Genomic DNA, 115,343 nt, shown 5'->3' with positions numbered 1-115,343 from the left:
TACTTCCGCAATTTTGTTTCCAAAACTATTGGTAACGCTGTGCAAACTTAAGGAAATTCCTTTATTCATGCAACTTTTTTTCTAATATAAAATGTGGGGAGAGCAGGATTCGAACCTACGAAGCCGAAGCAACTGAGTTACAGTCAGTCCCATTTAGCCACTCTGGAATCTCCCCAGATATTTTATATTAATGGAGCCTCCAGAGGGATTCGAACCCACGACCCCGAGATTACAAATCACGTGCTCTGGCCAACTGAGCTATGGAGGCATTTTTAACAAATGGACTGAAGGCTGTGAGAAACTCTACTCTACATCATTTCAGTAGTTAAAAAAAAATCACCCTGCAATAAGTGTGATATTTCTGAGCGGAAGACGGGGGTCGAACCCGCGACATTCAGCTTGGAAGGCTGACGCTCTACCAACTGAGCTACTTCCGCAATTTTGTTTCCAAAACTATTGGTAACGCTGTGCAAACTTAAGGAAATTCCTTTATTCATGCAACTTTTTTTTCTAATATAAAATGTGGGGAGAGCAGGATTCGAACCTACGAAGCCGAAGCAACTGAGTTACAGTCAGTCCCATTTAGCCACTCTGGAATCTCCCCAGATATTTTATATTAATGGAGCCTCCAGAGGGATTCGAACCCACGACCCCGAGATTACAAATCACGTGCTCTGGCCAACTGAGCTATGGAGGCATTAATAAAAAAGAATTCAAAAGATCACTGTTCCTTTTTGCGAGTGCAAATATAGAACGGATTTTTTGAATTCTCAAATTTTTCAATATTTTTTTTTAACTTTTTTTATTATGCTAATTCTTTTTTCTTGATTAGTAGCTTTTTAGCAGTATCAACGCATAAGTCTAAGCTTTCTTCAAAAGTTGTAGTTGTCTTTTTTACCACGATATCGTCTCCTGGAACCGCTAAAATAATCTCGGCCGTTTTGTTTGCCTTGTCCGAGTTATTTTCCACTTTTAAAAATACTTTGCAGTCCTGGATTTTATCATAAAAAGTATCCAGTTTGCTTACTTTTTTCTCGATGTGTGATTCTAGTGGTTCGTGTGGAGTTAAACCAATTGATTGTACTGTGATCTTCATAATTCGTCATTTTTTGAAGCTCTTGGATGAGCCTGATTAAACACTTTTTTCAATTGTTCGATATTGGCATTCGTATAGACCTGAGTACTCACAAGGCTGGAATGTCCCAATATTTTTTTTACTTTAGATATCTCTGCCCCATTATCCAAAACGTGCGTTGCAAAGCTGTGACGAAGGATGTGAGGGCTTCTTTTTTCCTTTGTTGTTATAAGACTAAGGTACTTATTAACCACCACATAAACAAATTTTTCGGTGAGTTTTTTACCTTTCTTATTGACAAAGAAGTATGATTTATATTCTGTTTGTGGAGTCCGTATTTTTACGTAATTTTTCAACAAATCAGACAAATCTCCGGATATAGGAATCAGTCTTTCTTTATTTCCTTTTCCTGTTATTTTTATTTCCTGTCCGGTAAGGTTTACATTTTCAAAAGTCATACCACAAAGCTCAGCTTTACGCATTCCTGTCTGATAAAGAACCTCCAGAATGCATTTTTCCAGAACATCGTGAACCTTGTTAAATAGCTGATCATTGAGGTTTTGCATTTCCTGTTCGGACATCGGAATCTGTTTTTCGGCGTAGAATTTTAATGAAGAAATATTTTCGGCGGGAGAGACTTCAATTTCGCCAATTTTTAAAAGAAAAAGGTAAAAACTTCGCAATGAGGAAAGTTTCCGGTTAATACTTCTTTTGGAAATATTATTTTCACTCAGTTCAACAATGAAATTGCGGATGATCTTCCTGTCTGCTTTTATAAAATCTTCAGAAGCTTCTGTTTTAAGATAGAAAAGACGGAAATCTTCAAGATCTTTCTTGTAGCTTGTGATTGTATGAGGGGAATACCTCTTTTCGAGCTCTAAATATTCTAAGAATTTATCCAACATCATTAAAAGTATAAAAACAAAAATTCACTCTTCAAATATAACTATTTAAAGAGTGAATTCGTATGCGAATTAAGAAAATTTCTTAAGCCTGCTCTTCTTTGCTAAGATTTCTCTGCTTGTGAGCAGCTTTCAATCTAGCTTGTCTTAACGTTACAGAAGGCTTGATAAACTGTTGTCTAGCTCTTAACTGACGAACTGTTCCTGTTTTATCAAATTTTCTTTTATATTTTTTTAATGCTCTGTCGATGGATTCACCATCTTTAACTGGAATTATTAACATATTTTACATCTCATTTTGGATTGCAAAAGTACTAATTTTTTATAAATCTGCAAATTTTTTAATTGAATTGTTTGATAATCATTCTTCTTTTAATACACCATACGAATAGAAAATATTCAAAATAAGACCGATATTCAACTCATATTACAATTATTTAATTGAATTTTATAACAAAATTTTAGTTAAATTTGGCAAAAAATTAATATTCATAAAATGAATCCATATTCATTACAACGTATTTCAGTCAAGACTTAGCTTTTGTTTATTCCTTACCTTATTTTATCCTTTTATATTCACCTTTAAAACTTGTAACCAGGGTATGATCAAAAGATTACTGCTTGCTTTACTATCCATCTTTTATATTTCACTTTCCGCTCAGGAAGACTGTATTTCAGCAATTACGGTTTGCGGAAATTCAAATATCAATTACACCCCTTCAGGAGTTGGAAATGAGTATGAAAATCTCGGCGGATGTTTATCTTCCGGAGAACACCATTCCGTTTGGTATAAATTTACCATTGCCACCAGCGGAACCCTTACTTTCAACCTTACTCCTACCGGACCTGTTGATTACGACTGGGCGATTTATGGCCCGAATACCTCATGCGGTAATCTCGGATTCCCAATACGATGTAATGCATCCGGAAATCTTTCAAGTACGGGAATGAATATGATCAACACGAATACAAGTTCTGCAGGAGGCCCTACAACACCGTATTGTAAATATATGGATGTTGTAGCCGGAGAAACCTATTATTTATATATAGACAATTGGTCTACTACCGTTTATACATTTAATCTAACCTGGGGTGGAACAGCTACTTTTGTATCCCCTTTCAGTTCCGCGAATGCTCCCAATCCTTTTATTGCACCAGGCGTACCGGACCCCACTCCGAATTCGCCAAGGGTTATATCAATTTGTGACAATAATACTCCTTTTGATTTCACAACATTATCTTCAGGAATCATCAATGGAAATCCTAACTTTACAGTAAGCTATTTCAATGATGCCAATGATGCTACAACAGGGAGCAACCCGATTATAGCACCCACCATAATAATACCAGGCTCGATTTATTATTATAATATCAATTACAATAACCCGACTAATCCGTCGAGCAGTCTGAATTCCTGCAAACAGACCGGTTCTTTTATTTTTGAAGTCGGCAATTTAACAGCTTCCATTACCGCTTCATCCATGACTTTATGCCCGGGAGGAAATATTACATTAACTTCTAGCAACACAACAGGAAATATCTGGTCAACAGGCTCCACAAGCCCTTCCATTGTAATTACCACACCCGGAACCTACACGCTGGTAACGACAAATGGCAATTGTACAAGTCCGCCGGCATCTATAACCATTACAGCCGCTTCCGATCCGAACGTACAGATTACAGGCAATCTTGTACTGTGTGATACTTCTACACAACTTATTGCCACGTCTACCGGAACAGGAAATCTCTATACCTGGTCTAATGGCGCTACCGGTAACAGCATTTCCGTGACAGCTCCCGGAACCTACACGGTGACCGTTACAACACCCGCCAATTGTACCTATCAAAAATCGGTTACAGTTACTCAGGGCGTTGTTCCCGTTGTTCAGAATGCAAGTTTAAGTATTTGTTCCGATACGCCTACTGCTACTTTTAATTTAACCTCAACACAAAACAATATAAGCACTACCTCCGGAGTAACTTTTGATTATTATCTTAATCAGGCCGATGCGGTGGCAGGAAATACCAACACGATTGCCAATCCGACAGCACATGTTTCCGGAAATGCAACGGTGTATGTCCGGGTAAAATCCAGCACCTGTTCGAAAGTGGCTAACCTGCAATTGATCGTCAATCAAAAACCAGTGGCAGCAATTACTGCTTCTTCCACGGTTATCTGTAACAACGGAAATATTACGCTAACTTCTAATTACGTTACCGGAAATACCTGGTCGACAGGTGAAACTACGCAAAGTATCACGGTAAATGCTCCCGGAGTTTATACGTTGACCAACAATAACGGATTGTGTACAAGTGATGCAGCTTCCGTTACCATCAGCAGCAGCCCGAATCCGAATGTGCAGATTACAGGAAACCTAACCTTTTGCGAAGGAGCTTCAACCGTGTTAACAGCTTCTGCAACCGGAACCGGAAATACCTTTTCCTGGTCCAACGGTACAACCGGAACCACCAACACGGTAACAGCATCCGGAACTTATACCGTTACGGTAACCACTCCTTTAGGATGTCAATACCAAAGCTCTGCAACGGTGACAATGGATCCTGCGATTACGGTGAACATTGCCACACCATCTGAAATCAACTGTACCAATACACAGGTCACCCTTAATGCATCCGGTTCAACCTTTCCGCCGGGTTCAACGTTCCTGTGGACAGCAGCCGGCGGTGGAACAATTGTTTCAGGGGCGAATACATTAACCCCGGCAGTGAATAATGCAGGAACTTACACCCTGAAAATTACCAGTCCGCTAGGTTGTACCAAGCAATCTTCAGTAACGGTTGTAAAAAATATTACCCCACCAACAATTACGTTAAACGCTTCATCCATTAATGTCTGTAAAGGAGATTCTGTTGTGCTTACCGCATCAGGAGCCGCAAGTTATACCTGGACAGGACTTTCAGGCAATGGAAACACACAAACCGTTTCCCCGACTTCCACCACTACTTATACGGTAACAGGAATCGGAAGCAACGGCTGTCCTGCCCAGGCAACTACTTCCATTACGATTAATGTTGTTCCTGCGATTTCAGCGTCTTTGCCGAATGTGGAGATATGCCAGGGAGACAATGCCATACTGGATGCCGGCGCCGGACAGAATTATTCTTACAGCTGGAGTACCGGAGCCACTACCCAAACCATAAGCACCGCAATTCCCGGAACGTACACGGTGACCATCAACAACGGGTCTTGTTCTAAACTGCTTACTGCCGTGGTTTCTTATATTAAAACTCCTGAAATTACAGGAATTACTTATGAAAACGGCTTCTTAACCATCAACGTTAAAAATCCCACAGGTGACCCACTGGAATATTCTATTGACGGCGGCGTAACGTGGCAGTCGTACAATATTTTCAAAAATGTTTTGAGAAATACGCAGTATTCTATCAGGGTAAAAAAGAGAGGTGTTTTGTGTGACACCCATACGGAATATTATACGTTCCTGATGAAAAACACCATCACCCCAAACAGCGACGGGATCAATGACAATATCGACTTCAGCGTTATCAGCAAGTTTGGAGATTTCAAAGGAAGTATTTTTGATAAATACGGTAAAGTTGTGTTCGAGGTAAGTTCTAAAAACCCGGTTTGGAATGGAAAATATGTCGGAATGCCATTACCAACTGACACGTATTGGTACAGCTTATCCTGGACCGACCAGATTACGAAACAGCCTGTACAATTATCCGGCTGGATCTTATTAAAGAACAGAGAGTAACAGCTCTTCTCCAAAAAGATTAGCGTATATTAACCATATTTGAATAAAAAGCCTTATTTTTGCATACTTTATTCATGGGGTTGACTGGTTTCGACAGCAAGACCAATGGGTAAGTAAGCATGCAGAGAACCGTAGCGCGATCTCTATAATCCCTTGCTACACAATTTTAACTGGCAACGAAGAGTTCGCTCTTGCAGCTTAATATCGAAGTATAGTAGATCAAGCGTTTTCCCGAAGATGTTAGTAGGGAAGCAAGATATCCCACAAATGCTCTGTTCTGCGGCGTTTGATTCTGGGATATAGGAATGCGGAAATAAGGCTTTAGATGCTTCGGCTAAAGCTCGAAAACCTCAGAAGATAAGCTGAATGTTGGGTGCCTGCTCTCTGCGTTCAGTCGAAAATCAATAGCAGAATAAGCATGTAGAAAGCTTATGTATTGCTTGTTTGGACGAGGGTTCGAATCCCTCCAACTCCACTGAAAACCGCTTTAAATTATACTTAAAGCGGTTTTTTATTTTTTTTGTACTAAAACCGTACTAAATGTCTATTTTATTATTTAATGTCCAAAAGTTAATTCTATTATATCTCATATCTTCAATTAATTTTTTTTCCAGTTCGGAATATAATCTAATAAAGGTTTTCCTTTTTTGGGACGTAAAGTAAATAGTTTAATATGTTTTGCTGGTAAGGAGTTTATTCTTAATATGATATTATTTCTTTCAAGATCTTTTAAACTATCTTTATATTTTTTATCCTTAAGAAACAATTTTAATAATAATTCGGTATCATTTATTAAAACTTCAAATAATTTTCTTTCGTCAACATGATACTTCAATTTCCCATAAAGATATTCTTCCTCGGATAAAAAATTACCATACTTGGAAAAAGAAACATTTAAATTTATATTAGCTAAAAAATCCTTTATAGTCTCTTCATATTGTATTGTACTAATTGCAGAAAGAAATATTATTTCTTTACATTTAATTATATTACTATAGAAATTTTTACAAGCATCTAAATTAGCAAATGAAAAATACTTTTCTTCTTTAGGAGAATTCTGTCCTTCCTCTCCTCTACTATTAAAGTAATCATTTAATGCATCATTATTTTCATAATCTGTCTTAAAATAATAACTAAGAGCTTTTTTTGTTTGAGAGCCAGTAAGTGAAATATCAGTGATAAAAACTATTTTTTCAGGAATCTCATTCTTACATAATTTATCAAAATTAAATGGCCAATTAAATTGCCTGCTTTCAAAGCCACATTTATTTAACAGTCTTTTAAGGCCATTTTCATCATCCGAAGGATTTTTAATAGGAACAATAATTGTATTTTTATCTTCTGCAAACGCTACTAAAGTTTCACGAAAATAATTAATATGCTCTTCAGAAATATAATTATGCCGAAATAACACCTCTAAAATTGTTATATGTAAATATCTTATATTTAATTGATTTTCATCCATATATTTTTTCAAGTAACTTCCATCCAAACTCTCGTCATTGAACAATGATAACCAATGAACAATCCTGTTCAAAAATTCAGAATGATCTTTTAAATGACATGAAAACATCTTTTTTAGTTCTTGAAAATTTGTATATCCTTCAACAGTCGAAAATATTTCATCTAAATTTTCATTCTTAGGAAATAAGCTAGCATATGAATCCAAATCATCTTGACCAATATTATTTTCAATATAAATACTATCATAAATCTTTTTTCTTCTAATGATTCTCTCATAACACTTCGCTATTTCATTTTGAAGTACATAAATATACAATTCATCGTCTTTTAAATATAAATATTGACTCTCTCCTCTAATTCTTATGATATTGGCAAGTTCATCCCAATCTTCATCTTGAAAAATTTGATGATCGTGATTATATAAATATATTTTTTTAAATTCTTTACTTACATTATTCAGATAGATTTTATAATTACTTTCTCCCGTAATAGGATGAGGATCGTCTTCTATTCTAATGTTCATTTTTTTCAATAATGAAATTTCGACAGAGATTTCTTTTAGAGAATTTAAAAATAATTTTGGTAAATAAGCTTCTTTTAGAATTTCAGAAAAATTTATCTTATTTATCGGAGATTGCTCCATAAACAGATCTAAGGAGTTTATAATTGTTTGATATAACTCTAAAAGATTATCATTCTTAATTTCTAATTTTTCATTGATTGAGAATAATATATCTAAATGTGCGCTTTCTTCCTTATAACAATCAAAATGAACTTTTAAATAATTTATTATATCTGTGATTCCGTTATTTATTATCGTACACATTTCGAATACCGTATTACTCCAAACTGATTGATATTGAAAAATTGTTAAATCATCAGTTAATATGTTATCAACAAAATTTTGAATAAATTTAATTTTCGAAACCTCATTCATTTCAAGTATAGCAGATGTAGGATAGAATCTAGTATCTAATTCGCTTAATGTAAAATTATATTTTGAATTATTTTCCACTAAACTAATTGTATCTAATCTAGATAATACTTCCTCAATAGCCTGCCAATAAATAGTAACATTTAAGTCGGATATAACTCCTTTAGAGTCCGCTATTTGTTTATATTCAGAATAAAATGGAACAATTGGTAAATTTGACAAACTTTCGTAAGGCTTATAAAAGAATGGAAATGTTTTATATGTTGAATTAAAATCCATATGCACATCTATTACAGACCTTAAATTTTTAATAAATACACAAAAGTTAGGGGCAGCCAGAGCCTTACTTAGATTTTCAGTTGAAACTGTATATTCAATTTCTTTTGTTTCTTTAAAAGAAGAATTAATATTTAAATAGTCATACTTTTCAATATTTATATTTTCGTAAACTTTTTTCACGAAAATTCTCTCGCTATTTTTTAATACAATCAATCCATTTAAAGCTATGTTTTTCAAGCTAATATCATTACTATCTGGATACAATAATGCAGTCATGTCCTTTATCCAGTCATAAAATAATGACTCATCCGCATCAATTTCGGCTAATACATCTTTTTTAAAATGAGTATAATGATTAATCTGATCTTTTTTGAAAAGCATCATGATAAGCAGGTTTCTATATTGCTCCAAAAACTCATTCAGACAAGAATATTCTCCTATTTTTGAGCCTTTTTTATTTGAAAGTATAAGTGAATAACTATTATTAGAAAAGTCTTCGTATTGTAAATCTGATACTTTATCTACCCATAAAAATTGATGCTTTTTATCTTGATATTCTCCTTGTTCAACTGAAATCTCCAACAACAATTTCCATGATACAATCAGATTGTTAATATCTTCAGATTTCTCAAATAAAGTTAAAAAAGATATAATTTGATAATACGCTTTTAAAGCTTCTTCATTTTTAAGAAAATCATGATTGCTTTTTTTCCATTCAGAAAATCTTAAAAATAAGTAGCTTGCAAAAACATTTAAAAAGTCAATAGTTTGAGCCTGTGTTAGTATTATCTTATTTACTTCAGTTAATAAAATAATATCATTAAATGATTCCAATTTTTTTTCCATCAAATCCCAATGGGATTTATCTAATTTGAGACGGGGTTGTGCTAAAGCGGAAAACATAATTTTTTCAGAATAATTTAGTTTTATGGTATTATTAGTTTTTAAGGATAGAACAGCAATCAATAATTTATCAGCATCATTTAAATCTTTTCTATCATATACATTCTCTATCAAAACTCTAATATACTCCTCATGTGAAGATAAGTCATCTTGATATAGTAAGATTGTATTTAAAAAATGGCTTAGAGATAGACCTTTTAATTTATTTGCATTTTCTGATAGTGACCAAAATTCTTTCGGGAAATTAGAAATTAGATTATTATAAAATAAGAAATATAAAGCTCCTCTACCATTATCCGTAAATGGTATCTTCTTCGCTAGTTTCTTTTTTATGCTATTTAAACGTCTATCATTATCAAATTGGCTATAAAAAAATCTGAGATTATCTTTCAATCCAAATTTGACATCATCTGTTAAAATTTCAAGCTTAGAGATAGCTTCTTGAATTTCTGTTTGGGATAGGACATTTTTATTCTTGTTCGCATTATTTATATCATATTTTATATCATCCTTAAATTTCTGATATTCTCCAGAATCTGCATAACTGCGAACATTTACTATTTTAGTTTTGCTATCATTATATTGTAATCCATTTATTGATAGCCACTCATGTATATTTTGAAAAAGTTTAGTGGCTCTGTCCTCATTTTCTACAAAAATGAAAATATCATCAACAAAACGATAATAAAATTCTCTTCTTTGATCTAATATAAATGTATCTTCAACTAAGGTATCCAAACTACCTAAATATAATTCGGCTAAATACCTTGCAAATACAGGACCTTGAGGCAATCCAACTTTTGAATTTTCAGTTGTTTTAACTGAAAGATCAATTAGATAACTTATTATATTTCTATATTTAAAAATATCTTCTTTAGGCAACTCTTTTAATTTATTTTTAATAGATAGAGGTGCTTCTTCAAACAATTTTATTTTTAATCTTTGAAGATCAATTTTATCATAGAAACTCTTTATATCTAACTTTATTAAATAATAATTTGAATATTCAAAATTAAACAAGATACTTTCTATTTTTCTAGTATATTTTGCCCAATTAATAAACCAATTAGTGAAAATATTATTTTTATAAAAGCTACTAGAAAATTCATATCCATAAGAATTACCCGAAATTTCACTATAATATAAGGTGTTTAAAACAAAAGTAAAATATATTGAAATTATATTATTTAGTGGATCTATATTAAATAATTTACGGATTTTGGAATTTTCTTTTCTTTCAAACTCATATTTATCAGTTGCAACAATGTAAGTTCCTTTATATATTTCTTCAATATTTTTCCTTACAATTTCAAAATCGATTGTATTAATTGTTTCCAATTGAGGAAACAAAGGCACTTCATCATTTTTTAATGAATATTGATATAATGACTTTCTAATTTTATCAAAAAGATTAAAATCAATATTTTCAATTCGATAATCAGAGATTTTTTCTAATGAAACACCTGCAATTAATTCAACTGGGGATACCATTTTGCATTGAAAGCAGGAAGAGCATCTACCTAAGCTTTTACAGGTTATAGGTTTTAGATATTTAAGCGTTTCAATCTTTTTTAGAGTAATTTCTTTATTAAAATCCCTAACTCTAGAGAAAATTTCTAGCAGTAATTCTTGACCAAAATTAATATTTTCTTTAGTCCGTAATTGCCCTAGTAAGCCAACTAAAATACTTCTCTCTTTATTATTTAAACCTTTTTCAAAATCATTAAAAATCAATTTTAAATGCTCACACTGACTTAAAGAACTTATTATGTCTTCTAAAGACAAATTGTTTGCAACATTAGAAGTTTTTCTTACTCTATAGTATGAGTTTCTTGGCAAATTATCTGACTTTGTAAAATCACTTAAAACCGATTCAATAATTTTAATTGATGCGGGCTGAGCTTGAGATAATATCTCGAATTGTTTCTGTAAAAATTTTTCATTTGGAATACTTAACCAATTATCAGCATCAAAATCAAACTCTTCATTTATATTTACAAAAAAAGACAATTTATTACTACCTTTATTTTGAGAAAGAGGGAGTTTTATTCCTGAACCTACACCTTTTGAATATTTATTAACAAAAGGAACTTTTGGAAATTTATCTACAGCTATATCATTAGCAAATTTATCTTTAACATTAAAATAAATGTAATTTATTAAATTATAGCCGTCACTTTTAGTAACAAGTCTTTCAAAAAAAATCCAAATGTGAAATCCTCTTCTACCCGAAAATTCAACCAAATGAGGTATATTCTTCTCATTTAAAAATTCTACAACTATTTCCGCCGCAGTCTTGACATCTTTTAAATTATTTGGATTAATTTTATTTTCGTCTATCTCCTTTTTAGAAATATCCAAATCAATACAAATCCATTTTATAAATGCAGTATCAACTATATGCAACTCCTGATATGTTAATAAACTTTTTTGGTTTCTTAACATATCTTCAATTGTTACTGGTGTTATACGTTCTTTAATTAATTTATAACTACCATTCTCTTGTTGTCTTCCATATTTCAGATCATCTACATAAAATATACTGAATAACTTGTCCGATAGAATCCTATATAGATTATCATTATTATCCATTTTTTAAAATTTGCTATTATTATTCAAAGATAGGACTTGCGAAGATAGTGTTGTCATTATAAATAACTTTTAAATTAATCTTTCATAAATTAATATATATAATTTAAGTAATAGATAATAATTAACCCGTTGTGCATTTTGAAAAATTTTGATAGTAGCCTCGTCACTCAGATTATTTTTTCGTAATAAAGTAGTCGAGAATGAAATCTATCTTCAAAATTATAAACCTTTCGATACGCTTTTTTCAAAAATCTACTCAAAGTGAGGATAATGAATCAAAATGCACAACGGGGGTAATAATTATTATTTGTAGCAAAATCTATATAAAAGCATTCATTGTAATGTAAATCCGGTTTGAAAATTAGCACAAATAATTCTAAATCCTGCATTTTTATGGTTATTTTATAAAAATAACAAAGAATCGAAGAAAACAACAATCACAAAATTATAATTATTTGACCTATTGCTACCCTACCGTACAAACACCTAATCCTCCAATTGGTTATTTACACGCTATTGCGGATGATATTTTCTGCGTTACTTTGGAATACAAAACAACTAAAAACAAAACATCATGGAAGCAAACACAAGCTACAACGCAAATTCTACAGGACAATTACAATTAGGAGGAGGTGCTCAGTTCTGGGTATACCTTTCCCCGCAAAATGACACTGCCAAAATGATCGGACAGTGGAGAGTAACGTTTTCACAAGGAAACTGGAAAGACATGATTTCCAGCGAAGATCCGACCAAGCAGCTTCAGACACCTAACCTTTCTGGGCTTTTTGATATTAAAGTGGAATTATTAAGCGGTTCTACCGGAACATGGAGAGAAATCCCGGCTCAGGAAGGAAGCAGAAACCAGATCGGGTGCAACTCCAACTGCGCCTCTATGGTAGGAATCGTGGCCGACAGCACCAATCCGGCTCCGGGAGCGATCAATGCGCACTTCTGGACAACATGGGATGCGATGTGCAAAGCATAAATCCTGCTAATCCAAAAAATATAATTACCACCACCGGAATATTGGTGGAATGATTTATCAACTTGATGAGACTGTTTCAAGAGTGTCATTCTGAATGCAATACAATAAAGTGAATAATCTAAAGGATTACTTTGAAGATTCTTCGTTCATCAGAATGACAAATCCAATGATTTGGACTTGAAACAGTCTTATCTATTTTTTCTTATTCTTTTTATTTTTCCTGAATTCCCATGGAGCTATTGCTTTTGTATCACTCCACAAACCCAGTTTCTTCTGTTTTGCTTCATCCTGGAGTTTTTGCAGTTCCGGATTTTTAGACGCTTTAAAATACCACCAACCGAATCCCGCTTTCACAATTTCCCTTGATAAATATTTATCGCCGTCATAGAAAACGCCGGCAATACTTCTTCCGTACCGGTCCTTCCCTACTTTGTAAATAACAACAGTTTTACCAAAAACCTGCCCCGAGGTAAACTGTTTAGCATTATTCCCGAAAGCCTGACCATTTTCCGGACAGTCAACTTCTGCAAGCCTCACTGTCTGCTCCGTTTTATCAGATAATAAGACTACAACTGTATCACCGTCTTTTATCTTAATGACTTTCCCTCTGATTTGTGCTAACAGGGTCATAGAAAACGAAAGGAGTATGCCGCAAATAATCTTTTTCATTAAATTACAATAAATAAGGGTGTATTAAAATTCTGAACAAAAATAATCATCATGCTATTTGAATTAGCAAATATAAATAACACAATCTGTTAAATTTCTGAACTAATAATATAGGTCATATCAAATTTTAAATATCGACGTATCAACTCAATATTTTCTTTTTTTAAATAAATATATAAACTATTAACAGTCACACCGCAAAGGCTTATAAAATTCGAAAAAATCAATAAGTTTAATCCCGAAAAATCAATAAAATCTAAACCTCTGAAAACTAAAATACTAAACAGCAACACGACAAAATACATACCTATGAGCCACAAAAAACATTAAAAAAATGTTTTATCGTAAAGAATTTTATATATTTGCACCATCTAACAATTAAAAAAAAATTTACTATGTCAGACATTGCATCAAGAGTAAAAGCTATCATCGCTGATAAGCTTGACGTTGAAGAAACAGAAGTAACTCCGGAAGCTAGCTTCACTAATGATTTGGGAGCAGATTCATTGGATACAGTTGAACTTATCATGGAGTTTGAAAAAGAATTCAACATTCAAATCCCTGATGATCAGGCTGAAAAAATTACTACTGTAGGACACGCTATCGCTTATATCGAAGAAGTAGTAAATAAATAATATTCTTCAACAAAAAAGAAATTAAACAAAGTTTATGGAATTAAAAAGAGTAGTTGTAACCGGTTTTGGAGCAATAACACCGATTGGAAATAATGCAAAAGAATACTGGGAAAATCTTGTGAAAGGTGAGAGCGGTGCCGCTCCGATTACTCTTTTTGATGCCACAAACTTCAAAACAAGGTTTGCTTGTGAAGTAAAAAATTTCGATCCGCTGCAGTATTTCGATAAGAAAGAAGCAAAAAAGATGGATAGAAATACTCAGCTTGGGCTGGTAGCTGCAAGAGAAGCAGTAGAACACTCAAGAATCATTGAAGACAGCGTAGATAAAAACAGAGTCGGAGTGATTTGGGGCTCCGGAATCGGAGGTCTCGAAACTTTTGAAACTGAAGTTTTAGGTTGGGCCAATACGGACATCCCGAGATTCAACCCTTTCTTTATTCCTAAAATGATCGCTGATATCACACCAGGACACATTTCTATTGAATACGGTTTTCATGGACCAAACTACACAACCGTCTCAGCGTGTGCATCTTCAGCAAATGCTATAATTGATTCCAAAATGCTGATCCAGCTTGGAAAAGCAGATGTGATTGTATGCGGTGGCTCTGAAGCAGCCGTTACAGCAAGTGGTGTCGGTGGATTCAATGCAATGATGGCTCTTTCTACAAGAAACGACGATCCTAAAACCGCTTCAAGACCTTTTGACAAAGACAGAGATGGGTTTGTATTGGGTGAAGGCGCAGGGTGTATCATTCTTGAAGAATATGAGCATGCCGTAAAGCGTGGAGCAACAATTTATGCAGAATTAAAAGGCGGAGGTCTGAGTGCAGATGCACATCATATGACCGCACCGCATCCTGAAGGCTTAGGAGCTTACCTGGTAATGAAGAACTGCCTGGAAGATGCAGGACTTACTGCTGATGAAGTAGATCATATCAATATGCACGGTACATCTACTCCATTAGGAGATATCGCAGAATCCAATGCCATTTCAAAATTATTGGGAGAGCATGCGTTCGACATTCAGATTAATTCTACAAAATCAATGACAGGCCATCTTTTGGGTGCTGCGGGTGTTATTGAGGCTATTGCTGCGTTGGGAACAATTATTCATGGTATTGTTCCTCCAACCATCAACCATTTTACTGATGATGAAAATATCGACAGCAGACTGAATTTTACATTTAATGAGGCTGCGAAGAAGGATGTAAAAGTAGCCATGAGTAATACTTTTGGGTTTGGTGGGCACAACGCTTGCGTTCTATTTAAGAAAATCTAAATTTACTGAATGGAGTTACAGAAATACTTTTCTAAATTCCTTCTCAAAAAAAGAAAAAGAAAATTAACGGAGAGAGATTACTTTCTCAGTACTGAACTTAATAAAATTCTCGGTACTGAGGTGCAAAATGTTGCGCTGTACCGTGAAGCTTTTTCTCTGAAAAATTCTTCTAAAAATAAAGACAGCAATTACGAAAGGCTTGAGTTTTTAGGAGATTCTGTTTTGGGTACAATCATTTCATGTCACTTGTTTCAAACTTATCCTCAGGCGAATGAAGGATATCTGACGCAAATGAAATCCAAGATTGTAAATAGGAAAAATCTTAATAAATTAGGAGAAGATCTTAAACTGACCGATCTTTTGCAAAAACAGACCTCTGTGGCATTAGGTGAAAATATCTCCGGAAATTTATTTGAAGCTTTAATTGGCGCCGTTTATCTGGATTTTCAGTATGAAATCTGCAGAAAGATTATTTTGGACAGGCTGCTCACGCCAACCGAAATGAATAAGCTGGAAAATAAAATTGTAAGCTACAAAGGTCTTCTGCTCGAATGGAGCCAAAAGAAAAAATTAAATATAAAGTACGAAACCTGTGAAGAAATACAGGTGAACAGGTCGATTGTCTTTCGGTGTCATGTCTGGCTCGGAGACGAAAAAATCGCCAACGCTACGGAAACCTCCAAAAAAAAGGCGGAAGAAAAAGCAGCGCAGAGAGCATTTTATATTTTAAACAAAAAAGAAAACATACTTGGAAATTCAAAAGCTTTATGATCTTGACGATATAGAATTTGAAGATGTTACCATAGGATTGGTAAGATTGGCCAAAAATGTACCCGATCATGAGTTTTTCTATAATGTAAATCAAAGAAACGATCTTAATTTTAAAAGGATTGATGATCTCATCTATCACGGGTCTTATTATGACTATTTTTTTCCTCGATTTGAGGCTTATCACAAATTTACCAAGACATGTTTTAGGTTTATTTCAAACCGGTCTTCGGAAAGTAAACAAAAAAAAATACAAACTGAGCTCTTCTCAGGAGAAGAAAACATTAAATTTTTATTAAATAATCAGGTAGAAGTACAATATATTTTGCATAGTTCGGAACAGTTTCCTGATTTTTCCGTAATTTTGCTCCCTGAAAATCTTGTATTTCCCATTCAAGATTACACATTAGGTTCTGAAGAAGAACTTTATCAAATTATCCAGTATTATGAATAAGTATTTAAAGAAGACAAAAATTATCGCAACACTTGGGCCGGCGTCATCGTCGAAAGAAGTAATGTTAGGGTTAATGAGAGCAGGTGTTGATGTTTTTAGAATAAATTTCTCACACGCAGATTACGACTTAGTTCGTTCAAATATCGAAATCATCAGAGAACTCAATAAAGAGTACGGGTTCTCTGTTGGAATTTTAGGGGATTTACAGGGCCCTAAATTAAGGGTAGGTGTTGTAAAGGAAGGCTCTTACCTTAATCCTGGCGATATCCTTACCTTCACCAATGAAAAAATAGAAGGTGATTCTACCAAAGTATACATGACTTACCAACAATTTCCTCAGGATGTAAAAGTTGGCGAAAGAATCCTCATTGATGATGGTAAATTGGTTTTAGAAGTTACAGAAACAAATGAACTTGATACGGTAAAGGCAAAAACAATTCAAGGGGGACCTCTAAGTTCTAAAAAAGGAGTAAACCTTCCAAATACGAATGTTTCTCTTCCCGCTTTAACGGAAAAAGACATTCAGGATGCCAACTTTATGCTTGATCAGGAAGTGGACTGGATCGCACTTTCTTTCGTTCGTCATGCACAGGATATTATTGATTTGAAAGAACTGATCTCCAAGCATCCGAACGGAAAATTCAAAACGCCGATTATTGCGAAAATTGAAAAGCCGGAAGGTGTAAAAAATATCGATGAAATTTTATTGGAATGTGACGGACTGATGGTTGCCAGAGGAGATCTGGGAGTGGAAGTTCCTATGGAAGAGGTTCCTGCTATCCAGAAAACACTGGTAGAAAAAGCAAGATTTTATTCCAAGCCTGTGATCATTGCAACGCAGATGATGGAAACGATGATCAACAGTTTAACACCAACAAGAGCAGAAGTAAATGATGTAGCCAACTCTGTATTGGACGGGGCTGATGCCGTAATGCTTTCCGGGGAAACTTCAGTGGGAAGGTATCCGGTACAGGTAGTTGAAAACATGGCGAAGATCGTAAAGAATATTGAAACCACACACTTCTATCAGCATAGAAATGAGCCCATCGAAAAGGACTTCAATTGTATCGATGAAAGATTCATTACAAACAGAGTTTGTCTTGCAGCCGTAAGAATTGCAAAAACAACTAATGTTTCTGCAATCGTTACTTTAACAAGTTCTGGCTATACAGCATTCCAGCTTTCAGCGCACAGACCCAATTCTCACATTATTGTTTACAGCGGAAATAAGAGAGTTATTACAATGCTGAACCTGCTTTGGGGAGTTCACGCTTATTATTATGATATGAAGAAATCTACTGATGAAACGATTATCCAGGTAAATATGCTTACCCACAACTATGGATACATCGAGGCAGGAGATTTTGTAATTAACATCAATGCGACTCCATCATATGAAGGTGGTAAAACAAATACATTACGATTAACTACAGTTTAATTTAAACAGTTAGTATAAAAGCAAAACTCCCGGATTATCGGGAGTTTTGCTTTTTTTAAATAATTACGGTTTATTCATTTCCAACAACAGTCTTTGCGGTTACAAACTCTCTTAAAGCCAGCAATGAAAGCTCCGTTCCGTATCCTGAGGTCTTTGTGCCTCCAAAAGGAAAACGAGGGTCAGAACTCGTCATTCTGTTGATATTGACTGTTCCGGATTCTAGATTTTCAATAAAAAATAATTGACGGTCCTTATCTTGTGTCCAAACAGAATTTGAAAGGCCAAAAGGAATATTATTAGCGAGCTGTAAAGCTTCTTCATCATTCTTAGCAATCATGACCATCCCTAAAGGCCCGAAAAGCTCTTCCTGTAAAATCGGATTACCTTCTTCTACCCGAATCAGTCCCGGATTAAATTCATTATCAGAAATTCTTTCTAAAGGAAGTATAATTTCAGCGCCGTTTTCCAAGGCTTTCTGAAACTGTTTTTCCAGATCATCTGCAAGATCCGGTCTTGCCATTCCTGCGATTTTTGTTTCCTTGTCCATAGGATCCGCAGGGATAAACTTTTTATACTCTTCAATAAATTTCGGAAGAAAAGTATCTTCTATTTTTTCATCAATGATAAATCGTTTTGCCGCTACACAAGTCTGTCCGCAATTCTGAAGTCTCGCCAATGCACCCACTTTAGCTGCTTCATCCAGATCTGCATCATCCAGTACAATGAATGCATCACTTCCGCCAAGCTCCAATAAAGACTTCTTGATATTTTGACCGGCAATAGAAGCAACTTCTGCACCTGCTTTTTCGCTTCCCGTAAGGCTCACTCCGGAAATTGTTTTATGTTCAAGAACTTCCTTCACATCTTGGTGTCCGATTTCCAGATTCTGAAAAACGCCTTCAGGAAAGCCCGCTTCAAGAAATATTTTTTCAATTGCATTTCCGCTGCCGAAGCAGATAGAAGCATGTTTAAGTACAACCGTATTTCCCGCTAAAATAGCAGGAACAGCAAATCTCAAGACCTGCCAGAAAGGAAAATTCCAGGGCATAACTCCTAAGATAACGCCTTTTGGAACATAATGTATTTCGGAATAAGAATATTCAGATTTTATTTTTTCAGGCTTTAAAATATTTTCCGCATCAGCATAATAGTTCATCATTAATGCACATTTTTCCACCTCAGCAATCGCCTGCGAAATCGGTTTATTCATTTCCGAAGTAATGATTGTTCCAAATTCTTCAGAACGTGTCTTCAAAATTTCAGCTGCCTTGGCAATGAGTTTTTGCCTGTGTTCGAATGGTATTTTCTTCCATTCTGAAAATGCCTTATCTGCACTGATAAGTTTATTTTCAATTGATTGTTCCATAATATAGTCTCTGTTTTAAATTCAAAACTGAATTTAATTATTGCTTAAAAAGTATCATGAAAGGAACAAAATGTGTTCCTTAGGATTATATAAAATAATGATTTTCTCTATCAAATTGATGCTAAATCATAAACCATTCGTTAACCAGTGTCGCAGCAAGCCTTGCCGTTCTGTCCTGAATATCATAGGAAGGGTTGACTTCTGCCACATCAAGTGCCAAAAGCTTTTCATTCTTTAAAATATGTCTGTAAAAATGCATAAATGGTACATCGGCAAAAATACCATTGTACGCAGAAGCGGAAACTCCAGGCGCGATAGAGGCGTTAAAAACATCCATGCATATCGTAAGATAAAGGTAATCTACAGTTTCAGCTAAATCATTAATTCTCTGGTAAATCGATGGGAGATTTTCAAAGAAGATTTCATCTGCCAATATATACTTCATTCCGTATTGGTGGGCAGTGTCAAATAATTTCAAGGTATTTGAATTTCTCTGAATACCAATATGAAGAGAATTGATCGGTCCATCCTGAGCGATTTGCCAGAAACCAGTTCCTGAACTGGGTCCTACTCCAATTTCGGGTTGCCTGTTATCGAAATGAGCGTCAATATTGATAATCCCGATTTTCTGTTCAGGAAAAGCTGTTTTCAGACCAAGATAATGTGCATAAGTAACTTCATGCCCTCCCCCTAAAACAACAGATCTTCCATTTTTGAGCAATACTTTCGATACATTTTTAGCCAGATTATTCTGTGCTTCTTCCAGGTTACCATCTTCACAGGTAATGTTTCCAAAATCGAGCAGTGTAAAATCGGGACGGATCACCGGAAAGTTGGACATATTTTTTCTGATCACATCAGGAGCATCCTTTGCGCCTTCCCTGCCTTTATTCCTTTTAACCCCTTCATCTACAGCAAATCCATGTAAAACGAAATCCTTAGTTGAAATAAGATCATAGTTGTTTTCTTCTTTTACTCTCTGAAATATCCTGTGGAAAAGCAGCTCTTCTCCGTCTAATCTTCCCTGCCAAATATTGTTATTCATAAATTTAATTTGTGTGTGTGGTTTTTAGTTGTCATGCTGTAAGCATTTCAACCAGTATATTAAAAGATGATTAGGAAACTCTAAATTGAGATTATCCTTCTTCTTTATCAATTCAAGTTTTTATCGCTTTTAAAGTTTAATGTTTTAATTTTCCTTCAATATAAACATTCTCCGCTTTCAAACTTCCCTGATGATAAAGCACATTCTGGAAATTATCAGTTTTGAATGTTACGAAATCAGCTTTCAAACCGGCTACCAGTTTTCCTCTATCTTCCAGCCCAAGTGCAAATGCTGAGCGGAAAGTAATTCCTGCCAAAACTTCTGCGGTTGTCAGTTTTTCAAAGGTTGCCAAAATTGATGCCTGGGTAATAAGATTCCCCATCGGTGCCGAACCAGGATTCCAGTCACTTGCAATTGCCAGGATAGCTCCTGCGTCCAATAGTTTTCTTGCCGGACTGAACTTCTCACCTAATCCTAAACTCGCTCCGGGTAATGCTGTAGCAACCGTTTCAGAGTGCGCGATAAATTCAATATCTTCATCAACAGTAGCTTCCAAATGATCTGCAGATTTTGCCCCGACCTCTACCGCAATCCTGGAACTTCCCGGAGTGAATTGGTCCGCATGTACTGTAATATCAAAACCTAGTTTTTTAGTTTCAAGCAGAAAAGCTTTACTTTCTTCAGGCTGAAATGCTGATTTTTCAATGAAAATATCAACTCGCTTCGCCAGGTTTTCTTCTTTTACTTTTGGTAAGATCTTATTTAAAACATATTGCAAATATTCTTCATTGCTTCCTTCAAAATCCCTTGGTTTTAGATGTGTAGAAAGACAGGTAGGAACCAACGTTACAGCAGTCTGCTGCTGTGCCTTTTGAATCGTCCGCAACATCTTCAGTTCATTTTCGACATCCAATCCATAGCCGCTTTTTACTTCTATGGTTGTAATTCCGAGAGATATTAGAAAATCAATTCTCTCCAATAATGTTTTTAATAAATCTTCTTCAGACGCATTTCTCGTATGCTGTACAGAGCTCCATATTCCGCCACCGCTTTCAGCAATTTCGAGATAGGTCTTTCCGGCATTACGCATAGCAAAATCATTCGCCCGATTACCGCCGAAACAGATATGGGTATGTGAATCTGTAAAAGCCGGAAGCACAATTTGTACGCCTTCAATTTCTTCGATTTCTATATTTTGATGGTCAGATTTTAAAGTTTCAAAATTTCCGACCTGCTGTATTTTTCCATTATTTACTAAGATTCCGCCATCAGTAATGACTTCGAGCTTCTCATCGGATATTTTTCCTCTTAAAGGAAGGTTGGCAAGGGTTACAATTTGCCTGAAAGGACCTATTAGTTTCATGTATTAAGGTTAAGGTTGAGGTAAAAACTTTGCAAAATTTAGATGCTTTCAGCATGACAAAATTGTGCGGAATGTTTGTCATTCCTTAGGAATCTAAGCAAATTTTCAAACATCAGAGCAAACATTGATTTTTCAATTTTTATTTCTCTTCCAAAAATACTCAAAATAAATCAATCTTATAAATCATAACCTTTCCCGCCTACAACTTCCCTCAACCTCAACCTTAACCTTAAATCTCAACATCACTCTTTAATCGTAACCTCAATTTCCTTATCTTTACGGTAAATGAAATTGAATTAATGCCAGACTTTTTACATCCAGATAAAGATAATTATTCCCGTGAAGAGCTAGCACAGGAAGAACAGATCCGTCCCCAGAGTTTCAGGGATTTCGCAGGACAGAGAAAGACGCTTGAAAATCTTGAGGTCTTTGTAACGGCTGCCAAAAAGCGTGGCGGTGCACTTGATCATGTTTTACTGCATGGTCCGCCGGGACTTGGTAAAACGACCCTGGCCAATATCATCGCCAATGAACTCGGCGTAAACTGCAAAATTACGTCTGGTCCGGTGCTGGATAAGCCCGGAAGCCTTGCCGGATTGCTCACGAACCTTGAGGAAAACGACGTACTGTTTATTGATGAAATTCACCGCCTGTCTCCCGTTGTGGAAGAGTATCTGTATTCTGCGATGGAAGATTACAAAATTGACATTATGCTCGAAACAGGACCTAATGCCCGGAGTGTGCAGATCGGTTTAAATCCATTCACCCTGGTAGGGGCAACCACCCGCAGCGGAATGCTGACCAAGCCAATGCTGGCGCGATTCGGAATACAGAGCAGACTGGAATATTATACGATTGAACTTTTATCAATGATCATTCAAAGAAGCTCAAGGGTTCTAGGGGTAAGGATTTATGAAGATGCAGCGATTGAAATTGCCCGCAGAAGTCGGGGAACCCCAAGAATTGCGAATGCTCTGCTGAGAAGGGTTCGTGATTTTGCTGAAATAAAAGGAAACGGTGAAATTGAGATTAACATTACCAAATATGCGCTTGATTCTTTAAATGTAGATGAATTCGGACTGGATGAAATGGACAATAAGATCATGCGTGTAATGATTGAAAATTTCAAAGGTAAACCTGTAGGAATTTCGGCGCTGGCCACCTCTATCGGGGAAAATCCGGAAACACTGGAAGAGGTCTATGAGCCTTTTCTGATTCAGGAAGGATTTATTATCAGAACGCCGAGAGGACGTGAAGTGACAGACAAAGCGTATAAGCATTTAAACATTTCAAGACCGAAAAATCCGGGAGAACTATTCTGAGATCAGTGATGACAATGGGTTTCAGTATCAGAAGCAGTAAAATTTTATTTAAATAATTTTTAAAGCTGCTTTGAAAATCTTATTTTTTCAGTGATAAAAACTATTGAAAATAAACAACATTATAAATCTTAATATTATATGAAATTATATCCAATACAGTGCGGAAAATTTAAACTGGATGGCGGTGCCATGTTTGGAGTCGTCCCGAAGAGTCTGTGGGAAAAGACCAATCCTGCAGACGAAAGAAACCTGATTGAGCTGGGAACGAGATCCCTGCTTGTAGAAGACGGAAAGAAACTCATCCTGATCGATTGCGGACTGGGAGATAAGCAGGACGAAAAGTTCTTCAGCCACTATTCGCTTTGGGGAGACGATACTTTAGATAAAAATTTAAAGAAATACGGTTTTGTGAAAGAAGACATCACTGATGTTTTCCTTACGCATCTTCACTTTGATCATTGCGGAGGAGCCATTGAATGGAATGATAACCGTACCGGTTACCGACCGGCTTTTAAGAACGCACAGTTCTGGACTAATGAAAACCACTGGCAATGGGCAACAGAACCTAACGCCCGGGAAAAAGCCAGCTTTTTAAAAGAAAACATCATCCCGATCCAGGAAAGTGGTCAGCTCAACTTCCTCCCTCTTCCTACTACAGGAAATTACGGCTTTGCCCCGGATCTTAAAATGGATGTCATCTTCGTTGACGGGCATACAGAAAAACAGATGCTCCCTGTCATTCAATATCAGGAAAAAACAGTTGTTTTTGCAGCAGACCTTATTCCTACCGCAGGACACATCAATCAGGTATATGTCATGGGATACGATACCAGACCGCTGCTTACGTTAGAAGAAAAAGGAAAATTCTTAAAGCAATGTGTAGACAATGAATACCTGCTGTTCTTTGAACATGATGCTCATCATGAACTGGCGAGTCTCAAGATGACAGAAAAAGGAGTAAGACTTGATGAGACGTTTAGTTTTAATGATGTTTTCGGATATTGATTTGAACTATATGGAAGAATTACATTCAGAAACCCAGCAGGCAGCTGAGCCGGAACCATTATCATCACCAAAAATAATCGGTCTTACAGGCGGAATAGGCTCCGGGAAAACAACCGTTGCAAGATTTATTGAGGAATTCGGATTTCCTGTTTATTATTCTGATGAAAGAGCTAAGGAGATCGTCAATGACAACGAAGATCTGAAGGCAAAGATCAAACAACTTCTAGGCGAAGAAGCATACGATGAAAATGGATTGTATGACAGAAAATTTGTAGCGGATAAAGTTTTTAATAACAAAGACCTTCTTGAGCAATTGAACCAGGTCATTCATCCTGCTGTACGAATTGATTTTGACGATTGGGTAAAAAGACAGACAAAATATCTGGTCTTTAAAGAGACTGCTTTACTGTTTGAGCTTAAACTCAATAAAGAATGTTATAAATCTATCCTGGTAACTGCCGAGGATAACATCAGAATTAAACGGGTCATGGACAGAGACGGCAAAACGTACCGGGAAGTACAGTCCATTATGGAAAAACAAATGCCCGAAAAGGACAAGATAAAACTTGCAGACTGCATTATCTATAATAATACAAATCTTGAAGATCTGAAAGAGCATACCGAAAAGGTCGTCTTTGATATCGAATAAATTAAACTCGCTGACGTTTCAGCGAGTTTTTTATTTCTGAGAATGTTGGAATTTTTTTTACTTCCTCTGAGTAATAATAAGCATTAAGTTTTTAAACTATTGAAATCTAATTAGGCTGATTGTTTCAAATGAGAACATATGTGCTTTAGAACAAATTATAATAGGTTTTGGCTAAAGCCAAGCTTCTTATCCTTATGTGAATGGGCTAAAGCCCATTTCTATTGATATTATATGTTGGTTTATTAAAATCCGGTATTAACTCTACTTCCCTACGGTAACAGTCTACTTCCCTTTGGTAACGCTGCACTTCCCTTTGGTAACAGTCTACATCCCTTAGGTATGATATTCGGGAATTGCTTTATTAAATCATTACTGAAATATATAAACAAAACAGGCCCTCAAAACTGAGAGCCTGTAAGATGATTAATAGTTAAATGATTTATTATTCTTTAATAAATTTCTTTTGAACGGAGATATCATTTCCATCCTGAATATCGATGATGTAAACACCATTTATCAGTGTATGAACATCAATCTTGTTGTTCAGGATAATTCCGTTTGACACTAACTGTCCTGCTGCATTGTAGATCTTATAATTCGCTTTTTTGCTGATATTTTTCACATACAATACTGTGCTTACCGGGTTAGGATAGATTAAAATATCCGTCTGGTTGACAGGGTTAGGAACAATCGGTTTAGATATTCTCACGGTATAATCTTCTACCTCACCATCAGGGAAGCTGTTACAGTTTACCGGGATTGCATCTTTCGCTAATGCAACTCTCATGACTACATATTTGTAATCTGTCAAGCTGATGAAAGCATCCGCAGGTACGGTAAACGTTCCGCTTGCAGTATCATCTGCATTTGGAGCAACAGCCATGATTCTTTCGTTGATATCGAAATAACCGTTTCGGTTGAAATCGATCCAGACAGCTACCCCAGCCTCTGTATTACCGGAAAGCTTTTTGTCAATAATAATCTGGTTGTTTGAAGACCCCTGGATTAATTCTATAAACTTCAACTGATCACCTGTAAAGTCTGTATAGCTGGATGCAGCAGAAGTATTCTCCATAACAGGTTTATTATTCGGCTTCACCGTAACTTTTGAAATATATGCAGAGCCCGACGATGCAGATGACATCTGACAATACATCACAGTAGGTGTAGTGAAGAAGTACGGAAGGGTATAAGTACCCGGTGTACCGCTACATACGTTGGCAACCTGTAATTCGTATTGTGTCAACTCCAATAATCCTGTCAGTGTAAGGGTATTCGTGTTTGAAGTAACTGTTGTCCAGCTCGGAATACCAACTTTTCTATATCTCAGGATATATGTTGCTCCAGGGAATGGATCCCAAACCACAACAGCTGTCGTAGGTGTAAGATTAGTGATCGTTAATCCCGGAGGAGGTAATTCACACGTTCTTTCAGTAGTAAACACTTTAGGGTTAGACCATGCATTTACTGTTGTTTCACCATTACAGATATTGGCTACCTGTACTTCATATGTTGTATATGGACTTAATCCCTGAATCGTGTATGTATTCAACGGAGGTGTTGTAACATTTACAGTTGTCCACGTTGTACTTCCCACGACTCTGTATCTTACTACATAGGTAGCACTCGGTACTACCGGAGCCCAGGTTACTACTGCAGAGTTTGTGGTTACAGTACCTATTGTTACATTCGGAGGTGTAGGATCACATCTTGTGGTAAATGTCTGAACCGATGTGAATGTGCCAGGGGTAGTTCCGCAGCTTGATGCGATCTGTACCTCGTAGGTTGTTGCAGGCGTTAAGCCTGTTAAAGCCAACGGTGGGTTACCTGTTAATGTTGAAGCTACCACTTCTGTCCATGTAGTTGTACCTGCCACTCTGTATCTCACAATAAATGTAAGACTTCCTGTAGGTACAGTCCAGGTGATATTAGCAGACGTATGCGTAATTGTATTGAATGCTAAGTTTGTTGGTGTAGTATTCGAGCATGGTCTTAATTTCACGGCATAATCTTCAACTTCTCCATTTACGGCATTCTGACACATCACAGGAGCACTTGAACGCTTCAGCACCACTCTCATGGTTGTTGTTAAAGCTCCGCTATATGCATTTGAAGGCACATCGAACAAGGCCGTTACAGGGCTGGTTGTGCTTGCTGCAGAAGCCATAATTTGTTCTGATGTTTCGAAAACTCCGTTTCTGTTGAAATCAATCCAAGCAGATACAGCATCATTTTGCGTTGCTCCTTTTGCTACTGAGATCTTATTACCAACAGACCCTATTTCCAGATTGATTAATGTAGCCGGCGTTGTGTAGCTTATATAGTTCGTCTGAACAGAGGTATTACTCATTGGAGGAATACCAGGGTTTACTGACGTTACAGTTACATTAGAAATAAAATCTGTTGTTCCCGTACCGGTCATATTACAGTAGGTAATCGGTGTAGTCGTAAACGGTACAGAAGAAGACCAAGGCCCCTGAGTTCCGCCACATATTGTTGCTACCTGTACTTCATAGGCTGTTTGTTCTGTAAGACCTGTAATGTTATAGGTGTTTCCTGTAATTGGTCCAGGAGAAACATTCCATGCTCCGACAGGGTTTGTTGTTCTCCATCTAACAAGATAGGTAGCGCCTGTAGAAGATATCCATGATACTGTGGCTGTAGTAGCCGCAATATTCGTTATGGTAATACCGGTAGGAGCTGCTGTAGTACATGGCTGAATATCTACGAATTTCACCTGATAATCTTCAACTTCTCCGTTACTTGTAAGTGGTGAACACGCGTCGTCAGGTGTAAGATAATACACAATGACACGCATTTTCACTTTATTTGTTCCTGCATATGCTCCTGCCGGAACCGAGAATGTCGCTGTAACCGGCGTTGTTGATGAATAACCAAGATTCATGATTCTCTCACCTCCCGGAGTCGTTGACGGGTTATTGTTAAATATTCCATCTCCGTTAAAATCTATCCACGCATAGGTAGAATAAGTGCTCGACAATATTGTTCTTCCTACAGAAAGTACGTTATTGGTTGAGTTTCGGGCTAATGTGATAATTTTAGTAGCATCATTAGAATAATCTGTATATGTACTAGGACCTGAGTTATTAGACATCATCGGCGTAGCCGTACCAGTCACTTTAACATTATTGATGTAACCATCACTAACAGTAGCTGTACCTGAATTACAATAAGATATTGCCGGAGTTGTAAAGTTCACTGAACTTGACCACGCTCCTGTAGTACCACAAATAGTTGCTACCTGTACTTCATACGTTGTACCTCCATTAAGGTTTGTGATCGGATACGGGCTTGTTGCAGCTGCAATAGTTGTCCAGGCACCTGTACCTGTTCTATATCTTAATGTATAAGTAGCCCCAGTAGCACCTATCCAGGAAACTAATGCTGAAGAAGCTGTAACATTTGTAACAACGATAGGAGAAGGCGGTGCAGTAGTACAAGGTGCAAGATCAATAATTTTCACTGCATAATCTTCAATTTCTCCGTTTGAAATTGGTGCACAAGGATTTGTGATGGTACTTGTAGAGAATATAACTCTCATTCTCATCGTAAGCGGCCCATTATAAGATGTCGCAGGAACCGTGAAAGTAGCACTGATAGGTGTAGTAGTACTTGTTCCCGAGCTTATTACTCTTTCGTTTGTTTCAAAAATACCGTTTCTGTTAAAATCAATCCATGCTCCTACTGCTAATGACGTGCTAAATGAAAGCCATGACTTAGATACAGAAATAGTGTTGTTGGTTGTGTTACGAACTAATGTAATTAGTTTAGCAGGATCTGAAGAATAGTTTGTATAAGTATCCGCTCCTGAGTTATTGCTCATAACATACGAACTGGTAGGAGTAACTGTTACATTAGAGATATAACCATTGGTATTATTGCCTGAAGTAATCGTACAATAAGTAACCTGTGGTGTTGTAAACTCATAAGGAGCGGTAAATGTTCCTGTAGTTCCCGAACACACATAAGCTACCTGCACTTCATAAGAAGCCTGTTCTGATAATCCATTAATGGTATAAGAATTTGATGTCAACGGAACAGTCGTCCATGTTGTAGAGCCTAATGGTCTGTACTGTAATATATATGTTGCTCCTACAGCAGGATCCCACATTACATAAGCAGATGTTGCTGTAAGGTTGGTCACTGTAAGGTTCAACGGAGCATTACTTGTACATGCTATTGGCTGAATTAATTTTACAGCATAATCTTCAACCTCTCCATAGGTAAAACTTGTACACATCGTAGGAGAATTAAAGAACTGCATTGCCACTCTCATTCTTGTAGTAGCAGGACCATTATAAGCCCCCGCAGGAACAGCGAAAGTAGCCGTAACCGGAGTTGTGGTATTTGCCGGAGAGTTCATTACCTGCTCTGAAGCTTCAAAGGTACCGTTTCTGTTAAAGTCAATCCAAACACCTACTCCTTCACTGAATGTACTTCCTGTCCAGAATTTTGTTACAGATACTGTGTTGGATGCAGATCCGATAACAAGATTTATCAAAGCACTTGGTGTGGTTGTATAATCTGTATAAGTAGATCCGGTTGAGTTATTACTCATTACCGCTGCACCAGTTGGTGTTACCGTAACATTAGAAATATATTCATCACTAAAGTTACTGGAGGTCATTGTACAATAGTTAAGTCCTAACGTTGTAAAGTTGGTAGAAGCAGAGAAAGGTCCCTGAACACCATTACAAACTGTAGACACCTGTACTTCATACTGAACACCGTCGCTTAAACCTGTAAGATTTACAGAGTTGGATACAGATGGAACAGTAATCCATGTTGTACTTCCTACCGGACGATACTGAACCACGTATGTTGAATTTGCTGTAGCTGTCCATGCAACTGTAGCTGTCGTTTGTGTAATTGCAGATACTGTGATACCCGTTGGAGCAGCACCTGTACAACTCGTTAAATTAGCTACTGTAGCACTTCCTATTGCATAAAAGACATTGCCGATTGAGCTTACTCTTATTTTAACATTACCTCCTAAGGTAAGACCGTTAAGGGTTAAAGACTCATTCCCGTCATTCGCAGTAGAAGCAGATGCTACCGTCCACGTTGCTCCGTTATCGGTTGTATAATCGATTTTTACATTCGCTACATTATACGGCGCTGCAGTTGTATTAACAACATCCCATGTAACAGAAGTTGGTCCGTTATTATACGCAGTCGTAGTGGTTACTTTAAAAGGTCCGTCATTTCCTACAACAATCTGCTGATTGGCAAACTGCGATTGCTGTTGTGTAGGAACAGGATTATTATCTCTAACTGTTACTCTGAAATTGGTAGTTCTGGCAACAGTAGAAACAGACTCCCATCCATTATTGGAATTATTTAAAACACCTGCTAAAACTGATGATAATTTAGGGAAATATCTGGTAGGGCTCGTCGTCGGATTGAATGATCTGAACGTAGCACCACTAGCAGTGGTTCCCAGGTTGTTTTTATTGATGGTAACGTTGGCATTATCTACTTCTTCCCAGCAATAGGTCATTGGGTCATTCTCAGCATCCGTTGCAGAAGCTGTTAGAACGAATGCCGTACCTTTAGGGATACTATAAGTAGTTAATGGACTGATTACCGGTGGATTATTAGTGATCGTTGTTTCAACATCACATGTCTTATTGTTGAGGTTATTCTGAACCTGGGTAATGCTTACGGCATGGAAATAAGGATCAGAATGAGCCTGAACGTCAGTATTTGCTCCTGTGATACCTGCATATCCCATAATCGTAGATCCTGAGCCCGGCTCTACATTTACGCCTGAAGGTTCCAGACCATGAGAGAATGTATGATTTGCACCTAACTGATGTCCTATTTCATGGGCGACATAATCTATATCAAAATTATCTCCCTGTGGAATACCATCAGCCGGAGAAGTATATCCTGAACCTTTTTGAGTGGCATTGTTATTAGCAGGGTCAACGCATACGCAACCTATACATCCTGCATTTCCACCACCACCTGAAGCACCGAACAAATGCCCGATATCATAGTTGGCATTTCCCACATTGGCTGTAAGTGTTTGTTGCAACTGAAGATTCCAGTTGTTCATTTGTGCAGCCGGAGAATAAGGATCTGACGCAGGATCAGTATATATTACCCCCGGAAAGTTCTGTAAATTCAGATGTAATGCAAAGTCTTTTTCAAATACACCGTTTACTCTGGTTAAAGTAGCGTTGATAGCAGTTAAAGCATTAGCCACAGTACCACCAAAGTATTGAGTGTATTCTCCTGTTACCGACATTGCCAATCTCATCGTTCTGTATTTTTTATCAGAAGACTTTGCAAAATCGGTTGGTTGATTGTTGAAGGATTTTCCAGCTTTGTAAAGCTTATCGATTTCCTGTTTTGTCAGCAGGTCTTCGTTCATCGAGCAAAGGAAACCTTCGTTACTTTTATCAGTTTTTGGGTGCACACCGTAAACTGTTTTGCCCTTATCGGCAGGCTCTATAAATTCAGACACCCCGTTTTTGATAATCATCGACTGAAAATCATCCGGAGCCAAGCTAAATCTAAGATACTTGCCGGGATCATCAATTCCGACCCCCACATAAGATCCCAGCTGATATTGATCTGCCAATTCTTTTACAACCACCGGGAAGCTGTAAACGGCAAATTTTTCAATTTTCCCTTCCAAAGTTGGCAAAAAAATAGTGACGGGTTTTGCATTTTTCCCCGTTTCCTGAGCTTTTGCCAATTGAGACTTTAGTAAAGAAATGTCCAGAGTGTAATAGCTCTTAATATCTGAGCCTGCTCTTGTTTTTTCTCCCCTGAATGTCGTGGGATTCCATTGTGCACTGGTAATCGCAAACAAAAAGAGGAAAAAGAAAGAAGTAAAATTTTTCTTCATAACTTTCTCAATATTATATTAATTATACAAATCTAAACATTTTTTATTATTAATTTAAAAATATAAACAATTATTTCATACAAATCTCACAACAAATTAATTAAACCTTTCAAAAAAGGATGAACATAAGCTATTTATACGCCACATAATTTAAATTTATCTTATTTTTTTGCTAATAATAATTTGGAGACTGTATTATTTCCACATTTATAACACAAAAAAATCCTCAGGTTTCCCCGAGGATTTATAATTATTTAAATTATTTTCTATTATTTCTTGATGAATTTGGATGTGAATAAATCTTTTCCTTTTTCTTCAATAGTAATTACATAAGCTCCTTTGATCAGTTCGGAAACATTGATCTGACCGTTATTGATATTTCCTTGTCTTACCAATTGTCCGGCAGCACTGTAAATCTTATAAGATGCCTTATCAGAAACCTTAGTAATGTTTAAAATATCTGATACCGGGTTTGGATATAACTGGATGTCATTTTTAGGGCCAGCAATATCATTAGTTGCAAGTGGAGCATTTATAATAACAGCATAGTCCTCAACTTCTCCATTAGGGAAGCCACCACATGCAAAATCTTCAGGAATGGTCGCACCTACAAATTGTGGGTTAATCAAAACAGTAACAACTCTCATTCTTAATGGGGTATTTGTTAATGCAGTAGATGGAACCGTAAATGATCCTGATACAGGTGTAGCTCCTATTGCCAAGCCAGTTACCGGCATATTTAAAACTCTTTCACTAGCTTCAAAAGTACCATTTTTATTGAAATCAATCCATGCTGCCATTCCATTATATGATGCACCAGCAACAGTTGTTGTAAGAGAAACACTTATTGTATTTGTACTATTTGGTAATAAATTTGGCTGTAATGATGTATTAGCAGTAAAGTTTGAATATGTAGAACCTGTTGTAGTATTATTTATCGTGCCAAGTGTAACGTTTGAAATATAGTTAAACTGTCCACTATTACTAGCAGAAGTACAATAAGCTACAGGTGCAGTAGAGAAATTAACTGATGTAGAGTATGCTCCTGGAGTTCCTGAACAAACAGCAGCTACTTGTACTTCATATGCCGTAGCATCTGTAAGTCCCGTAATATTAACAGTCGGTTCAGTAGAGGTTGTTTGTTGCCATGTAGTTGAGCCAACTATTCTATATCTGATAACATAAGTTGCATTTAAAACAGGCGTCCAATTTACAGTAGCACTATTAAATGTAATGTTGCTTGTTGCCACACCTGTTACTGCAGATCCGTTACAAGGAGCATAAACCGCTAAAGTAATTTTTCCGACAGCATAGAATACATTATTGATAGCTGACACTCTTAATTTAATGATTTGTCCATTCATTGATGAAGGAAAAGTAAAGTTTTCAGTTCCATCATTTGGAGTGGAAGCCGCCAAAGTAGTCCAGCTTGTTCCGTTGTCTGTTGTATAATCAATCTTAACGTTAGCAACATTATAAGGTGCCGCCGTAGTATTTACAACATCCCAATTAATTGGCGTAGGATTATTTACGTTAGCATATAGCGTAGTTACTTTAAATGGTCCATTATTTCCAACCGTAATTGTCTGCACATTATAATCGGCTTGTTGCTGAGAAGCATTAGGATTATTATCTCTTGCTGTAATAGCGAAGTTCATCTCTCTTGCAACCATAGGAACAGACTCCCATGTATTATTACTATTATCCAAATATCCATTCAAAACTGACTCCAGTTTAGGAAAATATCTTGTAGGAGTTGTACTCGGTGAAACAGATCTGAATGATGCCCCGGTTTCAGTGGTCCCAATATTATATTTATCAATAACTTCATCGGCATTATCTACTTGTTCCCATGTAAAAGTCATAGGATCATTTTCAGGATCAGTAATATTATTGGCCGTTAGTACAAAAGCAGTTCCTTTAGGAATAGTATAATCAGGCAAATCAGGGATTATTGGAGGATTATTAGATATAGGAGTTTCTACATCACAGGTCTTTGCAATAAGGTTAGTGTTTACCTGATCTAAACTTTTCACATGAAAGTATGGATCTGAATGAGCCTGTACATCTGTATCAGCACCAGTAATACCAGCATATCCCATAATTGTAGTTCCTGAGCCAGGTTCCATATTAGCACCTGATCCTTCTAAAGCATGGGCGAATGTATGGTTAGCACCTAGCTGATGTCCCATTTCGTGAGCAACAAAATCAATATCAAAAGCATCACCTGAAGGAGACGTGCTTTGGGTAAAGCCAGATCCTTTTCCTAACGAGTTATTATTTGCCGGAGCAATACATACACATCCTATACACCCTGCATTTCCATTATTTCCTGCAGCATTGAATACGTGACCGATATCATAGTTTGCATTACCGACATTCGCGGTAAGAATCTGCTGTAATTTTAAATTTAGGTTATTTGTCCCAATATACGGGTCAGAAGCAGAGTTTGTATAGATGATTCCCGGATAACTTGCAATATTTAGATGCAATGCAAAATCTTTTTCAAAAACACCATTTACTCTGGTCATTGTTGCATTAATCTGAGCCAAAGCAGTTGCTAAAGTTCCTCCTGTAAAAGTTACATATGAACTTGTGGCAGATATAGCCAGTCTCATAGTCCTGTACTTTTTATCATAACTTTTAGAGAAATCTGTAGTCTGATTTGTAAAAGACTTACCTTTTTTTGCAAGCATTTCAATTTGCTTTAAGGCGGCAGGAGCTTCTTCAGTAGAACACTCGAATCCATGTTTGCTTCCCTGAGTTTTTGGATGTACTCCATAAACCGTTTTAGCAGAATTCGCAGGTTCTATAAATTCATAACTCCCATTTGAGAAGATCATAGATTGAAAATCATTAGGAGCAAGAGAAAATCTCACATATTTAGAAGGATCATCCACTCCTACGCCTACATATGACCCCAATTGATATTGGTCTGCAAGATCCTTTGCAAATACAGGAAAACTGTACACTGCAAACTTCTCTACTTTACCATTCATTGTCGGTAAAGAGATTTCAACAGCTTTAGCACCTCTTCCTGCTTCCTGAGCATTTGCAAGTTGTGATCTTAAAACCGAAATGTCTAATGAATAATAGGCTTTTATATCAGCCTCTTTTCTTAGCTTATCTCCTTTAAATGTGGTGGGTGACCATTGTGCGGTTGCTGCACCGATCATAAAAAGAGAAAAGAAAGAAGTAAAAAATTTCTTCATAGCTTTTTCATTAAATTTACGCCAAATATAACCATAATTGATTATATACTGCTATATGCATATTAATTTTAACATTAAAAAGAAAATATGTCAATTATAAAATTAAATAAAAAGAAAAACCTCAGGCAAGGCCGAGGTTTCTAATGTTCAAATTCTTAATTATTTTTTTATGAACTTAATACTTTCTGAAATATTTTCGTCTTTAATTATAATAATATAATTAACTTTTATGAAGTCTGAGACATTTATTTGACTATATTGTTGTTACTTTTCTATTAATACGCCAACGATTAATCAACACAAGTTGGGACGTTGATGTTCATCCGTTGAAAAACATTTAAAACTTATAAGCAATATTCCAGGCAAATCCCATATTGAATTTTGAGGAGCTTTTTCCAAAACCGGGAACAATCATAGGCTGTATATCATCTTGTTTGGTTGTGAAGAGAAGATATCTGGGCTGCAGATTTACATCAACAAAAAAATTTGATTCAAAAAGCTGTACCCGACCACCAATAGTTCCCTCCAGCCAGTAAGAAGATTGTGTGGATGACGGAAAACTTACGGATGAATTACTCCCTCCATAACCTCTTACCGGAATCGCCATATATTCCTGAGTATAGAATGATGCTGCTGCTTTCCCTCCTGCATAAAAGCCGTTAAATTCATTCTCCGGATCTTTTGCCAGCATATAAAAGGCTCCTAATTTCAGGAAAGGCCCATTGGCTTTTACATCATAATTATTTTTTTGATAAATATTTGATTCAAAACCTGCTTCGATAATACCATGAATATTATCTTTTATTTTTGAAGAAATAAATCCCTGATACAGCTTTCTATCAGAAAAAAAAGAAACTCCTGTATTAAGAACATCTACACCAACCATAAAGTTAGGCTTATATTTCCACTTTTCCTTTTCTGTTTGTTTGGTTTCCTGAGCGTAATTCAGAACGCCAATTATACTAAAAAAGAAGGTAAAGATTAGTCTTGTCTTCATTCTCTATAAAATTTTGCCCCGCCTCAATGCCTTTTATGGCTGCTGTTGGTGATGGAGTTAATACCGGATTTAAATTCTCGTATGTCTTTTTAATTCCGCATCCAGGCGAAACATAAATTGATTTTGTGGAATAATTCACCCTTACTTTAGATTCGGCGCCTGCCTTTTCGACCCTGAAATAAATATCGGTGTAGGGAGAATCATCTACTCTCAAAGGAATTATTGTTGAAGTGATTTTTGCCTGCCCTCCCAATTGAACTTTCCCGAAGCCATAATCTACCGCAATATAAAGGGAGTCCACCGTTTTTACTTTCTTATCATCGAAGGTGAGGAATGAAACTTTCATTCGGGGAGTTCCTTCGCCGCTTTCACAGATGTCATCATCAGATCCGCAGGAAAGCAGCAAACCGATAAAACATAAAGGTAACAGGAATTTAAAATATTTCATACTAATATTGATCGTTTTCAAATTTAAATAAATTATTTCTTAACAAGCAACGCAATATTTTCGACGTGATGAGTTTGCGGAAACATATCTACAGGTAAAATTTTTACCACGTCATAATGTTCTTTCATCAATGCAAGATCTCGGGCCTGAGTTGCGGAATTACAGCTTACATAAACTACTTTCTCAGGTGACAGCTTTAATATCTGCTCTACCACCTTCTGATGCATTCCATCTCTTGGAGGGTCAGTGATTAAAACATCAGCTTTCGGATGATTAGCAAGGAATTCGTCGTTAAAAATATCCTTCATATCACCACAATAAAACGTTGTATTGGTAAGACCATTCAATTCTGCATGTTCTATAGCCGCGTCGATCGCTTCCTGTACAGATTCTATACCGATTACCTGCTTAGCCTTTCGTGCTACGTACTGAGCAATTGTACCTGTTCCGGTATAAAGATCATAGACCACTTCATCACCTTTTAAATCTGCAAATTCAAGTGTTTTTCTATACAATTCAAGAGCCTGCTTATAGTTGGTTTGAAAGAATGATTTTGGACCGATCTTAAATTTCAGACCATCCATTTCTTCCATTAAAAACCCTTCTCCGGAATATACATTGATGTCCAGATCATAGATTGAATCATTCGGTTTTGGATTGATTGCATAAACCAATGTTTTAATCTGCGGAAAAGTTTCGAGTAAGAATTGGAAAAGCTTTTCTCTGTTTTCTTTTTCTTCTCTGAAAAGCTGGAAGAGGACCATCCATTCGCCTGCTGAGTTCTGTCTCATCATTAATGTCCTTAAAAATCCTTCGTGGCTTTTAACATCAAAAAAGTCAAGTCCGTTTTTTACAGCATATTCTTTTACGGCAAGTCGTATGGTATTTGAGGGTTCTTCCTGAAGAAAACACTCTTTAAGATCAAGAATTTTGCTCCACATTCCGGGAATATGGAATCCTAACGCATCTCTGTTTCCAAAATTTTCTTCCGAACTTATTTCGTATTGAGTCAGCCAACGAGCATTGGAGAAAGAAAACTCCATTTTATTCCTATAATAATACTGTTCTTCCGAACCCAAAATCGGTATAGTCTCGAAATTCTCAATTCCTCCTATTCTTTTAATATTATTATAAACTTCTTCCTGCTTAAAGTCCAGCTGCTTTTCATAGCTCATATTCTGCCATTTGCAACCTCCGCAAACCCCAAAATGAATACATTTCGGATCTACTCTGTAAGGTGACTTTTCCAGCAGATCTACAGCTTCGCCTTCATAATATTTGGATTTCGCCTTTTTAACTTTTACATTCACGACATCTCCGGGAATTGCTCCTGCTACCATTACTGTTTTCCCTTCTTCTGTTCTACCTATGGCAACACCTTTAGCGCCCGCATTTAAGAGTTTAATATTTTCAAGAATAATATTTTTCTTATTTCTCTTTTTCATTAAGAATTTTTTCTGTTTTTAACTTCTAAAACTTTGTCAAAGATTTAAACTTTGACAAAGTGTAACCAGAAACGCAGAGGTTTCAGTTTGCAAAAATACAATAAAAAAAACCTTATCCGAAGACAAGGTTTTTATCTGTATTCAATTTAAATTATTTTGTCTGAGCCGGCTGAGGGTTTGCCTGTTGCTGAGAATCCTGTTGGCCCGCAGCTGCAGGATCAATACCTGTCTGTAATTGAACATTAGGATTTACTTTCGGAGCTGAAAGTCCCGTTTGTTTATCCAAAACAGCTACCAACTCAGGATCTCCAAGATTGAAGAATGGCTTGCTGGCAATTTTTCCATCTTTGTCAACAACAACAAAGCAAGGCAATTTAAAGCCGTATACCCCGTATTTTTTAGCAATATCAGAATTTAATCCTCCTTCACCATAAACGTTGGTTCCTGTCATTCCTTTCATCAGCGAATTGCTCGTTTTCACAAACTGATCTTTTGTATCATCAACATTTACAAAAACAAAATTCATTTTTGACTTGTAAAAGTTTACAACTTCTTTTAAAACAGGAATTGATGCCTCACCAATGTAAGGATTCCATGATGCGTAAAACATCATCATGTACGGTTTCCCCTTGTTTGAAGAAAGACTGTACGATTTCCCATCAGCTTTGATTAAAGACGCTTCCGGAGCCTGCTCACCGATTTTGAAACCATTGATTGCAAACTGGATTTTCTTTAAATCTTCTTTAATGGTAGCATCTTTAATATCTGTATCGATAATTTTTTTGATTTTTTCGATCGTTTTTTCAGGTGATCCCGGATGGATATCAGACTGCGCCATTACAAAAGCCAATAAATAATCTTTAGTCGTTTGTGAAAGATCTTTCTGATTTTTCTTTAGATATTCAGTAAATAATTCTGAAGTGGTAATATCTGTTTTTCCCGCACTGTTTGCCTGAGCATACTTCTGGAAATCGGGACTCATTTTACCTAAAAGATATTGTCTGTAGTAAGGATTTTCTTTTACCATTACCTCTTTATTTTCCTGAAGCTTATTTTCAAAATCCGTAAAAGCTTTTGTCACTTTGAAAGAAGGATTTCCCATTTGCTTGTGACTCATTTCGTATTGACTAAGGATGGTAAGCAATGTGCTTGATAAATCGTTCTTTTTCCACTTTACAATTTCATTATCAGGATTAAATTTCTGAACGTTCTCTTCGATATTTTTATTAATATCAGCCTGAACTTTTTCAATTCCTTTTAAGAAAGTCTTTTCATCTTTTGCCATAAGCTCATTCATATTGACCTTCTGAGCATAGGTTGAAAGATATTTTTGTGTGGCTGTAAAGAAATCATTATTGTTTTTGGCATCACCTGTAATCGTGTACTCTGACGGGAATGTCATTCCGTTACCCGTGATTTCAAGTTTCTGTCCTCCTTTAAGATAGATCAGATTTTGTTTTCCGCCATACGACATTACATACATTCCGCTTTTTGGAGCTTCAAAGCTTCCTGCGAATGTTCCGTCCTTATTAATACCAATATTAATCAATGGTAAAGTAGCAACTCCAGATGCTTCAATGAATTCGATTCTTTCTAATGGAGAACCGCCGCTAATTTTTCCTTTTACTTCTACTTTTTTAGAGCAGGACATCGCAAAAACAGCGATGATAAACAATAAAAGATATTTTCTCATTTTAAATTTTATAATTACGCAAAAATAAGTTTTTCATCTCAACTAAATATCATATTTCAAGGTATTTTATGAAAGATTTAACTAAAAGAAAAATTAAGCTTATATTCTGCTGAATGTCTTATCTTTTAAACAAATTATCTGATGTGAAATTAATTCTAGTTTTTCTAAATTATGACTGATAATCAAAATGATTTTATCACTTTGAATTCGATTAATCAATGTGTAAATAAAATTTCTGTTTTCTATATCTAAAGAAGATGTCGGTTCGTCAAGTATTAAAAATTCTGGTTGATGATATAGAGCTCTCATCCACCCCAATAGTTGCTTCTGCCCTCCTGATAAATTTATTCCCTCTTCGCCAACAATCGTCATCAATCCTTGTGGAAGATTATCTATAAATTCTTCGAAACCTAAGTTTAGTAAATCCTGAAGTTTACTATTATTAATATCACTACTTAAAATAACATTTTGTAAAACTGTTGTATTAAATAAATTTATATCTTGCGGAACAACAGAAATTTTACTTCTCCAATTTTCAGTAGAAATATTTTGCAATAAGATTTGATTATTTATTATGATCTTACCGTTCTCCGGTTCAAAGTTTTTTTGAAGGATTTCAGTAAATGTAGTTTTGCCACATCCACTTTCTCCTAATATACATGTAACTTCACCTTTTTTTAATGTCAGATTAATATTTTCTAATAACCTACTACGTCCTTTGAATCTGAAATCTAATTTTTGAATTTCTATTTCGTTAATATGATCAATTTTTATCCCATCTAGTTTTTCTTTTGGTAATGATGCATATTCGAACATTCTCTCAAAGGCTATCTTTGCTTCTTGTATTGATATGCTTACCAGAGCTAAATTTGTTATGGCTCCAAGCAAAGAACCAGTAATTCCTATAATAGCCATAAGCTCACCTACTTTAATCTCTTTATTCAAAACATTATAAGACGCAAAACCTAATATTGTAATAAGAAAGAAAACTAAAGCAAAACCCGAGTATGTGGAAATTTTAATATTTATTTTCCCAAGGTTAAATATCTTGTTTTGAAATTTTTCAAAAACCAAAGTCTCTTGCTTAAGAAACAACTCTTGTTTGCCAAAATCCTTTACAACATTTATACCTCTGATAATATCTATATAATTTGCTTCATTAATACCATAATACTGCATCACTTCTTTTTGTGCTGCAATAATTTTTTTATTAAATCTAAAGATAATATAAAAAACAAAAGGAGAAACCAGCAAACAAAGCAACGCAATTTGCCAAGAATAGTAAAAAAGAAAACCTATGGAAACCAGAACGCCAATAATGTCTACAGTAGTATTTGTAATCAAATGCTTTATTACATTTTGTATTCTTTGTGTATCATTTAATCGTGCAACAAAATCTCCTATTTTTCTTGTACCGAAAAAAATCTTAGGAAGATAAAGTAAAGAACTAAAAAAAGATTTATTAACTCTTTGGTTAAATTCTCTGCTTTGTCTTATAATATAAAAATCTCGTAATGACTGTATAATAACTTTGCCAATCAAAAGAAAACACAAAAAACCAATACTTAAAAACAAGACACTAACTTTTTTTTTTGGCAAAATATCATCTATTAATTTTTGAGAAAAAACAGACAGTGCCATACTTAACAGAGTGGTAATGATCCCTAAAATTATAATTGTATAAATGAATTCCTGATCTTCTTTAATAAGATTAATAAACCATTTTTTCTTTTTAAAAACATTAATCTCTTTCTTCTCAAATTTTTCATTCGGGAATAGTGTTAAACAGGTTTTAGACACCCAAACTTCCTGCAATTGCTCTCTGCTCCAGTACTCTAAACCCTTTGCAGGATCTCCGACAAGAAACTGATTATCTCTAAGAGAATCTCTAAAATAAAAGATAACATAATGCTCGTATTTATTTTCTAATGTTATATGCAAAATTACAGGTTGGTTATGCTCAATTAAGGCTTCTATATCTGCTTCGCAGCCCTCTGCATCAAACCCAATTTCTTTAGCACATTGATATAGTCCTAAAAGCGTAGTACCAGTTTTACCAGTTCCACTTTTCTCTCGTAAAGTTTCTAAAGAAATATCCCCGCCATAATATCTTACCAAAGATTGTAGACAACCCACTCCGCAATCTGTATGGTCTTTTTGGAGGGAAAAGGTTTTTCTAACGTTTTTCATCAAAATTACTTAATAGCTTTGCAAGTTTAATGGCTCCTGGCTTTCTATTTATAAGATGATTATTTTCATCATATACCAAAAAATAAGGAACACTTTTCATTTGAAATCTTCGGTAAAAATTTGCCTTATCGTCATAGCACCAGTAGATATTTTTGTAATTATGCAATTTATATTTTTCCGCAAAAGTTTTTATCTGATTTAAAGGTTCGCTGGCAATCCAAATCCATTCTGTATTGTCATAGTTCCTGTGCGTTTTGCTTAATTCTTCTGCTTCTGCCTGACAAAAATGGCAATCTGGGCTGAAATAAATAATGACTTTATGATTTTTTTTATTTAGATCTTGAGATGTAAAAGAATTTCCGTCAATAGTTTCTATAGTAAATAAGGGAATATTTTCTAATTGTTTGATCTTTTCTTTTTTCTTCTGTAGATTAAAAAACAGATACACAAGCATTCCCATCACAAAGATGGGAATAAGTAGTGCGAATATTTTGAGTTTTTTGTTCTTCATGTAATAAAATTCTTTGGAATTAATCTGATTTTATTAGGGAACTGTGAGAAAAAGTTTATAGTGTCGCATAAAAATATAACATTCCTATTGAAACAATACCTTAACTAATGTTTGTTAGTTCTTATGCTTCCTATTTCGATAAAGTTGTATCGTGAGTAAAACCCATAAGATTGCCATTGCATAAGGAAACGGTTTATCGTTTGTGTAATAATTTCATATACAATGTAAAACCATGCTAAGATACTCGCTAAAATATCAAATAGATTACAATTTTGTTCTTATTTTTCCACTAATACTGTGCATTAAGGATTATAAAACATACTATAACTGTCCAAAACAATAACCCTATACCATAAGTTATGGCAACCAAACCAAATGACTTTAAATAGCTAATTTTCTCTTCTAAAAATTCCCGAACACCCCAAGCAAGGAGAATCCAATAAAATAATTCAAAAATATTTACCAATTGTAAAGGATATGCCAACCATTTTTCTGTAGAAATATTATCCTTAAAATTCAGCAAAGATAAAGGATAATAGGTCTGTACGTTTTCCAAAGTATACTCTGTATTAATCCAATAAAAGTTAATAAACTTATAAAAACCACCGATTACAAAAACAAATTCTGCAAGAAGTGCTAGAAAAAGGAAATCGGTAAATTTTATTTGATCAACTTTAGGAAAATCAAATAATTTTATGAAATTGAGACAAAAAGTTACTAGTAAAACTTTTGTACCAATTAAAAAGGGAGTTATAGCGTATCCTAACCACCACCATTTTTTCTGACTATTCATATAGTTTTGTACAACTGCACTTGGATAATCTTTGGTAAGGAAATCTAATATTTTAGAATCTGTAGAAATATACGTTTTGTCTAAATATGCTAACAATAAATAGCATAGAACAATGCCTACGAAAAGTAGAAAATTTTTCATCAATATAACGCAGAAGAGTTCTGCTACTTAAAAAAAATGTACGTGAAAGAAAGAAAAACAAGAGATATAACAAAAATGAATAAACCTCTACATTTTGGTAATAACGAAACTCCTATAAAAACAGCCGTAAGTATACCCATAATAAGTGTAACTCTTTGACTTTCGGAATCTATCCAATTTCTATTAAAAGCAAGAATCGTCAATATACTTAAAAAAACACCGATAATAATGCTTAGATTATTATGATCTACAAATGTTTTTAGTTTTTTTTTCATAGGTGTTTTAAAAAAGAGAGAGAAGCTTAAAGATCTTTTTATTTTCAATTAAAATTTTCAGCAATCAAATATTATTATTTATAATTGTATTAATGAATTTCTTTGTAAACAAGAAACATATTCAAATCGTTGTAAATATAAAATATTGTTAATCCGTTTACTGATAAAAAAGTCTACCACAATCTTAAATTAAAATACAGTTGACAATACAATACATTCTTAAAGAATTTATCACTAATTTATTTATTAAGAACCACTTGATTTAAAGTGATTCTATTTTCTGAAGTTAATGTCTTTAAGTCAATAATTATTTTTTCAATTTTACTTTTCGTAAAAAGATAAGAAATAAGTCCATACCTATGATTAATCCAATATGATAATTTATCACCATCAAGTTTGAGTTTAATAAAAAAGATTGAACTCTCAAGTTGATAATTAGAATTTTTATACGAAAACTTCAAATTATACTTTAAACTTATCTTTTGTAATATTTCGTCAACTGTTTTAATCATAAATATGGCCTCTTACTTTATTTACATTTTGGATTCCAAATATAAGCACTCGCAGCACCTATTGCGTATCCCCATGGCCCAGCGATCATCCCTCCGGCAACAGCTGATAACCCCATAGAAGCTAGACATTCTGGAGATATTTTAGAGGTCTCATCACCTCCCTGTAAATTTTCCATTTGCGAAACATTTAATTTTTTCATAACATTTATATATTTTTATTTGTGGCTTTCACTTTGAAAACCTTTCACAAATTTGTATAGATTTTTTCAAACATCCTATTCTGTTTTAGAATATTCGTTTTACACATAGAAAAGATATTTTGAAATTAAAATAAATTTTTAATTTTGTATTACACAATGGAATGAAATAAAATGATGGAAAAAGACTTAGGTTTTAAATTAAGAAAATTACGTGAAAAGAAAGGAATTTCCCAACAGACGTTAGCAATCGATTTGGACATTAATCAAAGTAAAGTTTCAAAAATAGAAAATGGAACTGAAAAAATAACATTGGCATACTTTATTAAGATTCTGAATTATTTTTCCTTATCTCCCAATGAAATGATGGATTTTTTTGAAAGTATAACAAAGAATAATCGAATGCAAAAAAATTAATTTTTGCAAGAATTCTTATTAAAAAAAATCGCCATCCTTAAAGGAGACGATTTTTTATGATGTGATAAGTAATTTTTATCCTCTGTCAACGAATGCTGCCATGTACTCTCTGTTCATTCTGGCGATGTTCTCAAGAGAAATTCCTTTAGGACATTCCACTTCACATGCACCGGTATTGGAGCAGTTTCCGAATCCTTCTTCATCCATAGCTTTCACCATATTCAAAACTCTTCTCTTCGCCTCTATTCTACCTTGTGGTAATAGTGCATATTGAGAAACCTTCGCTCCAACGAAAAGCATCGCAGATCCGTTTTTACAAGTAGCAACACAAGCACCGCAACCGATACATGCAGCTGCATCCATAGCTTTGTCAGCATCTTCTTTAGGAACCGGGATAGCATTGGCATCCAACGTGTTTCCTGAAGTATTCACCGAAATGAAACCACCTGCAGCCATTACTCTGTCGAACGCACTTCTGTCTACCATTAAGTCTTTAATAACAGGAAAAGCAGCGCTTCTCCATGGCTCAATAACGATCGTTTCTCCGTCTTTGAACATTCTCATGTGAAGCTGACATGTTGTGATTCCGGTATCAGGACCGTGAGCTCTACCGTTGATATAGAGAGAACACATTCCGCAGATTCCTTCACGACAATCGTGGTCGAAAGCGATTGGTTCTTTACCTTCGTTAATTAGATTTTCATTAAGGATGTCCAACATTTCAAGGAATGAAGAATCTGTAGAAACATCCGATATTTTATAAGTCTCAAACTGACCTTTAGATTTATTATTCTTTTGTCTCCAAATTTTCAGCGTAAGATGTAAGCCTTTTTTTGCACTCATAATTTTGTATTTAAAGATTGGAGATTATTTGTAACTTCTTGTTTTCACTTCAATATTATCATAGATCAGCTCTTCTTTATGCAATACTTCTGCATTGATATCGCTTCCCTGATATTCCCAAGCTCCAACATATTTGTAATTAATGTCATCTCTTTCCGCTTCTCCATCTTTCGTTGCGTGGTCTTCACGGAAATGCCCTCCACAAGATTCGTTTCTGTGTAATGCGTCGATCGCCATTAATTGTCCAAGTTCTAAGAAGTCAGCAACTCTGAATGCTTTTTCAAGCTCGGTATTCATACCATCGTTATCTCCGGGAACTTTTACATTTTTCCAGAAGTCATTTCTTACTTCTTCGATTTCTTTTATCGCTTCTCTTAAGCCTTCAGGCGTTCTTCCCATCCCTACTTTATTCCACATGATATTTCCTAATCTCTTGTGGAAGTAGTCAACAGAATGAGTTCCATTATTATTAAGGAAGAAATCTATTTTTTCTTTAATCCCTTTTTCAGCTTCGTCAAATGATGAAGAGTTGGTAGGAATAGCTCCTGTTCTGATATCTGCAGATAAATAATCTGCAATGGTATAAGGAAGTACAAAATACCCGTCAGCAAGTCCCTGCATCAAAGCAGAGGCTCCTAATCTGTTGGCACCGTGATCAGAGAAGTTGGCTTCACCAATGACGAAACATCCAGGAATAGTAGACTGAAGATTATAGTCAACCCAAACACCACCCATAGTATAGTGAACGGCCGGATAAATTTTCATTGGTGTCTTGTAAGGATCATCAGCGGTAATTTTTTCATACATTACGAATAAGTTACCATATTTCTCCTCAACCCATTTTTTACCAAGATCATAGATCTGCTGATCAGTCGGATTGTGAATATGTTTCTCAATAGCAGCTTCTCTACCTTTTTTCATGATCTCTGTAGAGAAATCCAGGTAAACCCCTTCCTGAGTATCGTTATTTTCGATTCCGTATCCGGCGTCGCATCTTTCTTTAGCAGCTCTTGAAGCAACGTCTCTAGGTACGAGGTTACCGAATGCAGGATATCTTCTTTCAAGATAATAATCTCTGTCTTCTTCTTTAATATTTTCAGGTCTGAGTTTTCCTGCTCTGATGGCTTCTGCATCTTCTTTCTTTTTAGGAACCCAGATTCTTCCAGAGTTTCTTAAGGATTCGGACATCAACGTCAGTTTAGACTGCTGCGTTCCGTGAACCGGAATACATGTCGGGTGAATCTGCACATAACAAGGATTTGCGAAATAGGCTCCTTTTTTATGAATTTTCCAGGCTGCAGAAACGTTTGAACCCATTGCATTTGTCGAAAGAAAATATACGTTTCCGTAACCTCCTGAAGCAATAACAACGGCGTGAGCAGAATGTCTTTCGATCTCACCTGTTACAAGGTTTCTTGCGATAATCCCTCTTGCTTTTCCGTCAACGATTACAAGATCCATCATTTCGTGACGGTTGTACATTTTGATTCTTCCTTTACCGATCTGACGGCTCATGGCTGAATAAGCTCCTAACAACAACTGCTGACCTGTTTGTCCTTTTGCATAGAATGTTCTTTTTACCTGAACCCCACCAAATGAACGGTTATCAAGCTGACCTCCGTACTCACGTCCGAAAGGAACACCCTGAGCAACACACTGGTCGATAATATTTGCAGAAACTTCAGCTAATCTGTAAACGTTTGCTTCCCTTGCTCTATAGTCACCACCTTTGATGGTATCATAGAACAATCTGTAGGTAGAGTCGCCGTCGCCCTGGTAATTTTTGGCAGCATTGATACCTCCCTGAGCAGCAATAGAGTGCGCTCTTCTCGGAGAATCCTGGTAGCAGAATGCTTTTACATTATATCCCTGCTCTGCTAAAGTAGCTGCAGCAGAACCACCTGCCAAACCTGTTCCAACAACAATAATATCAATCTTGTCTCTGTTGTTTGGTGCAACAAGGTTCATATGGTCTTTATGATTTTTCCACTTATCCTTTAAAGGACCCGCCGGAATTTTTGAATCTAATTTACTCATATTAGTATATTGATATTATTGAGTTACAAAGTGATAAATTGCGATAAAAATAAAACCTGCAGGAATCAGGATGGAATACCATTTTCCCAATGCCATGATTACAGGAGTATATTTAGGATGTCTTGCCCCTATTGACTGGAATGAAGACTGAAAGCCGTGTCCCAAATGCAATCCCAGTAAGATAAAAGAAATGATGTATATGATTACTCTCCAGGCATCTGCAAATTTTGCATGAAGATCTCCCCAGAAACGCGATTCTTCGATCGGCAACCCATCTACATACTTGTAATTCATTTCATGAAACCAGAAATCATACATGTGAAGAAAAATAAAAGCCAACACCACAGCACCCGAAATAATCATATTTCTAGACATCCAGGTAGAATTGTGAGAAGGATTATTTGACTCGTATTTAACAGGACGTGCTTTTTGGTTTTTAATTTCCAAAACAAATCCCATTACAAAATGGAAAACCACAGCGAATATCAGAACCGGCTGCATTACAAATTGAATAAGAGGATTATACCCCATAAACTGCGAAGCATTGTTGTACGCATCCTCACCAAAAACCGATAAAAGGTTTACAGAAAGGTGCATCACCAGAAATATCAGCAAAAAGATAGCCGACAATGCCATAGCATATTTTCTACCTATCGTAGAACTCGTTAAACCTGCCATATAAGTTTAAATTTGATTTTCCACAAAATTAAGAAATGTTAACTAGATCAAAAAGTGAGAAATCTCACATATAGCCAGTTTGTAACGTTTCTAAATAAGCGCTTAAAACATTATAAATAAAGGAAAAACAACAAAAAACAGCAGAGTTACTTTATCTCATAAATTTTGTCTTTGTAAACGACTTTTTGTACTGAAGCTGGAAAGCTTTTAACTTTAATATTCTTTATCCGTCGTGATGCACAGTATGGATTGATAATAAAATCGTTAAGCTTGGATGTGTCAGAATTTTCATTAATCCAAAAACAGACGGATTCATTTTTCTTTATTGATAATACTTTATTTTTTGAAAAGTCGTGAACAAGAACTTCGTCTTTCTGATTCTCATAAAAATCTAAACCCAGCCTCAGAATGAAAAATACAGACAACGCCATCATAAATCGGGTCAAATTTTTAAGATTACATTGCAAAACAACAAATCTCAGTAAGAAAACAACAACAAAAAGTGAGAAAACCTCTGATAAATTCATAGGAATATTTTCAAAGAAGAGCATTTTAAAATCAGCAAACCAATGAATTATTTTTAGCAAAACATCAATGGTATAACCGTAAATCAAATTCATGAATTCAAAATCGAGATTGAAAGCTATAAGAGCTGTCATTAAGAATGAAAACACAATAATAATTTCTGAAAACGGGACAATGAAAAAGTTAGCAAAAATAGAAATAAATGAAAACTGATGAAAATAATACAAAACAAGAGGAAGCGTTGCAACCTGTGCAGAAATGGAAATTGAAATGATATTGAAAATAATTTTCTTTAACCAATTATCCTGTTTGGGAAGAAGATTCAGAATCGGCTGATTCAACCAGAATATACCAAGAACAGCAAGAAAGCTCAACTGAAATCCAACATCAAAAAGCTGTTGTGTGTTAGAAATTAAGATAACAAAAGCAGATAAAGCCAAAGCGTGCAAAAGATCCGGTTTTCGCTGCAGCAAAACATATATAAAGTAAATGCTCAGCATCAGACTTGAACGGACGACCGAGCTTCCAAAACCAATAAAAATGGTGAAGAGCCAGATTAAAACCAAACTTGTGATGATCGCATATTTTCTGCATTTCAATGGTAGAACCTTTATCAGCAGAAAATAAAAAATCCCGAAAATCACAACGATGTGCGTTCCCGAAATTGCCAGGAAGTGCACCAGCCCGGACCTGTTGAAATCCTGAACGGTCTGCGCATCAATCTCGGTGCGATCTGCGAGGATAATTCCCTTCAGAAATTCTTTTGATCTTGAGGACATTTTTGTTCTGTCAATATTTTGGAGAACTTCAAGCCTCTTCTGGGGAAATTTTTCGGTAAAACTTAAATCATTTCTTTCTGCAGAGAAAACCTCATCATTGATATAACATTGATAATCAACATTTTTTCGTTTGAGATATTTGGCATAATTAAACTGAAAATCATATTGCGGAACTTTGGGTTTTGAAATATAAGCCTGAGTTTTATAGCAGTGATTAAAATCCAGTTCTTTTTCGCTTTTAGGAATGTACAAAACCGCATTGAAATTCTCATTTTCTATTTGCACTACAGCTTCATACTTCCTGTTCTTTTCATTAGAATTCAACTTTTTGGAAATTCTAAAAACAATAGTATTATTTCCGGAAGCAGAAATTTGTTCATCAAATGAATTGTAAAAATGCAGAGCAATGCCAATTCCAAAAAACATAACACACAAAAGATAAGGTTTTGCTTTATGGAAAAAATAGTTTTTAAAAAAAGTTAAAATCAAAATAATCAAGCAGATACCCATTATTATATTAATGTAATGCACATCGAAAGAAAACTTATCCTGGAAGAAAATTCCGAGGATAAAATAGATGACGAGTATGAGAATAGGTTGCCGGCTCAACAATTGTGTTTTTCCAAAAATATTTATTTGAAAGGAAAATTCCTCATAAATATTGGAAAATTTTAAACCTGCACTGGTTATTCATTATTTAAAAGAAAAATCGCAGAAAAATTTTCTACGATTGTAATATTTCATTTTAAATTTTAAAGCTTTAGGATAACCTCAGCCGCATTTTCACTGGCTCCCTTCCCTCCAAGTTTTTCCCGCAGAAGCTCATAATCTCTGAAAACTTCAAACCTTTTTTCTGTTCCCAATATTTTTTTAAGTTCTTCCACCAGATTATTTGTATTTAAATCATTCTGAATCAGTTCTTTTACAACTTCCCGATCCATGATAAGATTAACCAGGGAAATGTATTTGATATTTTTAACGAGTCGTTTTGCGATGGCATAAGAAATTTTACTTCCACGATAGCAAACGACTTCAGGCACATTCAATAAAGCAGTTTCTAAGGTTGCCGTTCCTGAAGTCACCAAAGCCGCTTTTGAACACCTCAACAAGTCATACGTTTTATTGGAAACAAAATGAACATTATCATCCACATAAGTCTCATAAAATTCTTTAGGAAGACTCGGCGCACCGGCAATAACAAATTGATATTCTTCAAAATAAGGCCTTACGGAAAGCATCATTTCAAGCATTTTTTCCACTTCCTGTTTTCTTGATCCAGGCAACAGTGCAATAATTTCCTTTTCGTTTAATCCGTTTTCTCCCTTAAACTTCTCAATATTAATGTCTTCCAATGTTGAAATAGCATCCAGCAGAGGGTGACCCACAAAATGAGAATTTACCCCGTGCTTTTTATAAAAATCTTTTTCAAACGGAAGAATCACCATCATTTCATCCACATATTTTTTAATGATCTCGACTCGTCCTTCTTTCCAGGCCCAAAGCTGAGGAGAAATATAATACACGACTTTTATGCCCAGCTCTTTTGCGAATTTTGCAATCCTTAAATTGAATCCTGGATAGTCGACCAGAATAAGAACATCCGGTTTGTTATTTTTAATATCTTCTTTACAAAATTTAATATTATTGAGAATCGTGCGTAGATTCATTGCAACTTCCAGAAAACCCATAAATGCAAGATCGCGATAATGTTTCACAAGTACGCCGCCCTGTTTTGCCATGAGATCTCCTCCCCAAAATCTAAAATCAGCATTTGGATCTTTTTTCCTTAAGGCTTTCATTAAATTGCTTCCGTGTAAGTCTCCGGAAGCTTCTCCGGCGATAATATAATATTTCATTTCTGCTGAAATCTTTTATTTTTTAATTGTCACAAGCAACCTCTTTTCAATTTTTCTTTGTTGACAACTGAAGTTATGGGAGGTTTCTATGACAGGAATAGAGAACAAATAAGAATTTATAAAATCTTAATTTGTAAATTTGTTCAAATATAATGATAAAAAATGTCAGAAGAATTTGAAATCCGGAATAAAGTTGCGGAAAGCGGACTTATCAATTTTGACCTAACAAATCTTGTCCCAAAAGGAATGAGAAAAGGAATCGACCTGAAAGATTTTCTTTTTATGGAAATGATCCTGAAGGAGAAAGATTTTCGTGAAAAGGTGGCTGCTATTGATGTTGAAGAATATCGCGATGCTTACGTTTACATCTACAATTCCGCAGATGCTATTGTTCCTCTTTGGGCATATTTTCTTATTACAGCAAAACTAACCGACGTTACTAAAAAAATAGTTTTCGGCAATCTTGAGGATCTTGAAGTAATCCTTATGCATAATGCCATTAAAAATTATGATTTCGAAGATATGCGTGGTAAAAGAGTCCTGGTAAAAGGCTGCTCCGATAAAGAAATCCCTGAAAATGCTTATATAGAGTTGGTTGAACAATTAAAACCTATCGTAAAATCATTAATGTTTGGCGAAGCATGTTCAAATGTCCCTATTCTGAAGAATTAAGCAATGAATAAATTTTTGACCGCCGGTTTACTGTTTATTGCCTTCTTATTGATTTATTATGCCGGGAGTTTTTCTAAAATTCCTTTCGCAGACTGTGTCGGATTTGCTTTAACAACTGAACTGGACACTTTTGAAACAGTAGCGAGTTCTACATCACATATCCTGTATAGTAACACCGCTATTCTTATTAACAAATTAACAGGATTAGGATCTATTGAATCCAACAGATGTCTGGTTATATTTTCAGCAGCTTTTGCAGTGGCATTCGTATATATGACCGTAAGAAATTTAACAAAAATAAACTGGGCTTCTATTGTAGCAGCCATTGTTTTTGGATTCAGCTTTACCTTCTGGAAAAATGCTGAGATCATTGAAGTTTACACTTATAACGCGTTCTGGCTCACATTGTTCTATTTATGTATAATCAACAGTTTTGTCCTTGAAAAAAAGAAAGCTTATATTATTTTGGCAGGTATTTTTCTGGGAATAAGCATTTGGCTGCATATTCAGAATTTCTTGCTTATCCCGGCTTACCTTATATTTCTGTTTTATTTCAGGTCTGAAAGGGCAGGTGTTATATATTCATTTATTGCTTTCTCGATTATTTTTTCACTTTTATTTATTATTAATTATTCGCAGGGGTATCCCCTTTCGTCTCCTTTTAGCAGCAATCAGGGACATTGGGTTGAAGAATCTTTCAAAAAAACATTTTCACAATATTTAATGGATATTATAAAATCTATTGTGTACCTGTTGTATAATTTTACAGTTTTTGTAATTGTTGGAATTATAGGAATAGCAATGTTGTACAAAGACAACAGAAAGATGTTTAATATATTTTTCCTTGCCTCGGTTTTAATCTACGGTTTTGCTACATTTTACGCGGTAACAGATAATTATATTTTCTTCTTACCTTTTAATATCATTTTTGCTTTGGCAATCGGCTATGGACTTACTTCAGGTAAATATTTATTCTTTAAAAAACTTTCCTGGATCTGCCTTTTTATTCCTGCTTTCTATTATCTGTTTTTTAGTATTGCATTGTATACACCTCAGGGAAAAGCTTTTGATAATTTTAAAAGCTATAAAGGAGGTTTAAGTTATTACATGCTGCCGTGGATGTGTAATAATAAAGGAATCCTGGAATTTGTAATTGACAAAAAAACGGCTCCTGAACCTATCAACTGGATGACTTATAGCGCTAATATCTACATTAAAAAACTCAAGGAAAAAGGGTACACAGAAGAAGAAATACGTAAGTTTTAATGAAATTAATCATAGTCTACATTAATTTTTACGGTACCCTTTTTGCTGATTTTCGTTTACTTTAATAATAAATGAACACAAGCTATGAGTTTAATTGATTTACTAACAGGAAATACCGGTAACCAGGTCGCAGAAAGAGCCGAAAATAAATTCGGAATCGGCAGAAATCAGATCATCACATTATTAGCCGTAGCTGCTCCTCTGATCATTTCTTACCTCAGAAAAAAATCGCAGGACACCCATGAAGCGGAATCACTCAATGCAGCATTGGATAAAGATCATGACGGAAGTATTCTTAACGATGTCAGTCAGGCCGAGGCAAGACAATCCGAAGGAAATTCTATTCTTACTCACATATTTGGCGGAGAAAAGGGCAATGTAGAAAATCAGTTATCTCAGAAAACGGGGATTTCTATTGATAAGATAGGTCCTGTTTTATCCATGCTGGCCCCTGTAATTATGGGATATATTGGCAGAGAAAAGCAACAGAATAATGTTGGTGCAGGAGGCTTAGGAAGCTTACTCGACGGGATTTTAGGCAACGCATCAAGCCAGGCGCAGAACCAACAGTCGAATCCATTGAATGACATCATCGGAAACGTCTTAGGAAACGGAAATACCGGAACTTCATCCAATCCACTGAGCGATATTTTAGGGAATGTTTTAGGGAATAATGATCCCAGGAAAAAAGATAACGATGGCCTTGGAGGCTTATTGGGAAGCATTTTTGGAGGAAAATAAATTTAATCTTGTTATAAAAATAAAAGACCGGAACAAATTTCCGGTCTTTTATTTTAGCCTTTAGATTTCTCTTCTGAAGCGGCAACTGTTTTTGAAGATTTTCTGGGTCTTCTTTTACCATAGCTTCCATTGTTAATCTTTCCTCTTTTAGATTTTTTGTCTCCTTTTCCCATAGTAATATAATTTAGTTGTTGTACGAAATTAAAGAATACACTTCTAAAATCAAAAGTTCAGCTGTTAAAATTTTTATAATCTTTAAATCTTTACCTTTTTCCATCGTCCTAATTTAAACAAAATAAAAGCTACGATTGTGATTAAAGTTTCCGCTACGGGAATTGAGATAAATACGCCTTTCGGACCCATTCCGAAATACTTTGAAAGTACATATGCCAGAGGAATCTGAAAGAGCCAGAACCCGCAAAGATTTACCCATGTCGGCGTCCAGGTATCTCCGGCTCCGTTAAAGGCATTGATCATAACCATTCCGATTCCATAAAAAATAAACCCGATGCTCATGATGTGTAAGGCGTTTGTCGCAAAATCCTTAATTTCTTTTTCCTGAGTAAAAAATCCCACCAGAAAATCTCCCATCAAAACAAATATCAGGCTTACCGTGATCATGAAAATGACATTGTATTTTACCGTTTTCATAACAGACTGCTCCGCTCTCATTATTTCACCAGCTCCCATATTCTGCCCGACCAAAGTGGATGCTGCATTACTTAATCCCCATGCCGGAAGCATGAAGAACATCATTAACCGCAAGGCAGTCTGATAACCCGCCGAAGCATTTTCGCCACCCGTAGTTGCTACTAATTGTGCCAGGAAAATCCAGCTGCATGAAGCAATAACAAACTGAAAAATTCCGGGAGTTGCGATCTTAATAATTGTCTTGATCAGATCCAGTTTTGATTTAAAATAATTCAGCCTGATTCTGATCTGTGTATCCGCAATTAATAGATGATACAATTGATAAATTACCCCAATGCTTCTTCCGATAGTTGTCGCCAAAGCTGCTCCTGTAAGTCCCATCGCCGGAACCGGCCCAATACCTTTGATTAATACAGGGCACAAAATAATATTGGCAATATTGGCAATCCAAAGTGATTTCATTGCAATAGCCGCATTCCCTGCACCTCTGAAAATTCCATTGATTAAAAATAAAAGCATAATAATCACACTGCTTCCCATCATAATCCTGGTGAATTCTTTCCCGTACTCAGCAGCTTCGGGTCTGGAACCCATCAGAATTAAAATTTCTTCAGCATAAATCACGCCGAACAAACTTAGAATAGAAGTCACCACAAAAGAAACCAGCAAAACCTGGGCTGCACTCCTGGAAGCCTGTTCAGGATTCTTCTCTCCTATTCTCCGCGCAACCATCGCTGTCGCCGCCATACTCATTCCTATGGAAATTGAATACATTACAGAAAGTACCGATTCAGTAAGGCCAACGGTCTGTATTGCATACCCGCTCTCCCTAAGATGCCCTACAAAGTAAAGATCAACCAGCGCAAAGACAGACTCCATGGCCATTTCCAGCATCATCGGAATAGCCAGCAGCAGAACTGCACTTCTTATCGTAATTGTAGTGTAGTCGATCTCCTTACCGCTCAGCGCTTTCTTCAGAAAATTAATATATCGTGACATGATTTGTTCTTTATCTGCAGCAAAAATATCAATTCAAAAATGATTGTCACTTTTCCTATGCAAATTTTTAAAAAATAAAAAATAAGTTTTTAATAAATTATTATCGTAAAGCAATAAATTATTATACATTTGCAATAAATAAAATTAAATCTATGAAATTATTAGGTAACAATTCAATTTCATCAGCAATAAGCTGGATTCTGTTTTTTCTCTTTGTATTTTTTGCATTTCATTTTATATATGAAATGTTCGGCTATGGAATTTCTTATTATAATTTAAAGACAGGCAATAAAATTCTTTATAACACATTTTATATTGGGAATACCATAGATTGGGGGAATACCACTGCCACCGGGAACACTTATTTCAGATTTAAATATCCGTTTTCAGATCAGCAGATGGTAACAGGAGTTTTTTCATTGGAAATGTTTTTAAATCAATTATTGCAATTCTCTTTTTACACTTTATTTTTCTTTTCAGCCTTTAAAATTTTTAACGGAATGAGTCAGGAAATACTCTTTAACCAGAATGTGATCCAGTGGTTGAAAAGATTCTCTTTGCTAAATATTATTTTTGTTCCACTTTCTGTGTTGAACTGGCTGTATAATTTCAAATCTCATTTTAGTTTAGATATTTTGCTCATCATATTTATACATTTTTTGCTTGGAATCATGGTCTATTTCATCGTAGAATTCTTCAAAAAAGGAATGGATCTACAATATCAAGCAGATTTAACCATTTAAATTATGCCAATAGTAATCAACGTAGACGTAATGCTTGCCAAACGCAAGATGCAGTCGCAGGAACTCGCTGAGAAAATTGGGATTACCCAGGCTAATCTTTCTATTTTAAAGACAGGAAAAGCAAAAGCAGTAAAACTTTCTACACTGGAGGCCATCTGCAAAGCACTGGACTGCCAACCCGGAGACATTCTTGAATATGTAAAAAACTAATCAATACCATGAAAAAATACATCATTATCTTTTTAACTTTTTGTACGATACTCTCTTTCGCCCAAACAACATCTAAAACAGAATTTAATAATGGTTCTAAAATTTCAGTTGAATTATTAAATAAAATCGGTAATAAAAAACTTCAGCAACTCGGAATGATCTGGGGATTTCTGAAATATTATCACCCTACTGTTGCCGCGGGGAAATACGACTGGGACGCTGAACTTTTTAAATTGATCCCTAAATTGTCCGATACTGCTCCTGAACAACATGACAAATTAATAACAAACTGGATTAAAAGTCTCGGAGACTTTAAGACTCAAAATTATACCACCCCTGAAAATCTTAAAATGAAAGCTGATCTTGACTGGATCACGTCTTCCGGCTTTTCAAAAGAACTTACTGATATCTTATTAAACGTAAAGAATGCTGAAAGAAAAGATGAAAATCATTACGTCTCATTATTAGAAGATGGCAATCCTGCGTTTGCAAACGAAAACCCATACTCCACAATGATTTCCCCGGACGCAGGATATCGGCTGTTGAGCCTGTATCGTTATTGGAACATCATTCAGTATTATTTTCCTTACCGATACGCAATAGGGAAAGACTGGAAAGAGGTTTTAGGAGAATTTATTCCCAAATTTTTATCTGCTACAGATGGAACAGATTACAATCTTGCCTGCCTGGAGCTTACAGCACGCATCAATGATTCTCATGGAGGAATTTACAATGCCGTAACGCGCCACTTTTTCGGAGATAGGATACTTCCGTTAGAAGTCGTCTTTGTAGAAAACAAAGCTGTTGTAAAAAGCTATTATGATGAAAATCTTGGAAAAGAAACAGGATTAAAAACCGGAGATGTCATTCTAGAGATTAACCATAAACCAATCGAAAAAATCATTCAAGACTATTCTAAGTATCTGCCGGCATCAAATTATCCCACATTATTAAGAAAATTATCTTTTGAAATTTTAAGTTCTAATGATATGTATACTGATCTTAAATATCTCAGTGACGAAACAGAGAAAACAACAACCCTCCAAACCTATCTTCCTAACAGAATAAATTATACGCAAAAGTCTGCAACTCCCTTTAAAATGATTAATGAACAAACCGCTTATATTAATTTAGGAACCGTAAAATCAAAAGATTTTCAGGACATTTTTGAAAAGATAAAGAATACAAAAGGTCTGATAATTGATATCAGAGCATACCCGGCCGAGTTTTATGTTTTCAAGCTTGGAAAATATCTGATGCCCCATCCTGAAAAATTTGCAAGATTCACAGTACCGTCAATAATGCAGCCAGGAGATTTCACTATGCAGGAAGCCATTACGGTAGGGACCGACAATAAAGATTTTTACAAAGGAAAAATTGCTATCCTCATCAACGAAATGACACAGAGCAGTGCAGAATATCACACCATGGCCTTCAGAAAATCACCCAATGCAAAAGTTTTCGGATCACAGACCGCAGGTGCAGACGGTGACGTTTCTTATTTTACACTGCCGGGAAAAGTTTCTACACAAATAACAGGCATCGGCGTATATACCCCGGAAGGATCAGAAACCCAGAGAATAGGAATCATTCCTGATGTTGAAGTAAAGCCTACTGTGGAAGGTATTAAAAACAACAAAGATGAAGTTCTTGAAAAAGCGCTGGAGTGGATTGAAAGCTAACATTCAAAGCCTTTCCCAATAACAAATCATGAATTGTTTTTTTTAAAATTCAACATAAAAACAAACCAATACCATCAAAGCTCAGATCAAAAACTTCCGAAAGGGAGTTTTTTTGTTTTAAAAACCTTCAAAAATCATATCTTTGCACACGGAAAATTCAGCGTTCTGCATTTCATGTTTTAGATTTGATATTCAAAACCTTAAACTCAGAACTTTGAACTTTAAATTTTAGAACTTTAAACCAATAATTTATGTTTCGATCGCACACCAACGGAGAATTATCTCTTCAACATCTTAATCAAGAAGTTACACTTTCAGGATGGGTACAAACCATCCGTGATAAAGGATTTATGATTTGGATAGATCTTCGGGATCGTTACGGAATTACACAATTGGTTTTCGATCAGGAGCGTTCTACCGCAGAACTGATGGAAAATGCAAAAAAGCTGGGCCGTGAATTTGTAATTCAGGTGACCGGAAAAGTGATTGAAAGAGTAAGTAAAAACCCAAATATTCCAACGGGTGAAATTGAAATTCTTGTTGAAAAACTGACGGTTCTTAATGAATCCCAGCTTCCGCCTTTCACCATTGAAGATGAAACAGACGGTGGTGAAGAGTTGAGAATGAAATACCGTTATCTTGATATCAGAAGAAATCCTGTAAAAGAAAAGCTGATCTTCCGTCACAAAATGGCGCAGAAAGTAAGAAACTACCTTTCAGACAACGGATTCATCGAAGTTGAAACTCCGGTTTTAATTAAATCTACTCCGGAAGGTGCAAGGGATTTCGTAGTGCCAAGCAGAATGAACCCGGGACAGTTTTACGCATTGCCACAATCGCCTCAGACTTTCAAACAGTTGTTGATGGTGGGTGGAATGGATAAATATTTCCAGATCGTAAAATGTTTCCGTGATGAAGATTTAAGAGCCGACAGACAGCCGGAATTCACACAGATCGATTGTGAAATGGCGTTCGTAGAGCAGGAAGATGTGATGAATGTTTTTGAAGGAATGACCAAAACTTTGTTGAAAGACATTACTGGTCAGGAATTCGGAGATTTTCCTAGAATGACGTTTGCTGATGCCATGCAGAAATACGGAAACGACAAACCGGATATCCGTTTCGGAATGGAATTCGTGGAACTGAACGATTTGGTAAAAGGAAAAGATTTCAAAATATTTGACGAAGCAGAATTGGTTGTCGGAATTAATGTGGAAGGATGTGCAGATTACACCAGAAAACAAATTGATGAACTTGTAGACTGGGTAAAAAGGCCTCAGATCGGTGCTTCAGGAATGGTGTGGGTGAAATTCCAGAATGATGGCGTGAAGACTTCTTCAGTTAATAAATTTTATAACGAGGAAGATTTATCTAAAATCATCGAAAAATTCGGAGCTAAAGAAGGAGACTTAATGTTGATTCTTTCCGGAGGTGAAAATAAAGCAAGAACCCAGCTTTCCGCTTTGAGAATGGAGCTTGGAAACCGTTTGGGACTAAGAAAAGGAAACGAATTTGCTCCACTTTGGGTGGTAGACTTCCCATTATTGGAATTTGATGAAGAAAGCGGACGTTACCACGCGATGCACCACCCTTTCACGTCTCCAAAACCTGAAGATATTCACTTACTGGAAACAGATCCGGGGAAAGCAAGAGCCAATGCCTACGATATGGTACTGAACGGAAACGAAATCGGTGGAGGTTCTATCAGAATTTTTGATAAAGACCTTCAGTCTAAAATGTTTGACCTGTTAGGTTTCACCAAAGAAGAGGCTGAGGCACAGTTTGGTTTCTTAATGAATGCCTTTAAATATGGCGCTCCGCCACACGGTGGTTTAGCGTTCGGATTTGACCGCCTTGTAGCAATCCTTGACGGAAACGAAGTGATCAGGGATTACATTGCCTTCCCAAAAAATAATTCTGGACGTGATGTAATGATTGATGCGCCGGCTGCCATTGCAGATGAACAGCTGGATGAGCTTGAACTTAAATTGAATCCAAAAGCATAAAACAAAGGCGGAGAAAATTTCTCCGCCTTTATTATTTCCTGACATGTAATTCGTTGGTAAAGAAATCATCCATTTTATCAACAAAATTGTTTACCGCTTTCATTAATGTCTCGTTATATTTAGCATATTTCCATGTATCGGCATTTGTAAAGAAATCAGGATAAAACTTCTGTATTTCTTTCTGTACCAACTCATCTACAGTTTCTGCAAACATCATGCGCTTCAGATGAGAAGATGAAAAACTGAAATCCCGAGCAGCATTGATGCTTTTCCCTTCAGGCAAATAAACAGTTTCCTTGCTTTCGGCCCACGCAATATGCCTATCAATTTTTTCCTGAGGAATACTTTTCACATATTTTTCCACGAAAAAATGAATTGGGAAACCATCTTCATGGAGCGCTTTTAAAATTTTGCCGTCCTTCACACCATAACATCTCAGTCCTGCGCTTATTTTGTTTATGTAGGCCGCCGCTTCATGCTCATGGATGTTCATGAATTTTCTTACTTCCCACATATAAACCGTCAGTGGTACACTTACATCTGTTCCGTCGGTTTTCCCTAAATAGACGTGGAATCGGACCAGGTCGAAACCGAATTCTTCGAGATCACTGATCTCTTCAATTTTCGTAATCATCTCTACCTATTTTTGTGATTCCACATTTTTGTCGGTACCTTTCCCGGCATTTTTATGCAGACGGCCAATCATTTTTTTGATGGTGTATTCATCCGCCTTTTGTGTGCCTTCGTATATTAATTTTCCGTCTTCACAGATGTGTCTTATAAAAGCTTCAAGTTCTTTGTATAAATGACGGGTTTCATCGGATTTTCCCGATACTTCCTTCATCATTTGTGTCTGCATGTCTGCTTTTTCTGCAATCTCAACCCGTGCTTCTTTAAGCAAAAGAACAACATCATCTTTCATACCGGCCACCTGCATCTGCGACGCATTGTCCGATAAAATTTGGATCAGTCTCTGGAGCTTATCAGCGACCCCTTCAAAATTCCGGTTGCGGATATCTGCTGAGATATCTGTTACCAGATTGGTGGGTAATTTCGCTCTTTTTATTCTGAGGTTGAGCTTCTTAAGCGGCAGTCTGATCTGATCTCCCAGAAGGTACAATTCCCGGGTAGTCTGCTTTTGCCGAGTCAATACAGAATTGTTAAATTCCTGCTGTTCAACTTCATTTATTTTTGCATTAAAAAGTTTTAGATAAGCCGTGGTGTAATTATGATCTTCGGCCATGAAATCGTTGAAATCTCTTTGGAAACTTTGGTATAAGTCCTTCGCCAACGGAAGGCACTCTTCTTGTTTTACATACATTTGCATTTGTTTTAGTAGAACAAATATAGAAAATAATTTCACTTGCATCTTAATTCAAAAAAATAAAATATTTTCAGTAAAAAACACCCTTAGTTTATTTGAGCTATTTCGTCTTTTCGCAGATTTGAAAAAATTATCTCCAAAAGTTCATTAATTTTGAAAATAATCTATTCTCGATACATTTTTTCTCCACTTTGCTACGAAAAAACACTCGAATTGACGAATCCAGAAATTTTCAAAATGAGTTCAGATATAATAAATCGTGTTTTGCAACAGGTTAAAGCTAATTATTCGAGGTAAATATTGCTTTGCAGGTGATTAAAATAAATTTGCAGGTGGTAAATAACGTTTTGCAGCAGGTTAAAATCAATTATTAAACATTAATAGCACTTTGCATAGGGTTAAAATGGGTTTGCAGAAGGTAAATGGTTCTTTGCAGCAGGTTAAAATCAATTATTTAAAGTAAATATGACTTTACAAAGGCAAAATACTGCCTATGAAATCGTTAACGCATACCACAATCATTCAAAAGTATTCTGCACGGCACAATCATTGTAGATTTTAGCTAAATCAAATTACAATGAAAGCAATCTGGAACGGCGCCATTGGCTTTGGCTTAGTAAATATTCCTGTAAAGATTTATTCGGCAACAGAAACCACCAAACTGGATCTGGACATGCTTGATAAATCTGATTTTTCGAATATCCGCTTTAAAAGGGTAAATGAAAACACTGGAAAGGAAGTGAAATGGGAGAACATTGTGAAAGGTTATCTCATGGACGATAAATACATCATTCTTGATGAAGAAGATTACGAGGCAGCAAGCCCGGAAAAATCTAAAATACTTTCTATTGACCAGTTTGTAAAGGAATCTGAAGTGGATTCCGTTTACTTTGAAAATCCTTATTACCTGGAACCTCAAAAAAACGGCGAGAATGCATACCGGCTTCTCCTCAAAGCATTATCAAAAACAGAGATGGTAGGCGTAGGCACCTTTGTTCTTCGTGAAAGCGAAGCAATCGGAATGATCCGTCCTTATAATGATGATGTTCTTGTGCTAAACCGACTGAGATTTGCCCAGGAAATAAGAGATTACAGCGACCTGAAGATTCCAGCCAAAAAACCACCTAAGCCTGCAGAGCTTAAAATGGCCATCAGCCTGATTGAGCAGCTTTCCCAGGAATTTGATCCCGAAATGTATAAAGACACCTATTCTGAATCTTTAATGAAAATCATTAAACAGAAAGCTAAAGGAAAAAATATTAAGGCTAAAAAAGCTGAACCGGCTAAGGAAGGTAAAGTAATTGACCTTATGGCGCAGCTGAAAGCCAGCTTACAAAGTCCAAAATCTAAAAACGCATCATAATGGCTTTAAAAGATTATAACGAAAAGAGAAAGTTCAACGAAACTACCGAACCCGAAGGAAAAACCAAAAAGAGCAAAGACAAGCTGATTTTTGTGATTCAGCGGCATGCTGCATCAAGGCTGCATTATGATTTCAGGCTTGAGATGGATGGCGTGTTGAAAAGTTGGGCCGTTCCGAAAGGTCCGTCACTGGATCCGAAAGATAAACGTCTCGCCATGATGGTGGAAGATCATCCTTATGATTATAAAGATTTTGAAGGAAATATTCCTGAAGGAAATTATGGCGCCGGACAGGTAGAAATCTGGGACAGCGGAACGTACGAACCTTTAGATCAGAATTCAAAACTTTCTGATGAGAAAGAACTGCTGAAAGAACTTCATGCAGGCTCGTTGAAATTTATCCTTCACGGAAAAAAATTGAAGGGTGAATTTGCTTTAGTAAAAATGAAAAACACAGAAGAGAATTCATGGCTATTGATCAAACATAAAGATGATTTTGCAGAGAGCGATTATGATGCAGAAGAAAATACGGCAAAGAATTCTTTGGTAACGAAATTTTTAGAGGAAAAAAAAAGCCCAAAAGTCAGCGCAAAAAAGTAACGAATAACGACACAAAACCGCGTTTTCAGCGTTTTAATGATCTGGTTGATGAAAAAAAATTAGAACATTTCATCAAACCTATGCTGGCAAAACCCCATGACGAAGCATTTGATGATGAAGACTGGATTTTTGAAATAAAATGGGATGGTTACCGTGCGGTTGCAGACCTCAGAGAAGAACCTTTATTCTATTCCCGCAACGGGATATCATTTTTATCCAAGTTTAAGAAAGTGACAAAAGATTTTAGCCTCCAGAAACACAAAATGATTCTCGATGGTGAAATCGTAGCGTATGACGAAAACGGCAGACCCAATTTTCAGCTGTTGCAGCAGATTGGTGATAATCCGGATCTTGCTCTTGTCTATCAGGTCTTTGATATCCTTTGGCTGAACGGGCATTCTACAGAAGAACTACCGCTGGTTCAACGTAAGGAACTTTTGAAGGAAGCTTTAATTGAAACGGACGTTATTAAATATTGTGATCATATCCAGGAGAAAGGTATTGACTTTTTTAAGCAAATGAAAAAGATGAAACTGGAAGGCATGATCGCTAAAAAAGCGGACAGTCAGTACACCGAAAATCACAGGACTTCCGACTGGCTTAAAATAAAGTTTACGAATACAGAAGAAGCAATCATCTGCGGATTTACGGAACCCCGCGGATCAAGAGAAGGTTTCGGCGCATTGATTCTGGGGAAATACATTGACGGAAAACTTACCTATTCCGGACATACGGGAACGGGATTTAACCGTGAATCGATTAAAGAACTTCATGAAAGATTGAAGAAAATAACTGTAAAGAGTTCTCCTTTTGAGACTAAACCTAAGACCAATATGCCCGTAACATGGACAAAACCTGAACTGGTTTGCGAGATAAAATATTCTGAAATCACAAAGGATGGTATCTTCAGGCATCCGGTTTTTGTGGCCATCCGTGAAGATAAAGAGCCGGAAGAAGTAAAGAATTCTGAAGGTGAAATACATGAAGTAAACGAAAATACAACAGACATGAAAGCATCTACAACTCCTAAAAAAACAAAACTTTCTGAAAATGATAAAGAAGTAACCCTGAACAGGCACAAGGTGAAACTGACCAATCAGGATAAAGTGTATTTTCCCCAGGATGATGTCACCAAAGGTGATGTGATTGAGTATTATCAGTCGGTGGCTGACTATATTCTGCCACATTTAAAAAACCGTCCGCTTTCATTAAACCGTTTTCCGAATGGTATTGAAGAACAGAACTTTTATCAGAAAGATGCCAGTGATAATATTCCAGATTGGATAAAGACAACACAGGTATATTCAGAATCGAACGATAAATACATTGATTATATTTATTGTAATGACAAGGCTACGCTTGCTTATCTTAATAACCTAGGCTGCATCGACATGAATCCCTGGAACTCTTCCCTACCCGATCTTGATCACCCTGATTTTCTTGTATTGGACCTGGATCCATCCAAGAAAAATACTTTTGATGATGTGATTGAAACCGCTATTCAGGTACATGAGGTTTTAGAATCTATTAAAGTGGAAGGGTATTGTAAAACTTCCGGCAGTACGGGAATTCACATTTATATTCCTATGGGTGGCAAGTATGATTTTGACCAGGTAAAAGATTTTGCACACATCCTGATGAAGCAGGTGCAAGATAAACTTCCCAAAATCACTACACTGGAAAGAAGTCTTCAGAAAAGAGACAACAATAAAATTTATCTTGATTATCTTCAGAACAGAACGGGACAGACATTGGCGAGCGCTTACAGCTTACGCCCAAAACAAGGCGCTTCAGTTTCCATGCCTTTAGAGTGGAATGAATTGAAAAAGGGTATTAAGCCTACTGATTTTAATATTCATAATGCTTTGGACAGGATAAAAGAGAAAGGTGATTTGTTTAAACCTGTTCTGGGTAAAGGAATTGATATGATGAAGGCGCTGGAGAGGTTGCAGTAACCGTTTAATTTTAATTATCTAATAATAAGCACTTTTATAGGGTTTGTTTAATTTTTTTAATAAAAATTATTAAAATTCTCTTTATAAATCTTTGTTAGCTCCTAATTCAAAGGAGTTCTATGCAAATGTGGATAACTTTTCTCACATTTTGAATGTGTTTTTACAAATAATCTTGAAATTACATTTCCTATTCATTAATTTTACACTAATTGTTTAAGAAAGTCTTAAACAATTAGATTTGTTAGAGGCTTATCTCCGGAATAAGTTGAGGAGTTTAAATCTCTTAGAATGTATTTACAAAAATTCTCGAGTTAGTGCTCGAGAATTATTAAGACTAACCTTTTTTAATACAAACCCACTGCAATGGACGAATTAAAAAAAATAAAGGGTAAGACTTATATCAAAATCTACAGAAAATGTATCACTCGTAATGGTACAAGAATCTGTAAGAAAAGTGGAGTCTACGCATTCTGGGTAGAAGTCAAGTAGTACTTCTAGGAACCATCTGCCGGAGCAGGTGGTTTTTTGTTACTTTTATTATTTAAAATTATATCATTTTGAACAAACCTACAAATATTTGTGTAAATATTTGTACAAATATTTACAAAAGCTCCTATTAAGGCAGTTTCGCAACGAGGCTTTCCGGCAACATTTTTAAAATCCAATAAATCATTTTCCATTTCAAATTCGGAACAATGGTAAAGGAATTCCCGGCATTGACAATGAATTTTGCGACGTAATTCGGTTCCATGATTAAAGATTCGTTTAACTGTAAACCTTCATTAATCTTTGTTCTTATATAACCGATTATTAAAGCATTAACTTTAATATTTCTCGAAGTCAGCTCTTGTCTTAAACCCGCTAAATAAGTAGTAAAAGCCGCTTTTGTGCTTCCATACACGAAATTACTCTTCCTTCCGCGAACGCCTGAAAGTGATGATAATCCGATGATTCTTTCTAAATTCTTATTGGTTTCATCTGATGCAATAATATTCAGAATAGAAACAGCTCCCATATAATTCACCATCATCATCTGCTGTGTACTTTTGAAATCTGTTAATGCTTTTTTATTTTCAACTAAAAACCCTGCAGCATACACGACGATATGAGGTTTTACGGGAAGTTCGTCATAGAATTTCTGGTGAGAATCAAATGCAGCGGAATCAAAATGCAATACTGAAACGTTTGAATGCAACTCATTTTCTTGAACGAATTTTTCTAAGGACAGAATATTTCTGGAAGCCGCAATAACGGAGAAATCTTTTTGTACATATTGCAGCATACATTGTTTGGCAACGTCTGAATTGGCACCGAGAATGAGAACGGATTTACTTGTGTTTTTATTCATGGAGCAAAGATATTATTTTTTAAATCATATTCCGGGTATAAAAAGTTTCGGCGGGGTGAGCTTTGCTCACCCCGCCGAAACGGAATATTGTAATCAGAAAATTATTTTTTCTCAGCTTCAATTTCTTTTTTCTCAGCTGTTTTTTCTCCAGCCTTCGCTTTATCTCCAAAACGAGCTTCTGTAAATTCTCTTGAAACAGCCGCTTTTTCAAATTTCAGTTTTCCTGACAAAGTTTCGATAATGAAACCATCCTCCTGAACCTGTGCAATTCTTCCATGAAGACCTGAAGTAAGCACTACTCTTGTTCCCACTTTAAGGGTTTCCTGAAAGTTTTTCTCCTGCTTCTGCTTTTTCATTTGTGGTCTTATCATTAAAAAATAAAACCCTACAAACATCGCTCCCATCATGATCAGCATCATGGAAGAGTTACCTCCCTGAGCGGGTGCCTGTAAAAAAATTGATAATAAATTCATAATCTTATGGTTGGATATTCGCAGTGAATGTTAATTTGATAGGCGCTTTTTCTACGTTTGCAAAAACATCTGCATATTTATTTACGTTTCCGTCAAAATTTGTAGAGTCGAAATGTAGAGTAATTTTTCCTTTTTTACCCGGCATGATCGGTTCTTTTGTAAAGTCAGGAGCCGTACATCCGCAACCCGGTTTTACTTCTGAAATTACTAAAGGATTGCTTCCCGTGTTTGTAATTTCGTATACGTGTTCTACTTTATCTCCTTTTTTGATTTTTCCGAAGTCAAAGTTGCTTTCTGAAAGAGCAACGGTAGTCATTGGCTGGTTGGATGCAGGTGCAGCAGCTTCGGATGATACCGGAGCGACAGCAGAGTCTCCCGCTGCAGGAGTTACAGTTCCAGTTGAAGCAGAATCTGAACTTACAGCAGTTTCTGTATTTGCTGTTTCTTTGTTTTCTTTTTTACAAGAAACCAAACCAAAGCCTATTACTGATAAAGCGATAATTGATAACGTCTTTTTCATATTGAAATATTTATATTCTATTTAAATCTTTGCAGTATTTGTCTAAAATCCCGTTGATGAAAATATTGGAACGGTCTGTAGCGAATACTTTTGCGATCTCGATGTATTCATTAATGATCACTCTGGAAGGTGTAAAAGGGAAATTATCAAGCTCCGCAATAGCCGTTGATAAGATCACTTTATCCATCAATGAAACTCTTTCCAGATCCCAGTTTTCAAGTCTTTCTCCAAGTTTCTTTTCATTGTTTTCCCAACTGTCTAATGTATTTCTTAAAAGCTTAATGGCGAAAGTTTTATCTTCATCATCTTTAATCATTTTAATTAAAGTTCTGCTTTCTTCATCTTCTTTCAGGAATCCGATCGTTTTCTGTACCATTGAATTGGCAATGTGAATATCATCATACCATGAAAGTTCTTTGTCTTCAAGATAATCATGAAAATCATCATTTTCAGCAATGTAACGTAAGAAAAGCTTCCCGATAAATTTCTGATCTGCCTCGAAGGAATATCCTTCTTCTTTCATAAAATCCTGATACCGTTTTCCTGCGGTCATTCTTTGAAAAGTTTTTACCAGAAGATCGTCATGCATATCCCATTTTAATTGTTTATGCTGACCGGTGAAGAAAAGTCTTTCAGGATTTTCTTCCAGTTTTATAAGGACCTGATTGTTGATGAATTTTTGGTTAGGATTAGTATCAGCATCGGTCTTAATATATTTATTCTTACCGATTTCTATCTGATGCTCTGCCAGTTCTTTAAGAGCAACCAAAAAGTTTAACTCATAAATATAGAGATAATAGATTTTCTCTATTCCGGCAAACATATTTTTTTCTAACACATCAAACTTTACAGGATTCTGGTAATATGAATACACAGTCTGTACTACTTTTTCACGGATTTGTCGTCTTCCTAACATTCAAAGAGCTTTTTATGGGTGCAAAGATACAAAATTTAAACTTTATGAAATTCGCAGTGTGATGACATTTTTGTAAATTTGTAAAAGTTTATGAAAGCGCTAAAAACTCTAAACCCTTATTTCTGGAAGCACAAGATATTATTATTTTGGGGGGTATTATTTATCATTGCCAGTAATTTCTTTAATATATATAAAGTACAGTTTGTAGGAAAATCAGTGGATGAGCTTACAAGAAACGGGAACCTAGGCTTTAACAGACAGGTTTTGGTTTATGTTGCAATTATTGTAGGGTGCTCACTGCTCACCGGATTTTTCACGTTTATGATGCGGCAGACCATTATTGTCGCCTCAAGAAGAATTGAATATGAGCTAAAAAACAAAATCTACAGACATTACCAGGATTTATCGTTAACAGATTACAAGCAGACAACGATTGGTGATCTCATGAACAGGCTTAGTGAAGATGTTGTTGCGGTAAGAATGTATCTGGGACCGGGTGTAATGTACGTGGCCAATTTGCTGGTTCTAGTTGTCATTACAGCTATTTATATGCTTAAAACGGATGTTTCGATGACTTTATGGACATTACTTCCACTTCCGATTTTGTCGTATGCTATTTATAAGGTAAGTTCTATTATTAATAAAAAGTCGAAAATCATGCAGAAAAGCCAGTCAGCAATTTCCACTTTTGTGCAGGACAGTTTTTCGGGAATCCGTGTGGTAAAATTCTTTGCCCGCGAAAAATATATTGAAAAAAATTATGGGGTAAAAGTTACCGATTATCAGGATAAAGCGCTTGATCTTGCCAAAACGGAAGCTTATTTTTTCACCATCATCCTTTTTGTCATCGGACTTCTTAATGTAGCAATCATCTGGATTGGCGGTCAGAAGTATATCGCAGGAGAGCTGAGCATCGGTAAAATCGCAGATTTTTTTATGTACATCAATACGCTGATATTTCCTTTCTCAATGGTAGGATGGGTAACTTCAGTGAATCAGCGTGCAGAAGCTTCCATGCAAAGGATCAATGAATTTATGGATAAGAAATCTGAAATCATTAACAAAAATTTTGAAAATTATCCTATTAAAGGGGATATCGAATTCAGAAATGTCTCTTACGTTTATCCGAATACGGGAATTAAAGCGCTGGAAAATCTCAGTTTCACGGTAAAAGCCGGAGAGTCTCTTGCGATCATGGGGAAAACAGGAAGTGGTAAATCAACGATTGCATTATTGCTTTGCAGACTTATTGATCCCACAGAAGGAGAAATTTTAGTTGACGGAAAAAATTTAAAGGAACACAATTTAGACAATTACAGAAACTATATCGGATATATTCCTCAGGAGAGTTATCTTTTCTCCGATTCTATTGAAAATAATATTGGTTTTGCCATCGATCACCCTACCCATGAAAAAGTGGTTGAGTATGCAAAAATCGCCGATGTCGATAAGAATATTGTGGAATTTAAAGAACAGTACAAAACAATGGTTGGCGAACGTGGTGTAATGCTTTCGGGAGGCCAGAAGCAAAGGCTCTGTATCGCGAGGGCATTAATTAAAGATCCGAATATTATCATTTTTGATGATTCACTTTCTGCTTTAGACACTGAAACCGAACAGAATATACTGGAAAATATTGACAGAAAAATTCATAATGCCACCACTATAATTATCACACACAGAGAGTCTAGCGCTCAAAGAGCAGATAAAATTCTCAACCTCACAGAAATTAGCAATTCCGTAACTGCATAGCTCATTCATTCGCAAATGTTAAATAAATCATAAAAAAAATTTTGTGATTAAAAGAAAACTTTTATATTTGTTCCTAACAAGATTAAAAAATATCTAACAATGAGTGAATACAAGGAACGCCATGAAAATGAAATTTTCACTAAGGTGTTAAAAGCAGGGAGAAGAACTTATTTCTTTGATGTGCGCGAGACGAAAGCAGGAGATTATTATCTTACGATTACCGAAAGTAAAAAGAACTTCGGAGAGAATGGAGAAGCTACATTCGAGAAGCACAAAATCTATCTTTACAAAGAAGATTTTAAAAGTTTTCAGGAGATGTTCAATGAATCCACAGATTTCATCATTAACGAAAAAGGCGAAGATGTAATATCAGAAAAGCACGACAAAGACTTCAAAAGCAGATCTTTCACAATCGATTCTGACGACGAAGTTTAAAATATTTTAACAATATTAAAAACACAAGCATCTGGAAAAAGATGCTTTTTTTGTTTCCTGTAACTTATTTCCTTACTTCTTAGAAAAATTTAGATACACAAATGCAATGCTACGCATATAATTTTACAGAATTTTATTTAGATTAATTTGAAATATTTATTATAATCGTTAATTAAAATTTAAATTAAATAACAGTTAATTAAACATTTCACAACAAAACAAACTTTTCTTAGTAATATATTAATTAATCTATCAAATATAAATAACACAATAAACCAAAAAAGATTTTTTATGAAATAAAATTAACTTTTTAAATATAACAAGCATGAAAAAAAATTTACTCGTTCTTCTTCTGGCATCTGCGTTCTGCTTTGCCCAAAATTCCTTAATGGTATCTCCTCAGACAGGAACCATGATTACTTCCGGAACAATTACAAATTTTAAACTGATTAGTGACGGAAGCAGTGTTGCGTTAGTTGCAACAAATAATGCTAGCGGTAAGGTATTTATTGTTGATGTAAATGACAGTAATCCCGCAGATAAAGCGGCAAATACTATTTTAACTACGTCTACCAACGTAAAAACAAGAATAGGAGCTGCAATTGGACAGACCATTACTTCAATAAAAAATATTGAGGTAAATCCTATTACCAATTCTGTATATGTAATGGCCATGGTAAACACAACGCCATATTTTGTGAAACTTACTAATGCGGGAAATACGATTACTGCTTTGAATTTTAATACAATGCCTTATTGTGCCTTAAACTTTACCAGTGCAAATTGTGCTTTTCAGGATATAACCTGGGGCGGTAATAAACTTTTTGTATCAAGTAATCATAATACTTTACATGGTGAGCTGGGTTATATATCTGCCCCCTTTACCCATAATACCACGATTACGAAAAGGTCAACCACAATGTTTAAGTCCAATTGGGGAAATACATACATCACCAATGCTCCGCTCGAAACACTTAATTATATAAAAATTAATAATATTGAATATTTATGCGGTACTACAACCTGCGCACCTGGTTTTTCGGAAACTGTATCCTCATTAACCAGCAATTCAGGCCTGTTTACGGTACGCGAATCATTTAATGTCGTCTCTGATTACTCGGTAAAAACAATCGCAATCAACAATGGAACAGATGCATATCTATTAGATCTGCACAACAACTGGTCTAATAACACCATCTATAGAATTGGAAAGAAATTTCTTGATGGAACTCCTTTTACGAATAATACTTATAATAATAATTCAGTTGATTTAAGGGATGTTTTTGGCAATATAAACTCAAACCTCACGACAGAAGAAATGACGAGTTTCCCCGGAAATTTCGCTTCGATGGCGTATTATTCACCTTGCGAAATTCTTACATTGTCTGCAGATTCTCAAACATTAGCAAAACTTAGTGTTTGTACAGCAGCTTTAAATGTTGATGAACAAAATGCTAAAAATAGTAAGTTTGATATTTCGCCAAACCCAGCATCCGATGTTTTACATATTTTCTATGATGATAAGCTTTACAAAAATGTAGAAGTTTTAATTTATAGTTATGATGGAAAGTTCATCAGAAAACAAACACTTGATCCAATCATTAAAAAAATCTCAATTTCAGATCTACAGACAGGAAATTATTTGCTAAAGATCAGCAATAAAGGGATAGATCTGGATTCTAAATCTTTCATCAAAAAGTAATTTAATAAATAAATCTGAATTTATGTGCGGATCAAAAGTTCGCACATTATTCTTTAATGTTAACTTTTAGTCTATGAAAGAAATAACAATAGTTAATCTAAAGCATCTGTTTATATTTTTCTTTATCCTTTTGTATAATTTCAGTTATTCACAACAAATATATATTGAGACGAAAAAGCCGAATAAGCCTTTATTTAAAGCTTTTCCTGTTCAAGAAAATGACAAACAACCCTCAGACTTATTAAAAGTTTTTATGATTCAGGAGGGAAAAGAATCTAAAACGCCACTGCTGGGAACTCATTACAAAGTAAAAGACACCCTATTTTTTGAGCCTCAGTTTGAATTGGGAGATGGACTTTCATTTAATGTTCACTTTTATTATAAAAATGATACCGTAAAAAGTTTATATAAAACTCCATCCGTTAATTTTAACATCAGCAATGAGATCATAATAAAAGAAATTTTTCCAAGAAGCAATAAAATCCCCAAAAATATACTGACTTTTTATATTGAATTTTCTGAACCAATGATGGAAGATGAATCTGCTTTCAGATATGTGAATTTATATGACGAAAATAAAGAAATTGTACCTCACGTCTGGCTTAATAAAAGCAGATGGATCAATGATAAGATTTTAATGTTGATGATTCACCCCGGAAGAGTAAAAAGCGGGATTTCGTATTATGATAATTTAGGCGACGTTTTTTATGTAGGAAAAAAATATTATTTGGAGATTACAGACAAAATAAAAACATTACATAGAAACTCAAAAGTAAAACCTTTTACAAAAGAATTTGAAATTATTGAGTCGATAGCGAGCCGTCCAAAAATTCTGCGAGATAGTATTAATTCACCCAAGAAAATTACCCGGGAAAAACTAAAAATTGTTTTTGATAAACCTATGGACCTTTATTCTATCCTTGGCGGAATTTCTATAAACATATACAAGACCGATATAATTATTGATGGAAAACTTCTACCCGGATCAGAAGACACGGAATGGTATTTTGTTCCCGATAAACCATGGACTGAGAATAAATATTCGTTAATTTTTAATAAATATGTTTCCGATCCTTCCGGAAATGGTCTTATAAAGTCATTTGAAACTACCAAAATAAAGAAATCATATACTAAAGATATTGTTAAAAAAGTAAACTTCAGAACAGACTAATATTGCTTGCTTTAAAATAAAATTTATTGCCGGTTTTCTCCATTTTTGAGACTGGCAATAAATTCATTTAAACATTTGAAAACAACAAACAGCTGATTATTTTATTTGTTCCCAGATGTTGTTTATACTTTTAATCCATATGACTGAATTAGCCGCAATTTTATTAATATCTGCTCCCATAATATCTTTATAGTTTGATATTGAGGGAGTACTTGATGTAGGATTTTTGATAATATACATTCTTCCTGTACATTCACTCGCATTAGGTAAAGTAATGTTGTGATTACCACCTAAAATTACAGTAAAGTTTTTCTCAGTCAATACAAATGCTGAAGAAGTGATAACAATTGGGAGGGAGAGCGACCCTGAAACCTGTAATGTAGAATTAGGAACAGTCCCGTTCATATTAATTCCAATCCTAACACTATTATTTAGTCCTGTACCCTGTACTCTCATCATTTCTACATAAGACAATGAAGTATAATTAAATTTAGAAAAAACAAAGGGCTCATTTCCATCATCACCAACCAAAAAATTAAAACTTCCATTATTCAATGAACCACCACTTCCCAATTCAAAGAAATCACTAGATGCTGCAGAGCCTCTCATGATGAAATTTCCATTACCATCAGTATAAAACACCGGCTTGTAATAGCTTGCTCCATCTGCTTCAAATTGTAAAGCCGAATTTCCGTTTGTGCCGCGAATATACATTAAGGATGCTTCACTCTGGTTGTAGGGATATAATGCCGTACTGGAGGAATTATATAATCCTAATGTTTGTCTTGTACCCACTTCCAGCATAGGTGTATTGTTAGAACGCAACTGCAATCGGATATTATTTTTAGTTCCTAAGAAACTGTTTGCATTAGAATCAAGCGTATTTCCTGCCAAAAACCAATTGCTTGTAGCCGCATCTGCAGCGGGCGACCATATATTTGTCGTATTATTCCAAGATAATACTTTGCCGTTGGTGGCGCCCATTTGTGCCAAACGGTAGGGATCAGCCAACGTTCCGCTTCCAGAAAATATACTCGCAGAAAAAAAAGGATTTATTTGGCTAAGCAAACCATTTCTTAATCCGAAATAGATTTGTCCATCGTCGGTAGCTTTATATAAATTACCTTCTGCCGCAGAAGTCATAGCTGTTGCAGAAGTAATCGTTTCCTGTCCGAAAGCAAAAAAATTCATAACAACAAGAATAAAAATAGAATAAATTCTTTTCATTTCATTTAATTTATTCGTTGCCAATTACTTCCATCATTCTGTAACCATAAGATTGAATTTGCTGAGATTATGTTGACAGAACTCCCTGACAGATTTTTATATGAAGAAATCGAAGGGGTATTATTTGTAGGATTTTTAATCACATAGATTCTTCCAGTACAATTACAATTACTTGTATCGGGAAGAGTAATTGAATGATTCCCACCAAGTATTATGGTAAAATGGGTCTCATTAAGAGTTAAAGCACCAGTCGTTTTAAAAGTAGATGTAGCCAATGATCCATTATTCTGTAATGTAGAGTTAGCAAGAGCTCCTGTATTTATGCCCACTCTTACATTGGTATCTAATCCTGTACCGGATAAACGCATGAGTTCTACCTTACTAGATGTATCACGATTGTATTTACTGAACACAAAAGGTTCATCCCCATCATCTCCTATCACAAAATCGAATCTCCCATTGTTAGATGTTCCACTACTTCCCATTTCAAAAAAATCAGTTCCGGCACAAGAACCTCTTAATCCGAAATTTCCATTAGCATCCGTGAAAAACACAGGTTTGTAAAAACTTGCGCCATTGGCTTCAAATTCCAAAGCAGAATTTCCGTTTGTACCACGGATATACATTACTGATGCATCAGGCTGATTATAAGGATATAGACCTGTAGTGGTGGAGTCATATAGCCCCAATGTCTGTCTTTTTCCTACTTCTAGCATAGGTGTATTATTTGACACCAACTGAAGCTTCCTATCATTAATAGTCCCCAGAAAATTGGTGTTGTCAGTGTTGGCATTTCCGGTAACCAGCCAGTTAGAAGCAGCAGCAGGAGTTTTTGGTTTCCACATATTGCTTGCTGAATCCCATGTAAGCACTTGTTGATCACTCGCGTTATTTTGTGCTATTTTTAAAGGGTTTGCTGTAGTTCCGTTTCCTGTTAAAGAAACATTATCTGTAACAATATTTGCACCTATCAATTGTAAGGAACCATCACGCAGCCCTATATACAATTGTCCGTTGTCGGTTGCTTTATATAAATTACCTTCCGCAGCGGCAGAATATCCTGTTGCTGTATTTATCGTTTCCTGTGAAAATAGCTTAATTGTTGTTAAAACAGCTATAAGAAATATTATTTTTGGAGTAATTAGAATTTTCATTTTAAAAACTATAATTTTTCTATTATTAATGATGATCCATTAGCCATCAATTGTAATGTTCTGTTGCTTGAATTAACTACTTTTCCCTGAACTCTTATGACATCATTGGCATTTAAGTTTAATATTTTTGTCACCGTCACTGTTCCCCTTGAATCAGCGTTATTTCTATGGTATGTAAAGCCTGCTGTTCCCGCAATATCATTTCCGTTCACCTGTAATTTATATTCACCGGTTGCATGAGAATTTGTAGTAACAGCAGCAGAAATTCTATACGTGATTTTATATTTTCCTGCATTAGCAACTGTGATGGTTCCGCTACCAGCCGTGTACCCACTATCTACAATTCCTGCAGTATTAATCAACATTGTTGTAAATCCTGTAGCAGTCGAAAACGATTGTGTACCAGCCGTATCATAAATTTCCGCTACACTCGAAGTAAAGGGCGTTTTCCAGCTTATTGCATTTCCTGATCCGTTTGACATTAATACCTGTCCTGGAGTTCCTGGTGATAGAATTTGATACTTACTTCCATCGCCTTGCAATATCGTACCTAAAGAAGGTATAGAGGAATTACCTGTCCCTCCGTTGGATGGATTTAAAGTTCCTGCTAAAGTTACAGCTCCTGTGGTTGATGTAGAAGGAGTAAATCCTGTTGTTCCGCCACTAAAACTGCTAACATTTGGTGAAATACTTATTGTTCCGTCACTCCCCACATTAATACCACTTCCTGCTTTCACTCCACCAAGAGATGTTGCTGTTGCAGGGCTTAAAGAGACTGTATTGGAAACAAGAGTGATCCCCGTAGAAAAACTTAAAGCATTTTGCTTACCATTAAAAATATTCCAATCAGCAGAAGACAAATATCCGTTAGAGGAACTATTTGACTGATTAATAGAAAAACTACCTGTTGTACTATTGTAAATTAATGGTGATGAAGCAGAGAAATTTGACAACGTAAGAGAAGCTCCTCCTAATTGCTTCCAATTTGTACCATCCCAAAATACATATCCGGGAACCAAACTTACATCATTGGCTGTAAGATACCATTTGACCTTTAGCATTTCCAGAAACGTTAGTAATTTTGCTGACCCTAGGTATGACGATACCATCCTTAGCATCTGCTACACCTCCTTGATTTTTACCAACAATATCAAGCGTAGCCGTTGGTAAAGTTGTATTAATCCCTACCTGTGCTTTAAGTAAATTTAAAACACAAAAAATTATAAGTGTTGATAATCTTTTTTTCATCTGAAGTTTTGCAAAATATAAGTTGGTTAATCCTTAAATTAAGTTCACAAAAATACGGAATAATTAAATATATTATTAATAATACTAATAATTTTATTTAATTCATCAAAAAAAAGTAATTAAATTATATTTTTCTCATTTTAATTGTTTTAGATTAATTTTTTATACAATATCAAGCAATAAAAACAATATTTTACATAATGATTTTAATAAGCAAATTGATAAAGTGATAGAGAATTTCTCAATAAATATATAAAATAAAAAATCCTGCTTAAAAAAGCAGGATAACCAGGGTGAATGATGGGTCTCGAACCCACGACCTTCGGAACCACAATCCGACGCTCTAACCAACTGAGCTACAATCACCGTTTTGTGAGTGCAAATATAGGAAAGATTTTTTAACTACCAAACAATTCCATCAAAATTTTTCAGCGCAATTAACTTCTTAGACGTAAATCCCTCAGCATAAGTCACTCCGGATAATCGGCCTAAATCCTGTGCACGGTAAGTCAGGCTTTCGAAAAAGTCTTTTGAAGTAATTGGTGTCTCCGGCTCCTTCGAATCCGGATCATAAAATTGAGTTTTAAAAGCCATGCATGCTTCAATCTTTTTATCAAGATGTTCACTTATGTCAATAACAAATTCCGGTTCAATATTTTTCCACTGTATGTAATGGAAAACATGTTTTGGTCTCCACGCTTCCTGGTTTTCACCTTCAAGAACAGTCTCAATTTTCCTTAATCCTGCTAAAAAGCATGCATCCGACACTAATTTCGCTCCTTTTGCATGATCCGGATGTCTGTCATCAATTGCATTGGCCAAGACGATGTCCGGTCGGTATTTGCGAATCATTTTTACGATCCTCATTTGATACTCTTCAGAATTTTCCAGAAAACCATCTTTCATTCCAAGATTTTCTCTGGCGGTTACTCCAAGAATTTTAGCTGAATCTGCAGCTTCGGCTTTTCGTGTTTCTTCAGTTCCTCTTGTACCAAGTTCACCTTTTGTAAGGTCAACTATAGCACAAATTTTACCTTCCGAAATCATTTTTGCAATTGTCCCGCCACAGCCTAGTTCTACATCATCAGGATGTGCACCAAAAGCTAATATATCTGTTTTCATATCAACAAAGATAAGACTTAAAAGAAAAACTTCCCAAACATAAAGAATGGGAAGTTATCTGATTATTTTTATTGTAATTATTTATTAATCTCTGCATTCAACTTAATAGCATCCTGATAGGTAGGATCAAGCTGAACAGATTTTGCTACATACTCTTTTGCTTTTGCAAGATCAGTATCTTTATTCATATAAGCCACTGCAAAATAAGCGTAAGCAAGAGTTTGCTTGTTAGCCTCCTGATCTGCGGGTTTCACAGTATTAATGAACTTTTCGTAAGCAATTTTCGCAGCATCATTATTACCTGCCTGCTGATAAGAGTATCCTAAGCTATAAAAACCAGGTGCCCAATCAGGAAGTAGTGCATTCATTTTCTGCCATGTCTGGATGGCACCATTCCAGTTTTTTGCTTCTTGATAAGCAGTTGCCAGCTTAAATAAAGAATCAGTATCCTGAGCATTAGCCGCTACTTTTTGCTTTAAACCTTCAATTACCGGGTTCGTAGGACCAGCATCTACATCAGCCTGAGAAGCAGCTCCTCCTCCTGAAATTTTCGCCAGCTCCATATCCCATTTCAAAGTTTCATCTTTAGCCGCTTTAGCAATCGCAATCTTTTGCTGAGCTTCAGTGGTTAATGCAGTTTTCTTAGCAGCATCAGTTTCTGTTTTAGCTAAGCCCGCAGCAATAAGTCCCTGTAAACCTTGATCCGCAGGTTGCACTCTTGATTTATCTGCCTGCGAAACAAAATTATCCATATTTTGTTTAGCTTCAGCATACTTACCGTCAGCATATAATTGATATGCTCTTAGTTTAAATTTGATCGGATCATTAATTTTATCAAAAATCTTATCTAACACCTGCTTAGAGTTAGCATAATCTTCATTGGTAAAATAAAGTTTAGCAATTTCTAATTGGGTATATGGATCTTCATCTGCATACTTCGTGTAATTAATAAGATCTTGAGTTGCTTTAGCATTTTGCTGATAACGGATATCGTAAGCAGCTAAAGCTTTATAAGCAGGAGCATAAGTAGGATCGGTAGCAATAGCTTTATCAATGCTGGTTTTAGCCTGTTGCCATTGTTGTGCTGCCATCCATAATGTACCGATTCTTGTATAAACTGATGCTTTATTTTTAGCTAAAGGAAGAGCCTTATCATAAGCAGACATCGCATCTCCCGGCATTCTTTTCAATCGGTATGCATCTCCTAACGTATAGTAATAATGTGCAGGAACTTCTTTTTTAGAGGCTCTTTCAATAGCCTTATTCAGATATTGAATAGCTAAATCCGGAGAGTTATTCTTTTCGAATAACGTTAAAGCTTCTGCTGCTCTAAATAAAACTTCTGCATCCTTCTCTCTTGAATCAGATACGATGCTTTGAATTTCCGCAACAGCACTTTTATCTCCTTTACCAAGCTTAACAGTAGCCAGGCCAATTCTGTTTAAATAACTTTTTTTATCCGCAGCAAGACCTTTATTAAAGTTATCTGTAGCTGCCGCATAATCAGGTTCTCCTTGTTTTAAATATGTATTTCCTAAATAGAAATAGTTTTCAGCCGTGGGAGCTGAAGCAATCATATTTGTAAAATTAGTTTTTGCCTGAGCAAACTTATCACTGTCCATGCTATTAATACCATCCTGTACAGTTTGCGCAAACGCAAAATTGGTAAAAAATACCACTGCTGCTCCAAAAGCAATCTTCTTTACATTCAAATTCATTATATCTCTCATTTTATATTTTCTAATCTAAATTTCGATTTATATTGTACACAATTTTCAGACCAAAATAATGATTTATTTTGGGTTAACATGTTAATTTAATATATTTTAACGCATCTGTACTTCCCTTCTGTATAGATTATACGGCTGCAGACCTTCTTTCTGCACAATCATTTGTCCCAGCTGTGTGCAGGAGTATCGTATAAAGCCATTAGCAATATTAAAATTACCCTCATTTGTTAAAAAATACAAAATTCTGGTAAACGGATAATTCATTTTTCGAAGATTTTCAAAATCAGTTGTATATAATCTCCCATTACTTTCCACAGGAAGAATTTTAACCATATTTCTTAATTCTTCAGATTCCTTATCATAAGGTCTGCTAAACGTATTAAGACCAATAACGCCAATTTTGTCAGGATATTTGTTTAGCTCTTCGATAATATTTTTATTACCGGGAATAATAGAAAATTTTAAATCTTTGGGCTGTTTTTTAAGCTTTTGAGCGACAAAATTCAGATTGCTAGAATTGACACCGTCAAAAATGAATTCTTTTTTATCGGACTGCATTCCCTGCTCTATTTCTTTCATTGAAATACTTTCCTTCGGAGAATCCTTAGGAACAACAAAAACGACAGCATCAGCAGCAAATCTTGCAGGAAGAAACTTTAGATCAACCTGTTCTTCGTAAGTCTTAATTTCTTCAGGAGACAGGTCCCTGGACATTACAACGATTCTTGCTTTATCTTTTAGTAAATCTAAAAAACCAAGATCTTCTTTTTTAGTAACAACCTTAATTTTAGTATCGGGATAATTAATCATATATCCCTCTGCCAGTGCTTCAGTAACACTTTTAAATGATTCATCCGTAAGAATAGTCATTTCTCCCTTATGATAGGAAGGGGATTTTTCCTCTTTTTTACAAGAAACAGTTATAACACTAATCAAAAATAGCATTACAATTTTAATACTATTTTTCATCACCTGAATTTTTAATTTTTGAAATCGCTCTGTAAATTCTAAAAATACCGTACAGGATAAGTAAAGCACCTAATGCATAGGCAACCCCGGGTTCCAGGATGGTAAAAAAGAATTTGTAAAGAATTACAACAATTCCCAAAACGATATAGAATAATCCCGTAATAAGGGATAACCAATTGAACATCATATAACAAAAATACCAAAAAAAATAAAAAGAGAAGCATATGCTTCTCTTTTTTAATTATTATTTAAAGATAAATTATCCTTCAAAATTCATAGTCAGAGGTAATCTGAATCTATAACGTACAGATTGTCCGTTGATTTTGGCAGGAGTCCATTTATTTTTAATAGACTTGATCGTTCTGATCGCTTCAGCATTGAAGTCTGAGTTTGATCCGCTTGCCTTAACGTCTGTGATACTTCCATCTCTTTCAACAACGAAAGTTACTTCAGCTTTCACAGTACCTTCATCCCCATTCATTGCAGAACCGTCAAAGTTACTTGCTACTTTATTTCTAAAGGCATTGATTCCTCCAGGGAATTCTGCAGTCTGCTCAACTTCTGTATAAACCTGGTTTTCATTAACCTGAGGTTTAACTTCAGCTGTAGAAGTCCTCGTACCAGTTGATGGCGGTGGTGGCGGAGGTGTATATGCCGGAGCTTTTACACCTTCCTGATTTACCAGACCTGTTGTTGTTTCTAACTGTTTAGAAATTGGAGGTGGTGGAGTTTCAATTTTCGGAGCTTTTACAGGCTCAGGAACCACGTTCTGAATAATTTCAATTTTCTCTTCCTCTTTTGGAGGTGGAGGTGGTGGAGGTGGTTCTTCTTCTTTTGGCTGCTCAATAATTTTATCTTCCTGTAGAATCTCTACTAAATCTGCTTTAACTTCCTGCTTTTCAGGCTCAGTAAGTCTCTTGATCGTAAGATAAATAAATGGAGACAATGCCGCAATAAGGAATAATGCTGTCCCAACAATGAAAGACTTTGTCAGAAGTTTTGGATACTGATGTCTTAAATCGTACGCACCATATTCCTTGTTTCTATTTTCAAATACAATCTCATCTAAAGTAAGATTTGGATCGTATATATTTTCATTTGCCATAGATTTACAATTTTATGGTTTAAATTACTTAGTAGCCGGTGCTGCTGCAGCTCCGGAATTCCCAACCTTTTTATCGTAAATGGCTTTTTCCCAAGGCTTAAGATCGGTAACCCCGTATCGCTCAATCTTAGTAATTGCCATTTCGTCAAGAATATCTACAAAGTTTTTATATACAGCATCGTCAGTAGGCTTGATAATCACTGTAAATTTGGATTTATCTGCCGCATTTGCTTCTGCTTGCGTGATAACCTTTCTGATTCCTTCTCTATCAAAAGTAGTTTCATTAAGATTCTGGTCTGTTAAGGATGTATTATCCTGCTGATGCCAGAAAACCTTATTGTCTTTTCCTAATAACAAGGAGATGGAGTTAGAAAGTTTAATTTCTGTTGGAGGTGGTTTTTTTGTTTCATCTTTCGGTTTTGCCGGAAGACCCAAATCCATTACATTCGGTTTAGAGAATGTGGTTGTGAACATAAAGAAGGTAATCAATAGAAAACCCAAGTCCACCATCGGAGTCATATCGACTCTGGTACTCTGTTTCTTGGAACGTACCTTGCCGCCTTTGGCGCCTTTTTCCTGTACTTGTACTTCTGCCATTTCTAATCGATATTATTCGTTAGGTTTACCTTCTTGTGATGTAATCAACCAAAATTTAAGAAAATCGATATCTCTTAAACCTTCAAATAAGCTTTTTACTTTTGGATATTCTGTTGTAACGTCACCCTTGATTGCCAGTTTGTAATCAGGATTTACGGCTAAACTTTCTTTTACCCAGTCAACTAATTGCTTATTTGTACTATCCATAGGAATCCCTGTAGGACTCTTGAAATTCTTCTGCGCGTCATCTGGCAAATCGAGATAGCTTTTCAGCTGGTTCATAGGAACGCCGATTGCTTGTACTTTCTGGAATGCAGCTTTTTCTTTATTGTCAAAAGTAACGCCGTACTTTTTACCCATATTATCCAAAAGCTGTAATCTTTCTGATGCATTTTCTACAGGCTGGAAATAAAATTTTCCGTCCGGCGTAGCGTTGATGGTCATCAAACTTGCATCAGGAAGTAACTTCTCTGATATTGAAGATGGCGGTTTGATCTGCTCCACGTCAGGTTTTTTAAACTGAGTGGTCAAGATAAAGAATGTAAGCAGCAGGAACGCAACGTCACACATTGCCGTCATATCCGTCACTACTCCATGTCTTTTTGGTTTGACTCTCGCCATTATTGTTAATGATTTTTAATTAGACTTCTTTTTACTTAATGCAAATTCTTTGCTGGAAATTCTTAGTTGAATTCAGCGAAAGACTGTTGGATACTCATTGCGATCTCATCGATCTTATAAGTTAATCCGTCGATTTTAGAAGTAAAGAAGTTATAAAGGATGATAGCGATTGCTGAAGTACCGATACCTAAAGCTGTGTTGATCAAGGCTTCAGAGATACCTGTAGAAAGTGCAGCTGCATCCGGAGTACCACCTCCTGAACCTAATGCAAAGAACGCTTTGATCATCCCGATTACCGTACCTAAAAGTGCTACTAACGTTGCAACAGTACCTAAAGTAGAAAGGATCATCATGTTTTTCTCAAGCATTGGCATTTCAAGAGTAGTAGCTTCTTCAATTGCTTTGTTAAGCGCTACCATTTTCTGCTCTTTGTTAAGCGTAGTATCATGAGATAAAGCTTTGTAAGTAGTAAGACCTTCTTTTACTACGTTACCAACAGAACCTTGTTGTCTGTCGCACTCTTCTAAAGCTTCATCGATTTTGTTTTGGTTTAGTAAGCTTCTCACCTGTACAACGAAGTTGTCTAAGTTTCCTTTTCCTGCAGCTTTGCTAAGCACGAAATATCTTTCAAAAGAGAAAACGATTACAGTAATCATGAAAGTAATCAAGATTGGTACGATAACCCCTCCTTTGTAGATAATTCCTAAGAAAGAATCTGGGTGAATGTCTTTTCCTTCAACATCTGAAAACGCTACAGATCCTGCTCCTAATTTGTCAGCATCTTTAAAATTTCCAGGGCTACCCAAAACGAATAAATAAATACAAATTCCTATAGCTAAGATAATAGGAATAATAACAGCTGGGTTTAAACCTCCCGCTTTTCTAGCAACTACTTGCTCATCATTTTTTGAAACATTCATTTCCATATTTAACTAAATTATATTGTTTTAAAATTTTACAGGGTGTAAATTAAAGGCAAAATTAATTAAAATGCAATAGTCTCAAATAAACATTTCTGTTTTTTTTGACAATAAAATTTTAATACGATTTCGATATTATAATTATTTTCTCTTTTTTTGGCAATAATTCCTAAATTTAACATTTACGTTAAAAATTTAAAAAATATAAGCCTTCATTTTTTTTAATTTGCCAATGTTAATTTTTATTTAAATTACGATGTTCACTATTCTGCCCGGTACCACAATGATTTTTTTCGGGGTCTTACCTTCTAAGAACTGTTGTACTTTTCCATCCTGAAGTACCATATCCTCTACTTCTTTCGCAGAAAGCTGTGCAGATAATGGCAGCTTATGTTTTGTTTTTCCATTAATACTGATCGGATATTCGATCTCATCTTCCACAAGATACTCTTCGTTCAGAACCGGGAATTTTTCAAACTCAATAGAAGTTGTATGACCAAGCAAACTCCAAAGCTCTTCACAGATGTGTGGCGCATAAGGAGAAATGATAACGGCCAAAGGTTCCAAAATATTGCGTTTGTTACATTTTATTTTTTGCAATTCGTTTACAGCGATCATAAATGATGACACAGACGTATTGAAAGAGAAATTTTCAATATCATAAACGACCTTCTTTATTAAAGTATGTAAAACTTTATATTCTGCTTTTGTCGGCTCTTCATCTGACACTTCAAAAACTTCGCCATTAAAATATAAATTCCAGAATTTTTTAAGGAAACTGTACACTCCGCTCAGTCCTTGGGTGTTCCAAGGCTTGGATTGCTCCAATGGTCCTAAGAACATTTCATATAATCTCAATCCGTCCGCTCCGTATTCTTCACAGATGTCATCAGGGTTTACGACATTGTATTTTGATTTGGACATTTTTTCTACTTCGCGATCGGTGATGTATTTTCCTTCTTCCAAAATAAATTCTGCATCTGCATAATCCGATCTCCAAGTTCTAAATTTCTCTATATCTAATTCATCCGTCGTTCCTTTTAATAAAGAAATATCCACATGAATATTTTGGGTTCTATCGAAAGGGAGTGGGTTTCTACCATGGTCTAAAATTTCCAATCCAAAAAGTTTTTCTTTTGGAAAAGCATCTTCATATTGAGAAATAAAATCAACAACTTCTTTTAATTTATCATTAACTAAAGTTCCATTTTTTATCTTTTCATACCATTCCTGTCCAAATTGATAACTTCTGGATATATAAACTTTGTTGTTTAAAATCCTATCTATTATAAGTGGTCGATTTTCAATTTTTGAAATAAAACTCTTAAAGTCATCTTTGAAGGTGAATCTTGAAACTAAAGCACTCATCCCCAAAATCATCCCCTGATTAATCAGTTTCTGAAAAGGCTCGTTATGGCTGATATATCCTCTATCCTTTAAGAACATATTCCAGAAACGTGAATATAACAAGTGACCGGTTGCGTGTTCACTTCCTCCGATATAAAGATCAACCTGTCCCCAATAATCGGCAAGGTCTTTTTTAACGAAAACATTTTCGTCATGCGGATCCATGTATCGTAGGAAATACCATGAACTTCCCGCCCAACCCGGCATCGTAGACAGTTCTAAAGGAAAAATTGTTTTTTCATCAATAAGATTGGTATCAACCACTTTTTGGTTTACTTCATCCCAAGCGAAAGTTTTAGCATTTCCTAATGGTGGATCTCCATCTTCTGTCGGTAAATATTTTTCAACTTCAGGAAGTTCCAGCGGCAATGCAGAAACCGGCAATGTGTAAGGCATTCCATCCTTATAATATATAGGAACCGGTTCGCCCCAATATCTTTGTCTGGAGAAAATCGCATCACGCTGTCTGTAGTTTGTCGTTCCGTGCCCGATTCCTTTTTTTTCGATCGCGGAAATAATCAGCGCTTTCGCTTCGTCATATTTTAAGCCATTTAAAAAATCCGAGTTCACACATACGGAATCCTTAGAATCAAAAGATTTCTCCTGAATGTCTTCATCTGTTTCTACAACCTTTTTAATTTCTAAATTAAATTTCTTTGCAAATCTGTGATCACGCTCATCATGAGCCGGAACAGCCATTACAGCGCCTGTCCCGTAACCCATCAACACATAATCTGAAATATAGACCGGCATTTTTTCGTTACTGAACGGGTTAATCGCATAACTTCCTGTGAAAGCTCCCGAAACATTTTTAACATCAGCCATACGGTCTCTTTCCGTTTTTTTGGAAGTTTCTTCAATATAGCTGTCTACTTCAGCTTTCTGTTCAGGTGTGGTGATCGTTTCTACTAAAGGATTCTCCGGTGCCAAAACCATAAATGTTGCTCCGAAAATGGTATCGGGTCTTGTGGTGAAAACCTCAATAATTTCTTCATGACCATCTACATTAAATTTCACCTGGGCACCTTGGGATTTTCCGATCCAGTATTCTTGAGAGTCTTTTAATGGTTGTGGCCAGTCAAGAGTTTTTAAGCCCTGAAGCAATCTTTCAGAATAAGCAGAAATCCTCATGCTCCACTGCATCATTTTTTTCTGGAAAACAGGAAAACCTCCTCTTTCGGATTTTCCGTCTTTCACCTCATCGTTTGCCAGTACGGTTCCTAAAGCAGGACACCAGTTTACCGTTGTTTCCGCTCTGTAAGCCAAACGATAGTTTAAAAGAATATCTTCTTTATCGATTTCAGAAGCTTCTTTCCATTCTTCTGCAGTAAAGTGCAGTTCGTCGTTTTGATTGGCATTTAAATCTTCTGTGCCTTTTATTTCAAAATGCTTGATCAGGGTGGAAATAGGTTCTGCCTTATCCGTATTTTTATTATACCACGAATGGAATAATTCAATGAAAATCCATTGTGTCCATTTATAATATGAAGGATCGGAAGTTCTTACTTCCCTGCTCCAGTCAAATGAGAACCCTATTTTTCTAAGCTGCTCTTCATATCTTGTAATATTCTGTTCTGTGGTAACGGCAGGATGCTGACCTGTCTGTATTGCGTACTGCTCAGCAGGCAGACCAAAACTGTCGTAGCCAACCGGATGCAGCACGTTGAATCCCTGATGTCTTTTGTATCTCGCGTAAATATCTGATGCGATATACCCCAGCGGATGCCCCACGTGAAGCCCTGCGCCCGATGGATACGGAAACATATCAAGAACATAAAATTTAGGTTTTTCTGTGCTGTCGGAAGTTTTATAGGTTTGATTTTCTTCCCAGTATTTCTGCCACTTTTTTTCTATCTGCTGATGATCGTAAAACACTTTATAATTAGATATTAGATGTTAGATTTTGATATATTAGATTAAATTTCTTTTAACTCTAAAAAATCAAGATTCACAAAAATAATGATTTTAATAGAAATAGAATTTAATTTTGAATTAAATATAAAAAAACAAAAATCCCATCCGGAGATGAGATTTTAAGTTTTTAATGAGTAGAAGCTCTTATTATTGAGGAATTCTCTTCAAGGTATAGGTCAGGGACTGATATTCAGTAGGGTCTGAAGTGTCCTCGAATTTGATATTCAGGGTTGTATCATTCAGGGTGATCACACTTCCTTTATCTGCCTCAACGATTCCCTGATATTTTAACTGAATAGCCTTACTGTCTTTGTCATAGCTGTAACTAAAATTTCTGTCGAACGTAGGCTGACATGTTCCTGGTGTCGTTCCTTCGCCGTTTTCCGTTCTTTTTCCTGTGCCTGCCGCCGCAAAAACCCATCTTGATGTTTTCTGACAATCACTATCAAAAGTAATGGCATCTGAAACAGGATCATCTCCTATAGGGACACTGGTAACAACCACTTTCATAGGCTGCCACGTTCCTACAATCGGATATTCAATAGTATTATCGTCGTCGTTATTACATCCTGTCGCCGCGAATAATGATAGACCTGCAAAAAGTAATGCTAATTTCTTCATGTATCAAATTTTTCAAGCGCTAAAATTATAATTTTTTTGATTTAATTAATAATTTTTTGCAAGAAATTATTATAAAGTTACATATTTTCAAAAATATCAGGATGATTATACCGTATTATAGCAGTTTTAATAAAATATTTAAAGTATATCATATTCTGTATTTGATAAAAAACTATTTTTGCAAAAACAACACAAATGGTAACCATTACGAAAAATAATTTTGATTTTATCCGTGTTCTGCTCGCTTTTATTGTTTTCCTCGGTCATTTGGGAACATTAAGCGTTTCTGAAGAACTTGCATTTTTACAATACAGTCCCATAGAAATAGCTGTTTTTGGCTTTTTTGTTGTAAGCGGTTTTCTTATTGCAAGGAGCTATGAAAGATCTTCCGGTTTAAAAAGTTATCTAAAAAAAAGAATAAGAAGAATTGTACCGGCTTATCTGTTGGTGATATTTCTTTCTGCAACTTTGCTAAGTTTGGTAAGCACTTATTCTTTTACGGAATATTTCAGCGACCCTCAGGTTTATAAATATCTCTTCTGGAATTCTCTCTTTCTGAATTTTAAAGCACCCTGGCTACCAGGCGTTTTTGGAAATCAGGCCGTCAACGGGGCACTATGGACATTAAAAATAGAAATGTGTTATTACTTCTGTGTTCCGTTGCTCTTTCTATTATTCGGAAAAAATAATAAATACAGAAATATAAGTCTGATGATCATTTATTTTCTGTCACTTGTTTATCTTAATTATTTTGAATCAGTACATAAAATATCAACTGCAAAACAGCTACCGGGGTCACTTTCTTATTTTATTCCGGGTATGCTGATCTATTTTAATTTTGATTTTTTCATTAAGAATAAAAATACACTTTTTATCATCGCCCTTATGACAGTCTGGATTGATCTGATCTTTAATATCATCCTGCTTTCACCTATTATGATTGGCATTATTGTTCTGTACATTGCTTACTCTTTTAAATTCTTAAATAATTTCGGAAAGTACGGAGATTTCACTTATGGAATCTACATTTTTCATTTTCCGATCATCCGTGTTTTTACGACCCTGGGACTTTTTCAGGATTATAATCCTTACATCATGGCAATAATTTGCATGTTTGTCGTCGTTGCAGTAGGGATTTGTTCATGGCATTTTTACGAGAAAAAATTTTTATAAAATCCAACACAAATGACAGATCTTGTTTCCATTATCACTCCTTCTTTCAATTCTGCGGAATTTATTGAAGACACAATACAATGCGTACTTGACCAGACGTACAAAAACTGGGAATGGCTGATTACTGATGATCTTTCCCGGGATACAACCGTTGAAATTCTGAATAATTATAAGGATCCGAGAATAAAACTTCAGGTTCTTGAAAAAAATGGAGGCGCCGGAAATGCCCGGAATAAAAGCCTTGAAAGAGCACAGGGCAGATATATTGCCTTTCTTGATTCCGATGATTTGTGGTATCCTGAATATCTTGAAATAATGATCGATTATATGAAAGAAAAAAATGCGGAATTGGTATACTGCAATTATTCGCGATGTGATGAACATACCATGCAGCCCATCCTGAAAGATTTTGAAGCAGATACAATCGTTACGTTTTCCAATTTGCTTAAGACGTGCAGGCTCGCCCCGGTTTCGACGATGTATGATACTAAAAGAGTGGGTAAATTTTTCTTCCCGGTGAAGAGCAAACGTGAAGATCATGTTATGTGGCTGAATCTCCTTAAGGAAATTCCGGAAGGTTATCCTTTGAAGCAAACACTGGCCAAATACAGAATGCGTGAAAACAGCGTTTCACGGAAGAAAAAGAATATTATCAAAGATCAGTATCTGGTGTATAAAGATTTTATGGGATTTTCTACGGTTAAATCGTTGTATTATACCGCAAACTGGGCTTTAAACGGATTTTTAAAATATTCGAAATTTTTTAATTAATTTTAAAAAATGGAATATTCAAAAGAATTTAAAGAGGCCATAAGTAATTTTTCATCCATAGAGAAAGACCGGCTGATTTTCAGACTATTAAAGAAAGACCGTCTTTTATCTGAAAAATTATACTTTGAACTTATTGATCCTGAGACCACTGACAACAAAAGGGATGCGATGGAGGAAATTGTTGCAGAAAGAGTGGTAATGGCTTCAAAATACATCAGCAATCAAAAATATTTCCTGAGCATTATCAGGAAAATCAGTGCGGAAATTACGGAACACGTTAAGATCACAACAGATAAATTCGGAGAAGTATCACTTAATCTTCTGCTGATCAATAGAATCCTGGATTACAATGAAGATCTGAGCCGCCAGCGGTTTGATAATGTATACAAACTTTATCTTTACATCATCAATAAAACAGTGAAAGCGCTGCTTCTGACTAAAAAACTGGACGCAGATTACTGGATGGAAATCGATGAACATCTCGACGAGCTGAAAGGAAAAATTCTTGAGAATAATTATCTGTCAAAGCTTTTTATCAATAACGGGATCGATTTTAACTGGCTTACGAGTGATAAAATTCCCGAAAACTTTGACCAAATTATTAAGGAAATAAAAAATCAGGGCTTTTTAAGATAATATTTTACTGATAATCAGATTTGTAGAATCAGGTTTTTCATTCACAAATGTACGGGCATTCGCTGACATCGCAGTAAGAGTTTCCTCATTATTGATGAGAAACATCACAAAATCTGCAGCAAGACCGGTCGTTTCAAAAGATTTTCCTCCATCCGCAGAGATCAACTCATCAGCTTCCGGATTTTTGCGGTAATGATTTCCAAAAACCACAGGAACACCAAAAGTCGCCGCTTCCAGAATATTGTGCAGCCCGGCATCATGAAAACCACCACCTACAACAGCAATATCAGCATAAGAATATAATCTTGAGAGCAGACCTATACTGTCTATGATCAAAACTCTTGACCGGAAATTCTCATTTTTGTTTTTGATCTCACTGTATAAAATCGCATCCGGAAAAATCTGCTTTAAATGCTGAATCCTCTTCAGATCGTGCGGAGCAAGAATCAGCTTTGCATAAGGACTTCCCTGAATAACTTCCTCTGCGATTTTCTCTTCCGCCTGCCATGAGCTTCCGAAGACAACAGCTTTATCCCTTCCAATAAAATCTTTGATAAATGCTACGTGATTATCCTGTGTGTGCAATTGTTTTACCCTGTCAAACCTCGTATCGCCCGTTACGGAAGATCTTGTAAGACCTGCATTTTTAGCCAGCGCATAAGACATATCTGTCTGGTGGAAAAACCAGTCGATATTTTTTTGCAACTGTTTGACAAACCATTTACCGTACGAGGTAAAGAATGACTGCCTGTCATAGAAAAGTGCTGAAATAACGTATGTTTTCGCACCATTTTGTTTTAGCTCTTCCAGGAGATTGTACCAGTAATCGTATTTTACCGTATAGAAAATATCAACATTCATCTCAGATACAAATTCCTTAACATAAGATTTTTTATCAAAAGGAAGATAACAGATAACATCTGCAATAGTTTTTCGTTTTACAACATTTTCATATCCGGAAGGTGAAAAAAACGTGATGAGAATTTTATGATCAGGTAATTTTTCTTTCAATTTTTCCAGCACCGGAAGCCCCTGCTCATACTCTCCAAGGCTTGCAGCGTGCATCCAGATTATTTTATCAGATTTGGAAAATGCAGATTTTATTTTTTGTAAAGATTCTTTTCTTCCCTGAATTCCTTTTTTTGCCTTATCATTAAATAAAGAAAAAACCTTCATCCCGAAGATCAGCAGACTGATAAATATATTATAGAAAAATGCCATTCTAATTAATTTTTAAACTTCCGTTCTATCGTTGTTCGTTGACGGATTTGAAATTACCAAAAACTCCAAATTGCTCTCAGATTCATTAGAAATATAATGTTTTGATTTTGGTAAAATGGAAATACTTTCGCCTTCTTTTACAGAATATTTTTCATCATTAATATAAAAAACAGCCTCTCCTTTTAAGATATAAAAAAACTGTTCTGCATGATGATGAAAATGAAGCTTTTCGGCAGTTCCTGAAGGCATTATTTCCTGCTTAACAGAAAGATTTTCAGAATCCTTCAGAAGCCAGCTATCACAACCGTTTCCCCAAATATAATGTCCGGAATTAATTTTAGATTTAATCATTTAAAAACACCTACAAAAATGAACAAAATAATCAAACTGCCAATGACAGCAAATACAGATATTGGCAACGGAACTTTCGGCTTTGCATTTTCATCGGAGGAATACCTGAACATATAATCCTGAGCATTCAGAAAGATCAACAGAATGAGAACGAACAACCATCTTAGAAATATCTTCATGATAAGAAACTGTGCATGCTCATTTTCTTCAGTGATTTTTACTGGATAATTGGATGATTCAGGACTTCTCACAATAAATGCAAATAGTAAATACAGCGCCGAAACAATAATAGGCATTAAAAACGCATATTTTTTGCTTCCAAAATTATCAGCTTTGCCTTCAAAATCGAAATGAACAGGGATTGTTTCCGGTAAATTCCGGTAATGCTTTACAGTAAACCACCATAAAAAAGCCAGCAATCCAAAATTAAAAACATCAAATATCAGCAGAAAGACATTTTCCATTTCCGGTCGGTATTTAATTAACTACACTTTTTATAACTCTCAGTTTATGAGTATGCTTGTTCATTTCTTTGTTAAAGATTCCGGTAGAATCCAGCGTATCGATGCGCACTTTTCCGGAAGCATGAATGATTTTCTGGTTGTCCAGCATAATCCCGACATGAACTATTTTTCCTTCAGGATTTTCAAAAAAAGCGAGATCACCCGGCCGGCTTTCTTCGACAAACGTTAATGATTCACCGACCTCAACCTGCTGCGAGGTGTCACGGGGTAATTTTATATTATGAATTTTGTACACCAACTGGGTAAACCCCGAACAGTCTACCGCAAAAAAGCTTTTGCCTCCCCACAAATATGGAACATTCAGAAATTCTTTTGCCGTTAAGGCGATGCTTTCACGCACGTCATGGCTTCTTCTTGATGCGACTACAGGAAATTCAACTTCTGACCCCATAGAAAGCAAGGTCTTCCCGTCATTCATCAGCACAGAAGCAAAGTCTTCAGTAACAACAGTAACTTTACGATTTGAAAGCTCTTCATCACTTACGGGTTTCAGCTGCTTGGTATCCATCCATCCTTCATAGCCGTCGTAGTGCATCTTTATTCTGGTCCAGTTTCTATTCACTTCAAGAATATCGGCACTTTCGCCAAATAGTATTTCCGTGACAATTTCTGCTTTGTCAGAATTTTCTGCACGTACAGGTGCTACCGTAACAATACAAATTCCTTTATTCATCAATTTATATTAAAGGTTTTAGATTGAGGATAAGGTTTAGAAACTCTTATAATCATAGCCTTACACTCAGCATTATTCTATTTTCTGCGTAAAAAATTTACGCCGTCGCGCAAAGGTAAAATAAGATTTTCAAAGTCATCATCCTCAGCAATCAAATCATTGAGCTCTTTAATGATCTGTGTAGATTTTTGCTTTGGGTTTTCCTCCAGTACTTTACCATACCAAAGTACATTGTCGAACATAACAACAGACCCGGATTTTGTATGTGGCTTAATGAGCCTGAAATATTCTGCATAATTCTCTTTGTCTGCATCAATAAAAACAAGGTCAAAGAATTCGTCTGTTTCTTTTAAAAATTCTTTAGCATCCTGAAGTTTAAAATTGATTTGAGAAGAATATCCGCTTTCCGCAAAGTATTTTTTGGGAAGGTAGGCCAGATCTTCATTAACATCAAGAGTAGTGATTTTACCGTTTTCAGAAAGTCCGGCTGCAAGGCAAAGTGTCGCATATCCTGTAAATGTTCCGATTTCAAGGATATTTTCAGGTTTCATCATGCTGGAAATGATCGTTAATAATCTTCCCTGCTGATAACCGGAGATCATGTGTGGCTGAGTAGTTTTCTGGTAAGTTTCTCTTCTCAACTTTTTCAGAATTTCCGGCTCCCGGGAAGCATGTGTTTCCAGATACCTGTCCATCTCCGGATTCTTTTCTTCAAAAAAGCTCATTGTACAAATTTTGTTGATTCAAATTTACTTAAATATAAGCAAAAAGCATAAAGAATCCTAAAGATTCTGGCCATGTGAAAATCCACATAAAATTTACCGTGAAAATACGGATGTTCCGTTCGGCGAAATAGCTATACATTTGGATCAGGGTAAAAACACTAATAAAAATGGATGCAGGAGAAAAACAAATTAATTATGAGAAAAAGAGAAATGCATTATCCAGTGATAAAGCACACGCTCTTAAGAAAACTAAGCCGGAAACATCCAATTCATTTTTGCAGCGAATTATTTCGTTATTGAAAAAAGAAGAAATAATTTGATTAAAAAATAAATCCCGAATTGCTTCGGGATTTATTGTATTGATTGAATGTTGTTCTTATTATTTTTTTGGCGCGATGTCCATCAATTTCATGAATTCATCAAGTTTAGGCATGATGATGATTTCCGTTCTTCTGTTTTCAGCTCTTCCGGAAACGCTCATGTTTGTTGCTTTAGGATTATATTCAGATCGTCCACCGGCAGTAATTCTCGCAGGATCAACTCCGAATTGAGTCTGTAAAACTTTAGCAACCGCCGTACCTCTAAGAGCAGAAAGATCCCAGTTATCTCTAGGTAAGTTTGGAGAGTTCAGAGGAGCATTATCGGTGTTACCTTCGATCAATACAGAATATTTGTCGTAATCATTGATTACTTTAGCTACTTTTCCTAGCACTTCCTGTGCTGCAGGCAATACATTGTAATCTCCTGTTTTGTACAACATCTTATCTGAAAGTGAGATCATTACCACACCTTTAAGAACTTTTACCTGAACATCGCTGTCAGCCACGTTATCCAAAGATCTTTTAAGTTTGTTTGATAAAGCTAAATTCAAGCTGTCGTTTTTAGCATTGCTGGAAATCAATTGCTTGATGTATGAGTTTGAAGCATTGATCTCGCCTACCAACTTATCAATATTAGCAGAGCTTTTCCCGGTATTGGAAAGACATGCATCCAACGACGATTTTAAAGCATCATGCTGACTTTTCAGTAAGTTATTTTCGCTCGTTAAAGCAGAGTTCTGAGATTTCAGATCCTGAATCTCTCTCTGTCTTTCACCCACGTTTTCAATACATTGTTTGTAATTTGAGCTCAGTGCATCATACTGTTTTTTGCTGATACAAGATGTCATTCCCAACACCATTGCAGATACTGCTAAGATTTTAAAAATTTTCATAAATAATCATTTTTAGACGACCAAAGGTAGCAAAATTCATTTTAATTATATCGATTATCTTTGCACAAAGAAATTCTCAGCATATATGTTGGAAACGTCAGGCTTTAAAAATCAATTACAAAATCTTGTGCCGTCTTCTGCCACGGAAACCTATCTTCTGGCAGTAAGCGGCGGCGCAGATTCGATGGTTTTAGCGCACTGCTTTAATGATTTGGAATTACAATTTCAGGTTGCTCACATTAATTATAAACTCCGCGGTAAAGATTCTGATCTGGATCAGAAAGCAGTACAGGACTTTTGTAATAAAAATAATATTAAATTTCATTTATATGAAGTTTCTGACGAGGATAAAAAGCCTGATCATTCGATTCAGCTTTGGGCACGAGAACTGAGGTACAGATTTTTCAGCCAGGTTCAGGAAAAGGAAAACCTGAAATTTCTGGTCACCGCCCATCATTTGAATGATCAGCTGGAAACATTCATCATCAATCTTTCAAAAGCAGCCGGAATTAATGGTTTAAGCGGAATTCCCGCCAATGACAACAATATTCTACGCCCGCTTTTATCTTTTAGCAAAGAAGAGATTTATGCATTCGCCAAAAAAAATGAGATTGAATACCGCGAAGATCTTTCCAATCAAAAAAATGATTATTTAAGGAATAAAATACGAAATGAGATCGTTCCTAAATTATCAGAGACAAATGATCATTTTCTTGAAAACTTTAAAAAAAGTTCGGCATACCTAAACCAGGCAAAAGATTTTATACAGCAGCAGATCCGGGAAATTGAAAATCGCCTTACGCTATTTAACCCCTACCATAAAATTTTATCAAAAGATCAGCTTGATCGGGAAAGTGATTTCGTGAAATTTGAGATATTGAAAAAATACGGTTTTAATCAGGAAGAAGAAATTCCGAAAATTTTTAAGGCTGAAAACGGCAGTTCTTTTTTTTCTAAAGATTATCAGTTGATCGTAAATTATGACGAATTGGTTTTAATGGAAAGAAAGGCGGAAGATGAAAAATGGAAAAAAAATAATCCTGAAGAGATTCTTTTAATTGAAAAATTTGATTTTTCCGAAAACCAAATTTGTATTAATCTCGAAAATATAATTGAAATCGAATCAATCAATAAAAGCTTTGAGTGGGATTTTGATGCTGAAAAAATCCGCTTTCCATTACGACTGAGAAGACAAAAGGACAGCGATGAATTTTATCCTTCGGGATTTTCGGGGAAAAAGAAAGTTTCTAAGTTTTTTAGGGACGAAAAAATATCTATTTTAGCAAGGCAAAAAATATTGCTCCTGACCGACAGTGAAAATTCCGTACTCGGCGTGATTCCATACAGGCAGGACAGGAGAAATGCAGGAGATGAGAACTCCAGATATATTCTCAAAATTTTTAATAAGAAGTAAAAATGAAACTTAGAAACTGGTTTTTATTGGTTCTGTTGTTTTTAGCAACAGCAATTAATGCACAATTAAAGGATCCGATAAAATTTAAATTCAGCGTTAACGATCTTGGTAACAATCAGTATGAAGCTGTACTTAGTGGAATACTTGAAAACGGATGGCATGTATACTCGGGAATCCTCCCTAAAGACACGGCAATACCTACAAAATATACTGTATCAGGAAAAAATATTGAACTGATCGGCAAAGTTCAGGAAGCAGGAAAAAAACAAGAGGAATTTTCTGAAGCTTTCGACGCAAAACTGACATATTATTCCGGAAATGTTGTTTTTAAACAAAAGTTTAAGCTTAAAGATCCATCCAAACCAACAGAAGCAGTAGGAGAAGTTACATATCAAATCTGTGATGATCACACCTGTTTAGCACCCAACACTCTAGAATTCAACCAAAAAGTCACACCAAAAGGTGCTGCTCAAGAAACCAAGACAGATGAAGAAACGGAGCCTGCCAAAGATTCCGTAAAAAACCCTGTAGCCATTGAAATGGTAACAGAAAATCCGTCAAAAGGAGAAATCACTGTAACAGAAACATCAAAACTTGATCCTAAACAATTAAAAATAGAATCTATTGACTTTCAAAAGCCACTGACAGACTGCGGAACTGCTGCTGCAAAAGTAGATGAAAATTATTGGACCTATCTATTCCTCGGATTTATCGGGGGGCTTATCGCTTTACTTACGCCATGTGTTTTCCCGATGATTCCTTTGACAGTCTCATTCTTTACAAAAGGCAGCATGAATAAGGCGAAAGGAAAAAGAGATGCCTTTATTTATGGATTTTTTATTCTCCTGATTTTTGTTCTCTTAAGTGTTCCTTTTCACATTATTGACGGGATTGCAGGAAATATTTTCAACGAAATATCGACGAGCGTATGGCTGAATATCGCATTCTTCATCATATTCATTTTCTTTGCAGGAAGTTTCTTCGGATACTATGATATTACTTTGCCAAGCTCTATTGCAAACAAATCATCAAAAGCAGAAGAGGCAGGAGGAATTATCGGAATTTTCTTCATGGCTCTGACATTGGTAATTGTTTCATTCTCTTGTACAGGCCCTATTTTAGGAAGTTTATTAGGAAGTGCTGTGACAGGCTCGGCTAATGTTCCTATGCTGCTGACCTTTGCTTTGGCAGGTTTCGGGCTAGCTTGGGCAATCATTTTCGGATTGCTGGCTTTATTCCCGCAGGCATTGCAAAGTCTTCCTAAATCAGGAGGCTGGATGAATACGGTAAAAGTTGTTTTAGGTTTTGTGGAACTGGCTTTAGCATTGAAATTCTTATCTAAAGCAGACCTTGTTTCCAAAACATTCTTACTAAAAAGAGAATTGTTTATTGTTATCTGGGTCCTTGTGGCTTTAGGTTTAGCATTATATTTATTCGGAATCATCAAATTCCCGCACGACGATAAAAAGCCTAAAATTTCTGTTACCCGAAAAATTCTCGGTGTTTTGGGATTAGGATTCGTCATTTATCTTGTTCAGGGTTTGATCCCTTCTGATCGTCCTAAACTTCAGTTATTGAGCGGAATTTTACCTCCTTTAAATGTAAGTTATTTCCACGACGAAAAAGACGGAATTCTAGGAATGCATCCTGAACATGACTTCTTTAAAGCAGTGGAACTTGCTAAAAAGGAAGACAAACCGATCTTAATTGACTTCACAGGTTATGGTTGCGAAAACTGTCGAAAAATGGAAGAATTCGTATGGAGTGAGAGTGATATTTTACCGATTCTTCAGAATGATGTGGTGTTGGCCTCTCTTTATGTCGACGACAAAGAAGAATTGCCTGAAGATCAGAAAACAAAAATTGATCTTGGCGACGGACAGGTGAAGAAAGTAAAAACAATTGGTGACCGATGGAGCCTGTTCCAACAGGTGAATTTTAATAATAATTCCCAGCCGCATTATGTTCTGGTAACTCCGGACGGAAAAGTGATCAACACGCCGGTATCAGGATATATGCCTAAGGAAGATTTCAAAAAATTCCTTGAATGTGGAGTAAATTATTATAAAAAGAATAAATAGTTTTTCACTTTAAAATATACAAAGCCTTATCAGTTTTCCTGGTAAGGCTTTTTTAATAGATTGATTTTAAAATATTTAAATAAAAGTATAACAATTAAATATTAAATTAATACCATTTTCAATATTCAGGTACAAAATTTGTATAAATTTTAAATAATAAGCATATAATCGACACTCTTATTTTAAAATTGTTTAACATTTAAAAACTATTAATCATGGCTGAAGTAATTGCACAAGAGAAGCAAGGAGGAAGCAAACAAAGAAAAAAAATGATCAGAGTTGACATGACTCCAATGGTAGACTTAGGATTTCTATTGATCACTTTCTTTATGTTTACTACAAATTTTACAAAACCTAATGTGATGGATCTGGGATTGCCGGCGAAAGATCCGAATCATACACCAAAACCACCAATTGATATTGATGTAAATAATCAGGTTACATTTATTCTAGGAAAAGACAATAGAGTATTTTATCATCAGAAAACTAAAGAAGATTTAAATAAAAGTAATTTAAAAGAAACTGATTTCAGTGGAATTAATATTACCAAAATTATTTCAGAAGCCTATGACAAAGCTCCCAAAAAAGAAAATTTTACCATCATCATTGAACCTACAGATGATGCTAACTACAAGAATTTCGTAGATATTTTAGACAACATCGCGATTTCAAAGAAAGAACGCTACGGAGTTACCGACATTAAGCCGTGGGAAAAGAAAGTTTATGAAGAATTAACCAAATAAACATTAAAGGGCATTTTCAGAATGCTCTTTTTTTATTTACTTTTGAGTATAATTTTATTCAATGAAAAACTTTTTAACCGCAATAGCTATTACAGCATTATTTATTTCATGTTCTAAAAAAGAAGCCGCTTCCACCAATTCAAATCAGGCAGACAGCACAAAAATTATTGATTCGATCAATGCGGCGAGAACCAAGATTAACGACAGCATAAAATCTAAAAACCGGTTCAGAGATTTTAGCGGAAAACATACATTTACCCATAATTTAATTAACAAAAAAGGATCTGTAAATTTCACAAAAGTTGAAGGAGAAAGAGACCGTTATAAAGTTTCGGGAGAAATAAGATCCGGAAAAAATTATGTTACTATTGATGGTACTGCAAACGTTGTTTCGGATAAACACGTCAATTTTTCAGGAAACATTACACAAAGTATTTCTGAGTACGATAACGGCAAACCTTATGTACGGAACAAACCAAAAACCTTTATGTCCAAAGACGGCGGAAAAACATACAGACTCCAGGATATGGTAAATGGTTCGGGATTTGTTGACTATATTGATATTCATTTTTAATTACTGAATTATGCTGAACTTTGAAAGAAAAGGAAACGGAAAAGAAATATTGGTTCTGCTTCATGGCTTCATGGAAAATCTTTCCATCTGGAGCGATATGGAACCACACCTTTCTGAAAATTTTTCATTATTAAAAATCGATCTTCCGGGACACGGACAATCAGATATCATTGCTGAAGTTCAGACCATGGAACTCATGGCGGAAGAGGTAAAAAAAGTACTGGACGATCAGAATCTGCAAAAGATTCATCTGCTGGGGCATTCGATGGGCGGATATATTTCATTGGGATTCGCTGAGAAATATCCTGAATACTTAAAAAGTTTAACATTATTTTTCTCTACCTATTTACCCGACGACGCAGAGAAGAAACAGCAGCGCATCAAAAGCTACCGGATCATTGAAGACGCTTTTGCCCATTACGCACGAGCCGGAGTTCCCAATCTTTTTAACCCAAACGAGAGAGATGTTCTTGAGGGCAAAATAGAAACCGCCCTTGAAGTCGCATTATCGACCAACAATATGGGCGCTTTGGCTTCCGTAAAAGGAATGGTGGAAAGAACCGATAAAAAGCATATTCTTGAAAACCTTGACTGCAAAATTTTAGTTTTGGCAGGAAAACACGATAACGCAGTAAAAACAGAAACAATGATAAAAAACCTTCCGGACAGAACCAATATCAAATCTTATATTCTCGACTGCGGACACAACGGACATTGGGAAAAGCCCGCCATCTGTGCAGAAATCATCAATACAGAGCTTCTTCATAATTTACCGAAACATTTAGTTTTCTGATATGCTGGATTTCTTGTTTAAAAAAAAGAAACCGGTCATCGGACTGACACTTTCAGGCGGAGGCATGCGTGGAATTGCACACATAGCAGTTCTGAAAGCTCTGGAAGAATACAACCTGAAGCCGGACATCATTTCAGGAACCAGCGCAGGATCCATTGTCGGAGCCTTTTATTCTCTAGGAAAGACACCGGACGAAATGATGGAAATCGTGAAGCAGACTACTTTTTTTTCAAGATCTTATTTAAAGCTTTCCAAGAACGGAATTTTCAGCTCAAAATTTATTTTAAAACTGTTTATAGATCATTTTCCTGAAGACGATTTTAAAGTATTAAAAATTCCGGTGTATGTTGCCGCAACCGAAATGACCCATGGAATCGTGGATTTCTTTTCAGAAGGTGAACTTTTCGGGCCCTTGCTCGCTTCATCAAGTGTACCTTTTATTTTACCTCCGGTGAAAATCGGGGAGAAAATTTATGTAGACGGAGGCGTTTTAGACAATCTTCCGATTGAGCCTATTATGGATAAATGTGACTTTCTGATTGCTTCACACGTCAATTCCATCAGCTATGACAGCCTTGAAAAAATGAGTCTGATGAAAGAATTCGACAGAATCCTTCACTTAGCCATTGCCAAATCTGTTTATTCGAAAGCAAAATCCTGTGATATTTTCTTAGATCCGCCCAAAATGACAAAGTTCAGTTTATTCAATAAAAAATTCCTTGACATCATGTTCCAGGAAGTATATGAATATACCTGTAAAGAACTTGAGGAAAAAGGATATTCGCGGTTTCAGAGTTAAATTAAAGTTGAGAGTTTTAGTATATTAGAGTTGAAAGCGTGTTTTGCGAGGAGCGAAACGACGAAGCATTCTCAAAATAAAATTTAATTCTGAGTATCTTATTTAAACAATTATATGCAGATTTCAAATGACAACGAAACACAATTCCCATCGGACTAAGGCTTAATCTTAACCTAAACCTTAATTACAAACTTTCCTCCCCTTCTATTTTCAATTTAAATGTTTCAATTGTACCCTGAAGAGATTCGTATGATTTTCCTCCGGCTGCATTGATGTGTCCTCCTCCGTTAAAATATTTTCTTGAAAACTGATTGACATCCATATCATCTTTACTACGGAAAGAAATTTTAATGAAATTTTCATACAGATCTTCCATAAAGAAAGCTGCCATCTTCACTCCCATAATACTTAATCCGTAATTAACGAAGCCCTCCGTATCACCTTTCTGGAAACCATATTCTTTCAGTTCTTCCCTCGTGAGATAAAGAATTGCAACTTTACCTTCTTTCACAACCTCTATCCTGCCTAAAATCAAAGCCAGCAAATGAAGACGTGAAACTGTATTGGTATCCCATGTATTCGAAGTAATCATTGCCGGATCTGCTCCGTGCTCGATGAGATTAGCAATAATTCTATGCGTAGTTGCGCTGGTAGAGCGGAAACGAAAACCTCCTGTATCCGTCATAATTCCCGTATAAAGACATTCAGCAATATCTTTATTAACGAGTTTTTCGTCACCTAATGCTTCAATAAAATGATACACCATTTGGCACGTTGCAGGAATAATCGTGTTTGAATATACAAAATCAAACGGCTCAGGCTGCTGGTGGTGATCGATGAGAATTTTTTTTGCTTTTGAATTAACAAGCCAGTCTCCCAGCAAACCAATCCTTGAATGCGCATTGAAATCCAGGCAGAAAATAATATCCGCTTCACTGATAAGATCAGAGGCAACTTTCCTTTTATACTCGCCAATCAAAACCTTTTTAGCTTCCGGCATCCACTTCAGAAACTTGGGAAAATCATTAGGAACGATGACTTCTGCGAAAATTCCTTTTGCTTTAAGATAATGTTTTAAACCTAGGCTGGAACCGATAGCATCACCATCAGGATTGTAATGGGTAAGAATTACGATTTTGTTTTCCGGAGTCAGTAATGTATTGATTTCTAAAAGTTCCGCGGGTGTAAACATGGGATATCTCTTTTCTTTAAAATTAAGTTTCCAAAGATAGAGCTTTTAAATAAATCATAAAGTATTATTTTTGCATGTGGTAAATCCCCAACAAATGGGTTGATGTTGAATATCATCAAAAATTTCAAAAAAATATTAGTAAAGTTTGTAACTTTTAAAAAATTGCATATCTTTGCAACCTGAAAATTAATAGATAATTACGATTTAAACATATAGTAATGAGTAAAAGAACATTCCAGCCATCAGAAAGAAAAAGAAGAAACAAACACGGTTTCAGAGAAAGAATGTCTACGCCAAATGGAAGAAGAGTTTTGGCTGCGAGAAGAGCTAAAGGCAGAAAGAGTTTAACTGTAAGTGCATCACGCGCTAAGAGATAATCTTTTTATTATCATATACAAATCATGCTTGAAAAGAAGTTTTTCAGGCATTTTTTGTTGTTAAAATTTCCTAAAATTTAGGTTCTTTATTCTTCTTTTTCCTATTTTTAAAATCTGAAAATATTTTTTTTAGAAAGTACTTTAAAACTGAATTATGCCACATACACATATTGCCGGAGACAACATTATCAGCCTGCAGCACGCCAAGATTGCACAGAAAAACTTTACGGTGCTTTCCGATGTGAATCTGAATATCAAGAAAGGAAGATTCTGCTATCTTATCGGAAAAACAGGCTCCGGAAAAAGCTCATTGCTGAAAACATTGTACGGGCATATTCCTCTCGCCTCAGGACATGGAGCCGTTGTTGGCTTTGATCTTGCCAAGCTGAGAGCTTCCGACGTTCCGAATCTGAGAAGAAAGCTAGGAATTGTTTTCCAGGATTTCCAACTTCTTTCTGACAGAACGGTTGAAAAAAACCTGAAATTTGTACTGGAAGCAACCGGATGGAGTGACAAAGTAAAAATGGAAGACCGCATCAATGAGGTTTTAGGAAGTGTAAATATGAAAAGTAAAAAGCACAAAATGCCTCATGAGCTTTCCGGTGGAGAACAGCAGCGTGTGGCTATTGCAAGAGCTTTGCTTAACCATCCGGACTTAATTTTAGCCGATGAGCCTACAGGAAATCTCGATCCCGAAACATCCAATGAAATCATGACCTTACTAAAGCAAGTTGCTCTGGAGAACGGAGCCGCTGTAGTAATGGCCACCCATGATTATCATATGATCCAGAACTTCCCGGGAGAAGCCATCAGATGTGAAGACGGAAAAGTTTCTGTGCTGGATACTGCGGAATTATTTGAATAAATAATTTAACCATTAAGAACATTTAAGAAGTTAAGTTTTTTCTAGAAAAATCAAATAGATTTTTAAGCTTTAAAGCGGAACAATACTTAACATTCTTAACTCCTTAACAATTTGTTTAACGATTAAATAATATTTTTCACTTACGAAAAACATGAAACTCTTTGGTGAGTTCAAGATATTGGTCCGAGTATTGTCTCGGACTTTTTTCTATAATGAATTCAGATTCTTCCAATGATTTTTCCGTTAAAGAAAATTCGAGAATAAGTCTCTTAACATTTGAATTTACAATACCTAAAATGTTAATTTTCCGAATCAAAAATAGTTGATTTTCTTTGGCAATTTCCACAAAAACATTTCCTGCTTCAACAGGAATTATGACTGAAAAAATCCCATTTTTTGAAAGAAGTTCCGAAGATTTCGAAATTAACTGACGAAAGTTCAGCTCTACAGTCTGTCTTGCAATTTTATCTTTTTCAGAACCTGATGCTTCAAAATAAGGTGGATTAGAAACAATTAAATCAAATCTTTCAAGTGCTTCAAATTCTTTGAAATCCTGATGCACATTTTTTAATCTAGCCGAAAATGGCGAATTTTCAAAATTAATTTTGGTGAGATCTGCCGCCTCTTTATTAATATCGATTCCAAAAAAATTGGCTTCAGGATTTCTCTGGGCGAGCATTAAGGTGATCAACCCTGTTCCAGTCCCAATTTCGAGAACATTGAGAGCTTGACCCACACCCGATAAAGCACCAAGCAAAACACCGTCTGTTCCTACCCGGAAGACCTCTTTCGACTGCTGAATAACAAATTGTTTAAACGTAAATGATTTCACTATAAATTCGTAGGCAAAGTAATAGTGAATGTAGAACCTTTTCCAACTTCAGACTTTACGGTAATTTCTCCTTTATAATCTTCCACCATTTTTCTGACCATAGACAAACCTAAGCCCATCCCGCTATTTTTGGAGGTGAAATTGGGTTCAAAAATTCTTTCATAAATATTTTCAGGAATTCCGATGCCATTATCCTGAACGGAGATCATTACCCGACGCTGATGTTGTTCTACGTCAACATTAATGATCAGTTTTCTTTCATCGCTTTCCGCCTGTTTGGCATTGGTAACAAGATTGGTAATAATTCTGGACAGATAAATCCTGTCCATATTGATCATAATATTACTTTTGTTTGAATGCATAAAAATGCTATCGTCATTGAAAACGCGCAGAATATCTTCAACCTCATTATTAAGATTTATGATTTCATTATTCTTCTCAGGAAGTTTGGCAAATTCGGAAAAAGCGGAAGCAACAGTGGCGATAAGATCAATCTGATCGACCATCGTTTTACTCATTTGTTTTACTTTTTCTTTTATATTAGGATCTTCCGGATTAAATTTTCTTTCAAAATTCTGGATCGTAAGCTTCATCGGCGTGAGCGGATTTTTCACTTCATGAGCCACCTGTTTGGCCATTTCCCTCCAAGCTTCTTCAGATGCTTTAAAACGCAACCTCTCCTTTTGGTCCTGAATCTGAAGAATCATCCTGTTATAAGCCCTTGCCAAAGCATTTAATTCATCATTTTTATAATATCGGATCGGGCGCATTTCATTTTCAAACAATGTAATCCGCGTGATCATATCAGAAAACTTCGTGATATTTTTAGCAAGACTATTTGACATAACCCAGCTGAACCACACGCTGAATAAAATAAGAATGATATCAACAAGGATAATATATTTTACATAAGTATTTAGAACATCAAAATAGGCAGATTCATTATGGTATAAAGGGATATATACAATCGCAATCGGCTCAAGATCATTGTTTTTCAGTAATAAATAAGAAGAAGTAAGTACGGCATCCCGTGATGCATCGTAACCTTTGATATCAACCCTGGCTTTGGTCGACAGAATCCTGTTGACAATATTAATCGGTATCTTTTTCTGTTCTACCAGGCTTTCTTCTTTGTTTGAAAGTAAATAATTTCCTTTTAAGTCGTATAGAATAATGTCATGCTGGTTAATATCTGCAATTTCGAAAATCTTGTTATCAAGAAGACTGGGAAGATCTTTGGTTTCGGTATGTTTCATGCTTACTGCATAATCCAGATACCGAATCACAGCACCGGTTTTTTCCTGCATATCAATCCTGCTTTTCTGTACAGAATTTTCCCTGAGAACAAAATACGGAACCAGCGAAGAAGCCACTACACTTAAAAGACATACCAACAAGAATCCGAAAAAGACACGGTTTCTTAAGCTATATCCTTTATACATACTAATTGACATTCTGTTTTTTAATTAACCTAGCAATATACTTACCAATTATATCAAATTCTAAATTAACTTTATCACCTTTTTTTAAATATTTCATATTGGTAAATTCCCAGGTATATGGGATAATCGCTACAGAAAATCGGTTATCTTCACTCTTGGCCACCGTAAGGCTGATCCCATTTACAGTAATAGATCCCTGAGGAACCGTTACAAAACTTCCGTCACTTTCGTATGACATGGTGATGAAATAACTTCCGTCTTTATTTTCAATGCTCACAACTTCACCTGTTTTATCAACGTGTCCCTGTACGATATGGCCATCCAGTCTACCATCCATTTTCATGCATCGTTCAAGGTTTACTACAGTTCCCAACTCCCATTTTCCAAGGTTTGTTTTTTCTAACGTTTCGTTGATTGCTGTTACGACGTATTGGCTTCCATCGATCTTCACCACCGTAAGACAACAGCCATTATGGGCTAAACTCTGATCGATCTTTAATTCATGCGTAAAAGGACAGGTTAACGTAAAATCAATATTGCTTCCCTTTTCTTCAATCTTCTCAATTATCCCAACTGCTTCAATTATTCCTGTGAACATATTATTTTTTGCTAAATTTGTAGTTTATTAATCTTCAAAGATAATCAAAATGAGCCCAAAAAACCATAAAGTACGAGTAGGAATTTCAATAGGAGATTTCAACGGCATCGGTCCCGAAATCATCATGAAATCCCTGGCAGACAAAACCATTACGGATTTTTTCACCCCCGTAATTTTTGGTTCGGGAAAATTATTTACTTTTCAGAAAAACATTTTTAAGCTGAATCTGAATTTCAATTATATCAATGAAGCATCCCAGGCACAGGCAGGAAAGCTGAATATGGTAAATCTTGTAAAAGAAAATTCTATGGTAGAGCTCGGTACACCAACAGAAGAATCTACCAAAATGGCAATTGATTCTCTTGAAGCAGCCACAGAAGCTTTACTGAAAGGAGAGATTGATGTTCTGGTAACTGCCCCAATCAACAAGGATGAAATGGTAAAAATGGGCTTTAAACATGCTGGCCACACTGGATATTTTGAAGAGAAATTTAATAAAAAGGGATTAATGTTCCTTGTCACGGAAGATCTGAAAGTGGCTGTATTGACACATCATATCCCAATCGCACAGGTTGCTGAAAATATTTCCAAGGAAAAAATTAAAAAGCAGATCAGAGTTTTAAACCAGACTTTAATTGAGGATTTTAATATTTCAAAGCCAAAGATTGCTGTTTTAGGGTTAAATCCCCATGCAGGTGATGGCGGCGTGATCGGAAAAGAAGAAATTGAAATTATTGCTCCGTCCATCAAAGAACTTTCAGATAACGGAATCCTGGCGTTTGGCCCCTTCCCTGCCGACAGCTTTTTCCAGCCGGGAAAATATAAAAGCTTTGATGCGGTTTTAGCAATGTATCATGACCAGGGCTTAGCTCCCTTCAAGACGTTGGCTTATGAAGAAGGCGTGAATTATACTGCGGGACTTCCTTTCATCAGAACATCACCCGATCACGGCACAGCCTACGATATTGCAGGTAAAAATATAGCTGATGAACAAAGCTTTACGGAGGCGATCTTCACGGCCATTAAAATTTTCAAAAACAGAAGTGAATACAACGATTTGATGAACAACCGACTGCAACCAAGAAAAATGGCTGTAGACAACGGAATAGATGAAGATTTGCCGGACGAATCTGAAGGCTAAATCTTTAATACAGATTTTAAATTAATTTGTTTTAGAATTTATTTGTTATTATAAAAAAATTGCATATTTTTGCACACTCATTTTATGGACAAGTTAAGAAACTATGATGTAAGCTTTTCCGGGTTAAAAACCGGCAAGCACGAGTTCAGGTTTGAGATAGATAAGGAGTTCTTTCAATTATTTGATACTGAACAGGAATTTACAAATCCAAGAATTTTAGTAAATGTTTTATTAGATAAGCATTCTACTTTTCTGGAGTTTGAAATTAAAGTACATGGTACGGTAGAACTTGTTTGTGACATCACAAACGAAAATTTCGACCACCCCATCGAAAATGAAATCAAGGTTCTGGTGAAATTCGGAGAAGAATATGACGACAGCGAGGAAGATGTAATTACGATTCCTTCAAGTGATCATGCATTCAACATAGCACAGCTGATCTACGAAAATGTTGCACTTTCTATTCCGATGAAAAAGATATCACCGAATGTAAGTGATGAAGATCTTGCCATCCTTGAGAAGTTCAGTCCAAAAGAAACTCATGAAGAGGAAGAACATGAAAGCGACCCGAGATGGGACGCATTAAAAAATTTAAAGAATAAAAATTAAATAGTTTAATGATGAGATGATGAATCTCATCGCTCATCAATTAAAAAAGTTATTAGAAAATGGCACATCCAAAGAGAAGACAGTCGTCTACAAGAAGAGATAAGAGAAGAACTCACTACAAAGCTGTAGTTCCTCAATTAGCTAAAGATGCAACAACAGGAGAGCTTCACCTATATCACAGAGCTCACTGGCATGAAGGAAAACTTTACTACAGAGGTAAAGTAGTATTGGAAAAAGAAGTAGCAACTACTGAAGAAAACTAAGAGTCGCTTTTCACTGAAAAACACTCGTTTTTATACAAAAACCGCCCGATTTTTATAAAATTTGGCGGTTTTTTGTTGTTTTTTACGATTTTTTGGTATCTTTGACCCAAAATCAAATATCAATTTTATGGACATTAAAGACATCCAAAATCTTATTAAGTTTGTGTCTAAAGCAGAAGTTTCTGAAGTAAAATACAAAACTAAAGATTTCGAAATCACTATTAAAACTCCATTAGCTGGAAGCGAAGTGGCTTATGCTCAGCCTGCAGTTTACCACACTGCACCTCAACAGGTAGCTGCTGCTCCGGCACCTGCTGCAACTCCTGCTCCGGCACAAACCACTGAAGCTGCATCTGATGATAGTAAATATGTAACCATCAAGTCTCCTATGATCGGTACTTTCTACAGAAAACCATCTCCGGATAAAGACGTGTTCGTAAATGTTGGTGACGAAGTTTCTAACGGAAAAGTTGTTTGTGTTATTGAGGCGATGAAATTATTCAACCAGATTGAATCTGAAGTAAGTGGAAAAATCGTTAAGATTTTAGTTGATGATGCTACACCGGTAGAATACGACCAACCTTTATTCTTAGTAGATCCATCTTAAGGAATTTTAGATTACAGATTATAAATTTTAGATGAAACTTTTTTCATTTAAAATAATTTAAAATTCAAAATTTATAATTTAAAATTTCGAAGATGTTCAAAAAAATATTAATAGCCAATCGTGGCGAAATTGCAATGCGTATTTTACGTACTTGTAAAGAAATGGGGATCAAGACCGTTGCAGTTTATTCAACTGCAGATAAAGACAGTCTTCATGTAAGATTTGCTGACGAAGCGGTGTGTATCGGTCCTGCAATGAGTAAAGACTCGTACCTGAAAATCCCTAATATTATTGCTGCTGCTGAAATCACCAATGCAGACGCTATCCACCCGGGATACGGATTCTTATCCGAGAACGCGAACTTCTCAAGAATCTGTCAGAAGAACGGCATTAAATTTATTGGTGCCAGTCCAGAGCAAATCGAGAAAATGGGAGACAAAGCCAATGCTAAAGCCACTATGAAAGCGGCTGGCGTACCTTGTGTACCTGGTTCTGACGGTTTGATCGAATCTTATGAAATTGCCGCTAAAACTGCTGAAGAAATCGGATATCCGGTAATGATCAAGGCAACAGCCGGTGGCGGTGGAAAAGGAATGAGAGCCGTATGGAAAGCTGAAGACCTTAAAGATCACTGGGAATCTGCAATTCAGGAAGCTGTAGCTGCATTCGGAAACGGAGGCATGTACATGGAAAAACTGATTGAAGAGCCCAGACATATTGAAATACAGGTTGCGGGTGACCAATACGGTAAAGCATGTCATCTTTCTGAAAGAGACTGTTCGGTTCAGAGAAGAAACCAGAAACTGACGGAAGAAACTCCTTCTCCTTTCATGACAGATGAACTTCGTGAGAAAATGGGTGAAGCTGCTGTAAAAGCTGCTGAATTTATCGGATACGAAGGAGTGGGAACTATTGAATTCCTGGTAGATAAGCACAGAAATTTCTATTTCATGGAAATGAATACAAGAATCCAGGTAGAGCACCCGATCACTGAACAGGTAATTGATTATGATCTGATCAGAGAACAGATTCTTTTGGCTGCAGGAACTCCAATTTCAGGAATTAATTATTACCCTAAATTGCATTCCATCGAATGTAGAATTAATGCGGAGGATCCTTACGCTGATTTCAGACCGTCTCCCGGAAAGATCACTGGCTTGAATATTCCTGGCGGACACGGTGTAAGAGTTGATACACACGTTTATTCAGGATATACCATTCCTTCTAATTACGACTCAATGATTGCAAAGTTGATCACTACGGCCCAAACCCGTGAAGAAGCTATTGCTAAAATGAGAAGAGCGTTGGAAGAATTTTATATTGAAGGAGTAAAAACGACCATTCCTTTCCACAGACAACTGATGGATAATGAAGATTATCTTTCAGGAAATTATACAACAAAATTCATGGAGGATTTTGTAATGGACAGAAAATATGATAATCATTAAGATTAATTGTATATAATTTGTAAACCGTTCTTTTTTAGAGCGGTTTTTTTATAAAAATTTTCCAGAGTTCAGAACTTTGCGAAATTGACCAACCGCCAAAATTAATAAATGTTAAAATTTATTTTTTTAAAGATATAATAACTATAACTGATTATTTGTGTGAGAAATATTCTCTGATTCACTTTTCCAACGCACTTAAAAGTTCTTAAAATCCTTTATTTTTCAGCATTAGCCTTCTGTTTACTCATCTCGTTTATAATGTTTACATTTGCGGCAAAACCAACATATATGTCAACAGCAGAAACAGTTAAAGATTCACAATATTTTATCGACCTTGAAGACAAGCACGGCGCACACAATTACCACCCTCTTCCCGTAGTTTTAGACAAAGGAGAAGGTGTTTTCGTCTGGGATGTGGATGGCAAGAAATATTATGATTTTCTTTCAGCTTATTCTGCTGTAAATCAAGGACATTCACACCCAAAAATTGTAAATGCTTTGGTGGAGCAGGCTAAAAAATTAGCTTTGACATCAAGAGCTTTCTACAATTCTAAGCTGGGAGAATACGAACAAAAGATCACGACCCTTTTTGGTTTTGATAAAGTTTTACCCATGAATTCCGGAGCAGAAGCGGTGGAAACAGCTGTAAAATTAGCCAGAAAATGGAGCTATGAAGTAAAAGGAATCTCTGAAAACTCGGCTAAGATTGTTGTTTGTGAAAATAATTTCCACGGAAGAACGACTACGATCGTTTCCTTTTCTAATGATCCTGATGCCAACCAGAATTATGGCCCTTTTACACCGGGATTTATTAAAATTCCTTATAATGACATTGCTGCGCTGGAAGAAGTTCTTAGCCGGGAAGCAAAAAATATTGCTGCGTTTTTAGTAGAGCCTATCCAAGGAGAAGCAGGAGTTTATGTTCCTAATGATGGTTTCCTTAAAAATGCTTCTGAATTGTGTAAAAAGCATAATGTTCTTTTCATCGCAGATGAAGTTCAGACAGGAATTGCAAGAACAGGAAAACTGATTGCCTGTCATCATGAAGACGTACAGCCTGACATTCTGATTTTAGGAAAAGCACTTTCAGGAGGAATGTATCCGGTTTCTGCAGTTTTGGCCAATAATGAGATTATGAATGTCATCAAACCTGGACAGCACGGTTCTACGTTCGGAGGAAATCCTATTGCCTGTGCCGTAGCCGTAGCGGCTCTCGATGTTGTACAGGATGAGAATTTATCTGAAAGAGCCGAAGAATTGGGTAAATTATTCAGAGCTGAAATTGAAAAAGTGATGGAAAAAACCACACTCATTACAAAAGTAAGAGGAAAAGGCTTATTGAATGCTATTCTGATCAACGATACTCCGGAAAGCTCAACAGCCTGGAATATTTGTTTAAAATTAAAAGAAAACGGACTTTTAGCTAAACCAACCCACGGAAATATCATCAGACTGGCTCCGCCATTGGTTATTACCGAAGAGCAGCTGATAGACTGTGTGAAAATCATTGAGAAAACCATTCTTTCATTTCAATAGAAATGGCACTTTCCCTTGCGGTTATTACTTACAATGAAGAAGATAATATTGTAAGACTTCTAGATTCAATCTCCGAGATTGTTGATGAAATTATCATTGTAGACAGCCTTTCGACAGACAGAACGAAAGAAATCTGCATGGAAAAATATGCTAAGGTAAAATTTTTTGAAAAGAAATTTAATGGGTATGGCGAACAGAAAAATTATGCCTTGGAACTTTGCTCCGGAGAATGGATTCTTTTTCTGGATGCCGATGAAGTGCCTGATGAAGATCTGAAAAAAACAATACAAAGAATTACTTCAGAACAAAATCCAGAATTCTCGGTTTACAAGGCAAAATATAACAATCATCTTGGCATTCATCTGATTAAATTTGGAGGGTGGGGAAATATATGCAGGGAAAGACTCTTCAGAAAGGATTCTGCCAGATATTCTGACGATAAGGTACATGAATTTCTGATCACGAATGAAAAAGCAGGTCTTTTAGATGGAAAAATAGATCATTACACCTATAAAAGCATTCATCATCATATCTTGAAGATTAACAGATATTCTGATATGATGGCAGAAAAAATGTATGAACGCGGTAAGAGATATCAGAATTTCAAAATTATTGTAAGTCCTGTTTTTGAATTTATTAAAGTATTCATATTCAAACTAGGATTTTTAGATGGCTTTGCAGGTTTTTATGTAGCTAAAACGATGTCTTATTATACTTTTTTAAAATACATAAAATTACGTGAGAAAATAAGGATCACTGAAATCAGTAAAAAATGTGGCGACTTATGCTAATTCTGTATTTGATTTTTATTGCATTTTTATTTCTTGCACTATATTTCAGAATTTTTCTTTTTCTTTTTCCTAAAAACCGACTGATCATTTTAATGTATCATCAGATTGCAGAAAAGAGCACTGAAGATCTTACGGTAAGTGTGAAAAATCTGGAGGAACAATTTAAATATGTAAGCAAAAAAAAATATACTTCTAAGTTTTTCAACGAATTACATACTCCGTCCAAAAGAAGTATCATTATCACATTCGATGACGGGTATAAAAATAATGAGGTTTACCTTCCTGCTTTATTGGAAAAATATAAGCTGAAAGCAACCATATTTATCCCCACAGAATTTATTCAGAAAGGATATAAAGATAACGAAATGATGACTTTTGAAGACATCAGAAATCTCAACAGGGATTATTTTGAAATTGCCCTTCACAGCCATTCTCATCAAAACTTCAGAAATGTTTCTGCTGACTTTATAGAAAATGATCTTCAAAAAAATATGCAGATTCTTGATAATGAAAATATACAATATTCAAAAGTCCTGGCGTATCCTTATGGGAAATATCCTAAAAAGAATCCTGAAAAAGCTGGTGTTTTTTCAGTTTTTCAACGCTTAGGTATTCTTTATGCCGTAAGAATCGGAAATAAAATCAACTATTTTCCTTCACAAAACCCTTATGAATTGTGCAGAATAGATATAAAGGGAAAAGACACGCTGATACATTTCAAATTAAAACTTATCTTTGGTAGATTAAAAATGTTTTAGGAAAGATAAATTAATTGGTAATGACAGAACAAGGTGTGATGAATGTAAGTGGCTTAATCATAACCTATAACGAAGAAAAAAACATTCAGGAAGTACTGGAATGCTTTGATTTCTGTGACGAAATAATCGTGGTAGATTCATTCAGTACGGACAAAACTGTAGAGATTGCACAGCAGTTTCCGAAAGTAAAGATCATTCAAAACAGATTTGAAGACTTTACAAAGCAGAGAAATATCGCATTAGACGCTGCAAAAAACGATTGGGTATTATTTCTTGATGGAGATGAAAGAATCACTGCCCCATTAAAAAAAGAAATTATAGAAGAGCTCAAAAAAACAGCTCCAAAAGACGCTTATTATTTTTATCGGAAATTTTACTTTGCTGAAAAACCCATTCATTATTCTGGGACACAGACTGACAAGAATTTCAGGCTATTCAGAAAGTCTAAGGCCCGATATATCACCGGAAAAAAGGTTCATGAAACACTGCATGTTAACGGAACTATCGGCGAAATGAAAAATAAGCTCCTGCACTTTTCCGTTAGTGATTATGAGTCTTATAAAACAAAAATGATCCATTACGGAATTCTGAAAGGGCAGGAACTGGCCGCCAGAGGAAAAAAATATAATCGCATTTCTCAATATTCCAAAACAGCTTTTAAATTTTTTAAGGCATACATTTTGCGTTTAGGTATTCTTGACGGAAAAGAAGGCTACCAGCTTTCTTATCTGCAATCC

Annotated in this window: 102 protein-coding genes, 7 tRNA genes and 1 other RNA gene (2 of these 110 cut by a window edge); 48 read left to right on the top strand and 62 right to left on the bottom strand. The window is 35.6% G+C overall.

Going from position 1 to position 115,343, the window contains the following annotated elements; translation table 11 throughout:
- The 9 genes from AC3WV0_RS06335 to rpsU all read right to left on the bottom strand — a co-directional run.
- Positions 1-9 (bottom strand) — tRNA-Gly (locus AC3WV0_RS06335) (it extends 64 nt beyond the left edge of the window).
- 85 nt (positions 10-94) lie between these two features.
- Positions 95-175: transfer RNA gene (locus AC3WV0_RS06330), tRNA-Tyr, on the bottom strand.
- Between the two features lie 16 nt (positions 176-191).
- Positions 192-268: transfer RNA gene (locus AC3WV0_RS06325), tRNA-Thr, on the bottom strand.
- Positions 269-364: 96 nt separating this feature from the next.
- Positions 365-437, bottom strand: a tRNA-Gly gene (locus AC3WV0_RS06320).
- 86 nt (positions 438-523) lie between these two features.
- Positions 524-604, bottom strand: a tRNA-Tyr gene (locus AC3WV0_RS06315).
- Between the two features lie 16 nt (positions 605-620).
- A tRNA-Thr gene (locus AC3WV0_RS06310) sits at positions 621-697 on the bottom strand.
- Positions 698-805: 108 nt separating this feature from the next.
- Positions 806-1,096: an HPF/RaiA family ribosome-associated protein gene (locus AC3WV0_RS06305; RefSeq protein ID WP_089998312.1), complete on the bottom strand. Its 291-nt coding sequence runs from the start codon at positions 1,094-1,096 to the stop codon at positions 806-808.
- A complete protein-coding gene (locus AC3WV0_RS06300; RefSeq protein ID WP_488845360.1) occupies positions 1,093-1,980 on the bottom strand; it encodes a phage lytic cycle repressor MrpR family protein in 888 nt (295 codons plus the stop codon). Before AC3WV0_RS06300 ends, AC3WV0_RS06305 begins: the two co-directional genes overlap by 4 nt.
- An 82-nt stretch (positions 1,981-2,062) precedes the next feature.
- Positions 2,063-2,260 (bottom strand): 30S ribosomal protein S21, encoded by a 198-nt coding sequence (gene rpsU, locus AC3WV0_RS06295; RefSeq protein WP_062697349.1) that lies wholly within the window; start codon positions 2,258-2,260, stop codon positions 2,063-2,065.
- 319 nt (positions 2,261-2,579) lie between these two features.
- Between rpsU and AC3WV0_RS06290 the strand changes: the two genes are divergently transcribed.
- Positions 2,580-5,714: a T9SS type B sorting domain-containing protein gene (locus AC3WV0_RS06290; protein WP_488844958.1), complete on the top strand. Its 3,135-nt coding sequence runs from the start codon at positions 2,580-2,582 to the stop codon at positions 5,712-5,714.
- Positions 5,715-5,790: 76 nt separating this feature from the next.
- Positions 5,791-6,192, top strand: a transfer-messenger RNA (tmRNA) gene (gene ssrA / locus AC3WV0_RS06285).
- A gap of 120 nt (positions 6,193-6,312) precedes the next feature.
- Here the strand turns inward: ssrA and AC3WV0_RS06280 are convergent.
- Positions 6,313-11,886: a TOTE conflict system archaeo-eukaryotic primase domain-containing protein gene (locus tag AC3WV0_RS06280; RefSeq protein ID WP_488844956.1), complete on the bottom strand. Its 5,574-nt coding sequence runs from the start codon at positions 11,884-11,886 to the stop codon at positions 6,313-6,315.
- Between the two features lie 574 nt (positions 11,887-12,460).
- Between AC3WV0_RS06280 and AC3WV0_RS06275 the strand changes: the two genes are divergently transcribed.
- Positions 12,461-12,871 (top strand): hypothetical protein, encoded by a 411-nt coding sequence (locus AC3WV0_RS06275; protein WP_488844954.1) that lies wholly within the window; start codon positions 12,461-12,463, stop codon positions 12,869-12,871.
- A 192-nt stretch (positions 12,872-13,063) separates the two neighbouring features.
- On the opposite strand, the gene AC3WV0_RS06270 is transcribed toward AC3WV0_RS06275, so the two are convergent.
- A complete protein-coding gene (locus tag AC3WV0_RS06270; protein WP_488844952.1) occupies positions 13,064-13,540 on the bottom strand; it encodes a thermonuclease family protein in 477 nt (158 codons plus the stop codon).
- Between the two features lie 395 nt (positions 13,541-13,935).
- Here AC3WV0_RS06270 and AC3WV0_RS06265 point away from each other — a divergent pair, with 395 nt between their 5' ends.
- From AC3WV0_RS06265 to pyk, 5 genes are read left to right on the top strand one after another with little or no spacing between them, the layout of a single operon-like run.
- A complete protein-coding gene (locus tag AC3WV0_RS06265; RefSeq protein WP_002976354.1) occupies positions 13,936-14,175 on the top strand; it encodes an acyl carrier protein in 240 nt (79 codons plus the stop codon).
- A gap of 34 nt (positions 14,176-14,209) precedes the next feature.
- The gene (gene fabF / locus AC3WV0_RS06260; RefSeq protein WP_089998344.1) at positions 14,210-15,454 is read left to right on the top strand and encodes a beta-ketoacyl-ACP synthase II; all 1,245 of its coding nucleotides are present in this window, start codon (positions 14,210-14,212) and stop codon (positions 15,452-15,454) included.
- A gap of 9 nt (positions 15,455-15,463) precedes the next feature.
- Positions 15,464-16,225: a ribonuclease III gene (gene rnc, locus AC3WV0_RS06255; protein ID WP_312899941.1), complete on the top strand. Its 762-nt coding sequence runs from the start codon at positions 15,464-15,466 to the stop codon at positions 16,223-16,225.
- Positions 16,203-16,676 (top strand): IPExxxVDY family protein, encoded by a 474-nt coding sequence (locus AC3WV0_RS06250; RefSeq protein WP_488844949.1) that lies wholly within the window; start codon positions 16,203-16,205, stop codon positions 16,674-16,676. Before rnc ends, AC3WV0_RS06250 begins: the two co-directional genes overlap by 23 nt.
- The gene (gene pyk, locus AC3WV0_RS06245) at positions 16,669-18,114 is read left to right on the top strand and encodes a pyruvate kinase (RefSeq protein ID WP_488844947.1); all 1,446 of its coding nucleotides are present in this window, start codon (positions 16,669-16,671) and stop codon (positions 18,112-18,114) included. The genes AC3WV0_RS06250 and pyk overlap by 8 nt, the downstream gene beginning before the upstream one ends.
- A gap of 70 nt (positions 18,115-18,184) precedes the next feature.
- Here pyk and AC3WV0_RS06240 read toward each other — a convergent pair whose 3' ends face one another.
- The 3 genes from AC3WV0_RS06240 to hutI all read right to left on the bottom strand — a co-directional run bounded on the left by AC3WV0_RS06240 (position 18,185) and on the right by hutI (position 21,888).
- Positions 18,185-19,480, bottom strand: a complete 1,296-nt coding sequence (locus AC3WV0_RS06240; protein WP_488844945.1) for an NAD-dependent succinate-semialdehyde dehydrogenase — start codon at positions 19,478-19,480, stop codon at positions 18,185-18,187.
- Between the two features lie 121 nt (positions 19,481-19,601).
- Complete coding sequence (gene hutG / locus AC3WV0_RS06235) at positions 19,602-20,525, bottom strand: formimidoylglutamase (protein ID WP_488844943.1); 924 nt, start codon at positions 20,523-20,525, stop codon at positions 19,602-19,604.
- A 136-nt stretch (positions 20,526-20,661) separates the two neighbouring features.
- The gene (gene hutI / locus AC3WV0_RS06230; protein ID WP_488844941.1) at positions 20,662-21,888 is read right to left on the bottom strand and encodes an imidazolonepropionase; all 1,227 of its coding nucleotides are present in this window, start codon (positions 21,886-21,888) and stop codon (positions 20,662-20,664) included.
- A 299-nt stretch (positions 21,889-22,187) separates the two neighbouring features.
- Here hutI and ruvB point away from each other — a divergent pair, with 299 nt between their 5' ends.
- The 3 genes from ruvB (at position 22,188) to coaE (ending at position 24,864) form a co-directional block, all read left to right on the top strand.
- Positions 22,188-23,210: a Holliday junction branch migration DNA helicase RuvB gene (gene ruvB, locus AC3WV0_RS06225; protein ID WP_089998353.1), complete on the top strand. Its 1,023-nt coding sequence runs from the start codon at positions 22,188-22,190 to the stop codon at positions 23,208-23,210.
- Positions 23,211-23,348: 138 nt separating this feature from the next.
- Complete coding sequence (locus AC3WV0_RS06220; RefSeq protein WP_488844939.1) at positions 23,349-24,215, top strand: MBL fold metallo-hydrolase; 867 nt, start codon at positions 23,349-23,351, stop codon at positions 24,213-24,215.
- A gap of 10 nt (positions 24,216-24,225) precedes the next feature.
- Positions 24,226-24,864, top strand: coding sequence for a dephospho-CoA kinase (gene coaE / locus AC3WV0_RS06215; RefSeq protein WP_488845358.1), 639 nt, complete (start codon positions 24,226-24,228; stop codon positions 24,862-24,864).
- Between the two features lie 442 nt (positions 24,865-25,306).
- On the opposite strand, the gene AC3WV0_RS06210 is transcribed toward coaE, so the two are convergent.
- From AC3WV0_RS06210 to AC3WV0_RS06165, 10 genes are all read right to left on the bottom strand, one after another.
- A complete protein-coding gene (locus AC3WV0_RS06210) occupies positions 25,307-31,744 on the bottom strand; it encodes a GEVED domain-containing protein (RefSeq protein WP_488844937.1) in 6,438 nt (2,145 codons plus the stop codon).
- 269 nt (positions 31,745-32,013) lie between these two features.
- The gene (locus AC3WV0_RS06205; RefSeq protein WP_488844935.1) at positions 32,014-34,956 is read right to left on the bottom strand and encodes a reprolysin-like metallopeptidase; all 2,943 of its coding nucleotides are present in this window, start codon (positions 34,954-34,956) and stop codon (positions 32,014-32,016) included.
- Between the two features lie 337 nt (positions 34,957-35,293).
- Entirely contained in the window at positions 35,294-35,953 is a 660-nt protein-coding gene (locus AC3WV0_RS06200) for a DUF6048 family protein (RefSeq protein ID WP_488844933.1), read from the bottom strand.
- Positions 35,919-36,401 carry a DUF6452 family protein gene (locus AC3WV0_RS06195; RefSeq protein ID WP_488844932.1) on the bottom strand — a complete coding sequence of 161 codons (483 nt, stop codon included), beginning with the start codon at positions 36,399-36,401 and terminating at the stop codon, positions 35,919-35,921. The genes AC3WV0_RS06200 and AC3WV0_RS06195 overlap by 35 nt, the downstream gene beginning before the upstream one ends.
- A gap of 32 nt (positions 36,402-36,433) precedes the next feature.
- The gene (rlmD, locus tag AC3WV0_RS06190) at positions 36,434-37,846 is read right to left on the bottom strand and encodes a 23S rRNA (uracil(1939)-C(5))-methyltransferase RlmD (protein ID WP_488844931.1); all 1,413 of its coding nucleotides are present in this window, start codon (positions 37,844-37,846) and stop codon (positions 36,434-36,436) included.
- 151 nt (positions 37,847-37,997) lie between these two features.
- The gene (locus AC3WV0_RS06185) at positions 37,998-39,539 is read right to left on the bottom strand and encodes a TlpA family protein disulfide reductase (protein WP_488844930.1); all 1,542 of its coding nucleotides are present in this window, start codon (positions 39,537-39,539) and stop codon (positions 37,998-38,000) included.
- 99 nt (positions 39,540-39,638) lie between these two features.
- A complete protein-coding gene (locus AC3WV0_RS06180) occupies positions 39,639-41,729 on the bottom strand; it encodes a peptidase domain-containing ABC transporter (protein WP_488844929.1) in 2,091 nt (696 codons plus the stop codon).
- Positions 41,716-42,240, bottom strand: a complete 525-nt coding sequence (locus tag AC3WV0_RS06175) for a TlpA family protein disulfide reductase (RefSeq protein ID WP_488844928.1) — start codon at positions 42,238-42,240, stop codon at positions 41,716-41,718. Before AC3WV0_RS06175 ends, AC3WV0_RS06180 begins: the two co-directional genes overlap by 14 nt.
- 289 nt (positions 42,241-42,529) lie before the next feature.
- Entirely contained in the window at positions 42,530-43,174 is a 645-nt protein-coding gene (locus AC3WV0_RS06170) for a hypothetical protein (RefSeq protein ID WP_488844927.1), read from the bottom strand.
- A gap of 804 nt (positions 43,175-43,978) precedes the next feature.
- Positions 43,979-44,161, bottom strand: a complete 183-nt coding sequence (locus AC3WV0_RS06165) for a hypothetical protein (protein WP_488844926.1) — start codon at positions 44,159-44,161, stop codon at positions 43,979-43,981.
- 171 nt (positions 44,162-44,332) lie between these two features.
- Here AC3WV0_RS06165 and AC3WV0_RS06160 point away from each other — a divergent pair, with 171 nt between their 5' ends.
- A complete protein-coding gene (locus AC3WV0_RS06160; protein WP_488844925.1) occupies positions 44,333-44,575 on the top strand; it encodes a helix-turn-helix domain-containing protein in 243 nt (80 codons plus the stop codon).
- A 75-nt stretch (positions 44,576-44,650) separates the two neighbouring features.
- On the opposite strand, the gene AC3WV0_RS06155 is transcribed toward AC3WV0_RS06160, so the two are convergent.
- From AC3WV0_RS06155 to lpxB, 5 genes are all read right to left on the bottom strand, one after another.
- The gene (locus tag AC3WV0_RS06155; protein ID WP_089853209.1) at positions 44,651-45,418 is read right to left on the bottom strand and encodes a succinate dehydrogenase/fumarate reductase iron-sulfur subunit; all 768 of its coding nucleotides are present in this window, start codon (positions 45,416-45,418) and stop codon (positions 44,651-44,653) included.
- Positions 45,419-45,442: 24 nt separating this feature from the next.
- A complete protein-coding gene (locus AC3WV0_RS06150; protein WP_488844924.1) occupies positions 45,443-47,455 on the bottom strand; it encodes a fumarate reductase/succinate dehydrogenase flavoprotein subunit in 2,013 nt (670 codons plus the stop codon).
- 15 nt (positions 47,456-47,470) lie between these two features.
- The gene (locus tag AC3WV0_RS06145) at positions 47,471-48,133 is read right to left on the bottom strand and encodes a succinate dehydrogenase cytochrome b subunit (RefSeq protein WP_312899931.1); all 663 of its coding nucleotides are present in this window, start codon (positions 48,131-48,133) and stop codon (positions 47,471-47,473) included.
- 146 nt (positions 48,134-48,279) lie between these two features.
- On the bottom strand, positions 48,280-50,046 hold the full coding sequence (locus AC3WV0_RS06140; protein WP_488844923.1) for a ComEC/Rec2 family competence protein: 1,767 nt from the start codon (positions 50,044-50,046) through the stop codon (positions 48,280-48,282).
- A gap of 143 nt (positions 50,047-50,189) precedes the next feature.
- The gene (gene lpxB / locus AC3WV0_RS06135; protein WP_488844922.1) at positions 50,190-51,293 is read right to left on the bottom strand and encodes a lipid-A-disaccharide synthase; all 1,104 of its coding nucleotides are present in this window, start codon (positions 51,291-51,293) and stop codon (positions 50,190-50,192) included.
- Between the two features lie 162 nt (positions 51,294-51,455).
- Here lpxB and AC3WV0_RS06130 point away from each other — a divergent pair, with 162 nt between their 5' ends.
- The 3 genes from AC3WV0_RS06130 to AC3WV0_RS06120 all read left to right on the top strand — a co-directional run bounded on the left by AC3WV0_RS06130 (position 51,456) and on the right by AC3WV0_RS06120 (position 53,972).
- On the top strand, positions 51,456-51,965 hold the full coding sequence (locus AC3WV0_RS06130) for a DUF2480 family protein (RefSeq protein WP_488844921.1): 510 nt from the start codon (positions 51,456-51,458) through the stop codon (positions 51,963-51,965).
- Positions 51,966-51,968: 3 nt separating this feature from the next.
- On the top strand, positions 51,969-53,231 hold the full coding sequence (locus AC3WV0_RS06125) for a protein O-mannosyl-transferase family (protein WP_488844920.1): 1,263 nt from the start codon (positions 51,969-51,971) through the stop codon (positions 53,229-53,231).
- Positions 53,232-53,315: 84 nt separating this feature from the next.
- Positions 53,316-53,972, top strand: coding sequence for a DUF937 domain-containing protein (locus tag AC3WV0_RS06120; RefSeq protein ID WP_488844918.1), 657 nt, complete (start codon positions 53,316-53,318; stop codon positions 53,970-53,972).
- A gap of 53 nt (positions 53,973-54,025) precedes the next feature.
- On the opposite strand, the gene AC3WV0_RS06115 is transcribed toward AC3WV0_RS06120, so the two are convergent.
- Together AC3WV0_RS06115 and AC3WV0_RS06110 are read right to left on the bottom strand one after the other, a co-directional pair.
- Positions 54,026-54,145 (bottom strand): 30S ribosomal protein THX, encoded by a 120-nt coding sequence (locus AC3WV0_RS06115; protein ID WP_089998370.1) that lies wholly within the window; start codon positions 54,143-54,145, stop codon positions 54,026-54,028.
- Positions 54,146-54,227: 82 nt separating this feature from the next.
- Entirely contained in the window at positions 54,228-55,622 is a 1,395-nt protein-coding gene (locus AC3WV0_RS06110; RefSeq protein WP_488844916.1) for an MATE family efflux transporter, read from the bottom strand.
- Positions 55,623-55,774: 152 nt separating this feature from the next.
- Between AC3WV0_RS06110 and AC3WV0_RS06105 the strand changes: the two genes are divergently transcribed.
- From AC3WV0_RS06105 to aspS, 4 genes are all read left to right on the top strand, one after another.
- The gene (locus AC3WV0_RS06105) at positions 55,775-56,365 is read left to right on the top strand and encodes a DUF2975 domain-containing protein (RefSeq protein WP_488844914.1); all 591 of its coding nucleotides are present in this window, start codon (positions 55,775-55,777) and stop codon (positions 56,363-56,365) included.
- Between the two features lie 3 nt (positions 56,366-56,368).
- Entirely contained in the window at positions 56,369-56,575 is a 207-nt protein-coding gene (locus AC3WV0_RS06100) for a helix-turn-helix domain-containing protein (RefSeq protein ID WP_089998373.1), read from the top strand.
- A gap of 8 nt (positions 56,576-56,583) precedes the next feature.
- The gene (locus tag AC3WV0_RS06095) at positions 56,584-58,257 is read left to right on the top strand and encodes a S41 family peptidase (protein ID WP_488844912.1); all 1,674 of its coding nucleotides are present in this window, start codon (positions 56,584-56,586) and stop codon (positions 58,255-58,257) included.
- A gap of 251 nt (positions 58,258-58,508) precedes the next feature.
- Positions 58,509-60,263, top strand: coding sequence for an aspartate--tRNA ligase (aspS, locus tag AC3WV0_RS06090; protein ID WP_488844910.1), 1,755 nt, complete (start codon positions 58,509-58,511; stop codon positions 60,261-60,263).
- A 31-nt stretch (positions 60,264-60,294) separates the two neighbouring features.
- On the opposite strand, the gene AC3WV0_RS06085 is transcribed toward aspS, so the two are convergent.
- Complete coding sequence (locus AC3WV0_RS06085) at positions 60,295-60,897, bottom strand: hypothetical protein (protein WP_488844908.1); 603 nt, start codon at positions 60,895-60,897, stop codon at positions 60,295-60,297.
- A gap of 6 nt (positions 60,898-60,903) precedes the next feature.
- On the bottom strand, positions 60,904-61,584 hold the full coding sequence (locus AC3WV0_RS06080) for a hypothetical protein (RefSeq protein ID WP_488844906.1): 681 nt from the start codon (positions 61,582-61,584) through the stop codon (positions 60,904-60,906).
- A 580-nt stretch (positions 61,585-62,164) separates the two neighbouring features.
- Between AC3WV0_RS06080 and ku the strand changes: the two genes are divergently transcribed.
- The 4 genes from ku (at position 62,165) to AC3WV0_RS06060 (ending at position 65,993) form a co-directional block, all read left to right on the top strand.
- Positions 62,165-62,950, top strand: a complete 786-nt coding sequence (ku, locus tag AC3WV0_RS06075; RefSeq protein WP_488844904.1) for a non-homologous end joining protein Ku — start codon at positions 62,165-62,167, stop codon at positions 62,948-62,950.
- The gene (locus AC3WV0_RS06070) at positions 62,950-63,549 is read left to right on the top strand and encodes a DNA polymerase ligase N-terminal domain-containing protein (RefSeq protein WP_042721660.1); all 600 of its coding nucleotides are present in this window, start codon (positions 62,950-62,952) and stop codon (positions 63,547-63,549) included. Before ku ends, AC3WV0_RS06070 begins: the two co-directional genes overlap by 1 nt.
- A gap of 80 nt (positions 63,550-63,629) precedes the next feature.
- Complete coding sequence (ligD, locus tag AC3WV0_RS06065; protein WP_488844902.1) at positions 63,630-65,504, top strand: DNA ligase D; 1,875 nt, start codon at positions 63,630-63,632, stop codon at positions 65,502-65,504.
- 363 nt (positions 65,505-65,867) lie between these two features.
- On the top strand, positions 65,868-65,993 hold the full coding sequence (locus AC3WV0_RS06060) for a hypothetical protein (RefSeq protein ID WP_488844900.1): 126 nt from the start codon (positions 65,868-65,870) through the stop codon (positions 65,991-65,993).
- Positions 65,994-66,120: 127 nt separating this feature from the next.
- Here AC3WV0_RS06060 and AC3WV0_RS06055 read toward each other — a convergent pair whose 3' ends face one another.
- The 4 genes from AC3WV0_RS06055 to AC3WV0_RS06040 form a co-directional block, all read right to left on the bottom strand.
- The gene (locus AC3WV0_RS06055; protein ID WP_488844898.1) at positions 66,121-66,852 is read right to left on the bottom strand and encodes an SDR family NAD(P)-dependent oxidoreductase; all 732 of its coding nucleotides are present in this window, start codon (positions 66,850-66,852) and stop codon (positions 66,121-66,123) included.
- 101 nt (positions 66,853-66,953) lie between these two features.
- Complete coding sequence (gene yajC, locus AC3WV0_RS06050) at positions 66,954-67,325, bottom strand: preprotein translocase subunit YajC (protein ID WP_488844896.1); 372 nt, start codon at positions 67,323-67,325, stop codon at positions 66,954-66,956.
- A gap of 4 nt (positions 67,326-67,329) precedes the next feature.
- Entirely contained in the window at positions 67,330-67,845 is a 516-nt protein-coding gene (locus AC3WV0_RS06045; protein WP_089998384.1) for a DUF1573 domain-containing protein, read from the bottom strand.
- Positions 67,846-67,855: 10 nt separating this feature from the next.
- Positions 67,856-68,761 carry a transcription antitermination protein NusB gene (locus AC3WV0_RS06040; RefSeq protein WP_488844894.1) on the bottom strand — a complete coding sequence of 302 codons (906 nt, stop codon included), beginning with the start codon at positions 68,759-68,761 and terminating at the stop codon, positions 67,856-67,858.
- A 90-nt stretch (positions 68,762-68,851) separates the two neighbouring features.
- Between AC3WV0_RS06040 and AC3WV0_RS06035 the strand changes: the two genes are divergently transcribed.
- The 4 genes from AC3WV0_RS06035 to AC3WV0_RS06020 all read left to right on the top strand — a co-directional run bounded on the left by AC3WV0_RS06035 (position 68,852) and on the right by AC3WV0_RS06020 (position 73,821).
- On the top strand, positions 68,852-70,513 hold the full coding sequence (locus AC3WV0_RS06035; protein WP_488844892.1) for an ABC transporter ATP-binding protein: 1,662 nt from the start codon (positions 68,852-68,854) through the stop codon (positions 70,511-70,513).
- 99 nt (positions 70,514-70,612) lie between these two features.
- Positions 70,613-70,948, top strand: coding sequence for a DUF3276 family protein (locus AC3WV0_RS06030; protein WP_027375472.1), 336 nt, complete (start codon positions 70,613-70,615; stop codon positions 70,946-70,948).
- A 325-nt stretch (positions 70,949-71,273) separates the two neighbouring features.
- Entirely contained in the window at positions 71,274-72,650 is a 1,377-nt protein-coding gene (locus AC3WV0_RS06025; RefSeq protein ID WP_488844890.1) for a T9SS type A sorting domain-containing protein, read from the top strand.
- A gap of 253 nt (positions 72,651-72,903) precedes the next feature.
- On the top strand, positions 72,904-73,821 hold the full coding sequence (locus AC3WV0_RS06020; RefSeq protein ID WP_488844888.1) for a hypothetical protein: 918 nt from the start codon (positions 72,904-72,906) through the stop codon (positions 73,819-73,821).
- A gap of 96 nt (positions 73,822-73,917) precedes the next feature.
- On the opposite strand, the gene AC3WV0_RS06015 is transcribed toward AC3WV0_RS06020, so the two are convergent.
- From AC3WV0_RS06015 to AC3WV0_RS05945, 15 genes are all read right to left on the bottom strand, one after another.
- Positions 73,918-75,048 carry a hypothetical protein gene (locus tag AC3WV0_RS06015; protein ID WP_488844886.1) on the bottom strand — a complete coding sequence of 377 codons (1,131 nt, stop codon included), beginning with the start codon at positions 75,046-75,048 and terminating at the stop codon, positions 73,918-73,920.
- A gap of 5 nt (positions 75,049-75,053) precedes the next feature.
- Positions 75,054-76,202 (bottom strand): hypothetical protein, encoded by a 1,149-nt coding sequence (locus AC3WV0_RS06010; protein WP_488844884.1) that lies wholly within the window; start codon positions 76,200-76,202, stop codon positions 75,054-75,056.
- Between the two features lie 8 nt (positions 76,203-76,210).
- The gene (locus AC3WV0_RS06005; protein ID WP_488844882.1) at positions 76,211-77,263 is read right to left on the bottom strand and encodes a hypothetical protein; all 1,053 of its coding nucleotides are present in this window, start codon (positions 77,261-77,263) and stop codon (positions 76,211-76,213) included.
- Complete coding sequence (locus AC3WV0_RS06000) at positions 77,229-77,450, bottom strand: hypothetical protein (protein ID WP_488844880.1); 222 nt, start codon at positions 77,448-77,450, stop codon at positions 77,229-77,231. The genes AC3WV0_RS06005 and AC3WV0_RS06000 overlap by 35 nt, the downstream gene beginning before the upstream one ends.
- Positions 77,451-77,741: 291 nt before the next feature.
- A tRNA-His gene (locus tag AC3WV0_RS05995) sits at positions 77,742-77,817 on the bottom strand.
- A 35-nt stretch (positions 77,818-77,852) separates the two neighbouring features.
- The gene (gene bshB1, locus AC3WV0_RS05990; RefSeq protein ID WP_488844879.1) at positions 77,853-78,572 is read right to left on the bottom strand and encodes a bacillithiol biosynthesis deacetylase BshB1; all 720 of its coding nucleotides are present in this window, start codon (positions 78,570-78,572) and stop codon (positions 77,853-77,855) included.
- A 77-nt stretch (positions 78,573-78,649) separates the two neighbouring features.
- Positions 78,650-80,302 (bottom strand): tetratricopeptide repeat protein, encoded by a 1,653-nt coding sequence (locus AC3WV0_RS05985; RefSeq protein WP_488844877.1) that lies wholly within the window; start codon positions 80,300-80,302, stop codon positions 78,650-78,652.
- A 96-nt stretch (positions 80,303-80,398) separates the two neighbouring features.
- On the bottom strand, positions 80,399-81,271 hold the full coding sequence (locus AC3WV0_RS05980; protein WP_488844875.1) for a PstS family phosphate ABC transporter substrate-binding protein: 873 nt from the start codon (positions 81,269-81,271) through the stop codon (positions 80,399-80,401).
- Complete coding sequence (locus AC3WV0_RS05975; protein ID WP_312899908.1) at positions 81,261-81,458, bottom strand: DUF308 domain-containing protein; 198 nt, start codon at positions 81,456-81,458, stop codon at positions 81,261-81,263. Before AC3WV0_RS05975 ends, AC3WV0_RS05980 begins: the two co-directional genes overlap by 11 nt.
- A 72-nt stretch (positions 81,459-81,530) precedes the next feature.
- On the bottom strand, positions 81,531-82,376 hold the full coding sequence (locus AC3WV0_RS05970; protein WP_488844873.1) for an energy transducer TonB: 846 nt from the start codon (positions 82,374-82,376) through the stop codon (positions 81,531-81,533).
- Between the two features lie 24 nt (positions 82,377-82,400).
- Positions 82,401-82,973 (bottom strand): ExbD/TolR family protein, encoded by a 573-nt coding sequence (locus AC3WV0_RS05965; protein ID WP_488844871.1) that lies wholly within the window; start codon positions 82,971-82,973, stop codon positions 82,401-82,403.
- Between the two features lie 12 nt (positions 82,974-82,985).
- Complete coding sequence (locus AC3WV0_RS05960) at positions 82,986-83,594, bottom strand: ExbD/TolR family protein (protein ID WP_488844869.1); 609 nt, start codon at positions 83,592-83,594, stop codon at positions 82,986-82,988.
- Positions 83,595-83,656: 62 nt separating this feature from the next.
- Positions 83,657-84,520 carry a MotA/TolQ/ExbB proton channel family protein gene (locus AC3WV0_RS05955; RefSeq protein WP_488844868.1) on the bottom strand — a complete coding sequence of 288 codons (864 nt, stop codon included), beginning with the start codon at positions 84,518-84,520 and terminating at the stop codon, positions 83,657-83,659.
- A 240-nt stretch (positions 84,521-84,760) separates the two neighbouring features.
- A complete protein-coding gene (locus AC3WV0_RS05950) occupies positions 84,761-87,796 on the bottom strand; it encodes a leucine--tRNA ligase (protein WP_488844866.1) in 3,036 nt (1,011 codons plus the stop codon).
- Between the two features lie 186 nt (positions 87,797-87,982).
- Positions 87,983-88,456 (bottom strand): lipocalin-like domain-containing protein, encoded by a 474-nt coding sequence (locus tag AC3WV0_RS05945; RefSeq protein ID WP_488844864.1) that lies wholly within the window; start codon positions 88,454-88,456, stop codon positions 87,983-87,985.
- 195 nt (positions 88,457-88,651) lie between these two features.
- Here AC3WV0_RS05945 and AC3WV0_RS05940 point away from each other — a divergent pair, with 195 nt between their 5' ends.
- The 3 genes from AC3WV0_RS05940 to AC3WV0_RS05930 are packed head-to-tail and all read left to right on the top strand — an operon-like array spanning position 88,652 to position 91,036.
- The gene (locus tag AC3WV0_RS05940) at positions 88,652-89,629 is read left to right on the top strand and encodes an acyltransferase family protein (RefSeq protein WP_488844862.1); all 978 of its coding nucleotides are present in this window, start codon (positions 88,652-88,654) and stop codon (positions 89,627-89,629) included.
- Between the two features lie 12 nt (positions 89,630-89,641).
- Positions 89,642-90,400: a glycosyltransferase family 2 protein gene (locus tag AC3WV0_RS05935; RefSeq protein ID WP_488844860.1), complete on the top strand. Its 759-nt coding sequence runs from the start codon at positions 89,642-89,644 to the stop codon at positions 90,398-90,400.
- Between the two features lie 9 nt (positions 90,401-90,409).
- Entirely contained in the window at positions 90,410-91,036 is a 627-nt protein-coding gene (locus AC3WV0_RS05930; protein ID WP_488844858.1) for a deoxyuridine 5'-triphosphate nucleotidohydrolase, read from the top strand.
- Here the strand turns inward: AC3WV0_RS05930 and AC3WV0_RS05925 are convergent.
- The 5 genes from AC3WV0_RS05925 to AC3WV0_RS05905 form a co-directional block, all read right to left on the bottom strand.
- Complete coding sequence (locus tag AC3WV0_RS05925) at positions 91,028-92,257, bottom strand: 3-deoxy-D-manno-octulosonic acid transferase (protein WP_488844856.1); 1,230 nt, start codon at positions 92,255-92,257, stop codon at positions 91,028-91,030. The two genes, AC3WV0_RS05930 and AC3WV0_RS05925, sit on opposite strands and share 9 nt — an antisense overlap.
- Positions 92,258-92,269: 12 nt before the next feature.
- Entirely contained in the window at positions 92,270-92,608 is a 339-nt protein-coding gene (locus AC3WV0_RS05920) for a cupin domain-containing protein (RefSeq protein ID WP_488844854.1), read from the bottom strand.
- Entirely contained in the window at positions 92,605-93,072 is a 468-nt protein-coding gene (locus tag AC3WV0_RS05915) for a DUF1648 domain-containing protein (RefSeq protein ID WP_488844853.1), read from the bottom strand. The genes AC3WV0_RS05920 and AC3WV0_RS05915 overlap by 4 nt, the downstream gene beginning before the upstream one ends.
- 13 nt (positions 93,073-93,085) lie before the next feature.
- A complete protein-coding gene (locus AC3WV0_RS05910; protein WP_488844851.1) occupies positions 93,086-93,805 on the bottom strand; it encodes a C40 family peptidase in 720 nt (239 codons plus the stop codon).
- Positions 93,806-93,882: 77 nt separating this feature from the next.
- On the bottom strand, positions 93,883-94,530 hold the full coding sequence (locus AC3WV0_RS05905) for an O-methyltransferase (protein ID WP_488844849.1): 648 nt from the start codon (positions 94,528-94,530) through the stop codon (positions 93,883-93,885).
- Positions 94,531-94,697: 167 nt separating this feature from the next.
- Between AC3WV0_RS05905 and AC3WV0_RS05900 the strand changes: the two genes are divergently transcribed.
- Positions 94,698-94,850, top strand: a complete 153-nt coding sequence (locus AC3WV0_RS05900) for a hypothetical protein (RefSeq protein ID WP_488844847.1) — start codon at positions 94,698-94,700, stop codon at positions 94,848-94,850.
- A gap of 59 nt (positions 94,851-94,909) precedes the next feature.
- On the opposite strand, the gene AC3WV0_RS05895 is transcribed toward AC3WV0_RS05900, so the two are convergent.
- A complete protein-coding gene (locus tag AC3WV0_RS05895; protein WP_066440732.1) occupies positions 94,910-95,743 on the bottom strand; it encodes an OmpA family protein in 834 nt (277 codons plus the stop codon).
- 85 nt (positions 95,744-95,828) lie between these two features.
- Between AC3WV0_RS05895 and tilS the strand changes: the two genes are divergently transcribed.
- The 6 genes from tilS (at position 95,829) to AC3WV0_RS05865 (ending at position 102,147) form a co-directional block, all read left to right on the top strand.
- A complete protein-coding gene (gene tilS, locus AC3WV0_RS05890) occupies positions 95,829-97,157 on the top strand; it encodes a tRNA lysidine(34) synthetase TilS (RefSeq protein ID WP_488844844.1) in 1,329 nt (442 codons plus the stop codon).
- Between the two features lie 2 nt (positions 97,158-97,159).
- Positions 97,160-99,238, top strand: a complete 2,079-nt coding sequence (locus tag AC3WV0_RS05885) for a protein-disulfide reductase DsbD family protein (RefSeq protein WP_488844842.1) — start codon at positions 97,160-97,162, stop codon at positions 99,236-99,238.
- Positions 99,239-99,453: 215 nt separating this feature from the next.
- Positions 99,454-99,981 (top strand): biopolymer transporter ExbD, encoded by a 528-nt coding sequence (locus AC3WV0_RS05880; RefSeq protein WP_488844841.1) that lies wholly within the window; start codon positions 99,454-99,456, stop codon positions 99,979-99,981.
- Positions 99,982-100,042: 61 nt separating this feature from the next.
- Positions 100,043-100,555, top strand: a complete 513-nt coding sequence (locus AC3WV0_RS05875) for a hypothetical protein (protein WP_488844839.1) — start codon at positions 100,043-100,045, stop codon at positions 100,553-100,555.
- 10 nt (positions 100,556-100,565) lie between these two features.
- Entirely contained in the window at positions 100,566-101,348 is a 783-nt protein-coding gene (locus AC3WV0_RS05870; RefSeq protein ID WP_488844837.1) for an alpha/beta fold hydrolase, read from the top strand.
- Position 101,349: 1 nt separating this feature from the next.
- Positions 101,350-102,147: a patatin-like phospholipase family protein gene (locus AC3WV0_RS05865; protein WP_488844836.1), complete on the top strand. Its 798-nt coding sequence runs from the start codon at positions 101,350-101,352 to the stop codon at positions 102,145-102,147.
- Between the two features lie 184 nt (positions 102,148-102,331).
- Here the strand turns inward: AC3WV0_RS05865 and AC3WV0_RS05860 are convergent, their stop codons facing one another.
- Positions 102,332-103,339, bottom strand: coding sequence for a DHH family phosphoesterase (locus tag AC3WV0_RS05860; RefSeq protein WP_488844834.1), 1,008 nt, complete (start codon positions 103,337-103,339; stop codon positions 102,332-102,334).
- A gap of 218 nt (positions 103,340-103,557) precedes the next feature.
- On the opposite strand from AC3WV0_RS05860, the gene rpmH reads away from it, so the two are divergent.
- A complete protein-coding gene (gene rpmH, locus AC3WV0_RS05855; RefSeq protein WP_007843334.1) occupies positions 103,558-103,716 on the top strand; it encodes a 50S ribosomal protein L34 in 159 nt (52 codons plus the stop codon).
- Positions 103,717-103,870: 154 nt separating this feature from the next.
- Positions 103,871-104,581 carry a cell division ATP-binding protein FtsE gene (locus AC3WV0_RS05850; protein ID WP_089998417.1) on the top strand — a complete coding sequence of 237 codons (711 nt, stop codon included), beginning with the start codon at positions 103,871-103,873 and terminating at the stop codon, positions 104,579-104,581.
- A 136-nt stretch (positions 104,582-104,717) separates the two neighbouring features.
- Here the strand turns inward: AC3WV0_RS05850 and AC3WV0_RS05845 are convergent, their stop codons facing one another.
- From AC3WV0_RS05845 to AC3WV0_RS05835, 3 genes are read right to left on the bottom strand one after another with little or no spacing between them, the layout of a single operon-like run.
- The gene (locus AC3WV0_RS05845) at positions 104,718-105,413 is read right to left on the bottom strand and encodes a tRNA1(Val) (adenine(37)-N6)-methyltransferase (RefSeq protein WP_488844832.1); all 696 of its coding nucleotides are present in this window, start codon (positions 105,411-105,413) and stop codon (positions 104,718-104,720) included.
- Positions 105,413-106,867, bottom strand: a complete 1,455-nt coding sequence (locus tag AC3WV0_RS05840) for a sensor histidine kinase (RefSeq protein ID WP_488844830.1) — start codon at positions 106,865-106,867, stop codon at positions 105,413-105,415. Before AC3WV0_RS05840 ends, AC3WV0_RS05845 begins: the two co-directional genes overlap by 1 nt.
- Positions 106,857-107,453, bottom strand: coding sequence for a riboflavin synthase (locus AC3WV0_RS05835; protein ID WP_488844828.1), 597 nt, complete (start codon positions 107,451-107,453; stop codon positions 106,857-106,859). The genes AC3WV0_RS05840 and AC3WV0_RS05835 overlap by 11 nt, the downstream gene beginning before the upstream one ends.
- 49 nt (positions 107,454-107,502) lie before the next feature.
- Here AC3WV0_RS05835 and pdxA point away from each other — a divergent pair, with 49 nt between their 5' ends.
- The 9 genes from pdxA to AC3WV0_RS05790 all read left to right on the top strand — a co-directional run.
- Entirely contained in the window at positions 107,503-108,594 is a 1,092-nt protein-coding gene (pdxA, locus tag AC3WV0_RS05830) for a 4-hydroxythreonine-4-phosphate dehydrogenase PdxA (RefSeq protein WP_488844826.1), read from the top strand.
- Positions 108,595-108,678: 84 nt separating this feature from the next.
- Positions 108,679-109,203, top strand: coding sequence for a YceD family protein (locus AC3WV0_RS05825; protein ID WP_488844824.1), 525 nt, complete (start codon positions 108,679-108,681; stop codon positions 109,201-109,203).
- Between the two features lie 59 nt (positions 109,204-109,262).
- A complete protein-coding gene (gene rpmF, locus AC3WV0_RS05820; RefSeq protein WP_007843326.1) occupies positions 109,263-109,466 on the top strand; it encodes a 50S ribosomal protein L32 in 204 nt (67 codons plus the stop codon).
- A gap of 127 nt (positions 109,467-109,593) precedes the next feature.
- Entirely contained in the window at positions 109,594-110,073 is a 480-nt protein-coding gene (accB, locus tag AC3WV0_RS05815; protein ID WP_089998423.1) for an acetyl-CoA carboxylase biotin carboxyl carrier protein, read from the top strand.
- A gap of 92 nt (positions 110,074-110,165) precedes the next feature.
- Positions 110,166-111,521, top strand: a complete 1,356-nt coding sequence (gene accC, locus AC3WV0_RS05810; RefSeq protein ID WP_488844822.1) for an acetyl-CoA carboxylase biotin carboxylase subunit — start codon at positions 110,166-110,168, stop codon at positions 111,519-111,521.
- Between the two features lie 288 nt (positions 111,522-111,809).
- A complete protein-coding gene (rocD, locus tag AC3WV0_RS05805; protein WP_488844820.1) occupies positions 111,810-113,057 on the top strand; it encodes an ornithine--oxo-acid transaminase in 1,248 nt (415 codons plus the stop codon).
- 2 nt (positions 113,058-113,059) lie between these two features.
- Entirely contained in the window at positions 113,060-113,848 is a 789-nt protein-coding gene (locus AC3WV0_RS05800; RefSeq protein WP_488844819.1) for a glycosyltransferase family 2 protein, read from the top strand.
- On the top strand, positions 113,842-114,606 hold the full coding sequence (locus tag AC3WV0_RS05795; protein WP_488844818.1) for a polysaccharide deacetylase family protein: 765 nt from the start codon (positions 113,842-113,844) through the stop codon (positions 114,604-114,606). Before AC3WV0_RS05800 ends, AC3WV0_RS05795 begins: the two co-directional genes overlap by 7 nt.
- Positions 114,607-114,626: 20 nt before the next feature.
- A protein-coding gene (locus AC3WV0_RS05790) for a glycosyltransferase family 2 protein (protein WP_488844816.1) crosses the window boundary here: on the top strand, positions 114,627-115,343 show its 5' portion. 48 nt of this gene lie beyond the right edge of the window; the window shows 717 of its 765 coding nt (coding positions 1-717); its start codon is at positions 114,627-114,629; its stop codon lies beyond the right edge, outside the window.

The sequence above is a fragment of the Chryseobacterium sp. 27AL genome (assembly GCF_057815395.1).
The sequence above is the reverse complement of the archived record's forward strand: the minus strand, read 5'-3'. Positions and strand labels throughout refer to the sequence as shown.

What these genes read in the sequence shown, in the direction of transcription:
- AC3WV0_RS06305 (WP_089998312.1), bottom strand. Translation starts at nt 1,096, where the DNA reads ATGAAGATCACAGTACAATCAATTGGTTTAACTCCACACGAACCACTA.
- AC3WV0_RS06300 (WP_488845360.1), bottom strand. Translation starts at nt 1,980, where the DNA reads ATGTTGGATAAATTCTTAGAATATTTAGAGCTCGAAAAGAGGTATTCC.
- rpsU (WP_062697349.1), bottom strand. Translation starts at nt 2,260, where the DNA reads ATGTTAATAATTCCAGTTAAAGATGGTGAATCCATCGACAGAGCATTA.
- AC3WV0_RS06290 (WP_488844958.1), top strand. Translation starts at nt 2,580, where the DNA reads ATGATCAAAAGATTACTGCTTGCTTTACTATCCATCTTTTATATTTCA.
- AC3WV0_RS06280 (WP_488844956.1), bottom strand. Translation starts at nt 11,886, where the DNA reads ATGGATAATAATGATAATCTATATAGGATTCTATCGGACAAGTTATTC.
- AC3WV0_RS06275 (WP_488844954.1), top strand. Translation starts at nt 12,461, where the DNA reads ATGGAAGCAAACACAAGCTACAACGCAAATTCTACAGGACAATTACAA.
- AC3WV0_RS06270 (WP_488844952.1), bottom strand. Translation starts at nt 13,540, where the DNA reads ATGAAAAAGATTATTTGCGGCATACTCCTTTCGTTTTCTATGACCCTG.
- AC3WV0_RS06265 (WP_002976354.1), top strand. Translation starts at nt 13,936, where the DNA reads ATGTCAGACATTGCATCAAGAGTAAAAGCTATCATCGCTGATAAGCTT.
- fabF (WP_089998344.1), top strand. Translation starts at nt 14,210, where the DNA reads ATGGAATTAAAAAGAGTAGTTGTAACCGGTTTTGGAGCAATAACACCG.
- rnc (WP_312899941.1), top strand. Translation starts at nt 15,464, where the DNA reads ATGGAGTTACAGAAATACTTTTCTAAATTCCTTCTCAAAAAAAGAAAA.
- pyk (WP_488844947.1), top strand. Translation starts at nt 16,669, where the DNA reads ATGAATAAGTATTTAAAGAAGACAAAAATTATCGCAACACTTGGGCCG.
- AC3WV0_RS06240 (WP_488844945.1), bottom strand. Translation starts at nt 19,480, where the DNA reads ATGGAACAATCAATTGAAAATAAACTTATCAGTGCAGATAAGGCATTT.
- hutG (WP_488844943.1), bottom strand. Translation starts at nt 20,525, where the DNA reads ATGAATAACAATATTTGGCAGGGAAGATTAGACGGAGAAGAGCTGCTT.
- hutI (WP_488844941.1), bottom strand. Translation starts at nt 21,888, where the DNA reads ATGAAACTAATAGGTCCTTTCAGGCAAATTGTAACCCTTGCCAACCTT.
- ruvB (WP_089998353.1), top strand. Translation starts at nt 22,188, where the DNA reads ATGCCAGACTTTTTACATCCAGATAAAGATAATTATTCCCGTGAAGAG.
- AC3WV0_RS06220 (WP_488844939.1), top strand. Translation starts at nt 23,349, where the DNA reads ATGAAATTATATCCAATACAGTGCGGAAAATTTAAACTGGATGGCGGT.
- coaE (WP_488845358.1), top strand. Translation starts at nt 24,226, where the DNA reads ATGGAAGAATTACATTCAGAAACCCAGCAGGCAGCTGAGCCGGAACCA.
- AC3WV0_RS06210 (WP_488844937.1), bottom strand. Translation starts at nt 31,744, where the DNA reads ATGAAGAAAAATTTTACTTCTTTCTTTTTCCTCTTTTTGTTTGCGATT.
- AC3WV0_RS06205 (WP_488844935.1), bottom strand. Translation starts at nt 34,956, where the DNA reads ATGAAGAAATTTTTTACTTCTTTCTTTTCTCTTTTTATGATCGGTGCA.
- AC3WV0_RS06200 (WP_488844933.1), bottom strand. Translation starts at nt 35,953, where the DNA reads ATGAAGACAAGACTAATCTTTACCTTCTTTTTTAGTATAATTGGCGTT.
- AC3WV0_RS06195 (WP_488844932.1), bottom strand. Translation starts at nt 36,401, where the DNA reads ATGAAATATTTTAAATTCCTGTTACCTTTATGTTTTATCGGTTTGCTG.
- rlmD (WP_488844931.1), bottom strand. Translation starts at nt 37,846, where the DNA reads ATGAAAAAGAGAAATAAGAAAAATATTATTCTTGAAAATATTAAACTC.
- AC3WV0_RS06185 (WP_488844930.1), bottom strand. Translation starts at nt 39,539, where the DNA reads ATGAGAAAATATCTTTTATTGTTTATCATCGCTGTTTTTGCGATGTCC.
- AC3WV0_RS06180 (WP_488844929.1), bottom strand. Translation starts at nt 41,729, where the DNA reads ATGAAAAACGTTAGAAAAACCTTTTCCCTCCAAAAAGACCATACAGAT.
- AC3WV0_RS06175 (WP_488844928.1), bottom strand. Translation starts at nt 42,240, where the DNA reads ATGAAGAACAAAAAACTCAAAATATTCGCACTACTTATTCCCATCTTT.
- AC3WV0_RS06170 (WP_488844927.1), bottom strand. Translation starts at nt 43,174, where the DNA reads ATGAAAAATTTTCTACTTTTCGTAGGCATTGTTCTATGCTATTTATTG.
- AC3WV0_RS06165 (WP_488844926.1), bottom strand. Translation starts at nt 44,161, where the DNA reads ATGAAAAAATTAAATGTTTCGCAAATGGAAAATTTACAGGGAGGTGAT.
- AC3WV0_RS06160 (WP_488844925.1), top strand. Translation starts at nt 44,333, where the DNA reads ATGATGGAAAAAGACTTAGGTTTTAAATTAAGAAAATTACGTGAAAAG.
- AC3WV0_RS06155 (WP_089853209.1), bottom strand. Translation starts at nt 45,418, where the DNA reads ATGAGTGCAAAAAAAGGCTTACATCTTACGCTGAAAATTTGGAGACAA.
- AC3WV0_RS06150 (WP_488844924.1), bottom strand. Translation starts at nt 47,455, where the DNA reads ATGAGTAAATTAGATTCAAAAATTCCGGCGGGTCCTTTAAAGGATAAG.
- AC3WV0_RS06145 (WP_312899931.1), bottom strand. Translation starts at nt 48,133, where the DNA reads ATGGCAGGTTTAACGAGTTCTACGATAGGTAGAAAATATGCTATGGCA.
- lpxB (WP_488844922.1), bottom strand. Translation starts at nt 51,293, where the DNA reads ATGAAATATTATATTATCGCCGGAGAAGCTTCCGGAGACTTACACGGA.
- AC3WV0_RS06130 (WP_488844921.1), top strand. Translation starts at nt 51,456, where the DNA reads ATGTCAGAAGAATTTGAAATCCGGAATAAAGTTGCGGAAAGCGGACTT.
- AC3WV0_RS06125 (WP_488844920.1), top strand. Translation starts at nt 51,969, where the DNA reads ATGAATAAATTTTTGACCGCCGGTTTACTGTTTATTGCCTTCTTATTG.
- AC3WV0_RS06120 (WP_488844918.1), top strand. Translation starts at nt 53,316, where the DNA reads ATGAGTTTAATTGATTTACTAACAGGAAATACCGGTAACCAGGTCGCA.
- AC3WV0_RS06115 (WP_089998370.1), bottom strand. Translation starts at nt 54,145, where the DNA reads ATGGGAAAAGGAGACAAAAAATCTAAAAGAGGAAAGATTAACAATGGA.
- AC3WV0_RS06110 (WP_488844916.1), bottom strand. Translation starts at nt 55,622, where the DNA reads ATGTCACGATATATTAATTTTCTGAAGAAAGCGCTGAGCGGTAAGGAG.
- AC3WV0_RS06105 (WP_488844914.1), top strand. Translation starts at nt 55,775, where the DNA reads ATGAAATTATTAGGTAACAATTCAATTTCATCAGCAATAAGCTGGATT.
- AC3WV0_RS06100 (WP_089998373.1), top strand. Translation starts at nt 56,369, where the DNA reads ATGCCAATAGTAATCAACGTAGACGTAATGCTTGCCAAACGCAAGATG.
- AC3WV0_RS06095 (WP_488844912.1), top strand. Translation starts at nt 56,584, where the DNA reads ATGAAAAAATACATCATTATCTTTTTAACTTTTTGTACGATACTCTCT.
- aspS (WP_488844910.1), top strand. Translation starts at nt 58,509, where the DNA reads ATGTTTCGATCGCACACCAACGGAGAATTATCTCTTCAACATCTTAAT.
- AC3WV0_RS06085 (WP_488844908.1), bottom strand. Translation starts at nt 60,897, where the DNA reads ATGATTACGAAAATTGAAGAGATCAGTGATCTCGAAGAATTCGGTTTC.
- AC3WV0_RS06080 (WP_488844906.1), bottom strand. Translation starts at nt 61,584, where the DNA reads ATGTATGTAAAACAAGAAGAGTGCCTTCCGTTGGCGAAGGACTTATAC.
- ku (WP_488844904.1), top strand. Translation starts at nt 62,165, where the DNA reads ATGAAAGCAATCTGGAACGGCGCCATTGGCTTTGGCTTAGTAAATATT.
- AC3WV0_RS06070 (WP_042721660.1), top strand. Translation starts at nt 62,950, where the DNA reads ATGGCTTTAAAAGATTATAACGAAAAGAGAAAGTTCAACGAAACTACC.
- ligD (WP_488844902.1), top strand. Translation starts at nt 63,630, where the DNA reads ATGCTGGCAAAACCCCATGACGAAGCATTTGATGATGAAGACTGGATT.
- AC3WV0_RS06060 (WP_488844900.1), top strand. Translation starts at nt 65,868, where the DNA reads ATGGACGAATTAAAAAAAATAAAGGGTAAGACTTATATCAAAATCTAC.
- AC3WV0_RS06055 (WP_488844898.1), bottom strand. Translation starts at nt 66,852, where the DNA reads ATGAATAAAAACACAAGTAAATCCGTTCTCATTCTCGGTGCCAATTCA.
- yajC (WP_488844896.1), bottom strand. Translation starts at nt 67,325, where the DNA reads ATGAATTTATTATCAATTTTTTTACAGGCACCCGCTCAGGGAGGTAAC.
- AC3WV0_RS06045 (WP_089998384.1), bottom strand. Translation starts at nt 67,845, where the DNA reads ATGAAAAAGACGTTATCAATTATCGCTTTATCAGTAATAGGCTTTGGT.
- AC3WV0_RS06040 (WP_488844894.1), bottom strand. Translation starts at nt 68,761, where the DNA reads ATGTTAGGAAGACGACAAATCCGTGAAAAAGTAGTACAGACTGTGTAT.
- AC3WV0_RS06035 (WP_488844892.1), top strand. Translation starts at nt 68,852, where the DNA reads ATGAAAGCGCTAAAAACTCTAAACCCTTATTTCTGGAAGCACAAGATA.
- AC3WV0_RS06030 (WP_027375472.1), top strand. Translation starts at nt 70,613, where the DNA reads ATGAGTGAATACAAGGAACGCCATGAAAATGAAATTTTCACTAAGGTG.
- AC3WV0_RS06025 (WP_488844890.1), top strand. Translation starts at nt 71,274, where the DNA reads ATGAAAAAAAATTTACTCGTTCTTCTTCTGGCATCTGCGTTCTGCTTT.
- AC3WV0_RS06020 (WP_488844888.1), top strand. Translation starts at nt 72,904, where the DNA reads ATGATTCAGGAGGGAAAAGAATCTAAAACGCCACTGCTGGGAACTCAT.
- AC3WV0_RS06015 (WP_488844886.1), bottom strand. Translation starts at nt 75,048, where the DNA reads ATGAAAAGAATTTATTCTATTTTTATTCTTGTTGTTATGAATTTTTTT.
- AC3WV0_RS06010 (WP_488844884.1), bottom strand. Translation starts at nt 76,202, where the DNA reads ATGAAAATTCTAATTACTCCAAAAATAATATTTCTTATAGCTGTTTTA.
- AC3WV0_RS06005 (WP_488844882.1), bottom strand. Translation starts at nt 77,263, where the DNA reads ATGCTAAAGGTCAAATGGTATCTTACAGCCAATGATGTAAGTTTGGTT.
- AC3WV0_RS06000 (WP_488844880.1), bottom strand. Translation starts at nt 77,450, where the DNA reads ATGAAAAAAAGATTATCAACACTTATAATTTTTTGTGTTTTAAATTTA.
- bshB1 (WP_488844879.1), bottom strand. Translation starts at nt 78,572, where the DNA reads ATGAAAACAGATATATTAGCTTTTGGTGCACATCCTGATGATGTAGAA.
- AC3WV0_RS05985 (WP_488844877.1), bottom strand. Translation starts at nt 80,302, where the DNA reads ATGAGAGATATAATGAATTTGAATGTAAAGAAGATTGCTTTTGGAGCA.
- AC3WV0_RS05980 (WP_488844875.1), bottom strand. Translation starts at nt 81,271, where the DNA reads ATGAAAAATAGTATTAAAATTGTAATGCTATTTTTGATTAGTGTTATA.
- AC3WV0_RS05975 (WP_312899908.1), bottom strand. Translation starts at nt 81,458, where the DNA reads ATGATGTTCAATTGGTTATCCCTTATTACGGGATTATTCTATATCGTT.
- AC3WV0_RS05970 (WP_488844873.1), bottom strand. Translation starts at nt 82,376, where the DNA reads ATGGCAAATGAAAATATATACGATCCAAATCTTACTTTAGATGAGATT.
- AC3WV0_RS05965 (WP_488844871.1), bottom strand. Translation starts at nt 82,973, where the DNA reads ATGGCAGAAGTACAAGTACAGGAAAAAGGCGCCAAAGGCGGCAAGGTA.
- AC3WV0_RS05960 (WP_488844869.1), bottom strand. Translation starts at nt 83,594, where the DNA reads ATGGCGAGAGTCAAACCAAAAAGACATGGAGTAGTGACGGATATGACG.
- AC3WV0_RS05955 (WP_488844868.1), bottom strand. Translation starts at nt 84,520, where the DNA reads ATGGAAATGAATGTTTCAAAAAATGATGAGCAAGTAGTTGCTAGAAAA.
- AC3WV0_RS05945 (WP_488844864.1), bottom strand. Translation starts at nt 88,456, where the DNA reads ATGAAGAAATTAGCATTACTTTTTGCAGGTCTATCATTATTCGCGGCG.
- AC3WV0_RS05940 (WP_488844862.1), top strand. Translation starts at nt 88,652, where the DNA reads ATGGTAACCATTACGAAAAATAATTTTGATTTTATCCGTGTTCTGCTC.
- AC3WV0_RS05935 (WP_488844860.1), top strand. Translation starts at nt 89,642, where the DNA reads ATGACAGATCTTGTTTCCATTATCACTCCTTCTTTCAATTCTGCGGAA.
- AC3WV0_RS05930 (WP_488844858.1), top strand. Translation starts at nt 90,410, where the DNA reads ATGGAATATTCAAAAGAATTTAAAGAGGCCATAAGTAATTTTTCATCC.
- AC3WV0_RS05925 (WP_488844856.1), bottom strand. Translation starts at nt 92,257, where the DNA reads ATGGCATTTTTCTATAATATATTTATCAGTCTGCTGATCTTCGGGATG.
- AC3WV0_RS05920 (WP_488844854.1), bottom strand. Translation starts at nt 92,608, where the DNA reads ATGATTAAATCTAAAATTAATTCCGGACATTATATTTGGGGAAACGGT.
- AC3WV0_RS05915 (WP_488844853.1), bottom strand. Translation starts at nt 93,072, where the DNA reads ATGGAAAATGTCTTTCTGCTGATATTTGATGTTTTTAATTTTGGATTG.
- AC3WV0_RS05910 (WP_488844851.1), bottom strand. Translation starts at nt 93,805, where the DNA reads ATGAATAAAGGAATTTGTATTGTTACGGTAGCACCTGTACGTGCAGAA.
- AC3WV0_RS05905 (WP_488844849.1), bottom strand. Translation starts at nt 94,530, where the DNA reads ATGAGCTTTTTTGAAGAAAAGAATCCGGAGATGGACAGGTATCTGGAA.
- AC3WV0_RS05900 (WP_488844847.1), top strand. Translation starts at nt 94,698, where the DNA reads ATGGATGCAGGAGAAAAACAAATTAATTATGAGAAAAAGAGAAATGCA.
- AC3WV0_RS05895 (WP_066440732.1), bottom strand. Translation starts at nt 95,743, where the DNA reads ATGAAAATTTTTAAAATCTTAGCAGTATCTGCAATGGTGTTGGGAATG.
- tilS (WP_488844844.1), top strand. Translation starts at nt 95,829, where the DNA reads ATGTTGGAAACGTCAGGCTTTAAAAATCAATTACAAAATCTTGTGCCG.
- AC3WV0_RS05885 (WP_488844842.1), top strand. Translation starts at nt 97,160, where the DNA reads ATGAAACTTAGAAACTGGTTTTTATTGGTTCTGTTGTTTTTAGCAACA.
- AC3WV0_RS05880 (WP_488844841.1), top strand. Translation starts at nt 99,454, where the DNA reads ATGGCTGAAGTAATTGCACAAGAGAAGCAAGGAGGAAGCAAACAAAGA.
- AC3WV0_RS05875 (WP_488844839.1), top strand. Translation starts at nt 100,043, where the DNA reads ATGAAAAACTTTTTAACCGCAATAGCTATTACAGCATTATTTATTTCA.
- AC3WV0_RS05870 (WP_488844837.1), top strand. Translation starts at nt 100,566, where the DNA reads ATGCTGAACTTTGAAAGAAAAGGAAACGGAAAAGAAATATTGGTTCTG.
- AC3WV0_RS05865 (WP_488844836.1), top strand. Translation starts at nt 101,350, where the DNA reads ATGCTGGATTTCTTGTTTAAAAAAAAGAAACCGGTCATCGGACTGACA.
- AC3WV0_RS05860 (WP_488844834.1), bottom strand. Translation starts at nt 103,339, where the DNA reads ATGTTTACACCCGCGGAACTTTTAGAAATCAATACATTACTGACTCCG.
- rpmH (WP_007843334.1), top strand. Translation starts at nt 103,558, where the DNA reads ATGAGTAAAAGAACATTCCAGCCATCAGAAAGAAAAAGAAGAAACAAA.
- AC3WV0_RS05850 (WP_089998417.1), top strand. Translation starts at nt 103,871, where the DNA reads ATGCCACATACACATATTGCCGGAGACAACATTATCAGCCTGCAGCAC.
- AC3WV0_RS05840 (WP_488844830.1), bottom strand. Translation starts at nt 106,867, where the DNA reads ATGTCAATTAGTATGTATAAAGGATATAGCTTAAGAAACCGTGTCTTT.
- AC3WV0_RS05835 (WP_488844828.1), bottom strand. Translation starts at nt 107,453, where the DNA reads ATGTTCACAGGAATAATTGAAGCAGTTGGGATAATTGAGAAGATTGAA.
- pdxA (WP_488844826.1), top strand. Translation starts at nt 107,503, where the DNA reads ATGAGCCCAAAAAACCATAAAGTACGAGTAGGAATTTCAATAGGAGAT.
- AC3WV0_RS05825 (WP_488844824.1), top strand. Translation starts at nt 108,679, where the DNA reads ATGGACAAGTTAAGAAACTATGATGTAAGCTTTTCCGGGTTAAAAACC.
- rpmF (WP_007843326.1), top strand. Translation starts at nt 109,263, where the DNA reads ATGGCACATCCAAAGAGAAGACAGTCGTCTACAAGAAGAGATAAGAGA.
- accB (WP_089998423.1), top strand. Translation starts at nt 109,594, where the DNA reads ATGGACATTAAAGACATCCAAAATCTTATTAAGTTTGTGTCTAAAGCA.
- accC (WP_488844822.1), top strand. Translation starts at nt 110,166, where the DNA reads ATGTTCAAAAAAATATTAATAGCCAATCGTGGCGAAATTGCAATGCGT.
- rocD (WP_488844820.1), top strand. Translation starts at nt 111,810, where the DNA reads ATGTCAACAGCAGAAACAGTTAAAGATTCACAATATTTTATCGACCTT.
- AC3WV0_RS05800 (WP_488844819.1), top strand. Translation starts at nt 113,060, where the DNA reads ATGGCACTTTCCCTTGCGGTTATTACTTACAATGAAGAAGATAATATT.
- AC3WV0_RS05795 (WP_488844818.1), top strand. Translation starts at nt 113,842, where the DNA reads ATGCTAATTCTGTATTTGATTTTTATTGCATTTTTATTTCTTGCACTA.